A 115,343-nucleotide genomic window follows, 5' to 3' on the forward strand; every position below is an offset into this window, starting at 1 on the left:
AATCGGCATGAACGTCAAGTACGCGTCCGATCCGTATTGGGGCTCTAAAATTGGAGGACACTTGTATCGGATGGATCGCTCGATGGGTGGGAAAGAAATGGCCAATCAGTTGAAGATTGGTTTGACGAATGAGGTTAAACTCAATGTTCGTCAAGATCCTAACACTAGCAGAGCTGAAGTTTATCAATATGCAAAGATTGGTATGCCGTTGATTATTAACAATGATCAATTGCCTGAAAGCCCTTGGATTCAAATTCGATCAGATGTAGCACCGTATGATGTGTTGTATGTACATGGAAGTTATGTAGATCGATTAATGTGGGAATAAAACAGAAATTCAAATGGATATAAAAGGTACAAAGCAAATGGCTACAGATACAGCAGATTGCACTGACGAAAAAACAGTGAGAACACAAGGCTATTGACCTTTTAGGTTAATAGCTTGTTTTTGTGTCTAATAAAATGGAATTTTACAAAAATTATATATGTAGTATACTATAGGTAATAAATGGCTAATAGAAAGGGAGGGATTGGTGTGGCCTATACAGTACCTGAAACTATTAGATCGAGTGCAACGGCAGGAGAGCGTCTGCTATTTCGGACATTGAAGAACTATTTGCCTGACGATTATATTGTATATTACGAACCAGAAATACGTGGTAAGCGACCGGACTTCGTAGTGATTGGACCGGATCTCGGTATTCTAGTTCTCGAAGTGAAAGACTATACGAAAAACACGTTGTATCAGCTGGATCGTGATGAGTGGACGTTGATTAATTCGAACGGTGAACAAGTTAAAACGAAGAGTCCGCAGAAACAAGCGAGGGAGAATGCTTTTCTATTAGTAAATCTATTGAAGAAAGATGGGAATCTTGTACAAACTGACGGCAAGTATCAATCACAGTTGAAGTTTCCGTATGGTTTTGGAACAGTTTTCACGCGCCTTCATCAGAAAGACTTTGTTGAACTTGGTCTGTATGGCGTCATCGAACCTCACCTTTCGTTAACACGGGATGAAATGGATCCTGAACACGAGGCATTCACAGAAGAGAATTTAATGGAAAAGATTGCGGAAATGTTTGTCGTCCCGTATCGATTGCGTGAACCGCTCGGTAAAGATGATATTGATGCGATACGTTATCATCTGTTTCCAGAAGTGCGAATTAGCGCTGAATTCAAGCAGCCTTCTACGCATCAAGATCAATTATTACTGTCGCTACATGACATTAAGACGATGGACTTGCATCAGGAAAATATGGCTAAGCAAATTGGTGACAAGAATAGGTTGATTCGTGGTGTGGCGGGAAGCGGAAAAACGCTCATATTGGCTAGTCGTGCAAAGTTGCTTTCGAGAGAGCATCCTGACTGGAAGATACTCATTCTTTGTTACAATATTTCATTGGCTCAAAATATTGAACACATGGTGCGCCATATGATGAATGAGCCTGATTCGCTGTTCGACTTTGACTTCACAAAAGAAGAAATCCACACAAAAACAGCCAAGCATTTGATTCAAGTCCGGAATTTCCATAGCTGGTTGCGCAATGATTTGCGTATATCAGAAGCTACTATTCCTATGATGTTGGAGAAGTTAAAGCAGGGCGAAGCGATCTTGCCGAAGTACGATGCCATCATGATCGATGAAGGACAGGATTTCGACGCGGACTGGTTCAAACTGGTGAGCGAATTATTAAATCCTGATACCAAATCATTACTTCTTGTAGAAGACCGTGCGCAGTCCATTTATAAGCGAGGACGTTCGTATTTACAAGACACGGGTCTCGACTTTAGAGGGCGCTCCAAAGTTTTGAGTATTAATTATCGCAACACTGCACAGATCGTGTCGTTCGCATGGGCTTTCTATCAGCAACACTCTGTACTAAAGAATAAAGTTGTCAGTAAAGAGTTCGAAGGCGATATCATTGCCCCACAAAGCACACGCAGGAAAGGCTATGAACCTGCGATTGTGCGTGTCGATAGTTTCAGGCGAGAAGCTGTGATCGTTGCCAAGCAAATTGCCAAACTTCATCGTGAGCGGAAGTTGCCTTTATCTGAAATATTGATTCTGTACCGAGTCAAACGGTTTTCGGGGCTAGACTATATCGCATTGTTAACACAAGCATTGGAGCAAGAAGATATACCGTACTATTGGATCGCAGAAAACAGCGACTCAAAACGTAACTTTGATATCGATCACGAGAGTGTCAAAATCAGTACGATTGAAAGTAGTAAAGGACTAGACTTTCAAGCAGTGTTTATCGTCAGCGCGAATAATATTCCATTTGCTTTGGAAGAAGACATCGAGCGTGAAGCTTCGCTACTATATATAGGCATGACACGAGCGAAGGAGTATTTGTGTATTTCCTATTCGGGGGAATCCGAATTTACTGCGTACTTTGATAAAGTGTTGGAGGACCGGAAGAAAGAGGAAGGACCGGATGTAATTGAACAGTCGAAATAATACAGAGCCGTCTACCCTGATTGATAACTAATCAGCGAAGATGGCTTTTTTCTATGATACGATAGAAAGAAAACTTTCTAGGAGGTCGAATGCATGAATAACACCCAAAAAACACATGTCCTGATTTACGGAGATATTTTCGTGGACTATATTGCAACAGACAAAACCAACACGAAATTCAAGACGTTCCTCGGAGGTGCGACAATCAATGTGGCGGCAGGAGTTTCGCGACTGGGTGCCAACTCTTCATTAATTACTGTATTCGGCGAAGATGAAGACTCGAACTTCGCAGTAAATGAACTGGAGACTGAAGGCGTCGATTTAACATATGCTTTACGATCTCCTAAGAAAAAAGTAAATCGTGTTTACGTTCATCTAACGCCAGAACGTGACCGTGTATTCGCGAACTATATAGATGACACGCCTGATCTACAGGTACAACCGAGCGATCTGGATGAACAGGCTTTCCGACAGGCTTCCATATTACATATTTGCTCGGGTACAATGTTTCACCCGACTGCCTTAGCAACTACTAAAAGGGCTGTTGAATTAGCAAAGGTGAATGACGTGTATCTTTCACTAGATACTAATGTGAGACCACTTCGCTGGGAAAGTGAAGACATATGTCGAAGTACGATTTTGTCATTTTTACATCAGACAGATTTGCTGAAATTAACGGAAGAAGAGCTGGCTTTTCTCATGAAGGAAACAGATGTGCAAAAAGCGCTGGCTGGACTTGCTGTATATAATATTCCTGTAGTTATGATGACGATGGGAGAACTGGGGACGCTTGCAGTAATTGAAGGCAAGCAACATCATGTAGGAGTCGTGCCAATTGAGCCGGTCGATACGACAGGTGCGGGGGATGCATTCATTGCGGGCGTACTTCGTGGACTTCATTTGCATGGTAAGCCAAATAATTTAGAAGAAATGCTGGATCATATACGTTTTGGCAATAAAATGGGAGCGTTATGCGCGATGAAATCAGGAGCTCTTTCTGCAATGCCGTATGCGGATGAATTGGGCGAGTTAGAATAGGCCATTGTTCTGGAGGCCGCGCTCTATCAATCGGCTTAATCGCTCTATCGTGGACCGTGAGTGCTCTATCAAGACCGCTATCCGCTCTATCATCGCTCATCTCCGCTCTATGCTGTATTTTATCCGCTCTATGGCACTAGCCAACCGCTCATAGAAAAAACCACGCCTTGGTCAACAGAAAAAAGCAGCCTCGCCTTAAACCATGTGCTACAGTATTGATTTCTTCAGTCTATATTACTGTTAACGGTTAATATATAAGAAGATAAAGACTAAAGGAACAATGACTTCATTCGTACTATAACCTCGTTTGTAAAGCGTGGTGTTTCATAGTACTATGACGAAAAGGTAACGAATAAGGAAGGTGAGATGTATTATGCCGAACAGTACAAAGGAAATAAAAGTTGCAGCAACTCCGCAACAAGTATGGAGTTTTCTCATACATGTAGACCAGTGGGCTCCACTGATCCCAGGCTATATTGAACATGAGAAGAGTAATGATCAGCAATTCAAATGGAAGTTCCGAGCAGATCTTGGTGTGATACAAAAGAATATTGTCATGCAAGTGGATATTACAGAACAAGCCGAACATTCAAAAGTAGCGTTTACTCTAGAAGGTCTGAATGAAAATCTAGAAGGGAACGGAAGCTTTCAAGTAGAAGATGCAATAGATGCAACAAGTCTCATAGGTTATCTGGATATTACAGGTAAAGGGATGATGGGATCTGTTATGAATTCCATGATGAAAACGTATGTACCGGAAACAGTAAATGCGTTGACCGACGCAATTAGTGAAAAAATTAGCCAGACAGAATAAAAAATGTACACAGTTACGCTGTGTACATTTTTTATTGCTTTCACGAACTATATTTAATTGTACAAATATCTTCTACATCAATCTCTTCTACTTCTGGTTCTCCAAATGGCTGAAAGTGAACGGTACGTCTTTTTCGGTCGAACTGTAAGTAATAACCGTTATGCTGTATCCCTCTCGACTCCTTTAATGTTATCTCCACAGGTGCTCCCATGGGTAAATCGACAAGTATATGGACGATCTTTCTTTGGTCATAACAACGCGCTTTTCGTTTTGAAATATTGGGTGATTCGTAATCATTGTAAGGTCTGTACTTCCTGGATGACATATTTTTATGCACCTCCCTCTCTCTTTAGCGTATGTGAAAATTCGCCTGAGAACTGTGCCGCTTCATTGGATAGGAACAATAAGAAAGGATTTAATTCTGTGAAGTGAAATATTGCATTACAAAATAGGGAGTAGCTTATAAATGTGATTCTTTGTGTGATTGCCCTATCACGCTGGAAAGGATTACTGTATTCAGCCTACAAAACAAAATGATGCTATTCCATAACGAGTGCATGCCTTTTGTATTAGTCCATATGGTATAATAAAAGCGGTATTTCATTCAGGTAAATTAGGGAATGGAAGAGGGGGAACCGTATGTACTGTCCAAAATGTGGTCATAAAAATACTGACGAAGCAAACTTTTGTGGGGGCTGTGGCAAGGCGATGCACGGGTCTAATAAAAACAAACCACTTCTTGCAATAGTCTTGGCTTTACTAATTGGTGGAGCTGGTTATGGCTATGCAACGGACTGGAGTTTTAAGTGGCCGAAAGAGACAGTAGCCTCCACTAAAGCAGAAGATAGTAGCGAAAGTGAAAAGGAATTACGAATAAAAAAAGCACCAACTATTGTTAATCAAACAAAGAAACAAACTAAAGATAAAACGCAATTGATCAAAGAATCATTACCTAGTGTATTTACAATTGGGACAAATGACGGTTCGGGATCAGGATTTCTTTATAAAACTGGCGGCTATATCGTGACGAATGCACACGTAGTGGCGGGCTATACCGATGTAACTGTCAGAAATTCTGTAGGGAAAGATTTTGAAGGTAAAGTAATTGGAATTTCAGATCGTTATGATATCGCATTGATTAAGTCGGAAGCGAACAAACATGTCAAACCATTTGTGACGGAAACAAGAGAGACACCGATCGGTACAGAAGTTATTGCACTCGGAAGTCCAAAAGGTTTTGAGAATACGGCATCGATCGGTTATTTAACCGGGTTGAATCGTGATATGGAAATGGACTTCATTTATGAAAAAATCTATCAAATCGATGCGCAAATAGATCATGGAAGCAGTGGCGGACCTTTGCTTGATGCAACGACAGGCAAAGTCATCGGCATTAATTCGTTATTGTACAAAGACAATACCGTATTCGGATTTTCGATTCCGATGCACAGTATGCAAAAACAAGTAGATGGATGGATTAACGAACCAATGAGCAGTCAAGCGGTAGCGGCATTGTTCAATGTTTACGAAGATTATGTGCCAGAGTCGTACTATGATTCTGATGATACATCTTGGGATTATGAGGATTACTATGGCTTTGATGATTCAGAAGTCGATGAGGAATACGATGGCGATTATGATTATGAAGAAGAGCCTGAAGAATATGTAGATGGTATGGAAGTTGCAGATGAAAAGGTAGAGTCTTTCATAGATCAATTCAGAAACCAATACGAATATGCTGTCGATGAGGTGGATTACTCATATATCAATTCCTTTATCGCATCCGGTAGTTCCGCTGAAAATGAGTTACTAGCTTTTCTAGACGATCTGTCAGGGAAAAATGAATACTACGAATTCATCGACACGACCGTAACGAATATTGTGTACAATGATCAGTCGATTGACGTATATACATTTGAGACGATGGATTTTACGAAAGAAGACGGAACGAATAAATTGTTGGAAAAACATAAGAAGTACACGATTGTTATAGACGAATATGGCAATTATCAAATCAAACAAATAGCAAATCAATAACAAGTTGTTGCCGTGTCAGTGAACTGGCGCTGCAACGACTTTTTTATGTTTACGTTTAGCACAGACAACGTAATCCAAGAAGTAGACATCTACATAGATATGATATACTTTCCCTATTAAAGGAGGCGATGTGTCATGGATCACAAAAATTCAGAGCGTTTTCTCATTGCATTTAATAGAATCGATAAGTCCTTGATGAAAATTACGGATATGCCAAGTCATTTATCATTCTCTAAGAAAATCGCCAAAGCGAAATCACAAAACGCATTGATTGCCCGTTATGAAGATGAACTACATGAATTCAGTAGTTTACGTAATGCGATTGTGCATAATCGTACAGGATTTGACTACGCTATAGCAGAGCCACATGATGAAATTGTGGAATTAATTGAAAGCATAGATAAAGGACTATCGCATCCTGTCACCGTCAAGGATCTGTTTTCGGGAAAAGTACATACCGTGCAGTCAGATGAATCACTGGCGACTGGTTTGCGTTTGATAAGAGAAAGGAAATTTAATCAGTTGCCCATTTATAAAAAAGGTCGATTCATGGGGTTGATTACTGCAAATGGTATCATGAATTGGCTTGCCGATCAGGAAACCGATTGCATTTCCCGGGAAATACCGACATTACTCGACGTATATAATCATGAAAAACGAAAGAAAACCTATCGCTTTGTCAAATGTACGATGTCGGCTTACGAAGCGGAAGGGTATTTCAGAAAATCCATTATGTCAGGGCAACGGCTAGAAGCATTGTTGATTACCGAGCAAGGTGGTAAAGATGAAAAATTATTGGGCATTATTACACCATTGGATTTATTGAAATTGGATGAATGATAAGTAGCAGAAAAGGTGGATATTATGGATAGTGAACAAAATAAATCATTATATGAACCGGCAATCCATTTCCAAAACGTCTCATTTGAAATAGCGGGAAATAAGATTCTTGAAAATATAACTGGATCATTCCCTACCGGTCAGATCACAGTGCTTGTCGGGCCTTCGGGTGCAGGGAAAACGACATTATTGAAAATGTGCAACGGTTTGCTAAGTCCTACGAGTGGAGATATTACGGTACAAGGCCGGGCCATTCATGAAATGTCGCCGATTGATCTCCGACGAAAAGCAGGAATGGTGTTACAAAATTCGCCGATGATCGCAGGGAGCGTCTATGACAATTTGGCACTACCATTGCGGTTACAGGACAAGAAGTTGAGTAAAGAAAAAGCACTAGATATTTTAGATCAAGTCGGTCTTGAAGCAGAGTATCTAGAACGAGACAGCCAGAACTTATCAGGTGGCCAGCAGCAGAAAGTATCGATTGCCCGGACATTATTAAATGAGTCGAAGATTTTATTGATGGATGAAATTACGTCTTCGCTAGATCCATCTTCGTTGAATGAAGTAGAGGATTTGATTCGTGACTTGCATGAAAAGCATGAAATTACGGTCATCTGGATCACGCATAACTTGGAGCAGGCGAAGCGAATGGGGCAGTATGCATGGATCATGGTGGACGGGAAATTAGTGGATGCCGGTGAAATATCTGTACTTGATCATTCGGATATTCCATCAGTCAACCGTTTCTTGAAGGGGGAATTTACATGAGTACCACTGCCTTATTCCTGACACTGATATTTGTGTTGATTCCGCTCGTGCTATCAAAAACACTTGGATTACAACTGGAGAAAGATACAATTATCGCTACGATTCGCTCAACTGTACAATTAGTAGCGGTCGGGTTCGTATTGAAATTTGTCTTTGATTCTGAAAGTTATGTATTTATATTCTTAATGGTCGCCTTGATGATCGGCGCGGCAGTTCAAAATGCGCGTAAGAAGGGGACTCAAATCAAAGGAATCACGTGGAAGTTGATCGTGACTTTTGTGTTATTAGAAGTTTTGACTCAAGGGATTTTACTCGGATTCAAAATTGTCCCAGCTACTGCACAATATATTATTTCCATAACCGGCATGGTAGTTGGAAACTCGATGGTGCTTGCGATTTTATTCCTCAATCGTTTCGTATCGGAAGTAGAGACGCATCGCTCAGAAAGCGAACTCATTTTATCACTTGGCGGAACCCCAAAACAGGCGATACATAGGCAATTGATTCGCTCGATACAGGCAAGTATGATTCCAACTATTGAAAGTCAAAAGACGATTGGACTCGTACAGTTGCCTGGTATGATGAGTGGCCAAATCATTGCAGGCGCTGATCCTTTAGAGGCAGTGCAATTTCAGATTTTAATTGTGTTTCTTTTGCTGACAACTGCGGCATTAACTAGTGCATGTCTAGGATTACTCTCTTATCCATCCCTGTTCAATGAACGTATGCAGATGATTCAACAGGAAAATGAGCACTCGAAGTAATTACTTATCGAGTGCTTTTGATAGTGGATAAATGCCAATACTCTGTACAACGAGTGACAAGAACACTACAGCGAATCCCAACGAGACAAGTACATCTGCAGAGCTGTCTGCCGCATCAGCTAAGCTTAGTAGTAAGAAAATAGACATCGTCCCACGAATGCCAGCCCATGATAGGAGCGAGGCTTTTTTGACGTCCACCAACTCTCGATAGCCTGAAAATAATTGCATCGTCCCCGCGATTACAATAAAGCGAGTACCAATTGAAACGAAGAAAATGGCAATCGCGAGCAACCAATAATCAAAAGCTAATAAATAGTCAGCGGCCACAATACCGATGGCTAAAAATAGTATCGCAAGCAAACCAGGTTCTGCTACCTCCCAAAATCCGTTCAATGACTCCCGATGCATTTCTTCTTCACTGGCACGTTCGAGCTCAGCAGATAGCATAATACCGGCAGCGACCGTCGCCAACACCCCTGAAAACCCGACAGCTTCCGCTAAATGAAAGGCCCCATACGCAATAATAATACTCAGTAATACTTGATTCTCGCGTTGTGTGGATAGGTGAACCGCTTTACTAACTATCCAGCCAGCAACTACACCTGTTGCGATACCGCCAATCGATACAGATAGAAAATCCCCTAGAAATGGCCAGAATTCAAAGCTTTGCTGTTTGGTGAACATAGTCAATAGCACAGTAAAGAGAACGACGCTAGTTCCATCATTAATCATAGATTCACCGTCAAGAATATCCGCAACAGATGGATCATCTAGCGACTTTTCCAAAATGGATACGACAGAGACTGGATCAGTTGGTGTGAGAATAGAAGCGACGAGTAAAGCGCCAACCCATGTCATCTCTATACTTGCCCCCATCCAATATGTAGCGAGTCCCAAAAGAATGGCAGTCACAAGTAACCCCGCCGTACTTAGCGTTCCGATGACTTTGACATGCTTTCTTAAGGATGAAGCCGAGTAGTGGTAAGCTGATGCGAATAATAGCCCTGGCAAGAATATATTATAGATGACTTCTTTGGAGATATTGATACTGTTGAAATAAGGAATGAATGACAGTCCAAAGCCGATTGCGACCAGAAAGACGGGAAGTGGGAAGTTCTTTTGTTTTTTATCAATGGTCATGGCGATGTAGCCAATTGTTAACAAGATCAGTATTTGCACAGCGGTCATGCTGTTTCGCTCCTTTCTCTTGGTGTTTAGTTGTTGTTATTCCCTTGGTTGGTGGTTTGGAAACTGGTTTTGGTAATGGGGAAGTAGGACACGATGTTGGGTAGTGGTTTTGCGAATACTTTTTTCTTCCTCGTTAGATAGTGGTTTGACTAGCAGTGTAAGTGGGGCGGTCATTGGCGCCACTTCGGCGGTGGTGGATGGCTTCCGCAATGAGCCAGACAGGAAGTGCGCCTGGCTGTCTCATTGCTACGCCTACCACGTGCAGCCGCCTACGTTAGATTGGGGGTAGGGCAGTTCAGGTACTTGTTTTGCAAGAATGGGAACTAGTACTACCCAGTTACTGGTTTTATCTACTATAAATCACAACCTAACTTGTCAACCACTTAGTAGCGCAGGCACAACTGCGGGGTAGGCCGTGGCCATGAGACAGCTAGCAGCTCCACCGCTAGTTGGCTCATGGCTGGAGGCAATCCCCCACGTGCCTGCGCGAGTCCAAAGCATGCCCCTCACTACTTTCAATGGACAAGTCAATGTCGAGCGACGATCCAATCTATCTCCTAATGACTTTACTAAGACCGAAGTATTGTCCCACCCAGTCACTGGTTTTCATCTTTTATAAACCACAATCCAACTTATCAAACACTCAGCAGCGCAGGCACAACTGCGAGGTAGGCCGTGGCCATGAGACAGCTAGCAGCTCCACCGCTAGTTGGCTCCTGGCTGGAGGCAATCCCCCACGTGCCTGCGCGGCTCCAAAGCATGACCCTCACTACTTTCCATGACCAAGCCATTGTAGAGCAACGACCCAATCCGCCACTAGTCCAAACGATTCATTATCAATAATCTATTTGACAATGATTCTCATTATCGTTTATGATGTTTTTCAATGAGAAACATTCTCATTATATTCGAGGGGGAATGAATAGAGATGAAGAAGTTAGCAAGCGTGTTGAGCATACTCATGTTGCTGTTTGTACTCAGCGCATGTGGAACAGAGGATGGGAAAGCTGAAGACAAAACAGCCGCATCAGCAGTCAAAGCTAAAGGAACAGAAAAAGCAGAAGAAACGACTGGCGCAGCTATCGAAGTGACAGACATGATCGGCCAAACCTCAACATTCGATGAAGTGCCAAAATCTGTCGCCACGCTAAGCTCGGGCGACCTCGATATGCTACTCGCACTTGGAATAAAAGTGGACGGGCGTCCAACAGTACAAGGACCACCAAACAAAGACTTAGAAGGCATCGCTGAAATCGGAAACCCGCATCAGCCAAATTTTGAGAAGATTGCGGAAATAAACCCCGAAGTCATCATTGCGGCCCCAAGCTTCAAACAACACGAAGCAAACATGGAACGCCAAGGTACAAAAATTGTGTATACAGCTGCTAACTCTGTAGACGATATCAAAAAGACGATCGGACTCTTCGGACAGCTATTCGATAAAGAAACAGAAGCAAAAACAATTCAAGACAATATTACCGAACAAATTGAAAAGAGCTCAGCAGACAAAGCGGAAGCTGTGAAAACTTTACTAGTATACGGAGCACCAGGTACATACATGGTGGCACTACCTAATTCATTATCAGGAAATCTACTTGAACTAGCAGGTGGAGAAAACATTGCAAGCGATTTCCCGAATGAAGAAAAATATCCACAATACGCAAGTTTGAGCGTTGAGAAAATTATTGAACGCAATCCAGAAATGGTCATGTTGATTACTCACGGAGAACCTGAAGCAGTCAAAGCAGCATTCGAAGGTGAAATGTTGAAAAACCCAGCATGGAAAAATCTTGATGCAGTGAAAAAAGGCAATGTGATGGTCTTACCTTCACACTTGTTCGGTACAAACCCTGGAACAAAAGTAGTTGAAGCACTTGACGTAATGAAAGAAAGCTTAGGACAGGTTAAATAAGATGATTGCAGTAGGAGAGCAAACGCAGAAAGAACGTCATCCACTTGCGAGAAAGCGTGTCATCGTTCTCGTGACGAGTGGAAGTCTACTGTTAATCGCAGCTATTTTAAGCTTGATGATCGGTCCAGTGTCGTTCTCCATGCAAGAAATTTGGAATGGGATTTTCGTGGCAAACGATACGATGGAGCGGCGAATTGTATGGGAACTTCGCTTTCCACGTGTACTAGTCGGCATGATTGTCGGAGTAAGTCTTGCGGTAGCCGGTGCTATTTTACAAGGCGTTATGCGTAATCCATTGGCTGATCCAGGAATTATCGGTGTCTCATCAGGTGCGGGACTTGCAGCGACAGTCATAATGATTATTTATCCGGCCTATATTATGTTTCTACCACTTGCTGCGTTTCTTGGAGCACTTGCAACGGCCATTGTGATCTATGCGTTGTCTTGGAGAGGTGGCGCATCGCCTTTACGAATTATTTTAGTCGGTGTCGCAATTAATGCAGTGATCGGCGCATGCATGAGTGCGTTAATGCTGCTTTACAGCGACCGCGTGCAAGCTGTATTACCTTGGCTTGCTGGAGGAATTGCAGGCGTGGGGTGGGTGCAGTTTGAAATGATTATCTACTACGCGATTGCGGCATTTGTATTGGCTATTTTCTCAGTCAAGCGTATTCGGATTTTGCGTCTAGGTGACGAAGTAGCCAAGCTACTCGGGCATAACGTGGAACGAAGTCGATTTTTCCTCATAGTCTTAAGTACTCTACTTGCGGGGATGGCGGTCAGTGTTTCGGGATTAATTGGTTTTGTTGGACTTGTTGTACCTCATATTATGCGCTCTATAGTAGGAGGCGACTATCGATTCTTGTTACCCGCTTCAGCACTTGGTGGTGGATTACTCGTCGTAGTAGCAGACACAATTGCCCGTACGTTATTCAATCCAATTGAATTGCCAGTAGGAATCTTACTCTCCTTCTTAGGTGGACCATTCTTCTTGTACTTAATTCAAAAACGGAGGGATTCATTTGCTGATAACTGAAGAACTTACGTATCGACATTCGGATTCATTCGAATTAACGAAGATAGATTTGCATATTAAACAAGGAGAAATCGTCAGTTTGCTAGGACCAAATGGTTCGGGCAAATCGACATTCCTGCGACTGATTTCACGATTGATCACGCCTGGCAGTGGAGAAGTTCTGCTAAATGGCGAACGATTGAAACGAATGAAATCCCAGGAAGTAGCACGGAATTTGGCTATGCTACCGCAAATGCAAGATCATCAACTTGATGTGACCGTAGGCGAGTTAGTGGAGTTCGGTCGTCATCCCCATCGCTCGGGATATGGCAAGTTAAGTTCAGAAGACCAAGAAATTATCGACTGGGCGATCGGCGTGACAAAGTTGGATAAATACAAAAATCGTATGTTGCAGTCATTATCAGGTGGAGAACGTCAGCGAGCTTGGATTGCGATGGCGATTGCGCAACGACCTAAAGTATTATTACTCGATGAACCGACGACGTATTTAGATATTTCGCATCAACTCGAAGTCATGGAATTGGTTACAGAATTAAATGAAACGTATGGAATGACGGTGGTTATGGTTCTACATGACATCAATCAGGCGGCTAGTTACAGTGACCGGCTCATCGTATTAAAAGATGGTAGTGTTCGTTTTGACGGCATTCCGCAGTGCGTATTGTGCAAAGATATGTTCCGTTCTATTTTCGAGATAGATGCGGAGATATTTATGAATAATGGGAAGTGCTTTTTCACGCCAAGTAAATTACGGAAGGATGATTGTTCTGAGAACCGAAGGAGAAAAGAAACAACCAATTGATCAAGCGTTAGTGCGTCAATACTTGATTGCAACCCACGGTGATTTTGAAGAAGTACAAAAGTTAATTGAGCAGGAGCCTGATTTAGTCCACGCTGTGATGAACTGGGGAGGAGACGACTGGGAAAGTGGTCTTGGAGCCGCAGCGCATACCGGTAATCGAAATATCGCGGAGTACTTATTAGAAAAAGGCGCGCGTATGGATATATTTGCAGCTGCCATGTTAGGGGAGCTCGAAATCGTTAAATCGATGTTGAAATGGTATCCAAATGCGAGCGAATTAAAAGGGCCACATGGCATTCCGTTACTGCGTCACGCAGCAGCTGGTGGAGAACAATCAGCATCGGTACTTGAATATTTACAGTCGATGAAAATGGAGGCAGTATAATGCAGAAAATGGTTGCAATTAATACGATTTATGTAGAAAAAGGTAAAGGGGAACAAATCACTGCTCGTTTCGCTAAAGCAAAGTCAGTTCATACGTTTGAAGGGTTCATTCGCATGGAAGTGTTGCTGAGTGAAGAAGGTGAAGAGCGTGATGAAGTAAAAGTATGTACAACATGGGAAGACCGCCAGTTTTTTGACAAGTGGTTACATAGCCGAGAGAATGCAAAAGCGCATGACGCAAAAGCACCGCAAGGACCGAGTTCAATCCTCGGTAATGAAGTAAAGACTTTTGATGTGAAAGTTCAACACTTGCCGATAGAAAAGGTAGAAAGTAAGTAATTCAAGACAGCGACAAGTATCAAGTTGTCGCTGGCCTTCCGATTGTGATCTATGGAGTGGAATGAAGTCTCCTCTTCATAGATGGCTTTCGGAAATCCGTCAGCACAAACGGTATATCACGGAAACGCTTGAAAGTGAACTGTCAAAGCTACTTATTGGAATGCAACGTGCCAAAGCCCACCATTGCTTTACCACGCAGCATCCCAAACGCAACCCTCCCTTACTTGCGGACATTCAATACATTCTAGCAGGGTTACTTTCAAGCCGTTTCATTTTGCTACTCTCTTTATGGAGAGTGGCTTTTTTTAATGATGAAATGTTAGTGAATGCTCAATGTAACGGGGTATCCGCTCTATGAGAAGCCTTGAGTGCTCTATGTGCTACTTTATCCGCTCTATGCGCTGCGCTAACAGCTCATAGTTACGTGATAAGCGCTCTAAAAGCTCATACAACCGCTCATAGCCTAAAGTCTCATAGTACAAAGTTTTCGGCAATCAACTAAAAACCCGCCACTTCGTAAGGAAGTGACGGGTTCGGGATGTAATTAAAACAATAAATGTGCAATACCTGCAATGATCGGTAGCGCAATGATTGTGCGCAACAAGAAAATGATCAGTAGGTCAAAAATATTCAACGGAATCTTCGTCCCTAAAATCAATCCGCCAACCTCTGACATATAAATCAGCTGAATAACGGAAATGGCTGCAATCGTAAAGAGGGTCATCTCAGATGTAATCACACCTTCTGCCAAAATGACAGGCAAGAACATATCCGCAAATCCAACTACCATCGTCTGTGCAGCTTCAGCAGCTTCAGGAATCTGTAAGAAGTTCAGGATATATTCGAATGGCTTTCCTAAAATACGGAATACACTCGTATACTCAGCCATCACTAATGCGATCGTACCGAATGCCATAACGACCGGTGCCACACCGAACCACATGTCGAGCACGTTTTGCATACCAGCACGAACCGTCTTCACGATAGAGCGTTGTTTCGAAGCGGTATCGAGTGCTCTGGCAAGACCTAGTGAAAACACGCTTGTCCCAGCAGGTAACTTCTCATCCTCAGTAGAATATTCACGATCATCAATATACGTATTCTTAATCGAACGTAGTGGATAAATTCTTGGCATGATTAAAGCAAGAATCAGTCCCGTGAATAGAACGGTTGCGTAAAACGGTAGGAAGTAGTTTCCGAGACCGACTTTATCGATGATGACTAATGTAAACGTAATCGAAACAACTGAGAACGTAGTTGAAATAACAGCAGCTTCACGCTGTGTATAGTGACCTTCTTCGTACTGTTTACTGGTCAATAATACGCCGATGGTTCCGTCGCCGATCCATGAAGCGAGAGCATCAATGGAAGAACGACCCGGTAATTTGAATAATGGTCGCATTATCTTCACCATCAAAGTTCCAAAGAATTCAAGCAATCCGAAGTTTAGTAATAAAGGAAGTAACAGTCCTGCAAAGAAGAAGATACTAAACAGGAATGAAACAAGGCCATCACGAGCAAGTAGTAATCCACCTGTATCCGCGCTCCAAATCGCTTCAGGTCCTATTTTGAAGACGACCATAATGGCAAAGATCGCCCCAACAATACGAGTGATTGTCCAAAACGGTGTAACCTTGAATAGATTTGTAAAGAATGAAGGCCGATTCGGATCTTTCTGAACGAATAAATAAAGAACAGATCCCACTGCAGAAGCAATGATCAAGTACATCATAAGTTGTGGAATAATAGGTTCCAATGCGCCGGACATAACATCCGCCAATTTGGCTATAGGTACTTTCCAGCCCGCTGCGAACGGTAGTGGAATCATAAATAACATGACCCCGAGTATAGAAGGAATTAAGAATACGAACCATGTACTAACAGTATATTTTTTCAAGATATTTCTCTCCTAGTGTATAATCTAGTTGATGTATATTTATTCATTATACTGTTTAACAAGTCGTTGTAAACACTTTAAGGTAAAGTGTAACTTTTCAGTCAGTAAAGAGTCTATATTGAAATAGCTTGGACAAAAGTCTATGATCGGATAAAAGAAATGGAAACGAGGAATACGCATGATTACGGTAATTGGTAGCGCGAATATGGATGTCATTGCACAAGCGGACAAGTTTCCGTTACAAGGAGAAACGGTGAGAGGAAAAGGTTTTCAAACAGCACCTGGTGGCAAGGGGGCAAATCAAGCTGTTGCATGTGCACGACTTGGGCAGCAAGTTCAGCTGATCGGCACGACAGGTACGGATTCATTTGCAGAAATGATTGTAGACAATTTGCAAGAACAAGGTGTGGATACTTCCTATATTAAGAAAGTAGAAGGTCCTTCTGGCGTTGCTGTTATTTTATTGACGGAAGGGGATAATCGAATCATTTCCATACCCGGAGCCAATCACGCGCTGACGCCCGAACGAATTGAAGAGTTAAAACCTGTTATTCGTGCCAGCGACTTTGTGATGATGCAACTTGAACTGCCAACAGATACTGTGTGGTATGTCTTGAAGCTGTGTAAGGAATTGCAGGTTCCCGTTATGATGGACCCTGCGCCTTCAAGTAGCTTTCAATTGGAATACATGTCCTATGTTCGCTATCTGACGCCGAATGAAACAGAGTGTGCGCAACTCTTTGGTACTTCTATAGAAGAAACTGTGACAAACTATCCGAATCAACTCCTCGTAACATTAGGAAAAGATGGGGTTTGCTATCATGATGGTGAGCGAGTTATCTCTGTGCCTGGTGTTCCTGCAAAGGTAGTGGATACAACAGGGGCAGGTGATACATTTAACGGTGCGCTTGCCAATCGGATAGTACAAGGAAGCGATTTACAATCTGCCATTCAGTTCGCCAATGTCGCGGCTTCGTTATCTGTAGGAAAATTCGGTGCACAAGGTGGTATGCCGACTACTCAAGAAGTGTTATCGAGGATAGAACGTCTAACGAATGAAAGAGGCTAGAGATTCTATTATATCAGGGCTGAATGGCACCCTTCTGTCAACATTGCCGGGCTTTACTAAAAATCTAACCGTTGCCCCTTTAAATCTCTGAACAAAAGGCGTATGCTATGGCAATAGAAAAGATTTCAAGGAAGAAATGGAGGTAGATGTTGGTGGTTTTTGGAGAAAACATCAAGGTCCGTAAACGCATCTTGCAGTTGATTGATGGCTTAACAGATGAGGAATTTAACGGAACACCATCACATGGCGGCTGGTCACCCAAACAGATTGTAGAACATTTAGCATTAATGGAATGTCGAGTTGCTACAAACATCGCCCAAGAATTGAAAAATCCTGTGAGTTTACGTGTGTTCAAAAAACCGATTAGTGTATCGGCAAGCCCTTTAGTGAAAGCATACTTCATGGAATACACGCAACCGACAGATACACATCTCTCTATTCCAGAGATTAAAGAGAAGTTGCATGAATCCAGAAACTATTTGCTGGATATCTATGAGTCGGCTACTATTACAGAACTTCGCTGTAAGTCGATCAAGCATCCGATTTTCGGTAACGTTCCGTTAATTCAATGGTTCCGATTCGTCGGATTCCACGAAAAACGTCATCTACGACAATTGAAGCGGGCAGTGGAGCAAGTGAAATTGTCTCCGACCGAGCTCGTTTCATCGTCTAAATAATAAATGAAAGAACTTGTTGCCTCCTTAGGTACAAGTTCTTTTCTCATTTGGCTTAGAATCAGCTATACTTTAGCTAACTATGAAGGGGGAGATAGAATGAATCGATACCGTTTTGATACACCTGAAAAGCTGCGTGCATTACTTTGTGAACTAGTAAGCTGGGATAGCCGTACATTGACGGAAGGAGAGCGCTTTTTTTCCTGGAAATTGCAAAATAAATTAAGTGAACTAGAATACTTCACTCAGTATCCTGATAACATTACACTTCACGATGCAGGTCTCGGACGGCAAGTGGTACATGCCTTGTATGAACATGCTGACGCAACAGACACTATCGTTTTGATCAGTCATTTCGATACTGTACAAACAGACGAATATGGAGCACTTGAACCACTTGCATTCTATCCCGAAGAACTAACAAAGAAGCTATTGGAAGACAAAGATACGTTGCCTGAAGCAGCGCGTATTGATTTGGAATCAGGAAACTATTTATTTGGCAGAGGCACGATGGATATGAAAATGGGCTTGGCATTACATATGCAGTTGATTGAGCGAGCAAGTCTAGAGCAGTGGCCGATAAATTTATTGCTATGTACAGTTCCAGATGAGGAAGTGAATTCAGCAGGAATGCGAGCTGCTGTAAAGGAATTGGTGCGTCTGCAAGAGCAAGAAGGTCGCCACTATAAATTATTCTTAAACGGAGAGCCTTCATTTTCACAAGGACCTGCGGATACGAAGGAATATATTTATTCGGGTACAATTGGAAAAATCATGCCGTCTGCTTTATTCTATGGGAAAGAAACGCATGTTGGCGAACCGTTAAAAGGTATTACTGCAGATTATATGGCTTCGTTTTTAACGCATCGGATGGAATGGAATCCACTATTCCGTGAAGTGCATCAAGGGGAATCCACACCACTTCCTGTCACACTGCATCAAAAGGATTTAAAGATCCAGTACTCTACACAGACACCACAGCGGGCGGCCGCGCTATACAATGTCTTTTTGTTCAAGCAGACAGCTGCAGAAATCATGGATTTATTCGAACAAGTAGCGAATGAAGCGATGGAGCAATGCAATGAACAGTATAAAGCGATATGTGATCGTGAGTCCGCTGAGCCATTGGGGGACATTCGTGTATTACGTTTTGAAGAGTTATTAAAGTACGCTGAAGGTAAATTAGGAAAGAATGAAGTACGCAGATTGAAACAAGAAGTGTTATTGCAGGAAGAATGGGATGACCGCGAACAATGTATTCGCATTGTAGATACGTTGATGATGGAGTGCCAAGAGCTTGGACCAGCAACCGTGCTGTTCTATGCGCCGCCTTATTATCCTGCAGTTAACTCGTCGGACAATCCGCTTGTCATCGAGTCGATCGAGTTTCTGCAAGAACGTGCGAAGGTGTTTGATCTGACGCTCGATCAGGTGCATTACTTTAATGGGATTTGTGATTTGAGTTATGTGCATTACAAGGATGAGGAGAATCATTGGATGGCGTTTGCGGACAATACGCCGGTCTATGGTGATACGTATTCGATTCCGTTTGAGGACATGCGGAAGCTAACTGCTCCTGTGTTGAATGTCGGGCCGTTTGGTAAGGATGCGCATCAGAAGACGGAGCGTTTGCATATTAATAGTGCGTTCAAGGAGATGCCGGTGTTATTGGAGCAGTTGGTGAAGAGGCTGGCTGGTATGGATCAGCAGTCGAAGTCTAGATGATATTTTGGGGTCGTTGCTCGAGTTTGGCTTGGTCATTGAAAGTAGCGAGGGTCATGCTTAGGACCCGCGCAGGCACGTGGGGGATTGCCTCCAGCCATGAGCGAACTAGCGGTGGGGCTGCTAGCTGTCTCATGGCCACGGCCTATCCCGCAGTTGTGCCTGCGCTACTGAGTGGTTGACAAGTTCAGTTGTGGTTTATAGAGGATGAAAACCAGTGACTGGGGAACTATTCTTCGGTTTTGTAAAAGTACGTAAAGGATGGCTTGGATCGTTGCTCGACATTGGCTTGGTCATTGAAAGTAGCGAGGGGTCATGCTTAGGATCCGCGCAGGCACGTGGGGGATTGCCTCCAGCCATGAGCCAGCTGGCGGTGGAGCTGCCAGCTGTCTCACGGCCACGGCCTACCCCGCAGTTGTGCCTGCGCTACTGAGTGCTTAGCAAGTTTGTTTGTGGTTGATAGGAGATAAAACCAGTGACTGGGTAGTACTAGTTCCTATTCTTGCAAAACAAGTATCTGATCTGACTTACACACAATTTAACGTAGGCGGCTGCCAGTGGTAGGCGTAGTAATGAGACAGCCAGGCGCACTTCCTGTCTGGCTCATTGCGGAAGCCATCCACCACCGCCGAAGTGGGGCCAATGACCGCCCCACTTACACTTTCAGTCAAACTACTACCTCTGCAAAAAACAAGGAAAAGCAAGGGTTCGCAAAACCACTACCTAACATCGTATCCGACTTACTTGTACGAACAAATAATCCGTATACTCGAAAAACAAGTACCTGAACTGCCCTACACCCAATCTAACGTAAGCCACTGTCCGCCCCACTAACTCGCCCCTCACAAAAACAACTCTCATAAAAAGAACTATCTCGTAGAAGTACCAACTTCCAAGAGATAGCACTTTTTTGATTAAATGATCCGTCCCACTTCCTGCGACTGGCTCTCCAAATCTGCAGCCGACGACGCAATCGAGCGGAAGTCATTCATAGCAATTTCGATTTCATTCTGACATTGCACAATATTTTGCTGCGCCAATGAAGTACCTTGTGAAATCACACCAATATCCTCCGTGATCGTTTCAATGCCTTTACGCACCTCGACGATGGAATCCTGTACATTACCTGAAAGTTTACGCACTTCTTTTGCCACCACATCAAACCCACGTCCATATTCTCCGGCTCGTGCCGCTTCAATCGCCGCATTCAAAGCCAATAAATTCGTTTGGCTCGCGATCGCGCGTATGGTCGTCACGATGCCTTGAATATCTTGGGAGTGAACTTCTAGATTTTGTAATGAACTCGTGTTCTGTTCAGAAACAGCGGCTATCCGCTCGATCATGGTCAATAATTCCGTACTTCGATTCATTCCAGCATTTGCTTGTTGAGTGAGGTCTTCTGCCATTTTATGCATCTCATTGACGACTTCAACGATGGCATTTTGTCGTTCTGTAATGTCCGTCGCGATTTTTGTGACCCCGATCACTTTTTTATGCTTATCATCAAAAATAGGCATATATGTCGCTTCAAGCGATACTGCAGAACCATCTTTACGTTTACGTTCAATTTTGCCTTGGTAGCTAATGCCTTTATTGAAATTTTGCCATTGTTTTTCGTATGCGTTACTTTCAAGGAAACTATCGAAACAGAGCTTTTCATGCTTCATTCCAATCATTTCTTCTGGCTCGTAGCCGATCGTATGAGCAAAGTTTTTATTTACATAGGCGATACGACGATTCATATCAAAACGAATGATGGCCAAATTGTCTTCTAGTGCTTGTACGACTAACATATCGGTTACTTGATGTTCGGTAGTTTGTACCATGAATACAGCTCCTTTAGACTTATTAATTTAATGAAAGCTCTTTCATCTATTAAACCATAGAGTCTAATGAAATGGCATAGACTGTAAAAATATATTTTGAAAGTATGTCTGTAATTCGAAATTCCTACTGACAAGTAATAAATCAAGGTGTGCATGTTTTCAACTTGCCGGAATTTCGGCTATACTAAGAATAGAAGCAATTTGAAGATAGGATGTGCAACGATGAGTCATTTAGTAATAGAGAAATTAACTAAAACAGTTGGAGAAAAAACGCTTTTTAAAGATGTGGAGTTTAATTTAAAAAGTGGAGACAAGATAGGTTTAATTGGTATTAACGGTACGGGGAAATCTACGTTGTTATCTATACTTGCTGGACAGGGAAGTGCGGATACGATCACTATGGATCACCCGAATAAATTCCGTGTAGCCTTTTTGCCTCAAGAACCGATTGTCAATCCGGACTTAACGGTAATGGAAGCGGTATTTGAAAGCGATGCACCAGTTATTCGTACAAATCTTAATTACGAAAATGCTTTACAACTACTTACCGAAGATTCTTCAAATGAAGAGTATCAGGAACGCTACTCATTCTATCAAAATGAAATGGATTCAACGGGTGGTTGGGATTTAAATGCATTGGCCCGCACTATATTAATGAAGCTAGGGATCGAGACATTCGATAAGAAGATGGGCGAATTATCAGGTGGTCAACTGAAGCGTGTCGCCCTCGCTAAAGTATTAATCGAACCAGCAGATTTATTGTTACTGGATGAGCCTACGAACCATCTGGATGTTGCATCGATTCAGTGGTTGCAAGACTTCTTGCAAAATGTTCAAGGAGCAGTATTATTTGTTACACATGATCGATACTTCTTGGATCAAGTCGCTACGCATATTTACGAGTTAGCGGATAAAACTCTTTATTCGCATACTGGGAATTATGCAGATTATTTGGAGTCGAAAGCACTGCGTGAAGAGATGTCAGCCGCTTCGGATCAGAAAGACCGTAATCGCTACCGCAGTGAATTGAAATGGATTCGACGCGGTGCTAAAGCGCGTTCAACGAAACAGAAAGCGCGAATTGATCGCTTTGATGATCTTCAAGCGAAAGTAAAGCAGACCGATGAGTCACTCGACTTTGAAATGGATTTACAAACGACACGTCTTGGTAAAAAAGTGTTGGAAATCAATAATATTACGAAACGATTTGACGATAAAGTTATTTTGAATGGTTTTTCTGCTATTCTACAAGCAAAAGAACGTATTGCGATTATCGGACCGAATGGCGTAGGGAAGACGACACTTCTTCAGATGCTGGATGGAACGATTACGCCGGACACTGGAGAAGTCGATAAAGGCTCTACCGTAAAGATTGCTCATTTCCATCAGCATTTGCCACCAATGAAGGAAAATCAGCGGATTATTGAGTATATTCGTGAGACGTCCAATGATATTGAATCAGGTGACGGTGAGCGGTTGTCTGCGACGCAAATGTTGGAAAGATTCTTATTCCCTTCCTCTGCACACGGAACGCCAATTGGTAAATTATCAGGTGGGGAACGTAAACGTCTCTATTTATTGAAGTTATTAATGGAACAGCCGAACGTTTTACTGCTGGATGAGCCGACGAATGACTTAGATCTCGAAACACTTTCCGTTTTGGAGTCATTCATTGATACGTTCGCTGGAGTTGTCGTTACGATTTCCCACGACCGTTTCTTCTTGGATCGGATCTCGCGTAAGTTATGGATTTTAGACGGCTCAGGTGAAATCGATGTGCGTCTAGGTTTGTATTCAGACTACCTCGATGAAAAGAATACAAAAGACGTGAAGCCACAAGCTAAAGTTGCGGTAGCTGTTCCGACTCCAGAAGTTAAAGAGCCTAAAAAGAAAATGACATACGCTGAAAAGAAGCAGTTCGAAACCATTGAGTCAGATATAGAAAAGTTAGAAGAAAAAATAGCAGAAACAGAACAGCAGATGACGATTACGGGTTCAGATTATGATCAGCTTCGTCAACTTGATGAACAGCTGACCACCCTGAATCAGCAATACGAAGAATTAGTCGAGCGTTGGTCTTATTTGCAGGAGTTAGTTGAATAATTACATTGGAGGAGATTTTCTTGAAAATCAAATCGATTGAACCGACACCAAGTCCAAATTCCATGAAAATTGTTTTAGATACCCCTTTACCTGATGGAACTAGCCATAACTATAAGAAGAAAGATGAAGCTCAGGCACCTGAGCCGATTCGTTCTCTTTTGGCTATACAAGGAATTAAAGGAATCTATCATGTATTAGACTTTATGGCAGTAGAGCGAATTGGAAATGTTGCGTGGGAATCCATTCTTGCCGAAGTGCGTTCTGTTTTAAATGAAGGCGGCGAAACGACAACACAGGCCGAAGAGCAACAGATAGATGAGCACTTCGGGGAAGTCTATGTGCATGTACAGACATATAAAGAGATTCCGTTGCAAGTGAAAGTATTCAATAGTGATGAGGAAGCAAGATTTGGATTAAGTGAACGTTTCATTCAAGCAATGGAAAGCGTTCATCATTCTGAAGTAGAAAACTATATCTTACTTCGGAAGTGGGCAGATTACGGAATCCGTTACGGGGAATTGCAAGAAGTAGGCGAGCAAGTGGTTTTAGAACTTGAAGCCGCGTATCCTGAAACGCGATTACATGAGCTTGTTATGAAAGCGGAAAAGGCAGACGAGGAAACCATAACTCGTGGAAAGAAAGTGACAGTATCGGAATTTATCGTTCCGGAATGGGAAACACGCTTCCGATTGCTTGATCAAATGCCGGATCCAGATGAGTCGGATTATCCTGTATTGATGATGGCATTGAAAGACGAGAAAATGTCGATACGCAGACTTGCGACAGTGTATCTCGGCATGATAGAAGATGAATCAGTTATTCCGTATATCGAAAAAGCATTATTAGATAAAAGCTGGGCGGTTCGTCGTACAGCTGCAGACTGCATGAGCGACCTTGGCTATGTTGGGTTCGAAGCTGCGGCTATCCGTCTGTTACAAGATAAAAACAAGTTGGTTCGTTGGCGTGCAGCTATGTTCTTGTATGAATCCGGAACAGAGCAAGCCTTACCGGCACTGCATGAAGCAGAAAACGATAACGAGTTTGAAGTGAAACTGCAAGTACGTATGGCGATCGCAAGAATTGAAGAAGGTGAAGAGGCAAAAGGTTCAATCTGGCGCCAAATGACCGAAAGAACTAAATAAATTATTCTAGTCCATGAAGATTCATTATGAATCTTCATGGACTTTTTTATAGAATTGTTGACAGAGAATTCAAACGGGTTTATGATAGAGATAGATATTCGGAAAGGCATTCCGATAATCGTGAAAGTATATATTTTGTGGGAGTAGAAGAATGGAGGGTTTTACATGTTTAAATTAGCTATTGAAAACACAGATGCGCTAAGACCGGCATCTGAAGTAATGGACATCCAACGACTTGGCGTAATGCGCTCAACAAGTCTCAGCTTTTTGCGCATTTTAGTTCGTAAAATGATGCGTGAAGCTTGGGAAATTGAGCAAACGACTTTTGATATAAACGATGAAGGTTACGGTGAAGCGCTTTATAGTATTACTACCCCACAAGGACAGTATACATTTGTCGCATTATCCCGTGAGATCAGTGAAGAAACTCGGAGTGATCGAGTCATTTCTGAAAGATGGGATGTTACATTTGCACTTTGCGATGGAGCGATTTCCGATAAAAAATTGAAACGAATGAAACAAGAACTTCCGAAACAGGAAATGGGCCGAGGAGATGTCACGGATCTTGTATGGTCGAGAGCGAATAAGAGCCAACGTGTTTTTTCTCATGTAGTGGAAGCGCTATCTCAAGGTAAGCAACCTGATGCAGAAATCATTTACGATATTGGTTATCTATTCCGTACAACTGCAGTCTATGGAAATGGTAAGTTTGGAATTGCACCTTATGAACATATGAAAGATAATCATACGTTTAGCGGTGCCTATCTATCTCAAATGTTTGCTGTCTATATGTTGCGCCACTTCAGTTTTGATCTGGTTGAACATATTGCGCGCAAAAATAATCCACAAGCGGCTACATTACATCCTGAAATTAAAAAACTATTCGGTACAGGTAATGCAACTGGACTTGGAATGGTACCTTACTTGATCTCCCATCCAAAACTTCTACATCAGTGGATGTGGATTCGTGAAGTAGCATTGGCTCGTGCTAAGAAAATGATACCAACTGCAGAAGATTGCAAGCGCTTAATTGCGAAACTACAACAAGTTCATACATTCTTTGAAGACGCTCCAATTCCGAATATGGAAGTATTTAAAAATCCGAGGGACTTGGCAACAGAAACCGGAGAAATTTCCAAGTTAGTAGAAGACGTTTGTAACACTATAGAAAATTCTAATCATGAAGTAGGCAGACTGTGGTTGGAGTTAACGGAAAAAGTACAAGCGAACTACACTATGGAAGCACAGGAATTGCTTAACTCAGAACTGATTGATCTCTATCCAGAAGTAATCGTCGACTTAGAGCATCAGACCAACGCGGACGACGGTCTTCATTTGATACCCGAAATGTCTATTGGTTCATTGCGTGAAATTATTCGAAAACAATATCAGTGGGCGTTCCAGTACGATTTCACAAAACCAGAATCAAGACATTATTTCTGGTACCGTTCTGCTGAAAAGGAAGAGCCGCGTATCGGAGAACGTGGAGTTGATCCGGGTGATGAATTGTACATGCCGATGAATATTGCAGAACAAGTACAGCAACTAGCTACGGAAATAGAGGTCTGTGATGATGATCTGAAAGTAGCTGCGTTCTTACTGAAAAAGCCGGAGCTAAGAGGGATCGTTAGAAGAATCCAATCGTTAGACGGTCTGGAGTATGGTGAGATACAAGCGAATCTGACAGGAAAAGATTTACTTCCGGTATATCTATTGCGCTGCAAACTAGCGATATATGGTGCAGAACGTTATGATCCGAAGTCCAATCGTTGGGTACGGATTACGCTATTCCAAGGAGCACCGCTAGTTGAAGAAATCGGAACTACTACATTCGAAGATGATTGGTTCTATCCACTATTACCGAAAGTTGAGGAGATCAAATGACTGTTGATATGAGAGATATGATTGTAATAGATGCTTTAGAATTAAGTAAATGGGACCGAGATTTTGTTATCATGTTGCAAAAAGGTGGCGTAACGGCTGTTCATGCTTGCGTTGGACTATGGGAAAACGCTCGTGAAACGTTGACAAAAGTAGCGGAATGGCATCGCTTTTTTAAAGAGAATGACGATTTAATCCTACCGGTGAAAATGGGAGCCGACATTGATGAAGCAAAACGTAGTGGTAAACTCGGAATCATGTTGGGTGCACAAAATACATCCGCTTTAGAAGACGAGCTAGGACTCGTATCTGTATTCAATGAAATGGGCGTTAAGATTATGCAACTGACGTATAATAACCAAAACTTGATCGGCAGTAGCTGCTATGAAGAAACGGATCCGGGTCTTTCACGATTCGGTAAAAATGTCATCAAGGAAATGAACCGTGTAGGTATGGTTATTGACTTGTCGCATGTTGGAACGAAGACATCCCTTGATACATTAGCGCTTTCAAGTCGTCCCGTAGCCATTACACACGCTAATCCAGATTGGATCTATCCATCGAAACGTAACAAGTCAGAAGAAATTCTTACGGCTTTACGTGATAATAAAGGAGTGCTTGGAGTTTGTGCATATCCTCATTTAATCAACGGAGCGGATACGAAATTAGAAGAGTTCTGCGATATGATTGCACGTACAGCTGATTTTATGGGAATCGACCATGTAGGAATCGGAACTGATTTGACGCATAATATGTCCATAGATTTTCTTGCGTGGATGCGTATGGGACGCTGGACACATGAAATCGATTACGGTGCAGGATCGAAAGAAAGTCCAGGATGGCCGGAATGGCCGGAGTGGTTCCAGACACCTGACGATTTCCCAAATATCGCAAATGGGTTGCAAGCCCGTGGTATGACACATGAAGAAATCTCCAAAATTATGGGCGGCAACTGGCACCGGTTCTTTACGGAAGGGTTCAAGTCTGAGAAGGAGTTGGCGAAATGCGTGTCTCTCACTTAGAATTATATACTCACTGCAAAAAGATCTTCCAGGCTCTCGGAGTTCCTTATGGGTATGCGGAAGAAGGAGCCGAAACCGTAGCAAATGCGGAGTTCCTAGGATTGTATGGTTTACAGCAACTTTGGGATGAATTACCGGCTTTGCAAGGTGAAATCGAAGAAATCGAAATACTGAATGAATCTGATAGCGTAACGGTGATCGATGGTGGAAAGCAAAGCGGTATGTTGCTTGGAAAAGCATGCGCTGATTATTTAATTGCACGCTTAGAGGAACAGCCATCAGTAGCGGTCTGTGTACGTGATACACGACCATCACGTGTTCTCGTGCAACAAGCGATGTATATCTCGCGAAAAGGACATGCGAGTATCATTTTGTATAAGAAGCCAAGTCATTCATCATTGATTATTTCATCACCCAATTCCATTTATCCGATTATGATTCACAAGCGTGACAATGAAGATATTATTGAAGGTATAAATAAAGAATTGGGACTGACGGGTGATAAGAAACTGAAGTTACCTTCCGTTACAACGAGGTTCTGTATGTTCGGTACGACAAAGGTCGATGAAGTCGATAAGATAATAGATCGGTTCGAGAACACAATAGACACGAAATATATTTTAACAACGACAGACGATTTCGAACAGAGATGGGAATCATCTTGGCAGTTTGGAACGGAAGTTAGCCGAGAATTATGGTTAGACTTGAACGAGACAGGCAAGCGTATGTTAGTGGAATCTACTGATCAATCGCGTGAACGCGGCGCAGGAGAAATGGCATAACGAACTAAATTTATTAGCTGGAGGAGAGTATACATGATGACAGTTACAAACGATGTGAAAGTATTGAAGAACTATATTAACGGTGAATGGGTAGAAACTTCTGGTACAGATATGTTGGAAATCAGAAACCCTGCGAATAAAGACGAGCTTGTTGTAAAAGTTAAGCAATCCAATGCTGACGATGCGCAAGCAGCTATCGATGCGGCAGCAAAAGCATTCCCTGAATGGAGCAAAACACCATCTCCTGCAAGAGGCGAATATCTATACAAAATTGCAGCAATCATGGAAGCAGAAGCAGATGAAATCGCACGCGTTATCGTTCAAGAAGAAGGAAAGACATATGCTGATGCATTTAAGGAAGTAAACTATGCAGCAGGTATCGTGAAGTTCTACGCAGGAGAAGGTCGTCGCATGACAGGACGTATCGTTGAATCAGACGTACCGGGCGTTCAAATCGAATTGCATAAAGAAGCACTAGGTGTCGTATTAGTTGTTACACCTTGGAACTTCCCATTGTCAATTCCAGCTTGGAAAATCGCACCTGCTATCCTAAGCGGTAACACAGTCGTGTTGAAAGCTTCATCTGAAACACCATTGACAGCACAGAAGTTCATCGAAATCGTTGAAAGAGCTGGCGTTCCTGCTGGTGTTGTTAACCAATTAGTAGGACCGGGTCGTCTAGTAACAGAAATGATCAATCATCCTGCAGTAAAAGCCATTACATTCACAGGATCAAATCGTGTAGGTAACTTAATTTATAAAGAAGCAGCAAAAGATATGAAGCGTGTATTGCTTGAAATGGGTGGTAAGAACCCATTGCTCGTCATGGAAGACGCAGACGTGGATGCAGCTGTTCAACTTGCAGTAGCAGGTGGATACGGTCAAACAGGTCAAGCATGTACAGCAACTAGCCGCGTACTCGTGCACAAAGATATTCGTCAAGAGTTCACGGATAAGCTAGTGGAAGCTTCTAAGAAAATTAAGATCGGTAACGGCATGGACGAAGGGGTAACAATGGGACCTCAAGTTAGTGACGGAGAGCGTCAATCAACACTTGATTTAATCGAAAAAGCGAAAGCTGAAGGCGGAGAAATCTTGACCGGTGGCGGTATTCCTGAATTCGAAGGTTCGGATAAAGGGTATTTCGTGGAACCGACAGTAATTGGTGGTGTGAAGACGGAAATGACGATTGCACAGGAAGAAGTATTCGGTCCTGTTATCAGCATCATCGAAATCGAGTCGATTGACGAAGCGATTGAAGTAGCAAACGACGTAGCATTCGGCCTGTCTGCAGCGATCTGCACACGCAACTTGACATACATGAACCGTGCATTGAATGAAATTCAAGCAGGTATTGTTAAAGTCAACATGACAACGACAGGTACGTTCTTCCAGGCACCATTTGGTGGATATAAGCAATCAAGTACTGGAACTTACAAAGAACTCGGCAGTGAAGCGGTTGAATTCTATTGCCAGAACAAAACACGTTATATTAACAGCAACTAAGTAAGGGTAGACCAAAAAGAGGAATAGAGCATTCATTCCTCTTTTTTTCTATTCAAAGCGTAAAAGGAGTTCATGAAAATGACTAAGACACCGGAAGTATCGTCCACAGTAGTGCGTGCGATATCTGTGATCAACTATTTGAACGATGTATCGGGTCCACAAGGTGTTAGTGATATAAGCAAAGGTCTTGGTTTATCGACAACAATTGTGCATCGCTTGCTTACAACATTGAAACTAGAAGGTATGGTATTTCAGGATCCCCGTTCAAAACTATATTCATTAGGAACAATCTTTTTGGATTATGCTAATAAAATTTTGACGGAAATGCCTATTGCACCCGTCGTTGAACCATGGCTTATGTCATTGCGAGATGATACTGGAGAGACAGTTGGTTTTTATATGCCTACAGGGCAAATGCGTATATGTGTACTGGAATATGAAAGTCAGCAAGAAATCAGACGCACGGTTGGAATCGGTAAACGATTGCCGATTCATATAGGTGCAAGTGGACGGGCTATTCTCGCTTTCCAGCCACCTGAATTACAGGACAGATTACTAGCTTCGCTGCGCGTGGAGGAAAGAAATGAGCTAGAACAGATTTTAGAAGAAGTTAGAAATCAAGGCTATTCAACGAATGAAGAAGAAATCAATACAAATGTTGCTGCGTTGTCGGCACCAGTTTTTGATAAGCAAAATCGTGTGATTGGTGCTTTATCTGTTTCAGGGCCGATGTTTAGATGGAATCGCAAAACGATGGAACCGCATATAGCCACATTGCTTGCTGCCACAGAAAAAATAACGAATGCATTATGAAAAGGATGGGATACAAATGAGACCAGAAGACAAATTACAAGAACTAGGATTGGAACTACCTGAAAAACGTGCAAAAGGTGGAAATTACATATCTTGTGTACGCTCAGGTAATCTATTATTTCTATCTGGTTCACTATCATATGATGTGATCGGCAAAGTAGGCGATACACTGACAATTGAAGAAGGTTATGCGGCATCAAGACAAGCTATTCTTTTCGCACTTTCAACGATTAAAGAAGAAGTTGGCGAGCTGTCGAACGTGACAAAGTTCGTTAAATTGCTTGGCATGATCAACACTGCATTCGATTTTACTGGACAAGCAAAAGTTATGAACGGTGCTTCGGATTTACTCGTTGAGGTGTTCGGTGAAGATGTAGGCGCACACGCACGCACTGCAGTAGGTATGATGTTGCCACGTGGCGCTGCTGTTGAAATCGATGTTATTGTGGAAGTGAAATAATAAAGTGGAGAAAACTTCTCCGCTATACATAAAGTAAGCGGTTACAAGCAATCGCAACTTAGAGGAGGCAAGACTTTGAATAAGTATGAATCAAAAACGGATCGTCCCGTATTATTTATCAGCGGCGGATTGCTTGTAGCTTTTGTCGTGGCATCATTCATTAACTTGGATTTCGTGGCAAATATGGTAGATTGGACATTTGCATTCGCTGTAAAATATTTTGGAGCGTTTTGGCAAATATTATTAATGGGTACATTTTTTATCGCGCTATTTCTGGCATTCTCAAAGTACGGGAAGATACGCTTGGGTGGAATGAATAAGCCGGAAATCGGTTATTTCAAATGGCTAGCGATGATTATGACGACGTTGCTTGCAGGGGGTGGCGTTTTTTGGGCCGCTGCAGAACCGATGTATCACTTTTTAGATCGACCTCCACTATTCACGGAAGCAGTATCCGGAACGGAAAGTGCTATTATCCCAGCATTCGCTCAATCGTATTTGCATTGGGGGTTCCTTGCATGGTCAATACTTGGTACGTTAGGGACAATAGTACTCATGTATGCTCATTATTCTAAAGGTATGCCGTTAAAGCCGCGTACATTGCTTTATCCAATCCTCAGTGAAAAGATCATGCGTAAAAGTGTCTTAGGAACTACTATTGATGCGTTTTCCATCATTGCAGTAGCTGCCGGTACAATTGGACCAATTGGATTTCTTGGTCTGCAAGCGGCTTATGGAATGGAAGCTTTATTTGGTGTACCCAATACGCTAATGACACAGATTCTTATCATTATCGGCGTCGTAGCCATTGCTACTGTTTCAGCTGTAACGGGATTACGCAAAGGAATTCAATTCCTGAGTAATTTAAATGTAATCATTACATTGATATTAATGGTTGCTATTCTGATTTTGGGACCAGGCGGATTTATTATCAATACGTTCATTTCATCATCGGGTATCCATCTACAAGAATTCTTTGGCATGGCTACATTCCGGGGGGATTCTAGTTGGCTTGGATCATGGACAATCTTTTTCTGGGGCTGGTTCCTCGGTTATGGACCGATGATGGCGATCTTTATCGCTACGATTACACGCGGACGTACAATTCGCGAGTTAGTATTAGCTGTATCTATTACGGCACCAATTGTTACTGCATTTTGGTTCACCACTGTCGGAGGTGCAGGCATATTTTATGAACTGGCACAGCCTGGCGTAATATCAGAAGCGCTAAATACTTCGGGTATGCCTGCGGCGATGATAGCCATTACCGAGCAACTGCCTTTAAATATGATAATTGGACCATTATTTCTCCTTGTAACCATATTATTCGTTGTCACAACAGGGGATTCCATGGCGTATACGATATCCGTTGCGATTACGGGGGACGGACATCCGCCTAAAACTATGCGCATATTTTGGGCGGTCATCATGGGTGCGGTTGCGAGCGTACTATTAATGATCAGTGAAGGCGGAGTCGAGGCAATTCAATCATTTATTGTAGTGACTGCCATACCGGTCTCACTCTTACTATTACCGACATTTTGGGCTGCTCCAAAAGCTGCTAAGCTGCTGTACGCAGAACAATTTGGAGAGGAAACGACAGTGGAAAGTATAGAAGTCAAAGCTATAAAGAATAAGAAATACGATACAGTTCACGACGAAATAAACTAAACGGAAGACCCGTAATAGTCTGAAATTTACCTTGTCTACTAGGCAAGGTTTTTTTTATGTGACATTCATCTAAAACAGTATACATTTAGTAAGGACTAAAGGTATACTAGTGATCTACTCATAATTTACTAGGAGGGCCAATAAAGTGAAGAAGTCCGCAAGTATTGCGATGAAACTCTCAGGATTAATTATCGCATTATTCTTATTACTGTTTTTAGTATACTCAGTCGTTACAAGTGTCATGTTACATAAGCAAAGTATTAAAGATGCCGAGGAATTTGCATTAGAAAGTGCAAACAAAAGTTCACTCGTACTGAGTGTGAAATTAAAAGAAACGAATGAAATGCTACGTACAACTAGTCATATACTAGAAACATTACAAGCAACAGGTGATATGCATCCCAATGAAATCATTCGAATCATTAAGAACAATTTACAGAAGAATGATGACGCAACAGGTATGGCAGCTGTAGTTAACCAATCTGCATTTTCTGAAGGGGAAGTTATACCCAAAAATCTTCTTGATGAAAATCAGCAATTCATTCCTTATATCTTTAAGAAAGACAATGCGACTGAAGTTGAACCATTAAGTGGAATGGATGATCCCACAGCGAATAGCTGGTATACCGTTCCGAAAAATGAAGCGCGCTCCATTTTGACTGAACCCTATGCATATGAAACGAACGGTCAAACCATTCTCATGACTACTATTTCCGTCCCGTTGATAGATGCCTCAGGAAATTATTTTGGTTTGTTGACTACTGACCTATCAATTGATTTCTTGACGGATGTAGTAAAAACCATTAAACCAGAAGGCGGTTATGCTTCTATTATTACCGATGCTGGTTTTATTACGGCAAACAGCCTGAAGCCTGAATTGAACGATACCAATATGGCAGATGCGATTGATTGGAATTCTGCTAAAGTCGTACTCGATAAAGGTGAACTGACAAGTACTTATGTAGACTCCCAGAGTTTAGGCGAAGAATCATTTAATGCTTTTGCACCTATCAACTTACGAGATATTAATGAAAAGTGGACAGTGCAGACCGTGACACCAAGATCGGTTATTCTAGACACATTCAATACCATCTTATGGATTACAATTATCTCAGCTATTGTGATTGTTTTGATGATGTCAATCGCATCGACAGGATTTATTTACCGCCAATTAAGACCTTTAAAAACGTTGCAGAAATCAATGGAAACAGCTGCTGCAGGAGACTTAACTATGATGGTAGATGAACAGAATCTACATCGCGATGAGATAGGATTAGTATCACTCGCTTATAATGATATGCTGCGCCAGACTAATGCAGCCTTGCAAACAGTTCAACAGTCTTCGGTTCAATTAAGTGACTCATCATCGCAAGTGACACATGCTTTTGAAGAGCTAGTAGCTGCGAACCAAGAAGTATCGGTAGCGACAGATGAAATTGCACAAGGCGCATCAAAACAATCTGAAGATACAGAAGTGACAAGCCTACGAATTTCAGACTTGGCAGACCGCATGGATCACATCCATACTATGTTCATGACGATGAACCAATTGTCTACTGATGCATCTAATTCTTCGGAAAATGGAATGTCGGAAGTGAGAAAACTGCGTGATCATAATACAGCAGCGAATGAAATGAATAAAAAAGTACAACTTCAAATCCAGACGCTGACAAATAAGATATTATCTATTAATCAGGTCATTCAAACATTGCATGGTATTACGGCAAGTACGAATTTGCTAGCGCTCAATGCGAGCATTGAAGCAGCACGTGCGGGTGAAAGTGGTAAAGGATTTGCAGTGGTTGCCAATGAAGTGCGTCAGCTAGCGGAACAATCTCGCAGGGAAACTGAGGTAATTCAAGAAACTGTAAAAGAAATATTATCAGAATCACGTCAGACGGTTGAAGTTATTGATCTAAACATGAAATCAATGGATGGTCAAAATCAGTCTGTTACGGATACGGAAGAATCTTTTGTACAAAATGCAAGTATCACCGATCAAATACGCGAGTCAATCACGGAACTATCCGAGAAGCTTGCTGAAATGATGGAATACAAAGATGAAGCTATTTTAGCTATCCAAAATGTTTCCGCTATTTCAGAGGAGACGGCCGCGTCATCTGAACAAGTGAGTGCATCAGCTGCTGCGCAACAAGGTGAATTGGAAAATGTGGCAGACTCTACGAATCAGATGAACCAAATTGCAGGAGAATTACGAAGTGTTGTGGATCGATTTAAATTATCCTAATGAATAGTATGAGAAACAGAAGTGGCAATGTCCACTTCTGTTTTTATCTGTCTATAAACATTGTTACATAAGCTTTGTATCGTAAATAAACAAGGAAATAGAATAAAAGACTTACTAATATTACATGAGAGAGTTGAAGCCAAATGGTACGTTTATTTAAAAGAGATAAAAAACAACTAGCAACAGATAAAGACCAACATCCTGCACAGTATAGTGTCGGTAGTATATCGTTAGAAAAATATCCTGATATAAAACAACAACTGCGGATGATTAATCTAACAGAGTCAGATTTGAAGTATCTCTCCTGCATGCAAGAACAAATACAACCTGTATTACCTTTGATGACGGATCGTTTCTATCAAGCAATGGATGGACAACCTCAACTTCTGCATATTATTGCGGAACATAGTAGTATGGATCGCTTGAAAGGTTCCTTGACAAAACATATGCAGTCAATATTTCGTGGAACGATTGATGAAAGCTATTTGAAGCAAAGACGAATTATTGCGAAGGTCCACGTACATATCGGTTTGGAGCCAAAATGGTATCTAGCAGCAGTTGAATCATTGTATGAAGAATTTTTCTCTTTTGTTGAACAACTAGACATGCCGAAGAAAAGACAATTTAGTACATTGCGTGCTTTTATGAAAGTTATGAACTTTGAACAACAGTTAGTTTTGGATGCGTATGAAGAAGAAAATGCATTGAATCGACAAAAGGTTGAAGAATCGAAAACCGTTGTGAAGAATCAAGTATTGAATACGTCCCAGAATCTAGCAGCAATTAGTGAGCAGACGAACGCATCGACAGAAGAGTTATCCGATAAAGCACGTATGCTAGAAAATATGACGATACAAAACCTTCATTTTATTACGGAGACAGAAAACACTTCGTTAGCGGGGAAGGAACTAGTGGTCACTCAATCTGAACAATTTGCGCAAATAGTCGAACACATGGCAGATTTTACTACTCGGATGAAGGCGCTACATCATTCTTCTGAACAAATTCAAGGTGTAGTGACGCTTATTACTTCCATAGCCGACCAAACAAACTTACTTTCATTGAACGCCGCAATTGAAGCGGCACGCGCAGGCCAACACGGCAAAGGGTTTGCTGTAGTTGCGGCTGAAGTGCGAAATTTGTCGACAGAAACCAAACAAGCCATTGGTAAAGTGACCGGCATGATTGAGGAGACCAAAACGAATATCATTGAGATGGCAAATTTCATGAAATTGATGGAAAAGCTGATTCAAGAAAGTGCAAAAGAAAACGAACTAGTGACGCAATCCTACGATGAGATTGTTCAAGCGGTAACGGGAATGAAAGTACAAACGGATGAATCACGAGTATCCATTGAAAACACTGTTCAGATCTTGGAAGAAATCAATCAAGCAATTGAAATAATCGCCCATTCTTCAGATGGGTTAATTCAGTTAGCGGAAGACTTATAAACTAGAATGTCATTCTAGTATGCATACTGCTCGTCATTTGGTACACTGAGCAAATAATAAGATCATTATGAAGGCGGGTGTATCAATGGAAGAAGCAGCACTGATTAGCATTGTAGCCATTTTAGCGCTCGGTATTTTCTCGCAATGGCTAGCTTGGAAAATCCAATGGCCTTCTATTTTTATCATGTCGATTGCGGGCTTACTAATAGGTCCGATTATGGGGTGGGTGAATCCAGAAGTGGCTTTGGACGAGCTGTATAGTCCGCTCATTTCACTAGCCGTAGCTATTATTTTATTTGAAGGAAGTTCCAATCTAGACTTTCGGGAAATAAAAGACATTTCGAAGTCTGTTTTCCGAGTTGTTACATTGGGTGCGTTTTTAGCATGGATTTTAGGTTCGTTTACAGCACACTACATTGCGGGATTGACGTGGGAAGTGTCGTTCATCATTGGAGGCCTATTTGTAGTAACGGGTCCAACCGTTATTATTCCGTTATTACGCAATGCAAAGTTAAAAGCGCGAACCGCGGCCGTACTAAAGTGGGAAGGGATTATCGTAGATCCTGCTGGTCCGTTGCTTGCGTTGTTTGCATATGAAGTGATCAAAGTATTGACGAATGATCATTTATCGATGAATTACTTATTAAACTTCTTTGGCGGTGCTGCACTTGCTGCACTTCTAGGATTAGCAATGGGATTATTGATTAGTGTCATGGCGAATAGGGGTCAATTTCCTGAATACTTGAAATCACCCGTCATTCTGGCGTTTGTGCTGCTGTGCTTTACGATGGCAGAAGTCATTATGCACGAAACGGGTATGCTTGCCGTAACTGTGATGGGGCTGGTTTTGGGGCGCTCGAAGCGCTATGTTTCATCTATTGGAAACGTCGGTCATTTTGTTGAAAATGTGTCCGTCATGTTGACGTCTACAGTCTTTATTTTATTAACAGCTTCGCTCGCAAGAGAAACGATTGCGCAGATCTTTACATTACCGATTATAGGGTTCGTGTTGGTTATGCTGTTTGTTGTTCGACCATTATCGATATGGATTTCGACGATTGGTACCGAACTGGTCTGGCGAGAGAAGTTGCTCATTGGCTGGATTGCGCCTAGAGGAATTGTCGCATTGACTGTTGCGGGTTATTTCGCTTCGACACTTGCAGAAGATGGTTATGAAGAAGCTACTTTGCTGACAGCGTTGACCTTTGCTCTCGTGTTTATTACGGTTACTGCGCATGGATTTACGTTAGGACCGCTAGCGAAAAAGTTGAACTTGGCAAGTAATGAACCGCCAGGCGTGCTCATAGTAGGCGCAAGTAGTTTTTCAATTCAATTAGCTATGCAATTAAAAGAAATGAATATCCCGGTATTGATAGTCGATCCTTCACAAGGACGTTTACGCCCCGCGATTGAAGCGGGAATTGACACGTTCATGGGTCAGATGTTATCGGAACGATCGAGATTCTCTATTGATTTGGCACCGTATGATACGATTCTGTCGATGACTGGAGATGCCTCTTATAACGCATTGATTACACAATCGTTTGCGCCAGAGTTTGGATTTAACAATACGTTTTCCCTTACGGCTGTTTCCAATCATACAATGAGTAAGTCGGCATTGCCGATTTCGCTGAAAGCTCATTTGTTGTTCGAAGAGGGCGCAACGTTCCCAGAGCTAAACCGCAAGATTAATACGGATTATGAAATTGGTTTGTTCGAGTGGGAAGGTACGGATACTGATTTAGTGTTTAAGGAGATTATTCCGGAGACGGCGACTGCGTTGTTTGTGAAGAAGAAGAATGAGACGTTGGTTTTTGCTACGCTTCAGAAGAAGATTTCGTTGGATGCTGGTGATCAGTTGGTTGTGTTGAAGGTAAAGCAAGGTGTTCCGGCTAATTCATAAGTAAATGTGGCTGTCAAAGTGAGTTTCTGACTTTGGCAGTCTTTTTTTAATTGGGGTAGGATCGTTGCTCGACATTGGCTTGTGCATGGAAAGTAGTGAGGGTTCGTGCTTTGGACTCGCGCAGGCACGTGGGGGATTGCCTCCAGCCATGAGCCAACTAGCGGTGGAGCTGCTAGCTGTCTCATGGCCACGGCCTACCCCGCAGTTGTGCCTGCGCTACTGTGTGGGAACCAAGTTAGGTTGTTGTTTATAGAAGATGAAGATCATTGGATCGTTGATACCTTTCTTCGGTGTTGGAAAGGTACATAATAGATAGATTGGATCGTTGCCCGACATTGGCTTGTGCATGGAAAGTAGTGAGGGCTCGTGCTTTGGACTCGCGCAGGCACGTGGGGGATTGCCTCCAGCCATGAGCCAACTAGCGGTGGAGCTGCTAGCTGTCTCATGGCCACGGCTTACCCCGCAGTTGTGCCTGCGCTGCTGAGTGGTTGACAAGTTAGATTGTGGTTTAGAAAAGATGAAGATCAGTGAATCGTGATAACTTTCTTCGGTGTTGGAAAAGTATATAACAGATAGATTGGATCGTTGCTCGAGTTTGGCTTGGTCATTGAAAATAGTGAGTGTCACTCTTTGGACCCGCGCAGGCACGTGGGGGATTGCCTCCAGCCATGAGCCAACTAGCGGTGGGGCTGCTAGTTGTCTCACGGCCACGGCCTACCCCGCAGTTGTGCCTGCGCTACTGAGTGGTTGACAAGTTTGTTTGTGGTTTATAGGAGATAAAACCAGTGACTGGGTAGTACTAGTTCCTATCCTTGCAAAAGAAAAATCGGAACTGTCTTACACATAATCTAACGTAGGGGGCTGCCAGTGGTAGGCGTAGTAATGAGACAGCCAGGCGCACTTCCTGTCTGGCTCATTGCGGAAGCCATCCACCACCGCCGAAGTGGGGCCAATGCCCGCCCCACTTACATAGCCAGTCAAACCGCTACCTTTGCATAAAACAAGGAAGAGTAAAGGGGTTGCAAAAACCACTACCTAACATCGTATCCTACTTACTAGTGCGAACAAAAAATCCGTGTGCTCGAAAAATAAGTACCCGAACTGCCTTACACCCAATCCACCACCGCCGAAGTGGGTCCAATGCCCGCCCCACTTACATTGCTAGTCAAACTACTACCTTTGAATAAAACAAGGAAGAGTAAGTGGTTGCAAAAACCACTACCTAACATCGTATCCTACTTACTAGTACGAACAAATAATCCGTGTACTCGAAAAACACATGCCTGAACTGCCCTACACACTATCTAACGAAGGCGGCTGCACGTGGTAGGCGTAGTAATGAGACAGCCAGGCGCACTCCCTTTCTGGCTCATTGCGGAAGCCATCCACCACCGCCGAAGTGGGTCCAATGATCGCCCCCCCACTTACATTGCCAGTCAAACTACATTCTCTGCACAAAACAAGGAAAAGTTAGGCGTCGCAAAAACAACTACCTACCATCGTACCTACTTACCTGTACGAACAAATTACCCTTATTCTCGCCAAGTCACCAGCACTACCCCTCACTACGCACATTCAACACAGTTAATTCCTCACTATTCTTCAACAACTCAATAAAAACCTGCAACGCCTTCGTTTGGAAAGGGGAATTCGTCACAATGGAAAAATGACGTTTAAATGGCGTTCCCTTTATAGACAACGCCTTCATATCACCGTAGTGCAACTCTTTTTGGATCGCCCACTGTGACAGCAAACTCACGCCAAGACCTGCTTCCACGGACTCTTTAATCGGTTGGGTACTACTAAACTGCATAATACGTTTCGGATAAAATCCTGACTGATAGAAGAATAGTTCTGCCGCTTCGCGTGTACCTGATCCTTCTTCGCGCAACAACCAAATATCATCTTCTAACTCAGTAATGGATTGACGTCCTTTTTTCTGTGCAAGTGGGTGATCAACGGAAGTGACGACGTACATTTCATCTTCTGCAAAATCTTCATTCTGCAAAGGTGCAGCTTCCTTGAAGTGTCCTTCGATCAAGCCGACATCGAGCTGGTGAGTGATGACTAGTTCCGCAATGTCTGCTGTATTGCCAATCGTCACTTGCGGTTCGATCAATGGATAATCTGCGACAAGCTTGGACAGGATGTGTGGCAGAACATACTCTCCAAACGTGTAGCTGGCACCGATCGTAAGTGGACCACTTGCTTTGTTAGCTAAGTCATCAACTAAATTCTGCATTCTAGAATACAGTCCGATGATTTCTTTTGCGTGATGATAGACAATTTCTCCAGCTTGATTGAGCCGCACGTATTTATTAGTCCGCTCAAGTAGTCGAACGCCAATGGATTCTTCTAATGAACGGATATACTGACTGACAGCGGGTTGTGTCATATGCAGTTCTTCCGCTGCTCTTGAAAAGTTCTTTTTCTCGGCTACTTCGATGAATACTTGCAGTTGCTGGTCGATGACAAAGCAACTCCTTTCTATGTATATCGTTTTACTTATCATACCTATTATAAATTGTTATTTCTCTTATAGCGAATGCTTTTATATACTTGTGACAGGAGGTGATGTCATAGTGGTTACTTCAAAAATGATTCCGGAACAGCATGAACCGAAACATCCATCCAAATGGGTATCATGGGTCGGTGGAATAGCATTTACATTCTTCATTGCATTTTTAGGGTATTTATTAGCAAAGGTACCAGGTTTCGATCATATCGGACAACTGGCATGCGCAATTATTATCGCGGTAGCATACCGTCAAATCTTCGGCTATCCTGAAATAATCCGAAGTGGGATCGCATTTTCATCGAAGCGTTTACTACGTGCTGCTATTATTTTATATGGGTTGAAATTAAATATAGATACAGTCTTAAGTGACGGTCTTGGCTTACTCGCTCGAGATGTAGGGGTCATCATTTTTGCCATCTTCATGACGATCTGGCTTGCTAAAGTATTTAAAGCAGATAAAAATATCTCCTTGCTCTTAGGGGTCGGAACAGGGGTCTGTGGCGCGGCTGCCATTGCTGCAGTTGCACCAATCATTAAGGCAAAAGATGAAGATACCGCAATTGGTGTAGGAATTATCGCGTTAATGGGTACCGTATTTGCGATTGGCTACACCATTTTACGTCCGATCCTTCCGCTTGATTCAATCGAGTACGGAATGTGGGCAGGAATCAGTTTACATGAAGTGGCGCACGTTGCATTAGCTGGTGCACCCGCAGGAGAAGACGGTTTAGCTATAGCTTTACTAGCCAAACTCGGTCGTGTATTCCTATTAGTACCACTCTGCTTTATCTTGATCTTCATAATGAAACGCAAAAACAAAGATACTGACGAATCGGGTGCTGAAATTGAGTTTCCTTGGTTCTTAGTAGGATTCATTATCTTAAGTATCCTTGGAAGCTATGTATTCGGACATTCTATTCCTGTTTCTGACAACGTAATGGAAGGCGTCTTCACCCTGACCACATGGTTACTGACAGCGGCTATGGTAGGGCTTGGACTAAACGTCAGTCTACGAGACTTAAAAGATCGTGCGATGCGTCCGCTAGCTGCCATGACAGTAACATCCATACTACTATCCGTCATCGCGTACTTTATTATTTAATAGATTATTCCAATAAAGGCCAGCAGGAGAGAAAATCTCTTTTAAGCTGGCTTTTTTGTTGACTTTATTTAGTCCACCCCCTAAACTATTAATTATTGGTTTAGGGGGTGGACTACTTTGAAAGATCAACTTCAAGAAGCAGTAGAATTATTTGAAGAAGTTATAATTTACGGAACGGAACATGTTGTAAAAAATTTGGATGTGCCGATTTGGAAAGACTACTCTCCAGAGCAAATCCAAGTACTAAAAATTCTTTCTGCCTATGGCTATCTATCTAGTGGACAATTGGCGGAGATTCAAGGAGTACATAAAAGTGCCATTTCGACACGCCTTAAGAAACTCGTCGAGAAAGATCTTGTCCAGTCAGAAAAAGATCCAAACGATCAGCGGATCAATCGAATCTCGCTGACTGCAAAAGGTCTTGAAGTACTGTCTGTCTCAAATGCAGCAATATATGATAGTATCGAAAAATTGTTCGAAGATCGAATAGACGAACAAGAACTGGAACAATTCATTGAAACATTTCGTAAATTAAAATCGATTTTAGTAACGAGGGGGAGATAACGAGTGAAAACTGTGTTGAAATTCAAATGGCCTATAGCGATAGGATTAATTGTGCTGACTGCCGTCTTGTTTATACTTGCACCTGATTTAGCGAAGCAAGCAGAGAAGGCAGGATCATTCCAATTGCTCGATTCGGCAGACTCGCAAAAGGCCGCGCAAATGCTAGAAGATGCAGGGCAAGCAGATGAAACGATTTCGTTAGTATATGATTTAGAAAAAGCAGCAGATCAAACAAAGAAAAAAGAAATTTCAGCTGCAGCTAAAGAAATTAAGAAAGTGAGTAAAATTGTAACAGATGTCTTAGATCCATTTGAAAGTGAAGAAATGGAAGGGCAACTCGTTTCAAAGGATAAGAAAACCGTCTTGCTTCCGATTACTGTAGACGGTACGCAAGAAGAAATTATTCAGTTAGCAGAGAAAATCGAGAAAGATATCGTGTCAAAAGATGACAAAGTCTATATGACAGGCGAAGCCATCATTAATAATGATGTGAATGAGAGCGCGCAAGAAGGATTGAAAAAGACGGAAGTGATTACCGTTGTATTGATATTTGCTCTCTTGCTCATTGTATTCCGCTCGATTATCACTCCATTCGTACCGTTAGTGGCGGTGGGAATTGCCTATTTATTAAGTCAGTCATTCGTGGCGTTTTTCATCGACTGGTTTGGATTCCCAGTCTCGAATTATACACAAATATTCTTAGTGGCAATTTTATTCGGTCTTGGAACAGATTATTGTATTCTGTTGCTAAGCCGTTATAAAGAAGAATTACTTGCAGGCCATGAAGTGGAAGAAGCGATTATTAACACCTATAAAACAGCAGGTCGTACATTATTTATCAGTGGACTTGCAGTGTTTATCGGTTTCGCAGCAATCGGTTTTGCTGATTTCCCGATATTTAAGTCAGCAGTTGCGGTAGCTGTCGGGATTGCCGTATTAATGCTCGTTCTATTCACTGTTGTCCCATTATTGATGTCTATATTGAAAGACAAGCTATTCTGGCCAGCTAAAGGGGCCGCTTCTCATAAAGACAGTAAATTATGGATTGCATTCAGTAAAGTATCCGTCATGCGTCCACTACTTTCCATGTTGATTGTAGCTATCATCACGGTTCCGTTACTGTTGACGTATGACAATGATCTCTCATTCAATACAGTAGATGAAATTGATGGTAGCAAAGAATCTGTCATTGGGTTGAACCTCATTTCTGATGCATTCGGTGAAGGGGATTCATTGCCTGTACAAGTATTACTTAAGAAAGATTCTCCAATCGTTAAAGAAGGAGATATTACGTATTTAGAAGCCATTTCTCGTGATTTAGAGAAAGTAGATGGCGTGAAAAGTGTCCGTACTGTTACACGTCCGACTGGTGAACTGTTAGAAGACTTATATGTAGATCACCAAATCGGCTTGATGGCGGACGGCATGCAAGAGGCGAATGATGGAATACAGGAAATTCGTCTAGGATTGGCAACTGTACAATATAATTTGCGAGATGCAGCTAACCAACTACCTTCCGGTGGATCGGGTGGCGGTAGTGGATTAATCCAAGCGGCAAATGGTATCGAGCAAATCAACGGTCAGCTCGCTCAGATTTCGGGTGGCTTACAACAAGGTTTACCAGCAGCACAAGCAGCTGGTGGATTGGATGCATTAGGAAATGAACTGGATAAGATCAGTAGCGGTATCGCAGGAGCTGGATCACAAATTAACCAAAGCGGTTCACAAATCGGCCAATTAAAAGGTGGTTTGAAACAGCTAGGTAGTGGCGTGAAAGCTTCGAAGGACGGGTTGGCTGAAGTGACAACAGGCCTTCAGGAGATTGCCGATATGCTCGCTGATATGGCGGATACGAAAAGTGTGCGCGATACGGGGTTATTCATTCCTAAAGGAACGCTTGATAATGAAGAGTTCACTCCAGTGATCGATCGTTACACATTCGACGATAAAAAAGGAATCTTAATGGAAGTCATACTAGAGGAAAATCCTTATTCACGTGAAGCGATTTCTACGGTTCATGATATTAAAGATTCTGTGAAGCGTTCCGTTATCGGCACACCATTTGAAGATGCGGATTTAGCGTTCAGCGGTATTTCAAGTATTAACTCGGATTTAAATGATATTTCGTCAGCTGACTTTACGCGTACCGTAGCGATCATGTTAATTGGATTGTTCGTTGTGTTATTCGTTTTATTCCGTTCGGCAATCATGCCGCTTTATATGATCGGTTCGTTATTGCTGACATACTATACGGCGATTTCGATTACAGAACTGATTTTTGTCAACGGACTAGGTTATGATGGAATTAGTTGGGCTGTTCCATTCTTCGGATTCATCATGCTCATTGCGCTGGGTGTAGACTACTCGATCTTCTTACTCGATCGTTTCCGCGAAGAGAGTATTGGAGGTATGAAGATCAAGGAAGCATTGATGTATTCAATGGCAAAAATGGGTACGGTTATTATTACAGCAGCCGTAATCTTGGCAGGAACATTCGGTGCCATGATGCCTTCAGGTGTTTTGAGTCTCGTACAAATTGCAACTATCGTTATTTCGGGATTATTGCTATATGGTTTAATTATTTTGCCATTGCTCATTCCAGCAATTACGGTTTCATTCGGACGAGGTGTCTGGTGGCCGTTTAGAGGATGAAGTAAAGACGCTCGGCTATAATGGCTGAGTGTCTTTTTTGTCTATGTTTATATGACCTATCTAAGTGGGTAAATAGAGTGAAAACGATTAGACAGGGGATAGTTCATGATGAAGTTACATACAGGATCATTATATTGGGAATCAACATTTGAAAAAGAAGGTTTTCCGAAAACGGAGCGTAAAGAGTTATATGACGTGGCAATAGTAGGTGGTGGGATGTCAGGTGCACTCACTTCGTATGTTTTGTCGAATGAAGGCTACTCCATTGTGTTGATTGAACAAGAAGACGTGGGTGGAGGAAGTACGTCTGCCAACACCGGGTTATTGCAATTCTCCAATGATATTATGTTACACGAACTGATGGAGCAAATAGGTGAAGAAAAAGCAGTCGAGTTTTATAAAGGGTGCAAAGAAGCGATGAAGAATTTGAAAGACGTGGCGGAACATGCACCGTTTGATGTGAATTTCCATACGCGTGAAAGCTTATATTATGCGAGTACGGAAGAAGACGTAGCAAGATTGCGTAAGGAGTTCGAAGCGCTACAGAAATATGATTTTCCTGTCGAGTATTGGGAGCCAGAAGATATTGAAGCACACTTCCCATTCTCCCAACCAGCCGCTATTGTGACAGAAGGGGATGCGGAAGTAAACCCTCTACGTTTATGCATGGGTGCAATCCACTATGCGTATGAAAAGGGTATGGATATATTTGAACATACTGAAGTGCTGGGAATTCAGGATACCGAAGAACGCGTATTAATAAAAACGACAGATGGAGAATTTCAGGCAAAGTCCGTTGTTGTCACGACGGGTTATGCACCGACTCCCGATATGTCGATCCCTCAGAAAGACTTAAAAGTGACGTATGCAATTGCTACTCAGCCGATCGATGATTTGTCATTCTGGCATGACCGTATGATGATTTGGGAAACGAAGCGACCTTATTTGTATATGCGATTAACAGATGAAAATCGAATTGTGGCGGGTGGTTTGGATCAGAATATGGACACACTACCTGACTCACAAGAAGCGATAGATAAGAAGTTTTCACAATTAAAACAGGAATTACAAGACTTGTTCCCGAATCAGAAACTGGATTTTGAATACGAATGGACTGCGCTGTTTGGTGAATCGACAGATGAATTGCCAGTAATCGGCCGCCATCCATTTGAACCACATATCTATTATTTAATTGGACTTGGCGGTAACGGAACGGTGTATAGCATGCTCGGTGCGTATTTACTGCGTGATGAATTGGCGGGTATAGAGAATTCGAATGAACCGATATTGGAAATAGAACGCTAAAAAGGTAGCTGGAGAACTAATCTCCGGCTACCTTTTTACTAACTATTAACTTGTATCATTTGTAAATGGCCAGGTAATACAGTGATTATCTGTGTAGTTTCTTCATAAATTTCTCCATCCATATCTACCTTACTCCCAATAGGATCTACTATTTCTAAGGATTCCACTTGTATATATTCAAGTTCAGCCAGTTGCTCATTTTCTGTGAGAGGATCTTGTAATGCAAATAGTTCTTTAAAGGCAGCGAAGTTCGTGTCTTTTACAATCAGTAGATCTAATTTGCCGTCGAATGGGGACAATGGCGCGATAGGTAGCTCAGTTGTACCAATAAAGCGTCCATTAAGCACAAACAATAAAATAGCTTCACCTTCTAATTCCGTGTCAGTAGATCGAATTTTATAGTGAAAAGGTTCTGTTTGTTTGAGAGTGCGCAATGTACTGAGCACATAACTAATCGATCCAAAACGTTTCTTTTCTTCGGACTTAATGTTTTCTGACGTCTTTGTTACTAAGCCGATGCCCCAAAAGTTCATGAAATAGCTCTCACCAACTTTGCCGACGTCTGTTTCGATGACTGATCCGTTAAGCAATTCTGTTGCTGCTTCATTCAGTGACTGGGGATACCTAAAGATCGACTAAAATCATTTGACGTGCCACCAGGCAATATGGCTATGATCGGTCGGACAGAAAGTGGCGCAATGCTGTTAATGCATGTATGAACAGTGCCATCACCACCGAGTATAATGAACAAGTCGACTTGATCACGCAGGCTAGTTGGAGTTCTGCTTCAGAAGCTGAGTTCAGTACAATGAGTTCGTCGACTGCTTGCGCAAATATGTGAAGCGTTTCAGAAAGTTTCTGTGCCATGTTATCTTCTCCGGCGGTACAGTTATATATAAACAATGCTCGTTTGAAATGAAGCATAGTCTTCACTTCCTTTTTACTTTATCATTCCCGAATTTCAGATGTAGAAACTAGGAGACGATGAACCCGTGTTTTTCATTGTGCGTCAAAGTTTCCTGCTTGAATAGTAGTAGGTAACAAAAAAGGAAAGCAGGTTATTATAGTTGAATCCAAGGGAATAGTAGAAATATAAGGAGTGAGTATCTATGGAAATTTATACAGTTGGGCATTCCACACATACGGAAGAAGAGTTTTTAAAGTTATTGGATGATGCCGGTATTCAGAAACTAGTGGACGTTCGTGCATTTCCCGGCAGTCGCAAATTCCCACATTTCCATGAGGATCGAATGAACGAATGGTTACCTGCGCATGGCATTGCTTATCGACATTGCGGAAAATTGGGAGGACGTAGAAGGAAATCCAAAACCGTTGATAATGAAGTCAATGAAGGATGGAATAATCAATCCTTTCACAATTACGCGGATTACACATTGACTTCTGAATTCCAAGAGGGAATCGACGAATTGATGAAAGAAGCTTCAGAAAAACACATCGCAATATGTTGTTCAGAGCGTCATCCGGCAAGATGCCATCGCTTATTAATTAGTAATTGGCTCGCCACACATGGTTGGAATGTAAAACATATTATTGATGGACCTAAGGAAAAGACGTTAATTGAAGATCATGAAGTAGGGAAGTGGGGGGCTGAACCGATTGTGTTAGATGATGGGGAAGTGACGTATCCTCCAGAACCTAGTGAAGAAACATGAACGAAGTGCCCCTAAATAGAAGGGCACTTAGTTTTTACAGTTATTCGTATAATGTTTTGTCATGCGAACCGTCCGCGTGGAAGATATTTAAAACTCCATTGTGTTCATTGACATATTTTTTAGCTTTTTCGAGCAATATTGATTTAGTTTCTTCTTTGAACATCACATGGTCACTTCCAGTCTTACGAAAAATCCACTCATTCTCTCGTGGTTTCACTTCATAGTGAGGACGACCTTCGCTTTTGCCTTCGACATACTCATGTGCTTTAGCTGTCGCAATGGAAATCGCGCGTTCTTCGGAATAGTTTTCATCCAACAACGCGTTAGCAATTTCAATGGCTTTCTCTCGTACTTCAGAATTAAGGTTCTTTAGAGAAGTAGGATAATTACTTTTACTCCATGGCATCTGTCAACACCTCCTGTTTCACAAATTCCCTTTCCTCATTAAAAATAAACAGCGAAATAAAAACAAAGCTCCGCGGTCAACCCATGGCCGCGGAGCTTTGATTATGTACACGCTCTTCGACGAAGCGGTACAAACTATTCGACTTTACTTCTTCGCTATCACAAATCCAGCTGCACCAAACTTCAACCCAAATCCATTTGTGCAGTTGCTGTTACTAGTAGTATAACCTATCAAAAACGTAATAAACGTAAATCATCAAACTGTGAAAAATGTCATCTTTCTGTAGTCTTTGGCATGAAACTGAGATATATTACAAATACCTTACACGAACCTTTCATTACATTATAGTATGCTATTTCACTTTGTTTTATACACACTAATCAGAATATTCAACTACATTAATTTTGAAATGAACATAGTCGCAATACCAAAATAAATCAACAATGATAATATATCATTAATAGTTGTAATCAAAGGACCTGAAGCGACTGCAGGATCTACTTTGAATTTGTTAAGAATCAACGGAATCACAGTACCTGCAATCGTTCCGATAATCAGTGTGACGACTAAAGAAGAACCGACTACTAATCCAAGTGTAAAGCTACCTTGCCATATATAAGCAATCACCGAAATTAAGGCACCACATACTACACCTAATATGATTCCAACAATTAGCTCCCGGAATATTAAATGAAGTGATCTCTTCATTGTCATATCTTCAGACACAAGCCCACGCACTACGACTGCTAGTGACTGTGTACCTGTATTACCTGTCATACCTGCAATCATTGGCATAAAGAACGCGAGAGCTACAACTGCGTTAAGTGTATCCTCGAATTTAGAAATGATACTTCCTGATACCAATCCGATAAATAGCAACAGGATGAGCCAGGGGAGTCTGCGGTAAGCAGCTATAAGTGGTTTTGTGTTGAAGTCAATGGATTTACCAGAAGCGAATAACATTTCTATGTCTTTGTTTGCTTCTCTAACAACTAAATCGAGTACTTCATCCGTACGAATAATTCCAACTAAAACGTCCTGTTCATTCACAACAGGTAGTGATACGAAGTCATACCGTCCGATCATTTTGGCTACGTCACCTTGATCAGTTGTATCTTGAACTTTTGCCACTCCTGTTTCCATAATTTCCGTTACACAAACATCCGCCTCCGCGAGTAATAAATCACGATATGAAAGGACACCAATTAATTGTTTTTCATCATTAATGATATATACGTAGTTCAAGTAGTGAGCAAACGCTTCATAATGCTTGAGCTTTTCAATCGTTTTCCCAACGGAGTAGGACTGATGAATCCACACATAGCGTGTTATCATAATTCGTCCAGCAGAATCTTTTGGGTACTTTCGGCGCTTATGGATATTCTTTTTTTCTTCTTGACGCATTTTAGCTATCAGTTTTTCCACTTGTTTATCTGGAAGATCAGATAATAGACAGGATAAATCATCACTTTTCATTTCGTCTAAAAGTTCTGTAGAACGAATTGGACCTACTAATTCAAGTACTCTCAGTTGTTCACTTTTCGATAAAAAAGCCAGCATATGAATCAGTTTATCTTTATCTAATACTTCTAAATACACAGTATGTCGTTTTCGGGGCAATCGTTTATACTGATCAGCCACTTCTTCAGGCTTCAGTTCGTCAATAGCTTTTTTTAAAGACTCAACATTGCCATCTTTGATCAGTTGTATAATCGCTCGTGAAACATCATCTTGATCACGTGTCACTGGCATCTAGCGCACCTCACTTATTTGTAAATAGTTATAGTCCTTCATTCTTTCCCTTATATAGTAGGGTAGAAACCATTTTACTCAATATGTACAATAAAAAAAGCCTCCTAAGAGACTTTTTTAGATAACTTATTATAAATGATCTTTATTAGCTGGTTTTGGATCTGTTAATGGATCATAACTGTGGTCCTTAGCAAATGGGTTCGGATCAATCAATGGACTAGATTCTGAATTCACATGTGTATGCGTATGTTCAACTGTTGGATCGGTTGAATACGTGGAATGTGTATGTGTAACTGGATCATATAGATCTGAATCGATTAGAACTAATATTTTACCGTGTTCAAAATGTTCATTGTAACGATGGGCTTCTTCTTCGGGAATTCCCATGCCGATTAAAGCTCCAGCAAGTCCCCCTATTCCTGCTCCAGCTGCGGCACCTGTAATACCTGCCACGATAGGGCCTGCTGCAATGATTGGACCAACGCCTGGAATAGCTAAAGCCCCAATCCCCGTCAAAATCCCTCCGACTCCACCAATCAAACCGCCAGTAGCGGCACCGGTTGCTGCTCCTTCAGTAGCGTGAGTCTCTGTTTGTTCAACTACATACTCTGACTGGTCAGGGTCTTTACTAATGATAGAGATTTCATCTGCAGTAAATCCAAGATGCTTAAGATTTTCAATAGCTGCAATCGCTTCTCTATCCGTATCGTACGTTCCAACTACGTGTCGTTTCTTCATACATTAGCTCCTCCTTAGATTAGGTAGAATATGATCTCCGCGTTATTGATAAACTTACCCATTCTGATTCCTATAAAACATGTAGAATAGTTTGTGTGTCAAAATGTAATAAAGTTCATGTGTGTATATACCTAAATTATCTTTTAATTCATACGAGAAACATGTTATTTGTAACATTAGACTTACCGTTGTCATTGTATTGTTTTAGTGTTGTAATCTAACTGTAATATAAACTTGGTAAGCTGAGGCTATCAAATCGTTAGGGGTGGCATATTGAAGAAGTTATTATTTGCATTGACAGTAGCCATGTTAATCACAGTATTCACAAGCGGAATGAACGAAACATCTGCTGCGGCATCAGTTCATACAGTAAAAAAAGGTGACACACTATATAAAATTTCTCAACAACATAAAGTGTCGGTCTCTAATATCAAGCAATGGAATAACTTGAAATCAACAGTTATCTATCCAAAACAAAAATTACGTTTGGTGAAGTCTTCTAAAGTGGCTGCTAGCACACCAAAGAAACAAAACACACCATCCCGTTCAAATGGAGCGAGTGTATCTAAAGAACTTATGGTAAGCGCAACTGCTTATACAGCTCATTGTAATGGATGTTCAGGTATTACACGTACAGGATTGAATTTACGAAAGAACCCTAATTTAAAAGTAATCGCAGTAGATCCACGAGTTATTAAATTAGGAACAAAAGTTCACGTTGAAGGTTACGGATATGCAATCGCTGGAGATACTGGCGGAGCTATCAAAGGTAAGAAAATCGACGTATTTATTCCAAATAAATCACGTGCTTACCAATGGGGACGTAAAAATGTAAAAGTAAAAGTATTGAACTAATAAATCGAAAGCTCACATTAGCAGTTATGCCAATGTGAGCTTTTTTGTTTGAAAAATTATATTAAGGAGTACGCCTATTATTTAAAACAATAAATATCAACCCTTTTGAAGGGCTCTTTGCTAATGTTATACATACGTCATGACTTGATTTTTCCCGTTCTTCTTCGCTTGATAAAGAGCGAGATCGGCTAAATGGAATAAATCCTTAAAACTTTGTACATTATGCATCGTATTATCACCTAGACCAATACTTATAGTTAAGGGAATGGGTAAAATATCCGAGTTGGCTGATAGTGACATGACTTTTTCGGCCAGTAAATTAGCTTTTCTCTTTGCATCTTCTAAAGAGATATCTTGCATGACCAAAACGAACTCATCTCCGCCAAACCGTCCTAATAAATCCTCTTTTCTTATTTCATTAGAACAAGTATGCGCGACAAATTTAATCGCTTCGTCTCCCATGAGATGGCCAAACGTATCATTAATAGATTTAAGATTGTCTATATCGAAAGCTATACAGACAACAGAACTTCTAGTTTTCAATGCCTTTTTCAGCTTCAAATCAGTAGTTTCTTCCAGATACCTTCTGTTAAAAAGGCCTGTTAAGTAATCTATATTCTCTTTTGTTTTGCATGAAGCACTTTGTAAGCGGATTTGTAGTTCGAGTGCTGCTTTAACCCAGGTTATATGTTCCATTTCATGTAGTAATTCAATATATTCTTTCTGGATGATGGCTAGTTCATCAAAGTCACAAATTTTTTCAGCTAACTCAATTCTCTTTTGCTGTATGTCTTTTAATGAGGCATAATCATTCAACAAACTATCATTTTCTTTTGCGATTGTATAATAATGAAAAGCAATTTCGGGCTCGTCTAATAATTCATGAACCCTTGCTTTCAAAAATTTATAAAACACTTTCTCGCGAGGACAGTTGGATAGATCGGATAAATCGCTCACATAGTTAATACTATTTAGGGCTAAGTGAGCGTCCTGTAAATTTAAAGCGGATTCCATTAGAAATAAATGTGCTTGGATTAAATATAGTTCTCCTTCCACTTCTCTTGACTGAGCATAGCGTAATCCAAGACTTGCATATTCTAACGCTTGTTCATATTCACCTTTGTTGTTGTGTAAGTGGCTTAATCTTCCATACGCCATGCTAATGTGCGAGTGATCTTTTAAATCAAGTGCGCTCGAGAGCATATCTTTTAACACTCGCTCACCTCTATCGTAATCCGAAGCAAACTGACTAACAAGATATTGTAGATAATATGAGCGCATCCAATCTGATTTGTTTCCATTCAATAGACAGTAGGCATGATGTTTTTCAATGTGGTAAAGAACTTTTTCGAAATTTCCAATGTAGTAATACGTGGAAGCCAAAATGTAATGTGCGGTTAAAATCACTTCGTCTATAGAATGTAATTCAGCTTTGTTTAATAACTGAGTTGCAAGTTCGATTGCTTCATAATACTTACCCGTGTTCAACGCATGATCAATGCCCGTAGAAATGGCAGTTATCTCATGTTCCCTGTTCATAGTTGCCCTCCTCCATAATAGGAAGTAATAGTATCGATTATAGTTCAAAGGATTTAATGGGTGATATAAATTATTAATACTATTATATCATCTAATTGCTTTTAAAGTGTATTGAAATATTAAGTATTCGATGAATATTCTATCAATAGCGTCTTTTTTATATATAGTCGATAGTTGTTTATACCCGACGTCTTAAAAGTATAAACGTCCTAATTCAAAATATGAAATAGGACGTTGGTTTATACAATATAATTTCTTAGTTGGACTGAATCTGCTTGAATAATGAAATAAAGTATTCTGGTTCTTCTTCAATCTCAAATGTAAACACGCCTTCATTCGTATGAAGATAAAATAATCCCGTATGTCCGGAAAATGGTCTGTAGGATAGGTCGAATACGTGCTTCAAAAGAAATGTTCTAGTAGAAGTGGTGATACGATCTTGGAAAAGACAGATGGAATGATACGTTTTTTGTGTAGTTTGTTCAACGCGATCTACGACCCGTTGAACTGAAATATAGCTAAGCGATAGAATTAGCTGATCGCTCGAGTTATGCATTAGATAACCTCCTATTTCGCGATATCATAGCACAGATTAGTATGCTCATAAAAAGATAAGAAATACAATAAACCAAAACGATTCTATAGAACTACCTTTTGCGTAGGTGATTGATCAGACGAGCACAAGTCAACACTAGAAGGAAGACTATAGCACCAGTCATGTCTAAATATACATCTTGCATCGTTGCTGTCCGGCCACCTGTAAAGTACTGATGAAGTTCGTCAGCGCAAGCTAAAAGGAAAGTGAACAAGGCAGCTAGTACTAAGCGGCCTTTTCTATTGGGTAAAACCCAATATATTACCAGAGCTAAAAAACCAAAAGTGAAGAAATGTAAAGACTTTCTAATTAAAAATTCAACAAAGTGATAATATCCACGTTCTTCAATAGAAATAGTTCGATCCCAATAAGTGAATTCCAACGTTGATAAAGTATGTTTACCAGGTTCATTTGGTAACAATTCTTGTAATGTAGAAACAAGCGATTGTTGTTCGTATGTCTGACTGGATGAAATCGCCAGTCCGATTAGTATTCCAATTAATATAAGAAGTGCGAGTAATTTTTTCATATTGGAATTGTATCACGAAAAGTGATTTATGATGTATGTGAGCTATATTTCAATTTATATAAACTCGGTTACATAGTTGTAATCTACATGTAACATGAAAGTTGTATACTTCCTATGGTTGGTAATTCCACAATCTGTTCGATGCATCCTGTAATTCCCATTACCAACACAGGAAAGGTATGCTAATATTTAAGTCGGGTAGCTAGTAATCACACTTTCCAAGATACTGATATTTATTCTGGTAGTCTTAATGATTACTTTAGTATAAAGAGGGTATAAGATAAGGAGAGTGGTATTTTGCTGCTCTGCAACCAACCAGCACTAGCGTTTCTACAAAATTAAGAGGAGGAAATTATTTAATGAAATCACAATCAAAAAAGAAGTACAGCAAGTATCTAACAGGTGTAGCATCGGCGGCACTAGTAGCATCAGCGGTGGCACCAGTTGTCAGTGCGGCAGACTTTAATGACGTAGTCGACACGAACTCACACAAGGAAGCAATTGATGCACTAGCAGCAGAAGGTGTTATCAATGGTTACCCGGACGGTTCATTCAAGCCTAATAAAACTTTAACGCGTTCTGACGTAGTAAAGTTAATGGGAAAATGGCTTGTATCTAAAGGTTACTCAATTCCAACAGACTATAAAACGAATCCACGTTTCACGGATTTAACTTCCAAGTCCAATGATGATCTATTGCAATCTGCTGCAATCGTTAAAGATAACGATGTATTCAGAGGGTATGAAGATGGATCATTAGGAGCGGCAGGATCGATTACGCGTGAAAACATGGCGGTTGTATTGGTTCGTGCGTATGATTCAGTGAACAAGACAAACCTACTAACATATGTTCAAGAACAAGAATTTGATAGAGATGTAGTGGATTTGAACAAAGCAAAGGCTGAGGCACGTACGGCAATTGATGTACTCGACTTCTTCGACATCACAAATCCAGCTGCGCCAAACTTCAGACCAAAAGAAACAACTACACGTGGACAGTTCGCTTCATTCCTATATAAAACTATTCAAGTTGAAGTACCTGGAACTGAAGAACCAGAAGCACCAGAAGTATCTGAAATCACTTCTGTAACAGCAACTGGCGAAAAAGAACTTGAATTAGTAGGTAAGAACTTACACACGTTGAAAGCAGAACAATTAAAGATTGAAGGAAATGAACTGGCTTCATTCAAAGCGAATGCAGACGGTACTAAAGCGACAATTGAATTAAAAAACGAACTAACGTCGGGTAAAGAAATGACTCTTAACTTGACGACTAAATCAGAAGTTGAAGGAGAAGACGATGTAGTCACTCCATTCAAGTTCACGTATGAGTTAAAAGTAGAGAAAGTAACAGCTACTACTACTCAAGTGAATGCTAATACAGCTGACCAAAAATTAGCGTTCAACGTTGATGGCAAACCTGTTGATATGAAGAAATTGACGGATGCTGGCTATAAGGTTGCGTTCCAATCTACTAATACTGGTGTATTCTCTGAGCAGGCAACTGGTACGTTGAAGAAATTGGCTACTACCGATAAATTCTCGTATAAAGTTGTCGTGACAGATAAAGATGGAAAAACTGTTGAATCAGAATTAGTAGACGTTAAAGTAGTAGACTTTGCTAATACAGCTTCTGAGATTAGTAAGATTTCAATTAAGCAAGATGGAGTAACTGTAGAGAGTGGAAAGATTTCACTTGAAAATGGTGTAACAACATTGAAAGTTGAAGAAGCTATTGCGTTAAGCGGAGCGACACTTACAAATCCGACTGCGACATTTACTTCTTCTAATCCAAGCGTAGCAACGGTTACTTCAGATGGTAAAGTAACACCAATCAGTACTGGAGAAGTTACGATTGTAGCTAAAGTAGGCGATGTTACGAAGAATGTAAAACTTACAGTAGGTGTTGGTAAACGAGTTGCAAGCAGTGCTACATTATCATCAACTGAGTCTAAATTAATCAAGGGTGCAACGCAGGGCACTAATGTAGTAGTTAAAGACCAATATGGTGACTTGTATGCTGGCGATGTAACAGTTGAGTCAAAAGACGCTGAAATTGCTACTGTTCCAGCAGCTACTTTAACAGTGGCAGATGGTAAAGCTACTGTGAATGTTAAAGGGATAAAAGCAGGAACTACAACTGTTCAAGTTAAATCTGGAGATACAGTTCTAGGTAATATTGCAGTTGCTGTATCGGATGATGAAACAGTAGCTACTAAAAAGCTAGAAACAGTATCTGCTTCAGACGATTTGACAATTGATGCAATTAAAGGTTCAAAAGACGGCACGGTAAAATTAGCTTGGAAACAGTACAATAGCCAAGGATTTTATGTGAACGACGATAAAATTGGTGCTGGATACGAAGTCACTTCGTCTAATCCAAGTGCTGCAACAGTTACAAAAGATGCAGCAACAGGAGTACTTACTGTTGTAGCTAAAGAAGCAGGAACTACGAATATCTTGATTAAACAAGGAGATATTACAAGAGCGACTGCTACAATTACTGTAGTGAACTCAACGCCTTCAATTTCTTCAGTAGAGTTTAAAGAAACTAAACCTGTCATTACTGCAGGAGAGTTTGATATTTCAGTAGTGACTGGTGATGGAATTAAATTGACATCTTCCGAGGCAACAGCACTTATTGCCCCTGACAACTCCATTTACATGTCTAATGAAGGACAAGCAATAACATTAGGTACGATTGCAACAAGTTATTCCGGAAACCTTTCTGAAGTCACGAACTTAAAAGTAGTTGGCGGAAAGATTACCGGTAAAGCTAATGCAGGTGCACAAGGTACAATCGTAGTAAGCGTGAAGAAAGATGGACAATCAAGCGCGATTGCAACTAAGCAAATCGAAGTTAATGTTCCAGCCGCTAAATAATCAAACTTAAATAGCTATAAACTAGCAATCATGCAACATCAAGCCCTAATCCTTGGAGTTATTCAAGGATTAGGGCTTTTCTACGTTTAGTCAGCCACTTATCAAGGGTACAAGTAAAGTACAGATAATTAGGGAGGAGTGAGGCCATGAGTTGGTTAGAAGGTATTAATTTTACAACTTCGCTAGTAGTACTCATCATATTAGCCATTCCAATTAGCATTGGCATATTTCTATACTTTTTTGATCGTAGTCAAAAGCAACATGCGATATTACGTAACTATCCGATCTTAGGAAGAGTACGCTATATGTTTGAGAAGGCGGGGCCAGAAGTCAGACAGTATCTCTTTAACGACGATAACAGCGGCAAACCGTTCAGCCGTGAAGAGTATTTACATATGGTGATGCCTGGAAAATATTTAAACAGTGTCATCGGTTTCGGTTCTAAGCGGGATTTTCAGGAACCGGGTCATTATATTCGCAATGCGATGTTTACGAAACAAAATGAAGAGATGCGTGTCGATAATGATAATCTATTGAGTACGATGCGCTATGAAGTCGACACAGATAATTTATTCTCGCGTAAAGAACATCGCGAAGAAGTAACAACATTGCCTTGGCTATTACCTGAAGAAGATGCGATTGTACTAGGACCGAATTGTGAGCATCCATTTGTTGTGCGTAGCTTGCTTGGGCAGTCTGCCATGAGTTATGGAGCACTTGGCGATCATGCAATTACTGCACTGTCTAAAGGGATTGGTATGGCAAAAGGTGCATGGATGAATACAGGGGAGGGCGGAGTATCTGATCATCACTTAGTTGGTGGAGCGGATATCGTTGCGCAGATTGGTTCAGGTTTGTTCGGATTCCGGACGGAAGATGGACAGTTCGATATTGAAAAAGTAAAAGAGAAAGCCAGAATACCACAAATTAAAGCATTCGAAATCAAGTTGGCACAGGGAGCAAAAATGCGTGGAGGACATGTTGAAGGGGAGAAGGTGACGGAAGAGATTGCGGCTATACGAGGTGTAAAACCGTTTACTTCTATTAATAGTCCGAACCGCTTTAAACAGTTTCACGACTATCCGACGTTATTTTCTTTCATTGAGGATATTCGTCATGCGGGTGGTAAGCCTGTTGGTATTAAAGTCGTCATTGGTGGTAAGCAGGATGCGGAAGAATTAGCATCATATATGGCTGAAACCGGTATGGGTCCTGATTTTATCTCACTTGACGGAGCGGAAGGTGGATCAGGAGCAACTTATCAAGATTTAGCAGACAGTGTGGGCTTACCACTTCGTTCGTCTCTCATTCTACTTGATGATGCATTGCGTAAGTTTGAAGTGCGTGATCGAGTGAAAATTATTGCTTCAGGTAAAATTATCACGCCTGATAAAGCGGCAATCGCATTAGCTTTAGGCGCAGATTTAATACAAGTCGCGCGTGGCTTTATGATTTCAGTAGGTTGTATTATGGCGGAACGCTGTCATACGAATACATGCCCAGCTGGTGTCGCGACGACAGACAAAAGTTTACAGCGCGCTCTTGTTGTCGAAGAGAAGAAGTTCCGTGTGACGAACTACATTTTAACGATGAGAGAAGGACTATTCCGTGTAGCCGCGGCTGCTGGTCTAGATTCACCTACTAAATTTGAACGTCATCATGTGATTTATAAAGATGAGCGTGGTAAAATCCACTCTATCGAATAAAAAAACGACCTGATGAATTCTCATCGGGTCGTTTTGCTTATTATATTCTTCTGAAACTATTGAATTTAGATTTCCAGTATGGATTGTTCAAGTTGACAACTTCGGATTTCTTCCCGCCAGCATGAACAAATTTATTGTTACCAACATAGATACCTACATGCGAAATGCCTTTGCGGTATGTGTTATGGAAGAATACTAGATCTCCAGGTCTTGGTGATTTGATTTTTGAAGATTGTTTGAATTGCCCAGTTGTCGTTCTAGAAATAGACTTACCATTTTTCTTGAACGAATACTGAATGAATCCACTGCAGTCGAATCCTCTAGTTGTAGTGCCGCCGAAACGGTATGGAATTCCACGTAAGTTCATTGCGGTTTTTACAACACCTGAACCTCCACCTTTAGTAGGGGAAGCTGCTGCTACTGCTTTTCCTGTAGATCTTTTCAACAGTGAACTAGACACATATCCTTTTTTACCGTTAATTTTCACCTTGTACCATAATTGCTTACCGACATATTTTTGATGTGTTAGTTGAACGCGAGTACCTTTTCTTAAAGTGAATACTCTTCTATGTTTTGTTCCTGCATCTGCACGGACGTTTGAATTATGTAACGTTATGTATGTACCGCTCTTTGCTGTTGCTTTACTAGCGGCATCGGCTGTTCCGCCTGTAAACCCCATAATCATGACTGACGCCATCAAAATTGAACACAAAAGCTTTTTCATGAATGACTCTCCTCCAGAATAATGTTTGTCGCTTTCTAGCTGCAAGTAATATCTTACACGACAGTTGAAGAGTGAAACATTACGTTCATATTAAGAAGGCATTACAGAAATGAAGTTTTGTAAAGGATTTGTAACAAAGCAAATAGCCCCCTTATATTTAAAGGAGGCTTGTCTTGAATACAATTAGTCTCTAGGAAATTCGGAAGGATCTTTTTCTGTAATTTGTTCGACACGTACTGCATCGTCCACTTCTGAAGTAAGATCATTCGTCTGAATAATAGGGTCTTGATTGTTTACAGACTGGACCTCTGGATGAGCGGCATTTTGCAAAGGCTCATACCCTCCGTAAGAAGGTTCAGAATTAATGTTTTCGATAAATGGATCTGCTGTTCTATTATGATTGTTAACAGGCTTAGTCGCACTAGGGGGTATTCCGTCTGTATTAAAAAGCTCATTTTTTGAATATACGCTGAATGCCCAGCCTTCATCGACATATAGCATCATGCCGCCATGTTGAACTTCTTCGTAGTAGCGGTCTACTTGAATCGTATCCATACCTATACCGTACATCATTTGTTTAATATGATTTTCACCGGTTAGGAAGTCCATAAAACGGTCAGTCCACGTGTCGTATGCTGAGTACACATCCGCGCCTGTTCTACTGCGCAGCATGGATACATCATTTTCATTTTTAGCGATAACATAAATGTTATCATCTAGATAACCTGTTTCTTTAAGTTCCTTGATCTTGTCTAGAAGGTCAGCATCGTTATAATATACACCAACAAATGTTTTGCTAATTAGTTCATCCATTGTATAGCCTCCTTCTTTATAGTTGCTATACATTACATACCCGTTTGGCGTTCTTCAAAAACATAGCAGACTTCGAGAATGTATTGAAGTGCAGAATAGTAATATGCTTTACATTAAAAAAATCGATCAAGAGTTAGATTCTCTTGATCGATTTTTGTATTATTCTATACGTACTTTCTGCTGTCCAATCTCTTTCCCAGAGCTATCATATGCTATAAACGTTGCATCTGAACTTAATTGGAAGTCCTCTATTTCATACTGTTTTTTATTCAGCATATAAATCCCTTGTCTTCTATGTGTAAGTTCATAATCTAAGTTTCCGTCTTTTGAAGAGAATCGAACGATTACTTTGTTGATTGGGCCGCATGCAGTCAATAGTTCCGTTGACATACGGATGTCACTGGCTGTCAGTTTGACTGATGGAGATTGGAAAATGGACGCGCTGAGTGAACATGTTTCGATTGGTGTCCCACAATTAATTTCTTGTAAGATGGACTGATAGACAAGAGGTAGTTCGATACTATCTTTTATGAAGAAGTATTGACCACCTGTGTCACGAGCTATTTGCTCCAATAGCTCGGTGTCTAAGTTTTTTCCTAGGCCAATTGTGTAAATTTTGATGCCGAGTTCTTTCGCTCTTTCCACTTCTTTCAATATCGGTATTTTAGATGATTTGCCATCAGTTAAAAGAATAAGCGTTTTTGGCTGGGACAGTGTGAATTTACTGAAAGCGACTTTTAAACCATTTGCAATACTTGTACCGCCACTTTGTTTTACTCCAGGTGCCAAAGAGTCAATAACAGGTTTTGGTGCACCTTTGGCTAAAAACATACCGCTAGTGGTGAAGTGAGTAGCGATATTCATGTCTGCTTGTAAAGCTGTAATGAATTCCTCTGTTTTGGAAACACGCAAACGATCAGGATCATTCAGTTTCATACTACCTGAGGAATCTATTAGAAAACCGATTTCAGGTTTTTCATTCGTACACGTCATATCTGTAGTTAACGGAGGTGCATAAGAAACAGGTTCACTAAAGCTCTTTCCTAATATCGACAGCATCGCACTATCGGTAACTGAAGTATTTGCTATCGCTGTCGCAAAAATTTCATTCCGCATTAGAGTGGTCGGTGTTATGAAGGATGTATTCGCAACTCCATTACTGAACCTTATGAAAGAATTCTCAAAAGGCAAGCTGTATAGGGAATCCAACTTTAGATAACCATTAAAGTCTGTAATGCGTGCTCCGCCTGGTCGTGCAAGTGTGGCAGTAATATAGGTAATCCCATTATTGAAACTCTTTCCCTCTTCAACTTTCAACTGAATTTCTGCTCTAGGTACATAAGTAATGTTTGCTGAAGCTGTAGAAAGTGGGCAAGTTCCTACTTTACTTACAGGCGTAACAGTAATCGTATCCACTTTTTCAGAAGTTGTACGGGGGGCGATTACTTTTATCGTTACTTCAGGACCGTCTGAAATTGCATGTGGATACCAAGAGTTCGCAGTAGCTACTACAGCAGAAGCCGATGCCACTACAGTTTCTGCTTCTGCAAATTCACGGTCGGGATCTTCTGGATCCTGTGGCTTAATTTCAGGTTTAGGCACAGGGTCAGGTGTTGGCGGAATTATTGGCTTATCTGACTGTTGAATAGGTGCATGCACTTCAATCCTTGCACCTTCTTTGGAAGTTACTTCGAATTCAAGTTCTTGTTCATAAGGAATCAGTTCGCCGTTACAATCACGGAATGTAAACGTAATGAACGTTTCATCTATGCCATTCGCAGTCAAAGTTGGTTTATCTATATCAACTGTTACGGTTCCTTGTGGTTTCCCCGTAGGATTGCCTGGAAGGGAAGGTTGATTAGGACGCTCGAATTCTATTTCATCTTCCTCCACGAACTTTGGAGGTTTTGTATATTGTGCATTGTCTTTACCGTTTGCTTTAGATGTGAGACCTTGCATATGCCGCCCTTGATCTTTGAACATGTTGTGCATGATATCGACGGCCTCAGCACGTGTTAGATTTCTCTTTGGTGCAAAGTCTTGGTAATCATTCTTACCTGTTAATCCATTGGCTAGATCATGTGTGTAAAGATAATACACTGCTTCTTGTGCAAACAAGTCTTTACCTTGATACGCAGCGAATATCTTCGCCGCATACGCTCGTTGTAAAGCGGAGTTTCTAGCAGTACCACTGTTTAATCCACGTAAGGGCAAGTGGTGTTTAGCCAAATAACGATAATTCCCCATTGATTTATGTTCACCTTTTCTTGAAAGGAACGAATTGGGGGAGTTGAGGTCAAAGCGTACGAGCATCGTTACGAGTTGTGCTTCTGTAATAGCTTGTTCCGGCTTGAACGTCCCATTTGGATAACCGGATGTTAAACCGATTTCTGATGCCCATTCAATAGCATCTTTAGCCCAGTAGCGATCATTTACATCTGTAAAAGAAGTCTTTGCAGATGCTTGTTGCGGTAAAAGGGCAAATAGAACGAGCAGTAGACCCCATATATACGGATTGCGTGCTTTCAATAGAGTGGTCCTCCTTTCTTATTTGAAAAAGATATCGTCTCGATAATTTTGTTTCAAATCATTCTCCAAAAAATCAAGGAAACGAGATGTTAGCAATGCTGCTTGCGCTCTAGTTAGAGGTTGCTTTGGATTGAAATAGTTTTGTTCATTACCTTTTACCAATCCGAGTTCAGTTGCTACATAGACACTGTCTTTTGCCCACGCAGAAATCTTATAGTCATCGACGTAATGTGTTTTGAATCCTGGACTTGGAGCGCGACCTTCCATCCCTAGAGCACGGACGAGAATAGCAATAGCTTGTACACGTGTGATAGGACTGTCAGGTTGGAATAAATCCGGTGTAACGCCAGTGATGATTCCTTGCTCCACTGCACTTTCGATATACATATAGTCTTGATCTTTTGTGGATAGATCTTTAAATATAGGAACGCGCGGAACTTTACTTTTTTTCGGCTCTTCCAAAACACGAAGATCGACTGCTTTTAAAATACCAGTAGTGTATTGATAGCGCTGCATAGGTGTGTTTGGAGAGAAGAATTGAGAGTTCTCATCAAAAATACCGAGTGAATACAGTTTTTCAATCGAATCTTTTGCCTGATGTCGATCGAGGTCACGAAACTTTGGTACAATCAGGCGTTCAACTAATGGCAAGTTTTTTTTCTGTAATTCCATCTTACCTTTACCAATGCCAAATGGAATATTGTACGTATACTCACTTACCATATCGGATGAACTGATGACGGAGTGTCCACCTGTGAAGCTCGATATGGAAGGATCGAACGGTTCATATACCATGACTCGTGATTTGCTGTCAGACGATTTACTTGTAACAAAAGCAGAACCATTAGGTGTGATGATTTCCGAGTCCATCAATTGTGTCTCAGTAGCACCCCAAAAGTTCTTATAGCCCATATTACGACCATTTAAATGAACAGTAATGATATCTTCATTTTTGGTTGTACCGTCAACATATTTATAGATTTTTCGACCAACCATATTACCTGAATAAAAAGTGGAAGCGGGTAGGTTATCAGCAACCATTCCTTCTGAATATTGATAATCAGCAAGAGTATAGGTGTTTTTGCCAAAAGTTACTTTTTCAGAATAGCCTTTTACTTCAAACTGTGAAGTGGTTTGCCCTTTACCTTCGTGTTCATTAACATTGGCTACATAGTTCACGCTTCTTGTAAGTTTTGCATCTCGATACGTAGCATTTTCTTTATCACCAGACAATGTAAAACGATACGTGCGAGTAAGTGTATTTTTATTCGCTTTTTCCGTCACAACAGCTTTCCCGGTAAATGTAACGGGTTCACCTGTCAGGAAAAACACTTCGCTATACTCATATTCGTTCATGACACCACCGTTTACGTCAATTGGACTTGCTGATGCAGCAGTAGCATTCAGTGAAACGACTAGTAGAACAGAGAGGAATAGAATACTAGTACTTATTTTTGTAAAGAATTTCATGTATACAACACCTTCTTTTAGGCAGTAAGAGAATTCTCTCACTGCCTGATTTTAATCTACTAGAATGATTTTTCCTTTTACAACACTTTCAGCAATAATAAACAGTCTGTCGTTAATTTCTAAATCACTAGGTTGAATTACGACACCGTCTTTAATGAAAGTAGCTTGTTGAATATTCATTTCTTTAACTTCTGCTTGATCAGCCCATGCACCTTTCATCCATCTGCTTACATTACGCACACTGATTTTTGTAGGAGTGACCTTACCATACGGCGCAGGATCTAATTTAGATAAACGTCCAGCTAGTGTAATGTTGGCTGGGATCTTACTGCCATCTGTTAATTGAATAGCAGTCACTTGATTATCGTCAGAAATATAGAAGTATGCGTATCGGTTCATGTAGAATCGTAGATCCATTTGTGGAATAAGGGTAGTAAATTCTCCCTTATGTTCTTCCACCGCATACGTTTCATTATTGAAATTAAGATCTTTTTCCTTCATAGAAGACCAAACGTTGTTCTTTAGTTCGGATGCATCTGATAAGCGCAACTTATAACCGAGAACTCCAGAAATCTTACCGAAATAGATAGAGTGATCGGATAGGTTGGGGCTGTTTAATCCATCATTACTAATATGTATGATGTTTGCGTACTGCGTTTTTATCGGACCGGACGCAGCTACAAAAGCTGTCCCGTAAGCACCTAATGATTCGGGTGAGACAAGGCGACCGTTACGGATCAAAATAGAACCGTCATGATAGCGGAAGCGCTGTGAGTCCATCAGTCTGATTTCTTTTGTTTTCCCATTAAAGCTTTGTAACGGTTCGTAAAAAGTTCGTTCTGCGTTCTTTTGTATAATGATACGTTCTACTTGCTCTTTGCCATTTTTATTTACTGTAGCTAAATAGACTTTCATGTTTGCATACTTCCGCAACTGATTATGGGGAACGGGTTTGTTTTCAAAATAAATAGGTGTTTTTGTTGAATAATAATAACTGGTAGTACTTTTAGGATTGTTTTCATACCAGTGCCAATTCTGGAATTTTGTTTCGTCACGAACAATAATTTTTCGATTGATTGGATCAATTTGGTGAAGAGTTCCTTTATATAAGCCTGCCACTTGAACACCAGGCTCTAAAATATCCAAAAGCGTAATATAGTTCGAATTATAGACCGAGAACTTTATATTTACGCGATCTCCTTCATATAAAGAGCTGCTAGTAGTTAGTTTGCCTTTCTTAAAGAACTGCGTTTCTGAATTAATATAAACATTTTTCACGCGTCCATCATCCAGTGTAATCGTCAAGCCTTTTCGATCTCGGTCCATATAGGTGACCATACCGCTATAAGCTTTAGCGTTTGGTTCAATAACAGCTCCTGGAGTATCCGTTTTAGCATGTAGAGTTTTAAAGTAGAGGTTTTGTATATCGGCTTCTACTTTCATACCTAACTTAAAGGCGTCGATTTTAACTGCTATCGTATCGACAGATAAGCGCGTGTACTTATCGACGGTATACGTTGCTGTGCGTCCTGCATCGTTTTTGATCGTGACACTGCGTAACTCTTTCTTTGTAGTATCTTTATCTACTAGTACTTCCTCATAGTTCGCCTTGACAAATGTGCCGGTAATTCGTTCACTTGCTTCTGTTGAGTTTGCTGAACCAAAGAGGCATCCGATGATTATCGCAATGCTCCATGTATAAATAGCAAACCATCTCTTATTCACTATTTGTCCCACCTCCAAGATTTATCGCATCAATTCTATATCGGTTAAAGGATATAGAAATGAAGAAAAAAGACTCATATTCCCATCTAGTCTTTTCGCAATACAAGTGACTATAAGATACAACCCTATTATCGAATTCTTTGTCAACGTTTTACAAATATGATAGGATACACATTATAGTTAATAGAAGAAAGGGTCGGTTTATCATGAAAAAAAGACAGATGTTAGCGCCGCTGAGTCTATCACTTCTACTATTAGGAGCTTGTAATGCGGATACTGAAAAAGAAACAAATGTGGATAAAGAACAAACCGAACCAGCTAAAGATGTTGTTAAAGAACCAGTAGATAAATCTGATACAACAGCTAGTAATGATGAGTTAAAAGAGGAATTCGCCAAAGAAGAGGGCGTATCTGAAGTAAGTTTGATTATTACAGAAGATGCAGGTGGCTTTGTCTTGTTGGACTTTGAAGTAGCTGACGACATGAAAAAAGAAGATGCAGAAAAGGTTGTCAAAAAATACAACGAACGCCTTGAAAAAGAGTATCCAGAACATAGCATTGATATCCAAGCTCGTAAAAGCGGAGAAACCTTTGTGCAGAAAACGAAAGAAGTTAAATAATGAATATATGAATACCGTCCTATCTGAAGGGCGGTATTTTACATTTCAAAAATCCACAAATGTCGATAGTCCTGTTAAATATTGATAGAAATAAACACATTGCAAAGAAAAATCTCTGCAATGTGTTAAACTAGCTAATGCGTTCTGATAGGGCGCATATTCATGAGTAATCATCTGGCGCTGTACAGATGGTTACTTTTTTATTCTGCTGGATTAATTATTTGAATATCCGAATTTTGTCTAACAGCAACGGAATCCGTGATTTTTGTTGCAGTCGTATAGAATATGAATGCAATGACAATTCCAACGATCCATGCGATGTCTAGACCACCCAGTGCCTTGGAAAGGGGACCTTGATATATTTCAGTATTAATGAAAGGGACTTGGCAAAGGATGGTGAATAAATAGATACCCATCGTTTTATAATTCAGTTTCCCAAACACTCCGTCTTTCTTCATATACTCTTCACGATGGAACCGTCTTTTCAATACGTAGAAGTCCGTTAAATTAATAACGCTCCACGGGATGATAAAGAATAGTACAAAGCCAAGATAGATTTGGAAGTAGGACATGAAATCCCCTGCACCTGCAGTTGCGGCAAAAATAACGATCGTTCCGATAACCGCAGATACTATGACGCGTAAACGTCCGGAAGTCCGAAATGTCCAAAAGTTACTGGCGATAGATAACACGATTATACCTGCTCCATAGATGTTCAAGGAATTGATGACCAATACTCCTAATGAAAGTAAGATAACAATTACATAACCCATCACGCCCATGTCCTTGATTTCTGCCATAACATTCCCATTGACGACCATAGTTGCAATGGCTGCACCGATCAACATCAACCATGCAGAACTAAGAAAGCTTCCTCCAGCTGTATAGAAGAACGTTTTACGAGCGTCTTGTGAACGCATGAAACGTGAGTGATCGGATACATAAGGACCGTATGTGATCTGCCATGTAACGCAAATGGAAATAGCTAAGATAAATAATGTCCAGTTAAATGTACCTTGACTCAACAAGTTCATAGACAATTGACTGATGACTAATCCGGAAAGGACTATGAAAACGAGGGTATAGCCAATAGTGTAAAGCTTCATCGATTTTTGAATGATGTTTTGTCCGTAAATCGCAAGCAACACCATGGGAATCAGACTGACAATTACCGTGATATTGATATTAAAACCAAGTGTTTCTTCAATGCCTTGTGCAACCAATATAGTATTCATTGCACCATAACCCAAATACATCGTTAAAATGATAAGCATGGGCAAAATGACTCCAAAATAGCCAAATTGTGCACGGCTCTGCAATACTTGAGGAATTCCGAGCTTTGGTCCTTGTGCCGAATGCAGCCCCATGATGATAGCACCAATTGCATGTCCAATAAGGATTGCGAGTGCTGCCCACCAGAAACTTAGGCCGATAATGACAGCGAGTGCACCCGTAACGAGTGTAGTAGATACAGTACTTGCAGCGAACCAGGTGAAGAACAGCTCTTTTGGATTCCCCTTCCTTTCACTTTCAGGAATAAACTCGAAACCTACTTGTTCAATCGTCTTCTGCTTTGTACCCATTCAACCGCCTCCTTTGATAGTTGGTGAAATAGAAAATATGCATTAATTTATAGAATAAATAGAGAGATTATTAACTCATTTAATTATTGACGGTTGGACGAAGTGTTTTCCAATACTCTTGTTGAACATTAATCACTTCATCAATAGCTTCTTTCTGATTGGAATATAATTTATCAGGGTAGCCCTGTGTACCTGCTGCAAAAGGATCGGTAACATCTGTTTCAATTTGACTTAGGCGCTCAATGATTTTCAGTGTACAGAAGGGGACATATGCATTACTGTAGCCGCCCTCATGACAGAATACGATTTTACCGCCGCAATGTGCATTGGCTACACGTAACATAATATCCGTTAATTTGCCGAATCCATCAGCTGTCATCATCATGCGGCCGAGTGGATCGAACATACCTGGATCTTGGCCGGCAGAAATAATAATTAATTCAGGTTGAAATTCTGCTGCAATCGGTTCAATGATAGATTCGAATGCATGAACATATCCCGCATCGCCTGTTCCAGGGGGAAGTGGGATGTTGACGTTGTATCCACGGCCTTCTTCTATTCCAACATCTTCTTTTTGACCCGTGTTATTCGGGAAGCTTAAGTCTTGATGAATAGATAAGAAGAGAACATTTGAATCTTCATAGAATGCTTGCTCCGTTCCATTTCCGTGATGTACATCCCAATCGAGTACCAATACTCTTTTGAGACCATACTTTTCACGTGCGTACTTTGCGGCGATCGCTACATTATTGAAAATACAAAAGCCGATTCCTTTATCGCGTTCTGCGTGATGGCCAGGTGGTCGAGTCATTGCATAGACGTTATCTACTTCGCCTTCCATAACAGCATCTACTGCCCGCAACGCACCACCAGTAGATAATAGGGCGATTTCATAAGAACCTCTGCCTACGATTGCGTGGTCTCCTGCATCTCCACCAGTTGTGTCGCTTAAATGCTTCACTTTGGTTACATATTCAGGTGAGTGGAAAAATTCTATTTCATCTCTAGTGGCAGGACGTGGCTCGATTTGTTCCAGCTTCTTCATGAGTCCACAGCGTGAAAGCAAATTATTCACTCGTCTTTTAGTCTCGGGATGTTCCACGAATACATCGGTTTGCATATAACCACCTGATGGTAAATACAGTGTACCGCTACCGTTATCATGCCAAAAGTAGCTTTCATCGAAGATATATCCTGTTTTCATATAAATTCCCTCCAGATAAAATGATGTAGTGATTGAATAGTCATTTATGAATGATTATCAGTCATAAATAAGAATAATTAGAATACGGTAAGCGTTTTCATTTGAAAATCCAAGTAATTCGTTTCATGCTAGAATAACAAGTGACGACGAATTTATGTGATGTATGAATTGTGACGTATTCGTGACGTTCAATCTCTTGTGTACTCACATTAAATGAATATGAGTCATTTGTCAATGGTGTAAATAAATGTTTTTGAATTTTCCCTAAACTGTTTTATTTTGCAATGACAAGTCCAGGCGTCATAGTTAGGAGCGGTGATTCCACAATCATTTGTCAGAGAAGAATGATTGCGATACAATAATAGAATCTATAGATAGAGAGTGGGAAATTCATTGGGGAAAAAAACAGCGATTATACATTCAGCTATAGAAGTATTTCAAGAACAAGGAATTGAGAAGACCAAGATCTCTGATATCGTCAAGCGTGCAGGTATTGCGCAAGGTACATTTTATTTATATTTTCCATCGAAACTATCTCTTATGCCGGCAATTGCCGAAGTAATGGTAGCTAAAACGATGGACATAGTCAAACGAACAGTAAATGATCAGGATGCCTACCCAAAACAATTTGAGCAGATGGTAGATGCGATTTATGAAGTGAATAAAGAGTATTATGAGATATTAGCAGTCATATATTCCGGGCTCGCTTCAACAGAACATATCCGGGAGTGGGAGTCGGTCTATGCTCCATTTTATGAATGGATAAGCGAAAAGCTTGAAGCGGCAAAAAAAGAAGGGGCTGTCCGTCAATCGATCAAACCTGATCGGACGGCTAAAATCATTATCGGTCTAATTGAATCGACAGCAGAGCAAGTATTTCTTTATGCCCAACACGATGAAAGCGAAGCAGATCGTCAGAAAGAAGAAGTTCTTGATTTCATGTCCCATGCACTGCAATTTCAAAGAGTGAGAAGTTAACATAGTCAAATGTTAGCTTTTATGATAAAATGAATGACAGTCAGTCAAATAGATGAAATGAAGAAACTTGTAGGAGTGGATGATATGAATAAAGCATGGCTATATGTTGCTTTAACGAGCTTTTTTGAATTAGTATGGATTTTTGGATTTAACACAGCAACCCACTGGTGGCACTGGATTATCATAGTAGGTTTTATCTTTGTGGACTTTCATTACTTAACGAAAGCATGCGAAGGTTTGCCAACTGGGACCGTCTATGCGGTATTCGCTGGAATCGGTACAGTCGGTACATCTTTAATGGATGTCATGTTCTTCGGTGAACATATTAGTATAGGAAAGATTTTTTTCATCTTCATTCTAGTATTGGGCGTTGCAGGATTGAAGATAGCGGATGGACAGGATGAAAAGAAAGCGCTGAAAGGAGTGAAAGGCGATGGGGTGGATTCTAGTATTATTGGCAGCACTAAGTGAGTTTGCCGGTGTGATAGGGCTGAAGAAATTCAGTGAAAATAAGACATTGGGGAATGGGTTGTTATACTACGGAGGATTCGGTATCGCGTTCTTCTTTTTATATAACTCCTTTAAGTTTTTACAAGTCAGTACAGCGTACGCTGTGTGGATTGGTATAGGTACAGCAGGTGCGGTGCTCATCAACATGCTGTTCTTCGGGGAATCGAAGAGTACAGGTAGAGTGGTCAGTCTACTCCTGATTGTGTTTGGTGTAGTCGGGCTTAAAGCTTTATCATAAAATATGCCTCTTATATAGAAGAAGAGTAATTTACAGAATAAAAAAGGACGTGCCCAATTGTAATGGGCATGTCCATTTTATTGTATCCGAAAGATTAGCTACTGAGTTTCATCGATTCTAAGGCACGTTTCCGTATCTCACGTTCTAACATTTGGATGAACTCCTGATTCAGTTGATACTTTTGAGCCTGCTGATACGAATAGAGCAACAATTGATCCGATAAATGTAGCACAGTAGAACCGCCTCCCTTTGGATGAATAGAATCTAATCAGTGTGCATACTTCTCTCTAGATGTTATCTATTACTTTACCAAAGGTTCTTTGAAAGAACAAGCGTTCGAATTATCCACAATGGGAGTGGGTAAGCTGTGGGTAATGTGTGAATTGTTTACAGAAACTGCTAAGATACGCGGTGGATAATGTGCATAGAGTTATAAACAAAAAGTAATTGTCGAAAGATGTCGAGCGAAACTTGACGTGGAACTATATGTTTTCTTTCAAATCATTGATAAAACAGCTGTTTTGCGAATAGAATAAATAGATTGTAGGAGGAATTCTACTAACCCTACTGATTACAGAAATTTAAACCAACAAAGCTACAATAAGTATTTACAACTCTAATTAAAAGTACAAGCATGGTTTTATTTGCAAATAATAGAAATCAATTTGTATTTCTCTTATCTAATGAAAGAAGCAAAATAAAAACAAAAATATTTTACAGTATTTCAATATGCAATATATCGCGCTATACTGCATGTGTAAGCGTATTCAGACGTTTTAAATTAGTCACAATTAACGAAAAACTTTAAAAATACGGTTGACCTTTATACACATACAAGATATGATTACAACAATCTAGTTCGCAGCTGTGAAAGTATTCACTAGTTGTTCAGAATATTCGACTGAATGAAATTAATGTAATTAGCAATTGATTCGTTCAATTAGTATAGGAGAGATTGCAAATGAGAAGTGACATGATTAAAAAAGGAATCGATCGCGCACCACATCGTAGCTTACTTTACGCAGCGGGCGTTAAAACGAAAGATATGCACAAACCATTTATTGGAGTGTGTAACTCATATATAGATATTATTCCCGGACATATGCATTTGAATAAATTCGCGGAAGTAGTAAAAGAAGCAATCTGGGAGGCAGGCGGGGTACCGTTCGAGTTCAATACAATTGGTGTTGACGACGGAATCGCAATGGGGCACATTGGTATGCGCTACTCATTGCCAAGCCGTGAGCTGATTGCTGACTCAGCCGAAACAGTCATTAATGCACATTGGTTTGACGGAGTCTTCTATATACCTAACTGTGACAAAATCACACCGGGTATGCTGATGGCAGCTGTTAGAACAAACGTCCCTTCAGTATTCGTTTCTGGTGGACCTATGGAAGCAGGGGTTTCCGCAACGGGTGATGTTCTTTCATTAACTTCAGTGTTTGAAGGTGTAGGAGCTTACAAGAGCGGTAAGATGTCAGCAGAAACATTACTCGACATCGAACAGAATGCTTGTCCTTCCTGTGGGTCATGTTCAGGAATGTTCACGGCAAACTCTATGAACTCTCTGATGGAAATGCTTGGTATGGCTCTTCCAGGAAATGCGACAATTCTTGCTACATCTGATGCTCGCCATACATTGATCAAAGATGCGGCTAAACATTTAATGAATTGTATTGAAAATGATATTAAACCACGTGACATTATTACAAAAGAAACAATCGACGATGCATTTGCACTTGATATGGCAATGGGAGGTTCGACAAATACAGTTCTCCATACATTAGCTATCGCTCACGAAGCGGAAATTGATTACAATATTGAAGATGTTAACGATGTAGCTAAACGAGTACCGTACTTATCGAAAATCATGCCGGCATCCGATTATTCAATGGATGATGTTCAACAAGCTGGTGGTGTCAGCGCAATTATCAATGAATTATGTAAAATTGATGGAGCGATGCATAATAATCGTAAGACGATTACTGGCAAGACAATTGAAGAAGATGTCGCTGGATATGAAATCACAAATACAGATGTCATTCGAACGAAAGATAATCCACATAGTCCAGTAGGTGGTCTGTCCATTCTATTTGGTAACATCGCTCCTGAAGGTTCCGTTATTAAAGTGGGAGCAGTTGATCCTTCTATCAAGGAATTCAGAGGAGAAGCAATTGTCTTTAATTCACAAGAAGAAGCTCAAGAAAATATTGATAATGACACAGTAAAAGCAGGCCATGTAGTCGTCATTCGATATGAAGGCCCTAAAGGTGGACCGGGAATGCCAGAAATGTTGGCCCCAACTTCTGCAATCATGGGTAAAGGGCTTGGTAAGGAAGTTGCTTTAATTACCGATGGTCGTTTCTCAGGAGCATCCCGCGGTATCTCTATTGGACACATATCACCAGAAGCTGCATCTGGCGGACCGATTGCACTTGTAGAGAATGGAGATATTATCGAAATTGATCTAACCAACCGTACGATTGAATTGGTAGTATCTGATGAAGTTCTTGCAGAGCGACGAAATGCACTAAAACCATTTGAACTTAAAATCAAAAAAGGCTATCTTGCAAGATATGCCCATCTCGTCACTTCAGCTAGTACAGGTGGAGTCATGAAAATTTAATATATAAAACGTTGATGAGGTTAAAGTAGATAGAAACTGTATTCACAGAGAGCCGGCGGTGCTGCGAGCCGGCAATACAACTATTTGCGACATCCCCTCGGAGTGGATTGCTTAAAGGTATACCGACTAGGCAATCCCGGGCTCGATATTCGGGCTCGTTAACAATGAAAAGGTATAGCTTAGGCTTACTTTTTCATAAGGTGACAATTGTCACGAACTAGGGTGGTACCATGAAAGCTTTTTCATCCCTATGTAAAGAGATCAGATTCTTTGCGTGGGATGAAAAGGCTTTTTTTTAGAGAAAAAAGTCACTGGCCAATATATATAGTTGAAAATTGTAAGGAGGAGTTCAGTATGAGTGCTGAAGTACAAGAAAAACAGACTGCATCTACTATGCCAAAGGAACAAGCCGTAAATAAACCTACAGATGGTTCTGCCATCTTGATTCAATCGCTTAAAGAACAGAACGTAGAAATAATCTTTGGATATCCTGGAGGAGCAGTTCTCCCAATTTATGATGCGCTATATAATGACCCGATCCCACACGTATTAGCACGTCACGAACAAGGTGCAATCCACGCAGCTGAAGGATATGCAAGGGTATCTGGAAAAACTGGGGTAGTCATTGCCACATCAGGCCCTGGCGCAACGAACTTAGTAACGGGTATTACAGATGCCATGATGGACTCTCTTCCATTAGTAGTTATTACAGGTCAAGTAGCAAGTACAGTCATTGGTTCAGATGCTTTCCAAGAAGCGGATATCATCGGAATTACTCAACCTATTACAAAACATAACTATCAAGTCCAAAGTGTTGCTGACATTCCACGTATTATGCGTGAAGCTTTCCATATTGCTTCTACTGGAAGACCAGGACCAGTCGTCGTCGATGTACCAAAAAATATCGCAACAGATCTCTTTGTACCTGTAGAAAAAGAAGATAAAGAAGTGAACTTACCTGGTTATCAGCCAACTACTACACCGAATTATCTGCAAATTCAAAAAGCTTCAAAGGCTATCTCTGGAGCAAAAAAGCCGATGATCCTTGCAGGCGCAGGTGTACTTCATGCAGGCGGAACGGCCGAGCTGAAGAAACTTGTCGAAACGCATCGTATTCCGGTCGTTAATACATTACTCGGCTTGGGTACAATTCATGGAGAACATGAGTTATTCTACGGAATGGCTGGAATGCACGGAACGGCAACTGCCAACTATGCACTTAGCGAATGTGATTTATTGCTCAATGTGGGTGCACGTTTTGATGACCGTCTAACAGGAAACTTGGATGCATTCTTGCCGAATGCACGAGTCATTCATGTAGACATCGATCCAGCTGAAATTGGTAAAAACGTAGTGACCGAAATTCCAATTGTATCTGATGCGAAAGAAGCGTTAACAGCATTGCTAAAAGCAGATTTCAAATCACCGGACACAGTAGAGTGGGTAAGTTATTTGAATGGTTTAGCAGATAAATATCCGCTTTGGTATCAAACGGATGAGGAAGCTTTATTACCACAACAAGCACTTGAGATCATACATCGGATTACAAATGGTGATGCGATCGTCACGACAGATGTTGGCCAGCACCAAATGTGGACTGCTCAATATTACCGTTTCAATAATCCGGATAACTGGGTTACGTCAGGTGGATTAGGAACAATGGGCTTTGGTTTCCCAGCAGCAATCGGTGCACAACTTGCAAGACCGAAAGATCGTGTAATTGCAGTGGTTGGGGACGCAGGTTTCCAAATGACAGCACAAGAGCTTTCACTTCTTCAGGAAATGCGTATTCCGGTGAAAGTCATCATCTTGAATAACGGTGCACTTGGTATGGTACGTCAGTGGCAAGAGACATTCTATGAAGAACGTTACTCACAGTCACTAGTTCCAGTACAACCAGACTTCATTAAATTGGCGGAAGCATATGACCTGAAAGGGTATCGCATTCACAATTTAGAAGAAGCGGAAAAAGTATTTACAGAAGCGCTATTATCTGATGAGCCGGTCTTGATTGATTGCCGAGTGAAACAACGTGAAAACGTCTATCCGATGGTTGCTCCAGGTAAAGGATTACAAGACATGATTGGAGTGAGTCCTCAGTGAAACGAATTATTACAGTAACAGTAATTAATCAGAGCGGAGTATTAAACCGTGTAACGGGACTGCTGATGAAGCGTCAATTCAATATTGAAAGTATTACAGTAGGTGCTACTGAACAACCAAATAGATCCAAGATGACATTCCAAGTTCACGTAGAAGATGAAAACAAAATCGAACAACTTGTAAAACAGCTGCAAAAGCAGATTGATGTTATTACAGTGAAAGATATAACAGACAAAGCAATCGTGTTACGTGAGTTGGCGCTTGTAAAGGTGATCTCACCACCACAGATTCGCTCTGAGATGAACAGCATCGTTGAACCTTTCCGTCCGACAATTGTCGACTCCGGAAAGAATGTAGTAACGTACCAAGTAACGGGTGACCCAGACAAAATCGAAGCATTTATCGATTTGCTGAGACCATATGGCATTAAAGAATTAACACGAACTGGCGCAACCGGCTTTGCCCGCGATATGCAAAAGGTTCAAGCACCACAGCTATCGATTTTAAAACAGTAAAACACACACACTTAGGGGGAAATTAAAATGACAAAAATGTATTATAACCAGGATATCAATGAAGGACTATTAGAAGGTAAAACAGTTGCTATTATCGGATACGGTTCACAAGGTCACGCACACGCTCGTAACTTAAAAGATTCAGGCTTCAACGTAGTAGTAGGTGTTCGTGCTGGTAAATCATTCGACCAAGCAAAATCAGACGGGCTTGAAGCACTATCTGTTAAAGAAGCTTCTGAAAAAGCAGACTTGATCATGATCCTACTTCCAGATGAAAACCAAAAAGCAGTATACGAAGCAGAGATTGAACCAGCTCTTGCTAAAGGAAAATCATTAGTATTCGCTCATGGTTTCAACGTACACTTCGGTGAAATCAAACCACCTGCTGACGTAGATGTATTCCTAGTAGCTCCAAAAGGACCAGGACATCTTGTACGTAGAACATTCGAAGCTGGCGGCGGAGTACCTGCACTATTCGCGGTGTATCAAGACGTATCTGGCCAAGCTAAAGACGTTGCTCTTGCGTATGCAAAAGGTATCGGTTCTGCTCGTGGTGGCGTTTTGGAAACAACATTCGAAGAAGAGACAGTTACGGATCTATTCGGAGAGCAAGCAGTACTATGTGGTGGCTTAACTTCACTAGTTAAAGCTGGATTCGAAACTCTAGTAGAAGCTGGATACCAGCCTGAACTTGCTTATTTCGAAACATTGCACGAAACGAAACTAATCGTTGACTTGATGTATGAAGGCGGAATGGCTGGAATGCGTTACTCAATCTCTGATACTGCAGAGTGGGGCGACTTTGTTTCTGGACCACGTGTAATCGATGCAGACACAAAAGCTCGTATGAAAGATATTCTTACTGACATCCAATCAGGTAAATTCGCAAAAGAATGGATCGAAGAAAACGAAAACGGACGTCCTAAGTTCAATGCAATTGAAGAAGCAGAATCTAAGCACCAAATCGAAGAAGTTGGACAGAAGCTTCGTTCTATGATGCCATTCATCAACGAAGGAGCTAAATCAAAAGAGGAAGAAGTGGTAGCGAGTGAGAAAAATTGATATTTTCGATACAACTCTTCGCGACGGTGAGCAATCTGCGGGTATTAATCTAAATACAGTAGAAAAATTGGAGATCGCTCGTCAGCTTGAAAAGCTTGGGGTAGCCGTTATTGAAGCAGGATTTCCTGCTTCATCCCCAGGTGATTTCGAAGCCGTTCGACGCATTGCTGATACAGTGAAAAACTCAACTGTTACAGGACTTGCTAGGGCGATGAAGAAAGACATTGATATATCATGGGAAGCATTACGCGGTGGTGTAAATCCACATATTCACGTGTTCTTGGCGACATCACCAATTCATATGGAGTATAAGCTAAAGAAATCTCCAGACCAGGTAGTCGAAATTGCAGCGGATACGGTTAAATATGCTAAACAATTTTTCCCTCTCGTTCAATGGTCTGCGGAAGATGCATTCCGTTCTGATAAGGAATTCCTTGTACGCATTATTAATAAAGTAATTGAAGCAGGGGCGACAACGATTAATGTTCCGGACACTGTAGGCTATGCAACTCCTGCAGAATACGGTGCTCTATTCAAGTACTTGAAAGAGAATGTAACGGGAATAGAAAAAGTTAAGCTTTCAGCTCATTGTCATGATGATCTTGGAATGGCTGTTGCAAACTCTATAGCAGCAGTTGAGAACGGTGCCGATCAAGTAGAATGTACGATTAATGGTATTGGAGAGCGTGCAGGCAATGCAGCATTAGAAGAAATTGCCGTCGCTATGCATATCCGTAAAGACTTCTATAACATGGAAACCGGAATTAACTTAAAAGAGATTAAAAAAGCTAGTCAGCTTGTTAGCCGATTGACAGGGGTAGTCATCCAGCCAAACAAAGCAGTCGTCGGAAAGAATGCATTCGCCCATGAATCTGGAATTCACCAGGATGGCATGCTGAAAAACCGTGAGACATACGAAATCATCACACCTGAATTGATTGGTGAAACGGATATGCCGTTAGCGTTGGGTAAACACTCCGGACGTGCCGCGTTTAAAGATCGGGCTATTACAATGGGGTTTGAACTGACGGATCACCAATTGAATGAGGCATTTGATGACTTCAAAAAGTTAGCAGACCGTAAAAAGGAAATCACGGAAGATGATTTGTTTGTTTTATTCACAGGCCAGCAATTGTCCGACACCGATACACCGATTTACGAATTGCATAATGTTCAAGTGCAATATGGAACGAATAATATTCCGACAGCTACCGTGACAGCCACTGTGCCAAGCGGAGAAACAGTTACTGTGGCAACTACTGGTGCAGGTTCTGTTGAATCGATCTTCAATGCACTGGAATTAGCCATTAAAGGTGAAGTACTCATTCTGGATTATCGTGTAACATCGATCGGTAAAGGCCGCGATGCACTGGGAGAGGCAGTAGTCAACTTAAGACATAACGGACTCGAGCTTACGGGCCGAGACGTAGCGCAAGACGTATTAGAAGCGTCTGCAAAAGCTTATTTGAATGCTATCAATCGTCAACTAGTTCGCGAACAATTGCGGAAAGAAGAGTTATTGAAATAAGCAACATACATCAAAGGGATAAAGTATTCGATCGAGTGATACGAGATTGATCAAGGAGGAGAAGTTCTATGGAAAAGAAAGTAGCAGTATTACCCGGTGACGGCATAGGACCCGAGGTAGTAGCAGAGGCAGTCAGAGTATTGGAAGTGATCGGCAGACGTTTTAACCATACATTCCATACAGAATATGGACTAATCGGTGGAGCGGCGATTGATGAAAAGAATAACCCACTTCCTAAAGAGACAATTGAGTTATGTGAGTCAAGCGACGCCATTCTTCTAGGAGCAGTGGGTGGCCCTAAATGGGATCAGAATCCATCTGAATTACGACCGGAAAAAGGGTTGCTTGCTATACGTAAACATTTTGATCTATTTGCAAACCTTCGTCCTGTTGCAGCTGTACCTTCTTTGATCCAGGCTTCTCCTTTAAAAGAAGACATCATCAAAGAGGTCGATATGATGATTGTTCGGGAATTAACTGGGGGTCTTTACTTCGGTAAACCGAGCCATCATACAGATCAATCAGCTGTTGATACGCTTGTATATACGCGCAAGGAGATCGAACGTATTGTCGACAAAGGTTTTGAGTTGGCTCGCCTGCGTAAAGGCAAAGTAACTTCTGTGGACAAAGCGAATGTGCTTGAATCCAGTAAGCTTTGGAGAAAGATTGTAGAAGAGAAGAAAGCACAGTATCCGGATGTAGAAGTAGAACATCAGCTAGTGGATTCTGCAGCTATGAAACTAATAACGAACCCAGCACATTTTGATGTAATCGTTACTGAAAATATGTTTGGAGATATCTTAAGTGATGAAGCATCTGTTATTACGGGGTCACTTGGATTACTGCCTTCAGCGAGTGTCCGTTCAGACGGTTTAGGTTTGTATGAGCCAGTTCATGGTTCAGCACCGGATGTAGCTGGTCAGGGAATTGCAAATCCAGCAGCAACTATTCTTTCAGTTGCTATGATGCTAAAGTATTCATTTGGATTGGAAACGGAAGCAACTGCTATTGAAAAGGCTGTTAATACAGTGTTTGAAGAAGGTCATTTCACAGCAGATTTAGCTGGTAAAGATCAACGTTCATTAACGACAAAAGAGTGGACAGATAAGATTGTAGACGAGTTGGATCTTCAGTTCGTTTCCAATAGTATCATGTACTCGTATATTTAATAAAATACCGCTGTCTTAGTCTCGACATGCACATAAAGGGCATACCGAAACTGGTGCGCCCTTTATGTATAGCTAGAGAAAAGATTGACGAGTTGAATCACACGCCGCATATTACTATTGGCAATTGCTTGGAAGGGGAAACAATTATGGCTAAAACAATTATTGAGAAGATATGGGATCAGCATATTGTGTATGAAGAAGAGGGAAAACCGGATCTATTATATATTGATCTTCACTTGATTCATGAAGTGACATCACCGCAAGCATTTGAAGGTTTACGTCTAGCGAACCGTAAAGTGCGTCGTCCAGATCTTTGCTTTGCAACTATGGATCATAATGTTCCGACAAAAAACTTGCCGATTATCAACGATCCTATTGCTAAAAAACAAATTACTACACTTGAAAAGAACTGTGAAGAGTTCGGTGTTCAATTGGCTGATATGCAGCATCCAGATCAAGGTATCGTGCATATAATCGGTCCTGAGCTTGGATTGACACAGCCAGGAAAAACAATTGTTTGCGGTGACAGCCATACTTCTACACACGGTGCATTCGGAGCTATAGCGTTCGGTATCGGGACAAGTGAAGTAGAGCACGTGTTATCTACCCAGACACTTTGGCAAGGTAAACCAAAGACTATGGAAATCCGTGTAACAGGGAAAATTGGTTTTGGTGTAACAGCTAAAGATATCATTCTTGCAATCATTGCAAAGTTTGGAATAGGTGTCGGAACTGGACATATCGTCGAGTATACAGGAGAAGCGATTCGCGCACTTACAATGGAAGAACGTATGACAATTTGCAATATGTCCATTGAAGCGGGAGCAAAAGCAGGTTTGATTGGACCTGATGAAACAACAATTAATTATTTACGCGGACGTCGTTATGCACCTCAAGGTGAAGAGTTCGAAGCAGCAGCAGAGCGTTGGCTTGCATTGAATACTGATGAAGGTGCGGAATATGATCAAGTACTTGAAATCCATGCAGATGATATTGAACCATTCGTAACGTGGGGTACTAATCCATCGATGGGATCGGGTATCTCAGCTACTATACCTACAACTGCAGATTATACATCTGAAACAGATAAATCAGCACTTCGTAATGCGATGGAGTATATGGGACTTGAGGAAGGTATGGCGTTGACTGATATTGAAATTCAGCACGCATTCATCGGTTCATGTACGAATGCACGTCTAAGCGATTTGGAAGCTGCAGCGAACGTGGTAAAAGGTAAACACGTTCATCCTACAGTGACTGCGATTGTCGTGCCAGGTTCACGTACGGTGAAGAAACAGGCGGAAGATATTGGTTTGGATAAGATTTTCATAGAAGCTGGTTTTGAGTGGAGAGAGTCTGGATGCAGTATGTGTCTAGCTATGAATGATGACGTAGTACCAGCTGGGGAACGCTGTGCATCTACATCTAACCGTAACTTTGAAGGACGCCAAGGTGCAGGCTCACGTACACATCTAGTCAGCCCGTCCATGGCTGCAGCAGCTGCTCTACACGGACATTTCGTAGATGTTCGTAAAGTTGAAGCAACTGTGCAAAATTGAGGAGGGTATTTACATGGAACCAATTAATAAAATAGAGAGTGTACTCACTCCGTTAGATAAAAATAACGTAGATACAGATCAGATTATCTCCAAAGAATTCTTGAAGCGTATTGAACGTACTGGATTCGGAAAATATCTATTTTACCACTGGCGTTTTAATGCAGATGGTACGAAAAATGAAGAGTTCGTATTGAATGACCCTCGTTATGACGGTTCGACTATCTTGGTAGCACATGAAAACTTTGGTTGTGGATCATCACGTGAACACGCACCATGGGCAATTTTAGATTATGGATTCCGTGTAGTGATTGCACCAAGCTTCGCAGATATCTTCCATAGTAACTGTTTCAAGAATGGAATCTTGCCTATTAAGCTATCTGTAGCAGAAATTGAAGAGTTTTTGCGTAAAGGCCAAGAAGCTCCGTATAAACTGACAGTGAGCCTAGAAGATCAAACTGTAGCAGGTGAAGACGGCTCTGTGTACAGTTTTGACGTGGATCCATACTACAAAAAGATGTTGTTGAACGGTTGGGATGAAATTTCTCTGACATTCCAATATGAAGATAAAATTGCAGAGTACGAACAAAAACATGCATAACTTAAAACGGTTCATCGCTTATTTAGCGTGAACCGTTTTCTTTTTATGAAAACTTGTCGAAATAGTTATAAACATTATATTTAATAATTTGAAACCTTTTCTGTTATTCTCCGTCTGTACGGTGCGGTTACGAGAAATTATACTGGGCTAAGGCATGTTACCGCTATAAAGTATAGAACCTTCTTCATTTACAATGGAAGACCAATTGAAATAGTGGTTATGCTATAATTGTCGAAGGTAACTACATACTAAAGTAAATAAAAACACAGAGTGGAGTTGATTTCAAAGATGTTATGCGCTTCAAAAAAGAATGTATTCGCCATTTTTAATTCTTTTCTTATCGCGACGTTAATTTGCCTCATTGTACTGCCAGTAAGCGCGAAAGCAGAAACGGTGAACCAGCGTTTCTCTGACGTAAGTAATGATTTCTGGGCAAAGGATGAAGTAACACAACTAGTGGAAGAAGGAATTATTAACGGATACCAAGATTTACAGTTTCGTCCAGGAATCAGTATTAAACGTGGACAGGCGGCAAACTTGCTGACCGTCGCTTTGGAATTACCCGAGGCTTCCTACCGTCCGATCTTTAAGGATGTCAGCGCAAAATCTTCCAACTTGCGTGGTGCAATGTCTACTTATGAAGCAGGCATATTTAAAGGAAAACCCGATGGCAACTTCGGTGTAAGCGATGAATTAACACGTGAACAAATGGCGAGTGTGTTAGTCAATGCTTTCAAATTAAAAGATACAGGTGAAACAGTACGCTTTACGGATGAGAATAAAATAAGTGAATCTCACAGATACGGCGTAAAAGTACTTATGCAACACGGTATTACAACAGGTAAAGAGGACGGGTCATTTGCTCCGAAACTCCCTGTTAACCGTGGTTCATTCGCTGTATTTCTACATAGAGCAATGATTCAAGCAGGATTGCTCGAAAAACAGCAACCAATTGTTTTCAATAAAACACAGACAATGGGCAAATTCGATCCTATTCGATTTAATCAATTTATTACGGAAGTTCCACTGACACAAGAGGGACAAACATACTTGCGTTCCAATCACTACTTGTCTTTAGCGGCCAAGCGAGTGAAAGCACACGGACATGCGACGGATCATATCTATGTCTATGGTGTCAGTGAGAGAAAAAGCACAAGAGTTACTGTAACAAAACGTGAGTTGCCAAATGGCGACTACTTTACATTTGTTGAGTTGAGAAATCCGGATCGACTGCCGATTCGCGTCGATTTGGTACGAATTGATGGGAATATTAAAACGAATAAAATAGAACGATTTGACAAATATCCTATGAAAAAAGATGTGGATGATACATTTGGCTTTGATATTGCAACTTCTCCTGTAGGTGTCCTTGAAACCATTTCACAGCAGGGAACAGGTCAGCAAATGATTTCGAAAACATATCGTTCACGTGAACTCGAGCTGAAGTATAATAATGGCGCAGTTAGCCATACACGTGAATTGCAGGATGAGAAGGAATCTTACAGTAATATTCTGATGGGCGATACCCGAGTATCGATATATGAGTTGAACTCTAGAGGGTATGATGTAGTGGATCAATGGATTCTTTCATCCGATAAGAAGCTTTTTTCTTCAAATGAAAGATTAGATGCATGGCTTCGGGAATCGATTACCAACTATAAAAAGCGTAATAAATGGTATACAGCTGAAGGTCCTTACAACAAGATGGCGACTACCATTGAACCGATGCCAGCTTCGGGTCGCGGATATGGACGCAATTTACTTTTGGTAAAAGAAGATCGTGTCATGTTGTTATACAACCAAACGAAAGAACGTTATTATGAAGATATTTTGCATAACTCCTTTACAAACTTAGCTGTTTTCAGAGGAAGCAAGCCTTATTGGGAAACGGAAGTTACGAGTACGTATTTGAAGAATTTATATAACTTCACAGCACCATTCGTTGACACGCGTTTCAATGAACAGATTGCATTATTCCTTTATAATGGCGGTAGCGCATTCAATCATAAAGATTACAACGACGGTTTACGTAACTATGCAAACTTGCTCGTACAGCAGCATAGAAAAGGCAATGTGAACTTCTTGTCTCCAACTGCCTATTATATTCCGGATTACTTCCCGGCAAAATCACAAGTGAAGACCCATACGTCTATGAACCATTTACTTGGCGGCATGAACATTCTTTTGTTGGCATTCCAAGAATTCAATGATCCAGTGTATTTGGAAAATGCCAGTGCAATTGAAAAAGCCATTCGCTTTGAAGAGAAGAACTGGACTCGTTCTAACGGTGACATCTGGTATAAACGTGCACCGAATGGTCAGTTTTCAGGTACGGATTATGTACATTTGACGTTGGAAGACTTGATTCATTCTTATGAAAAATGGTCACAGGTTGATCAATCAAAAGCCAAAGTATTCGAGCGCATGATTAAGTCGAAGGCGGGCTATTTGAATAGTACGAAGCAAGGGTATACTACGAAGATTAAAGAAGGCTTGAAACGAATCAATATGTCTAACTTGCTACCAGCAGGTAAAGAGTACACCGACGCATTATAATGAACAAACACCATCTCCTTTAGTTCAGGGGATGGTGTTTTGTTTTTAGTGTAGTAATAGAGTAAAGGGGAGGGCACCGTTGATTAGCACCGCCATTCCCATTGCAATCACTCTCCAAATGAAAAACCACCATCTCCTAAACTGCGAGATGGTGGTTTCGTTGATTATTTAGTTTACAAGTGTAGCTAAGTCGGAACGGATCCAGCCGTATGGTTCGTTGATTTGTGCACCTGGGTTGATGTCCATGCGCACTTTGTACCAAACAAAGCCGTCTGCACCGGTTGTACGATCTGTCACAACTAGTGGATAGCCGAATGCTGCTAGATTACCTGGATGCTTAGGCTTATAAGAGAATAGAATATTATTCTTATTCGCTGCATCTGGACTTGTGCGGATATTAACTGCTGTATTGCCTGTATACGAAATCACAGCCAATTGTGCTTGGTCCGCGTCTTTGCTGCCTAGGAACTGATCGATGCGCCACATGTGACCTGCGATCTTACTTCCCCAGAAAGGATCGGATGCATACTTCATATTAAAGCCGACTGCCTTGTTGCCAGGAGCTGCGCCATTGGCATAAGCACCGAGTGGATTCGCATAGTTTAAGTTAATGTAGCGAGTAATGAATGCATCGACACTTCTTGTTGGATTACCATAGACTTCGCCTTTATCAGGTGAAGAGTCGAATACGCGGATACCGAAAATATTATTTTTTTGCTGTGCATTGCCGCTCATCCCGTAATCACTTTCATGAATCGCTGTCGCTAATATGAACATTGCATTGACGTTATGCTTTTTCTCCATCTGTTTGACATATGTTCCAAGTCCAATTAGTTTCGACTTCGACGTAGCATTTTTATAGCGGGCAATACCTGTTTTTTGTCTAGCAAGTAATGCATTGGAGATGAAACGATCCAGTTCCTGTCCAGTGTAAGTGGAAGGCTGGCGTACCGATTGGAATTGGAAGTACGGATAATACGTAATGGTTGCTGCACCGTTTAATTCTGTAAAGTGGACACCATCGTTACTCGTATACGTTTGTCCTTTTTTCATTGTCGGAGAAGCAGGACCGACTGTATACTCTGCGTAACTCCCTTTATATTGTTTTGTTTTAGAATCGTATGTACGATAATAAGGTTGGTGAATGAGTAAGCCGTCATTCGTTACTTTATACTGACTTGCGCCTGTAGATAGTTGAGAAGGAATTAGGTCGATTTCTGCGTGTTTCGCATAATATGTATAGCCGCCTACTTCTACTACTACACGTTCCGGGCTACTGCCTACATAATCCAGTTCATAACCTTTCTGGACATATGTGACTTCGTTTTTTAATGAAGTATCGCTATATAATGACGTATACTGCTTAGGGTTTTCTGAAGCAAACGCCTGACCTGACTTCATTTTGATAATTTTATTATTAACAGAAATCGTCTGAACGATCGAAGAAGCGTTATACGCTGCTAGCGCATCTTCAAATGTAATGTACGACTCATCCGTGACATTCAGTTGACTATTGGAAATCGAACTAACTTTATGCACTTTAGGATTTTCTGTACCGCCAACGTTTGTAGGAGGGCGAGTACTACCTTTTCCATCAGCGACTGCGAACATCCGGAATAGAAATGCAGAAGCATGTGCAATCGTTGCATTACTTGTTGGTTTGAAATATCCTTGATCACCTCGTATGATATTCAATGAAGAAGCTGCGGATACAGCGGGTACGAAGTTTGATGAAATTTTCTTGCTGTCTTTAAATTGAACCGTAGTGGATTTGATTGGAATTTCTAGGAAACGAAATGCCTTAAAAATCATTCCTGCCATTTGTTGACGTGTAATCTGTTGATTCGCTTTGAATGAACCGTCAGGATACCCAGCTAAAATTCCAGCACCTGCAGCATTTTGAATCTCAATTGTACGGGAGTGGTTTACTTTCAAGTCATTAAATGTATAGCGTGTCGAAGTAGGTAATTCCAATGAACGTGCGAGATAAGAAGCGAATTCCCCTCGTGTAACCGCTCGATTGGGATAGACATTCCCTTTTGCGTCCTTTTGGATTACGCCTTTATCTACCCAAAATGTCAGCTCTTGCTGCATCTGATGACCTGAGAAGTCATTTGCACTCGCTACCGGTGTGAAGACAGGAGAAGCTACCAAGAGCAATAGTGTCAGTAATGTTATCAAACGTTTCAAATCAAAACCTCCTATATAAATCTCCTACTATTGTAGCAGAAAGTACTATCATTGGTAAGTATCATTTGGTATATTAATAGACTATTATTACACTAGACTTCTATAAAGTGACAGAAGTATATAGACAGATAGCTGCAGAAATATGGAATAAAGTATGTAATATACCATCTCGATATAAAATGCTAAATATGGCAATAAGCGACAATCTATAATTATTCGAAAAGATGCAACGAATGCTTTCACTATTCCGTCCTAGATAGTGATATAATGCAACAAGGAACTAGCAAGCGTAGAAAGGGTTTTATAGACTAATGAATATATGGAAACAGCGATTGGAAGAACAATCCACAAGTACAATATTGGTTGCAGTAGCTGTGATGCTCATTGCATTATTGCTGCCTTCAAAAATAGCATTGCTCGGCACGACCTTATTTTTTGTCTTATTTTCGATTATTAAACCACAGCAGAGTATTCTGTTCCTGGTCATCTATGTTAATATCCGACCTTTTTTGCTGGAAGTGAACAGTGGCCTAAAGTTAATAGGGGATTTAGTAATCTTTGTCGTATTCGCATGGACATTGTTCCACTACCGACATAATATTCGTTCTCTATTTACATTCAAATGGTTTGAGTGGTCTTATTTTGCTTTTATTTTATTCGGCTCAATTATAGGATTCTTACATGATGTCACACCAACATCTATCATTTTCCAAGTTCGTACGTTTTTGATTATGTATTTGCTTTACTATACGATTTCAAGAATGACACTGACGAACAAATGGTTACAGCAGCTTGCATGGGTGACGGTCTGGTTGAACATTGTGATGTCGCTTCATGGCTTAGTAGAAAAGTTGTCATTGCGTCAGTTGCTGCTACCGGAAGAGTGGAAGTATAAAGTTTTATCTGCAACAAACGCTGTGCGTATTTACGGACTGACAGGCAATCCGAACTCTTTGGCATTATCCTTATTCTTCGGACTCATTGCGGTTGTCTATTTACAACACGTTTATCAGCAGAATAAATACAAATGGACATTCCGTGTATTACTCGTATTGTTCTTTGGTATTCTAGTTCTTACCTATTCAAGGGGGACTTGGATTTCCGCAGTTACGTTTGGCGTCGTATTCATTCTCATGACGAGAAAATGGTATCTATTGAAACGACTAGTAATTGCCGGAGTCGCATCTATTATTTTGATTTATTATCCAGTAAACTTGGCTGTTCAATATATTACAGAGCTCGGTGTGACAGTAGACGAGAAGCCAAGTGGTGCGGGAAGTATCGGTGGGCGCTTCGGAGAAACATTTGATGAAAAGAACTTGGCACTCATGACAGAGAGTGGACGTTTCTACTATATCCGTAAAGGATTTGAGATCTTCGGAGATCACCCTATAACAGGTACAGGATTTGGATCGTTCGGGGGTTCCGCCACGTTATCTTATGGTTCACCGATTTATGATCACTATGGCATTAGCTCGGATATCTATGGCGGGAAGTATTTCTATTCCGACAACCAATATATTCAAGTAATTGCGGAGACTGGTGTGATTGGCGTATTGATTTTCGCGGTCTTCTTGCTTAGCATGTTGTGGTTCTTCTGGAAGTCACGCCATACGAATTTCGGTGTGTTTATGATTGCACTGTGGTTCTCGACCGGTGTTTCTGGAATGTATTATAATATTTGGGAACTGAAGATGTATACTTTGTTCTACTTTATCTTGCTCGGCGCGTTTGTTGCGTTTAGTAAGCATCAGCAGGAAATATCAAAACCTACGAATGGGTAATCCATTTGTAGGTTTTTTCTTTTGGGTTGAGTAATTGGGGGGAGTTGTTGCTTTGCGTTTCATTTATGGAGGCTTTAATTAAAGACTAGAAGGGTATGGTGATCATAGAATCACGTTGAGCGCTCTATGTTGTCCGGTGACCGCTCATAGAAATGGCGTAACCGTTCTATACTGGTGGATGGCCGCTCATAGACTTGTGTTAATCGCTCTATCGCGCCTTGCAACCGCTCATAGACACCAAACGAATTTACCAAAAGTCATCATTAATTTGCAAATTCCCCCTTTCTTTCTACCTTTTTCGTCCAAACGGTGCATGAAAACGTAGGCATTATTTGATAGACTAGAGATTGATAAAGAGTAGAAAAGGTGGAGTTGTGTTATCGGACAAAATACTTTGCTGTCTCGCACGAAGCGGAATGTAGTTATTACCGCTATGTCGGCAGCTATGCTAATCTCGTTGCCGTTTTCAGCGGCAGCCAGCACAAAGGTCGTTTCTAGTTACCCCGTGTCTTCTGGTGTTACTTATTCTCACTATACATATTCAGCAAGCAGTCACATCAATCACATTGGTGTTGATTTAAGTGATCCGTTCACGAAATTGAAGATGGGACTTCCTTCGCCTATTTCGAGGACAGCCCCTACATTAACTTTGGCGAATCGTGATTCAAAAGAAGGGCATAGAGTAGTCGGTGCAGTAAATACTTCTTTCTTCGATATGAAAACTGGCGTGCCAATGTATTTGCTATCTGAAGGCAATGAAATTGTAAACGGTGGTGTCATCTCGAGTTCGAACTCTTACTATGTCAGCCAACCGATTGCATTTGGCGTGACGAAAGACGGACTTTCGGAAATTGATTACTTTAATTTAGGAGTCGAAGTCGGCGTTCATGGCAGTGTTTTTCAAATGACAGGTCTTAATCGTGAACGACAAGCCGATGAAACGATGATTTTCACACCGCAGCATGTGAAAAACACGACAGGTTCGAATGAATTCGGCATTGAATTGGTCGTTGAAACGAATGAACCGATTACGTCTACACATTATGGTCAGCAAGTGCAAGGTAACGTTGTGAAGGTACGTGGCTACGGAGATAAGAACCCTGTCACGATTCCAAAGAATGGATTTGTTGTTTCGATTCACGGCAAAAAAGGTTTGGAGCGCTTTAAATCAGTGACTGTAGGAGATTCTCTTTCATTGAAACTATCAATTGACGATAAATGGAAAGACTCCGAATTCATGATGGCGAGTGGTCCTATGCTTGTTAAAGACGGAAAACGTCATATTACAATGGATACAAATAATCCGCGTGCTACAGCGAAGACAGCAAGAACTGCTATTGCTATTAGTAAAGACAAAAAGCAAGTTCAAATGGTGACGGTTGATTCGAGAGCTGGATACAGTAACGGCATGTCTTTAACGCAATTCGCCGATTATTTAGTGTCACAAGGTTATGATCGTGCGTTGAACTTTGATGGTGGTGGGTCCACTACGATGGGAATTCGCAATTATGGTAGTAACCAAGTAGTATTGGCTAATCGTACATCCAACTCCGCTCAACGTAGCACTTCAGCTATTCTTGAAGCTGTAAGTACCGCACCAACAGGGCAACCGGCCTATGTAAGTGTATCTCGCCCTCAAATGGGAGAAATGTTAGTAGGCGCAACTGCTGATTTGAAAATTAATCACGTATTGGATGCATATTATAACCCGATAGTACCGAATCCTTCCCAGTTGAAAACAACCTCTGCAAAGGGAACTGTTGAAGGAACGGGTCTGAAGTATAAAGCAGTTCAACCAGGAGTAGACCGTATAAGCGTCAACTATGGAGTAGCTGAACAATCCTTCCCGATTACGGTTGTTGATCAGCCAGCGAGACTTGACGTGAAAGCTTCGGCGACAAGCGTCAAGCCGAACGAGAAAATCACATTTACAGCTACTCCGACAGACGCATCTGGTCAACCGATCATTTATCAGCCAGAGCAATTAACGTGGAGTGTTGCAGGGAATATTGGTTCGATCACTACATCTGGAACATTTGCGGCAATAAAAGCTGGAAAAGGACAAGTTCAAGCGACTCTCGGTAAGAAAGTGATTTCTGTACCCGTTGAAGTGAAGTCAACTGAAGCTCCGCCTGTCATTGACCCACCGACACCTGTACCACCGATTGTGGAAAATCCAAGTACTGAGTTATTTAAAGATGTGCCATTGTCTTATGCGTACGCAACTGAAATCTACTTCTTACGCGATCGCGGTATAATTAATGGAGACACGGACGGGACATTCGACCCTGGTAATACGTTATCAAGAGAGCATGCAGCAGTCATTTTAAGTCGAGCTTTCAATTTACCACCCGTTGAACAAGCGCGTAGAGAGTTCAGCGATGTTCCCAAAACACATCGTTATTACAATGAAATCAGTGCGATTGCGAATGCCAATATTGTAGGCGGTCATTCCGATGGGACGTTTAATCCTACTGGACAACTGACTCGTTCACAAATGGCTATGATTTTAGTGAAAGCTTATAATTTAGAAGGAGAGTCTGCGCAGAAATTCATTGACGTATCTCCGCAACACGGTGCATACAAGCAGATTCATATTCTAGCCAATCACGGAATTACAACAGGAAATGAAAAAGGCGAGTTTATGCCTGGTCAACCGGTCAACCGTGCACAATTCAGTGCATTCCTTTATAGAAGTATAGCGAAGTAATTATAGAAGCCTTTCAATTGTTGCATGTCAGCGGATTGAAAGGCTTCCTTGTCTTTTAAATACAATAAAAAAGTCTACTCTGCTATACTTGAAACAAATGACCTGTAGAGGATGGTTGAAATTGAAAATAGGAATAGTAGGAAACTATGGAAACGACAACAATGGCGATGAAGCCATTTTATTAAGCATTATATCGCAAGTCACATCTACTTTTAACGTACCGAGTGATGTGATTACCGTATTCAGCAATAATCCTGAGCAAACAGCAAAGCGCTATCAAGTGATGAGCGCACCTTTGTATTATAGAAAAGGAAGCTCAGTGAAAACATTTGGCGCAACGTATCTTAAAAATAAAAAGATCGTTAAAACATTTGACTTACTCATTATCGGCGGTGGCGGTATTCTGATGGATCTGTATAAAACAGAAGCCCCGTTATACGGTTCTTATGCGATGATGGCAAAAAACTCTGGCGTTCCTTATGTTGTGTACGGCTGTGGAGCAGGGCCACTCAATAGCGAATTAGGTAAATGGTTTATTCGTTATATGAGCAAACACGCAAACAGTATTTCAGTAAGGGATCCTGAATCAGCAGAACTACTGAAATCAATTGGAGTGAAAAAGTCCGTTGAAGTAATAGGAGATCCGGCATTTTCCTTAAAACAACAACGCAAAGAAATATCCGACAAGCCATTGAAAATTGGCGTAACCGCTGTCCCGTATTACCACGCGGGCTACTGGCCGGAGAGTAAAGAGGAAATTTACCAACAGTATATAGAAGGAATGGCGAGAAATTTGGACGAATTAGCAGCGCAACAACCCGTCGAAATCACATTCTTTGCCACCAAATTCCCTCAGGATGCCGATGTAACAAAAGATATTCAAGCTCTAATGAAAAAAACGGAACAAACAACCATTATCGATCATAATCTTTTACCGAAAGATTTATTAGAAATTACAGCTGAACAAGACATATTAATTGGTACAAGACTACACTCACTGATTTTGGCGACATGTACATCAACACCTATCATCGCTGTCTGCTACCACCACAAAGTAACAGACTTCATGAAACTAGCAGACCTAACGGAAGTATCCATTCCAATTGGCGAAATGCATAAAGCAAACAACCACTTCTCCAAAGCCTTCGAATCTCTGGCTACAGACTGGAAAGAAACATGCGCCAAAACAGAAAAACTTTCTACTTCTTTATATGAAGAAGCAATGAAAGGCACAAAACAATTTACTGCAGCTATAAAAAAGACCAAATAAAAAAGCATATGAATGAATCATATGCCCTGACTGAAGACCAATCCCACAATAATAGGATTGGTCTTTAGTTTCTTTTTGAAGAATTTTCTATCCATAGAAGAATACACTAGTTGATCGTAAGTGCAAGGCGGCGACTCCCGGAGGATTAGCGTGCGCCTTGAGACCCCGCAGGAAGCGAAGCGTACGAGGAGGCTCAAGCCACGCCCTCGGGAAAGCGTCCGCCTGGAACGTCGATCAACGGTGCCATCCCATTCACTCTATCTGTTTTACTTAAACTAACTAATGCTTAAAACCCTAAAAGCGCACGAACCTCATTCAAATATGTCTGACTAACCGGCAGTTCCGTCCCATCTATCAGCTTAATCACAAGATTTGAAGAAAAGTCCCGCGAAATCTTCTCTATACAATTCATATTAATAATATACGAACGATGAATCCTCAAAAAACACCTAGGCAAACGAAGATGCAAATCCTTCAACGTAAAACTGATATTATAACTTTCACCTGCAGTGTAAAACCACGTCTTCTTATGCAAACTCTCTATATAACTAACTTGATCTAAAGGAATAGGGAACCACTCATCATCTTTCTTGCCTGTTAAGAACTGTAGCTGATCTTTCTTTAGTACATGGAAGTTAGGCGGTAGAATAATGATTAATGCTCCTTTATCGCCTTTTACATCAATAGGATAACCAATACCGAAGTACGATGTACCATAAAGAGTGTTGTCCATAACGACTTCAACTTTGCGTTGTTCTTTGATGGTGATTTCAGCAATACTGCCTGTTTGGATGTGCTGACCTTCTTTTAAATGAATATCATGCATGCCCGGAACGTAGTAGATATAGTGATCAGAAACCGCGATCGCTATAGAGGCGTCTTTTGGCACCCAGTCCTCTAATAAAGCAGCGTATTGATTAAGAATATTTTTTGGGATAGCGGTATTTGACATGTTTTTCATATAAACCCCTTTTTATATAGTTAATTTCCAATGTATGCCCTTTCATCCATTCTACCATTCTTTCATCCATGAAAAAAGCCTTTTTGTCGAAATGAACTGACAATTCCGACGCACTGTTATATAGTAATAACTAACGAAGGAAGCTGTTATGAAACAGACTGTAACAGTTACCAGTCGAAAAACCTGGAAGGTGTGAAGTTATAATGTCAACTAGACAAGAACAAATTGCACAATTAGAGAAAAGCTGGGCCGAGGATAGCCGTTGGAAAGGAATCAAACGTAACTACTCTGCTGAGGATGTAGTTAAACTAAGAGGTTCACTTCTAATTCAAAATACACTAGCTGAAAAGGGTGCTGCTCGCCTTTGGGAATCTCTTCATGAAGAAGATTTCATTAATGCACTAGGTGCACTAACGGGTAACCAAGCAGTTCAACAAGTTAAAGCTGGTCTACAAGCAATCTACCTAAGCGGATGGCAAGTTGCTGCTGATGCAAACCTTGCAGGACAAATGTATCCTGACCAAAGTTTATATCCAGCAAACTCTGTACCTGCAGTTGTTAAGCGCATCAACCAAGCACTTCAACGTGCTGACCAGATCGACCATGCAGAAGGCCGTGAAGACGGATTTAACTGGTTCGCTCCAATCGTTGCTGACATGGAAGCTGGTTTCGGTGGTCCATTGAACGTGTTCGAACTAATGAAGGGCATGATCGAAGCTGGAGCTGCTGGTGTTCACTTGGAAGACCAATTAGCATCAGAAAAGAAATGTGGACACTTGGGTGGTAAAGTACTTCTACCAACTCAAAACGCAGTTCGTAACCTAACAGCTGCACGTCTAGCTGCTGACGTACTTGGTGTTGATACAGTAATCATCGCTCGTACTGACGCTGACGCTGCTGACATGGTAACTAGCGACATCGATCCAATCGACGCTCCATTCATCACTGGAGAGCGCACGAACGAAGGATTCTTCAAAACTACTCCAGGTATCAAACAAGCAATCGCACGCGGACTTGCTTATGCTGAATACGCTGACCTAGTTTGGTGTGAAACTTCTCACCCATCACTTGAAGAAGCTCAAGAATTCGCTGATGCAATTCACGCGAAATTCCCTGAAAAAATGCTTGCGTATAACTGTTCACCATCATTCAACTGGAAAGCGAATCTTGATCAAGAAACAATCGCGAAGTACCAGGTTGAACTTGGTAAGATGGGTTACAAGTTCCAGTTCGTAACACTTGCTGGTTTCCACTCACTAAACCACAGCATGTTCGAATTGGCTCACGGTTACAAAACTCGCGGAATGGCTGCTTACTCAGAGCTTCAGCAAGCTGAGTTTGAAAACGAAGTAAAAGGATATACTGCTACTCGTCACCAACGTGAAGTTGGAACAGGTTACTTTGACGAAGTTACACAGGTTATCTCTGAAGGACAATCTTCAACAACTGCTATGTCTGGTTCAACTGAAACAGCACAGTTCTAATTGTACGAATGGTTTACCGAATGTGACTTTTGGGAGAAAGTCTCATTCGTTGAAGCAAAGGGGTATTAATATGATAACGGGGTCACAACATCTTCCAGTAGATGAAGTGAAAAGTGGGAGGGAATTGGGTGTATATCCAATTCCCTCTTTTTCTTTTATTTGAAAAATTTTGATAGTTTGTATAGTATTAAGGCGACGAACTTCATTAAGAGGAGGAATAATATGATGAGAAATAAAGAAATGTTGTTAATTCCTGGACCGACTCCAGTAGTAGATTCTATTTATGATGCGATGGCAAATGAAACGTGGTCACATACTGATCCGCGTTTCGTGAAAATCTATAAACATACTATTGATCAGACAAGAGAAATATTCAACACAGATGGAGAAGTATTCGTAGTTGCCGGTTCCGGAACGATCGGAATGGAAATGGCAATTGTCAATACGGTGGCGGAAGGTGAAAAACTTCTCGTCGTCAGCCAAGGATACTTTGGAGATCGTTTCATCAAACTGGGACAAGCGTTTGGAATTCAAGTTGATGTATTGCAATCTGAATGGGGGCAGCAAGTATCTCCTGAAGAGATCGATAAAAAGTTATCTGAAGGCAACTATAAAGCTGTTACTGTGACACATGCGGACACTTCGACAGGTGTGAAAATTGATTTGGAAGCTGTTGTACCTGTCATCAAGAAGCACGACGCTCTTGTTATTGTAGACGGTGTTTGTGCAACGACTGCGATGGACGAAGATATGAGTAAAGAATATGGCGGAGCAGGTAACACGATTGATATCGTACTGACTGGATCGCAGAAAGCCATTGGTGTGCCACCGGGCATTGCATTGGTCGCATTCAATCAAAAAGCTTTGGATGCACGCGCCGCTATGGAACGTGTACAAGCATACTACTGCGATATTTATAATTGGCTACCTGTCATGCATGATCCATCGAAATACTTCGCAACGCCTGCAGTCAATTTAATCTATGGGTTAGAAGAAGGATTGCGTATCGTATTGGAAGAGGGAATTGATGCACGCATTGCACGACATAAAGCGTTCGGTCGCGCTGTACGACAAAGTCTAGCAGTCTACGGAATGAAGGCCATCGCTTCAGAAGAAGTAGCAGCACCGACGTTGAGCTGTATTTTGTATCCTGAAGGTATCGATGACGCAAAGTTCCGTGCGGCAATGGCGGAGAAGGGGACGGTTCTATCCGGCTCACTCGCTCATTTAGCAGGTAAAGCATTCCGTATCGGACATATGGGGAATACTACGGCGGATATGTTGGAGAAAGCTGTTATGCAAATTGGAGAGACGTTGAGCGAAATGGGACGTGAAGTGGATATTTCTAAAGCGCAAGATGTTTTCGCTAAAGAGATTAGTCAGTTGGCTATATAATAAAAGGATCCGTCATGGGAAGCTAACTTCTCGTGGCGGATTTTTTTCTTTGATTTGATTAAATAAGTAAAACACAGAGTGATGTCGAGGGCAAAGGGGTAGGGGTGGGGATTGGCGCTACGAAGGGGACGCTTTCCTGAGGGCGGGCGGTGAACCACACCCCTAGTGCAAAGATGTGCTCCTAACGCTACGCTTTTACTCGCAAAAGCCGTCCTTCGCTACGGCTCTCGCTTCGCTCGCAGGGTGTTTCACCTGTCCCGCTGATCCTCCAGGAGTCGCCCCTCCTAGTGCAAAGATGTGCTCCTAACGCTTCGCTTTTACTCGCAAAAGCCGTCCTTCGCTACGGCTCTCGCTCCAATCCCTTGCAATGCGAGTGGTTGATACTTTTTGTTGTGCATTGAAATAAGTGTTGTAATAGGTTTTGATCTTCAGTACTTGAATGTAAATAAGTTAAGACAAAAAATAATTCACATACTACTTACAGTGAAGGATATAAGTACCTCCACTATAAAAGTAGGATGGAAGCGGAAGTTGGCGGCGACTCCCGATGGATCAGCCTGATCAGGTGAGACAACCAAAAGAGAGCGTAGCGAACTGGTTGGCTCACCGCAGGCCCATGGGAAAGCGTCCGCCAACTGGAGCTTCCATCCCATCGTACACACTAACTCCCACACTATTCCTAAGTACTTGCTTTTGAACTTAAACAAGTCCAGTTCAAACAAAAAACCTCCCAAGTCAGATGCTTGGGAGGGGGGATTATTGTTTGCTGTAATACTGGTGTAAACCTGTGTAGATGGCATCAGCATAAATATTCAAATACTGCTCGCTAGTCAACTTCGCGTAGTCCTGAGAGTTTGTAATAAAGCCTAATTCTACAAGCACAGCAGCTACGTTATTATTCTTGATTACATAAAAACCTCTATTCTTCACGCCACGATCAGACATATTGGCTTTTTGCACAATATTACGCTGAATGAATGAAGCTAAATCACGGCTTTCTGTTGCGTTTACGTTGGAAGAAGAATCATAGAAAACTTCTGTTCCTTTTGCTGCAAAACCTGCTGCGTTCACGTGAATGGAAACGAATGTTTCAGCAAAATTCTTCTTAGCGAAATCTGTGCGTGCTTGAAGAGAATGATAAGTATCATTAGAACGTGTCATGATCACTTTAGCGCCCGCATTCTTTAACTTCGCTTCCACTTTTTTTGCTACATTCAATGTGATATTTTTTTCAGATTGACCATTCTTACCTGCACCTGGATCATGTCCGCCGTGCCCTGCATCAACCACGATGATTCGGTCTTTCAGTGGATTACCTGTTTGATTCAATAACTTCAAATACGTCTTGTGAACATAACCTGTTGTACTGCCTGTGCGAATTTTTGCCCAGTAACCAGACGTAGACAAGACTTCTACTTTTTGACCGGCTTGTAGCTTACCAACAGTTGGTGCACTGGAATTACCTGCAGAACGCATATTTAAATTATTTACCGTCACTTTACCCATTGTTTTCGCAACAGGAGTCGGTGTTGGCGTCGGTTTTGGTGTTGTGACAGGTGGTGTTGGAGTCGGTTTATTCGGTGTCGCATCATTTAGATTCGTAGTCGTGAAATATTCATGAATATATCCTTCTACTCCGTTTATATTTACTTTCAGCCATATACCTGTACTGCCAGTTACTTCTACTAATGTACCGTTAGGCAGCACGTGGATAATAGCAGAAGACTCGGAAGGCGCACTGCGCACGTTCAGTGGATCTGTATCGTCACCAGTTGCTACGCGTACATACTTTACGCTAGATTGCTGGTCAGGAGTTTTAACAGTTAACGCAAATTGCTTGTCCATTGCGCGTGCAACGAATAATGCGAATTGCTTACGTGTTAACTTATTATTAGGCAAGAACTTCTTATTGTCGCCTTGTGTAATACCTGCATAATACAAACCGTTGATACGGTCAGCGTATTTGTGGTTTTTCACATCATCCATGCCCAAAGGTTTTTGGCTCGTGACTTTTTCGGATAAATTGAACGCTACAGACATAGCATAGGCCATCTCATCACGTTTAATTTCTTCGTTCGGTTTAAAGTTATTTGCGTCAGTATTAGGGAAAAATCCTTTTTGAAGCGCAATATTAGCAAACTTGTATTGTTCACTAGACGGCTTCAAACCATTGATCTCCATATTTTTCAACTGTGTATCTTGTGTTCCTGTTGCGATGACAAGCATCTTGGCAACATGTGAACGACGTAAATTGTCTTGAGGATTAAATTTCGGAGTTTGATTAATAATGCCTTTTTCCGCTATGTAATGGACTTCTTTGAAATATTCACTGTTCGCTGGGACGTCGGAAAACTTGAAGCTTGCCAATGACTGGAGAGGTGAGAGAGCTAAGATGGTTAGCAGCAACAGACCAACTGTTGCCCATTTAAATTGTTTCATGAGATCCTCCTCGAGTATATTATTTGTTACTAGACTCATAGGTTCATTTTACCAGTAAAGAAAAATGATTACTAGATGTTTTTGTCATGGTTCGTAAAATAGTAATAACTCTTAGATGATTCTTCATTACTACTCATGGATAGTTAATACGTAGGGGGCATATATGTGAATTCAGAGAAAACCGAATGCTCTAGTTAGAACATTCGGTAGGGGAGTTAATTATTGATACGGTCGATGAATTTATGTAGTTGTCCAACTGATACTTTATCTGTCAAACCAAAAGTTCCATCGCCATAGCCAGTTGTAATTTCATTGTAGAATAAGATGTTAATGTATTCAGTTGCCCAGTGACCGTTCGGAACATCAGAGAAGTTCGCGATAGCAGAGTGTCTAAGTTCAAATGCTTCGACTAAAACTTTTGCTAGTTGAGCACGAGTCAATTCTTTATTCGGATTAAATTTCCCTGCGTCGCCTGTGAAAATCTTCGCCTCAGCTACTGCAGCAATTGCTTTATAATGTTTATTGGATTCATCAACGTCATCGAATGTAACGTTAGCTGTTGTCATGTCGAGATCTAATTTCTCAGCCAATACTTGTGCTACTTCTGCACGTGATGCATAAACGATTTCTTTAACAGGTGCATCAGCAGCAACTTGTGATTCTTCTTTACTTACGTTATCACTAAAGTCTGCTACACGACGAGCACCGATGTAACGGCTTTTCCAGTAGTATGGATCGTCTAGTGATGATACCATTACGCCTTTACTGACTGAAGCGTGGATAAAGTTATTAGAACCTGAGTAGATTCCTACGTGTGATACACCGCGACCTGATGTATTGAAGAATACCAAATCTCCAACTTCTAGGTTGCTTTTGGAAACGGAAGTTCCAATAGCTATTTGTTGACCAGTCGTTCTTGGAATAGAAAGACCTTCTTTATTGAAAACGTATTGTGTGAATCCTGAACAATCAAAAGCGGTTGGGGTTGTCCCACCTAATCGATAAGGTGTTCCCATATATTTTTTCGAGGTATTAATTAATGACGTTGGTGAGTTTGCGGAAGCAAATTCTGGCACGAATGAAAAGAATAATAGACTTGCCATAACCAGAGTTAATAGACGTTTCATGCTGATCTCAAATTCCCCTTTCGCACAATCACTGTTGCGCTTTGTAATCTAGGAATATATTAGCACTTATAAACGTCTTAATTATTACAGTTACATTACAAGAGAATTACACGTCGACATATGAATGAAATGTTAGTACAAACGCCTAGTAAGGTAACTTATTGATCAGAATAAATAAAATAGTCAGTTTATGAACGTTGCGACAATATACTCGTGTGGTATGTGGTATAATCATCAACGTATAAAAAAACTAACTTGTATATGACAGTAAGTAATAAAGGATGAGTTATGAGTGACTAAAGTAGCAGTATTCAGCAATATGTATCCTTCCGCAGAGCATCCTACCTATGGAATATTTGTTAAAAACCAAGTGGAACAATTAAAAAGTAATGGAGTAGATGTTAAAGTCATCGCCATTCATGATCCGGGTAAAGGAAAGATCGGGAAAGTAATCAACTATCTATCATGGGGAATGCGATCCCTTCTATATGTAATGCAACATAAACGCACGATTAATATCACGCATGCACATTACGCGTTTCCGACTGGAATGGTTTCATTAATCGCAAAGAAATTATGTAAAATACCTTATGTTGTCACAGTTCATGGTGGAGATCTAGATAAAATGGCTAAGAAGAGTACGAGAATCGCGAGTTTTACTAAACGTATTTTACAAGAATCCTCAGCCGTTATTACAGTAGGGGAGAAGTTGCGAAGTGACGTGATCAATGACTATGGCATTTCACCGGATAAAGTGGAAGTCATGAGCATGGGTGTCGATACGAGTATTTTTAAACCGATGGGTCAGGAAGAAGTTCGTCTTCTATTAGATGTACCATTGAATGAACGTGTAATACTGTTTGTTGGGAACGTCATCGAAGCGAAGGGTGTCGTGGAATTAATAGATGCATTTGAGAAATTACAAGAAACAAAGAATGATCTCCTTCTATATATAGTAGGTTCACAAAAGGATCAGCGCTTCGCGACGGAAGTGAAGAATAAAGTTATTAATAATGCGGATATCCGTTTTAAAGAACCAGTGAGTCAAACCGAGCTGGCGAAATGGATGTCAGCTGCAGATATACTTGTTCTACCGTCCTATCATGAAGGTTTTGGATTGGTAGCACTCGAAGCTCTTGCGTCAGGAGCCAAAGTCGTCGCAACAAATGTTGGCGGTCTTCCTTATTTATTGAAAGATGATGTGGGAACTCTCGTTGAACCGCATAATGCACAAGCTTTAGCTGCTGGACTCGAAGAAGCACTTGCGAATGAAGTGACAAGAGAGCAGCATGAAGTTACGCAACAAGTGATTCAGCAACATTCTTCAAAAGTAATCGTCAAAAGGTTGAACGATATCTATGAACAGAATGGAAAGGGTCCTTCCAAATGAGTAAATTATTCAAGATCATCGGTGGGGTTGCCATTATCAATATTGTGGCAAGACTATTCGGTTTCGGTCGAGAAGTCGTCATCGGCAGACAGTATGGTACGTCTACAGTGGCGGACGCCATTGCGACAGCCTATACTATTCCGAACTTTATTTATCTAGTGCTAGGTGGAGCATTGACGACTGCATTTATATCAGTTTATCATTCCTCTAAGATGGACAAGCCGTTATTTGTCCGCAAGGCGTTTACGACGGTTGTGTTAAGCGCAACGCTCGTCACGGTAGTTATTATCGCATTAACGAATCCGATTTTGCATCTGTTCTTCAAAGAATTAAGTGAAGAAGACTATACATTGGTACGGAATCTTTTCCTCTGGATGATGCCATCTTCCATCGTACTGGTCATGTCTACTTGGATGAGCGGATTATTGAACATCAATGATCGCTTTCAGTTGTCGAGTTTAGCGATCTTATTGTATAACGCGACATTCGTCGGTATAGGTTTTGCCTTGACGAAATGGCTTGGGCCTGAATCGTACGGTGTGGGAGCGATGGTGAGTGCCGTTTTGATGGGTTTATTCCTTTACTGGGGAATCAAACGTGCAGACCTGTCTTCACTGAAGCCTTCATTCGGCATGCCAACGGATATTAAGAGAATGTGGTGGCTGGCATTACCGATTTTATTTGGTGGCGCGTCACTGCAGTTCTATTTCGTCATTCATCGGATCGCGGCAGGTGGACTGGGCGAAGGTGCGATTTCGTCCATTAACTATGCATCCAAATTAACAGGCTTCCCACAAGCAATCCTTATGACGGCTGTTACAACAGTCATCTATCCCATGCTCGCAAAGAAAGAAGGCGAAGGGGATACGGGTATGATTAAGAAGCTCTACAAAAAAGGTATGCTGTACATGGTCGTGCTGTTAGTACCTACTACCGTGTTCTGCTACATCTTTGCTGAGCCGTTGATCAAGTTGGTATTCGGCTTCGATGAAAAATCCATCATGCTAACGGTGCCGGTGTTTAAAGTATTTGCTTTGTCGATGTTCTTCTTGGCGGCCAATACGTACATCACTCGTTTCTACTATGCAAAGGGTAACTCCATTATGCCGATTATCTTTAGTTTGATTAGTGTGTTTGGTATTAATATCGGGATCATCTATGCATTCGTCGATCAGATCGGCGCACAGGCGATTGCCTACGGTACGGTAATTAGTGCCGCAGTCAACTTCCTATTGCTTGCAAGCTATGCTCGATTTAAATGGAAATTGTAATGACAGAAAAAAGCTTCCGCTCAGTAAGTTGAGTGGAAGCTTTTTTGTGGTTTTTGGCTTGTGTTTCCGTAAAAATCGGCATAGAATTATGGTTCTTGCACATGCTTATGCGGGTCCAGAAAGCAGATACGCACTATTTTCGATGCCAAAACTGACTCGAGCGACGAACCCAATGAAATGATTTACAGCATAAAGAAGTTATCTTCACCGATCTTTTCATACAAGCCACTTCGTTTGAACAGGCTGACTTTCTCTGGAGGCACTCTTTTGAAGATTAGTCGCTTTTTCTGTCGTTTCGCTTCGTCGAGCATGGCAGAAAGGGCTGCTTCGCCTGTTGCGTCAATGGCTGTTAGATTTTTCATGTCTAAAATGATCGTCTTCTGCTCAAGATTCAATAGTTCAGGATATCGATCTTCGAAATGTTTCGCTGTACCGAAGAACAGGGGACCCGAGATTTTGAATTTGATCAGCTCGGATTCATTTTCTGTAGACAACTTGAACTTTTCGACGTCGGTCAGTTTACTCTTTTTAATATCCAACGAACCACTCATCTTGCGTAAGAACGACAAGGCGGCGAGTAAGATTCCGACTTCGACTGCGATTGTTAGATTCACGAATATCGTCAACAAGAAAGTTGTCAGTAACACAATTGAATCTCCTGAGCGTAACGAAGCGATCTGGACGAATGCTTTACGTGAACTCATATTCCATGCGACAAACATCAAAATCGGTGCCATGGCGGCTAGCGGTATATAAGATGCGTAAGGTGCAAATAGTAATAAGAACGCTAATACAAATAAACTTTGTACGACGCCTGATATCGGACTGACTGCTCCTGAACCGATATTTGTGGCGGTACGAGCGATAGCACCTGTAGCTGGGATTCCACCGAATAACGGCGTAATAATATTCGCGATCCCTTGGCCGAATAATTCTTTCTTGGAATCATGCTTAGGAACTTTGCTTTTCATTCCATCTGCAACGACTGCGGAGAGCAAGGACTCAATCGCACCGAGTGCAGCAATGATTAAAGCGGGTTGCCATAGATTGACCAGTTTAGTAAATGTAATCTCGGGAAAATGAAAACTAGGCAAATGTTGCGGAATGCCGCCGTATGCTGTACCGATTGTTTCCACCTTACCTGGGAAGAACCATATCGAGCAGATCGTAGGAACCAGCAACGCAATGAGTAACAATGGAACCTTAGGAGCAATCCTCGGTAAAGTGAAGATGACGACCAAACCAATTACGGCAGTCAAGATGCTAAATGTGTTGATGGTATGAAAATTATGAGCGATTTCCATCATGCTTTCATGGAAGAACTCTTTTTTCTCAACACCTGTTAATCCAAAGAAGTTTTGGAATTGGCCAGTGAATATAATGACTGCTATCCCAGCGGTGAATCCTATCGTCACTGATCGCGGAACGAAATGAATGAGATTACTGACACCGAGAAAGCTCATGATGACGAGGAGAATACCAGCGAGAAATCCAGCAATCAAAAGATCTTCATAACCATATTGCAGTACGATAGCTAGTAATATAGGAATGAATGCACCTGTAGGACCTGCAATTTGGTAACGTGAACCACCTAACAAGGCGACTAGAAGACCTGCGATGATCGTAGTATACAGTCCGTATTCAGGTTTTACACCGGAAGCAATAGCAAAAGCCATCCCAAGCGGAATGGCTACAATTCCAACAGTAATCCCTGCAATTAGATCCTGCCGGAAGCCCGCTGCATTATAATTAAGATAACGTTGATCTTTGAACATAATTGTTCACTTCTTCCATTTGTAGAGTATATATACATCTTCTATTATACGGTATGCATAGGGCCTATACAAGGTGTGCATAAAGTGAAAGCGTTAGAAACAACCAACGTCAGATGAAGATATTGGCAATCCGAATAATTGAACAGAATATAGTTTAATGTTAAACTATATAATAGTAACAACAATAAAGGAGAGATATAGTATGGGCAGATTACAAGACAAAGTAGCATTCATTACAGGTGGAGCATCCGGTATGGGTGAAATGATGGTAAAGCAATTCACGACAGAAGGTGCCAAAGTAATTGCAGCTGACATCAATACAGCAGCGCTCGAAGAAAAGTGGGGCGGTCAGGACAATATTTTCACTATCAAATTGAATGTAACTGAAGATGCAGAGTGGGAAGACGCAATGAAAAAAGCAGTCGATCACTTCGGCAAAATTGATATTCTTGTGAATAATGCTGGTATCTCAACTGAAAAAACTGTGGATCAGATCACGATTGAAGATTGGCGCAGACTTTCAGATATCAACAGCTTCGGTACATTCTTAGGTATGAAGCATGCGTCGAAATATATGACAGAAGCGAAAAAAGGTTCAATCGTTAATATTTCTTCATATACAGCTTTAATCGGTATGGGCTTGAATCCATACTCTGCTTCTAAAGGTGCAGTACGTGCGATCTCTAAAGCGGCGGCAGCGGAATATGGACATGCAGGTATCCGTGTGAACACAGTATTCCCAGGAGTTATCCAAACACCAATGGTTGCGAATCTTGAAGATTCTAAAGCACAGTTGGACATGTTGATTAAAATGACTCCATTGCAACGTTTGGGTCAACCGGAAGATGTGGGGAATGCAGTACTATTCTTGGCATCAGATGAAGCGTCTTATATTACGGGCGCAGAACTAGTAATTGATGGCGGATATTCTGCACGATAATTAAACAACAAAAACGGGTTGTCCTACAAGTCATTATGACTTACAGGACAACCCGTTTTTCATTGATTATTTCACATCTATAAAGCGTTTAAAGCCCATGAAGTGTGAGCTCCAATAAGAAGAATCTAGTGAAGCGATTTCAATTTCTTTCGTACCCGCATGAATGAACTTATTGTCTCCAAGATAAATACCGATATGTGAGATACCTGGTCGATATGTATTTTCAAAGAATAATAAATCGCCAACAACCGGATCTTTGATGAATACTGAACGGTTAAAGAAACCGATTGTATCTTGTCTTGGTACTTTCACGCCTGCTTGGTTGAATGCATAATAGATGAACCCGCTGCAATCGAATCCTGCTGGAGTAACGCCTGCCCATACATAAGGAGTTCCTAGTAACGGTTGCGTAAGATCTACTAATTTTTTGCCGAGTGCCTGGTTAGTAGCAGGTAAGCTAGGCTTAACTACAGGTAAGTTTGGCTTAACCACAGGGGCGCTTGGTTGAATTACAGGTTTGATTGATGATAGGGAACCATGTAATGAATTAGTAGAAGAAACAGCTTTTGATGAATTTACTTTATTTTCTACTATTAGTTTCTGTTTAACTTTGATATCATTAGAAGTGAGAGAATTCAGACGTTTTAGTTCAGTTACCGTAATCTTGTACTGATTGGAAATCTTGTAAAGAGTTTCTCCTGATTGCACGATATGCGTTTTTGATGCAGCAGCAACGCTACCGACCGATATGCTTGTTGCAAGCATAAGAGAGGCGATCGCGGCTAGGGCAATTTTCTTCATTTCGGCGTATCTCCTTTTAGTATAATAGATTTGGTACTTTGTACTGCTGAGTATCATTTCGTTATTAATCCTATAAACCTATCATACAATACTCTTCTGGATATTAAACGTATCTTTAGACTTATTTTTACGATAAATGTTCAATAGATTGATAGATTTATTATATATGTAAGTACTACAAAAAATGGTTTCATTATACATTTATAGTATAATAGAACTGTTACTGTCTAATTGAAGTTCTAAGCAGTTTATAAAAAAAGCCCATGAAAAATCCGCGACTATCCGGATTTTTCAGGGCTTTTCTGTTGTTTAAGAACGTCCGATTGGCCAGTCAAATGGAATGGATCCAGGAGGAGAGTGCTTAATGATATCGATCATCGGTATCGTATACGCGAATAGAATCAATGCGATCGTAATACCAATCCACAAATACCAGTTTTCCAAAATCTTTGGTGTCTTTTCTGCATCTATTTCTTCTTCAGCGATAGGGTATTCTTCATAACCACGTGGCGCGAAGAATGCTAACTGAATGAAGATGTAGAACATTAACAGGATACCGATGAATAGAATCGTTCCACCGACAGCTTGCCACATTTGATAACTAATCCATGTTGCAACTTGATCTCCACCTGCGTACTCAGAGAACGCTGAACGACGTGGTCCGCCGATTAAGCCTTGAATATGCATAGATCCTGACATGATCGTCATACCGATTACCCAAATGAATGTCTGGATAATTCCTAGTTTATTCAAGCTAGGAGTCAAGCGGCGACCTGTCAAGTGAGGAATCAACCAATAAGCAATACCAAAGAACGTCAGGATAACTGTTGTTGCCACTGTTAAATGGAAGTGACCTGTAATCCAAATCGTGTTGTGTACAAGAGAGTTTACTTGGTGAGAAGCGTTAATGATACCGCCTGCTCCACCTGGGATGAATGCTACCATACCAACGAATGGTGCTAAGAAACGAACATCTTTCCAAGGAAGCTTTTTGAACCAGCCGAATAAGGATTTATGACCTTTTCTTCTGCCTGTGATTTCAAAAGTAGCGAATAAAGAGAATGCAGTCATCAATGAAGGGATGACAACCATGAATGTTAAGACTACTTGAATGAACTTCCAAGTTGGATCAATACCTGGTTCAGTCAATTGGTGGTGGAATCCGACCGGAATCGAAAACATCAACAATAGAATGAAGGCAAGTCTTGCAAGTGAATCACTAAATAGCTTTCCGCCGATGATTTTCGGGATAATTGCGTACCAAGCCATATAAGCAGGCAATAACCAGAAATAAACTAGCGGATGACCGAAATACCAGAATAATGTACGTGTCAATAATACGTTGACTGTTGCTACATAACCTAGAGACCAAGGTAAAATCAATACAATAACTGAGTACGCTACACCAAGCGTCGCAACGAACCACATAATCATGTTAATAACGACCATGAATGCAAGTAAAGGAGACTTTTCACCTTTATGCGCTTTCTTCCATACATATAATTGACGGAAGTTCGTGAACGCAGCAATCCAGCTTCCTACTATAACTAAAGTCAGACCAATGTAGAAAATAGGGTGTGCACGAAGTGGTGTATAGAATGTATACAACACAGAAGCTTGACCAGTTAAGATCATCCAAGCAGATAATACAGTACCAACTAACATGACCCAGAATGAAATCCAGCCCCACATTAATTGTTTGTCAGAGATCCCGACTGTTTTTCCCATAAGAGAAAACTGGAAACCGACGATGAAGAATGTTGTTAAAACTAACCCTAGAATGACGCCGTGCGTTGTTAAAATTGTGTAATAATCGATATTGAACGGTAATGTGTATTTACCTGAGCGAACTAATGTCTGAAGTAGTCCCATTAATCCACCGACTAAAAGGGATATGAACGTGACGTGCATGAAAGCCATATACAATCTGGACTCTTTTTTCGAGAAATTAAATATCTGCATGGTTTAGTACACCTCCACTGTGCCGAACATCAGATGGTGTCCGATGCCGCAATATTCGTTACAGACGACCGTGAATTCGCCGCCATTTTTCATAACCGATTCGTAGCGACTGATATGTCCTGGCTCGACCATCATATTAACGTTTGTGCCCGCCACTTGGAATCCGTGGACAACGTCTTTACTTGTTACTTGGAATAGCACAGTGGAACCTTTTGGTACGCGGATCGTCTTAGTAGCTGTTCCGTCTTCTTCTTTACCGAAGTCGTAGTTAAATGCGGAAGCGACGATATTCACAACATATTTACCGTCAGCAACTTCTGTCAAACCAAGATTCTCGGGTTGGAATGATTCGTTAGCTTCGACATTTTGTGGATCGATCGTTTCAATGTGACTTTGTGGATGGGTTCCTTTCCAGAACGCTGCAAAGCCGATAATGAGTAAGAATAATAACAATGATGCGAGACCGAATACAAGCCATACTTTTTCATACTTATGCAAGTGCATAGTGTTTCCTCCTTAAGTGCTAGTTATTATCTGGATATGAATAAACCGTAAGCGCCAAACCACATGACAAGAATAATGATACCTAAGATTAAAACCATGATTAAGGTACCCTTTAAATTTGCCTCTTCTTTTGGTGGATTTGTAGAAGATACTTTTTTCTTGCTCAATATAGCCACCTCCTTGTCTTAAATTAATTCGTACTTTAATAATAATCCTAGAGAAGGAATAAAGAATTAGGGAAATCCCTATGAATAGGAAAAAAGATTTAAAGTTCACAATGTGTTCAATCACTTAACATGTATTTGACATACACATTTCACTGTTTTTGTGATTCGAATTGTCATGAAGCAACTAACGGAATAGTTCGTCAGTTGCATAGGGATGTAAAGGTGTAACATTGAGCCCAACAGGGAATGCTACGTAAGTAAAAAGGTATTTATTGTTGACCATATGTTAAATTGTAATTACAATATAATAAGGTAAAACCTAGGAAGCCGGTGTGAGAAATGGAAAACATTAATTGGATTAAAGTTGAAAGTCCTGAAGAAGGCGCGAAGAAAGTATTTACATTGATTTCTGAAGAACTTCAAAATAATAGATTGCATGTGCTTGGATTAGCTACAGGCAGCACCATGATCCCGGTCTATAATGAATGGACAAATTCAACGCTAGACTTTTCAAACGTAACAGCGTTTAACTTAGATGAATACGTTGGCATCGCAGCTGACAACCCAAATAGCTATGCATACTTTATGAACGAGCATTTATTCAGCAAAAAGCCGTTCAAGGAGACGCATATTCCAAACGGTATGGCAGAAGATTTGGATGAAGAGTGTAAAGAGTATGAAAATCAATTAAACGCCCACCCATTAGATATTCAGCTTCTCGGAGTAGGGGAGAACGGTCATATCGCATTCAATGAACCAGGAACTCCGTTTGATTCTGTGACGCATGTTGCGACATTGACGGATTCGACGCTTGGTGTAAACAGTCAGTATTTCGAAAATGACGACAAAATCCCGAATATCGCATTAACGATGGGTATTTCATCCATTACGAATTCGAAGAAGCTGATCATGATCGCGTTTGGTGAGAAAAAACGTGCGGCTATGGAGAAGTTGAAAGCAGGCGAAGTAACAGCGGAGTGGCCGATTACGAAGTTGTTGCGCCATGACGATGTGGTAGTGATCACGGATTTACAGATTGATTGAGTAGTAAAGTTTCCTATTAAGGCTATCTCGAAGTTGCAAGACGACTTCTGAGATGGCCTTTTTTGTTTGGGCAGGGTTAGTAGGAAGTGGCGGTAGGTAGTGGTTTGACTGGCAATGTGAGTGGGGCGGGGATTGGCGCCACTTCGGCGGTGGTGGATGGCTTCCGCAATGAGCCAGACAGGAAGTGCGCCTGGCTGTCTCATTACTACGCCTACCACTGGTAGCCGCCTGCGTTGGATAAGGTGTAGGGCAGTTCTGGTACTGGTTTTGCAAGAATAGGAACTAGTACTACCCAGTCACTGGTTTTAACTACTATAAACCACAATCTAAATTGGTAAGTACTCAGTAGCGTAGGCACAACTGCGGGGTAGGCCGTGGCCATGAGACAACTGGCAAAAGCTCCACCGCCAGCTGGCTCATGGCTGTAGGCAATCCCCCACGTGCCTGCGCGAGTCCAAAGCATGACCTTCACTACTTTCAATGAACAAGCCAATGTCGAGCCACGATCCATTCTATCTCCTAATGACTTTACTAAGACCGAAGAATTGCCCCACCCAGTCACTGGTTTGATCTCCTATAAACCACAAACAAACTTGATAAGCACTTAGTAGCGCAGGCACAACTGCGGGGTAGGCCGTGGCCATGAGACAACTAGCAAAGCTCCACCGCTAGTTGGCTCATGGCTGGAGGCAATCCCCCACGTGCCTGCGCGGGTCCAAAGCATGACCCTCACTAATTTCAATGGACAAGTCAATGTCGAGCCACGACCCAACAACACCTACAAGCTGTCAGAATCAGTCATAAATATTTCAAACGTAACAAATTATCTGAATTTGAAACAATCCTGTTACATGACTGTAACAAAACAATAGATTATTAAATGCTAAAGTAAATATAACAGAAACAACCAAGCTAGCAAAAATACATACTGTCATCGGAGGAACATATGAATCTATTGCAAAAAGTACTATCAGTCCTAGCACTTTCTACACTACTGTTTGTCTCACCATTTACAGGACAGGCAGAAGCGGCTGGGAAAACGACAAGCATCACTAAAACAGCAACTAGTTTAACAGGCATCAAATATCGCTACGGCGGAACAACAAGAGCTGGATTCGACTGCTCGGGTTATGTTGGCTACGTATTCAAACAAAATGGCTTGAAAGTAGCGCGTACTTCTCGAGATATGTATGCATCAGGACGCACAGTAAAGAAAGCGAGCCTACGTAATGGCGATTTAGTATTCTTTAACACGACGGGCCGTGGAGTTTCTCACGTAGGAATCTACGTAGGTAACGGCAAGTTCGCACATGCTTCTACATCTAAAGGTGTGCGCGTAGATCGAGTAAATGATTCTTATTGGGGTAAACGCTATATGGGTGCAAAGCGGGTTGCGGGTATTTAATAGAAGAGACATCGATTTTCCTTCATTGGGAAATCGATTTTTTTGCGCAAAAAAAGCCGTATAGGAGAGGGGAAGACCCACTTCTATACGGCGAGTGTTAATTAGTTGCGTCTTGCGGAACGCGGATTGTCCATCGAGAGAAATCCGGTTCGTCTTTCTTTATCAATTCCTTTGGATAGATGAATGTCCAAGGAGTCGTGCTGTTCGCCTTCACAGATAGTGGAGGATTAAGGTCGAATGTTCCACGAGCAACCAAATCTCCTGTTGCATCGATCAACTCAAGTGGCAGCTTTTCGATATTGATTTGCTTGGAGTGACCGTTACGTACGAATACAGATGCAGCGATCGTATCGTCGTCTTGTGATTGGATTTGGAAACCAGCGATATTCACTTCGCGAGGCTTTAACTTCGGAAGACCGTTGACTACTTCAGCCAAAGCTTCTTTCTGTTCAGTTGGCAATTGCTCTTCCCATGATGGTGCAAGTTCCAATTGGTGTGGCATCATGGAGTGAACGTTGAATGCTAGCTTCCAGTTTGTTGCCGGAATTTCTTCTGTCAATTGATCTTTCTTTTCGAAAACGAATACCCATGGACGTGCACTGCGCGCTGGAATTTCGCCTAATTCATTCAAATCAAATTCTGCAGAAGCTGCTGTGTTGCCTTCTTCATCGAGTAATAATAACTCGATTTCTCCTACAGTGATCGCTTGATCAAGTGAAGAGCGGAAGAATGCTTTGACTAACCAGCTGTCGTTTGCAGGTTCTAAATCGATATCAATACCTGATAAGGAAATCTGGTTTGGTTTTAATGGTTCTAGTTCATTTGCTAGGAAGCGGAAAACATATTCCTGCTCCTGCGTTAAAGTCCATTGTGAATGAAGGGATAATTCTGTTTCGATATCCTCATTACCTGATCCAGCCTGGCCGTTCTCAAGAATTTCTTCGGATGCTACTGTACTATCTAATCCAGTTTTCTCTGTCTTTTTAAACCGATTGAAGAGTTTCATTGGGAAACCTCCTGTTGTTGTGTATTAAGTTGCTTCATGAATGCGATAATTTCGGACGCAATATCCCGGCGCAGGCGTTGATAGTGCTTGGCAAATAACTGCAAGCCTTCACGCTGGTAAATACGCATAGGATCTTCCTGTCCGTACGAACGCAATCCAATTCCTTCTTTTAGGCGTGTCATGACTTCTAAATGCTTGACCCACATCGTGTCGAGATAGCTCAACATGACTTGTGGTAATAGTTGACTCACTTGTTCATTATCAGTGAAAGTGTCGATAAATGCAAACAACTCTGCCATTCCTTCATCGTATTCTTTCATGATATCTGCTGTTCTATCTAATGAAGATGGAAGCTCGACAGGTGTTAGTAATAATGCATTCATTGTACGTTCGATCCGTTCGAAATCCCAATTATCGGCGATTTCATTATCTGGACAGCTGTCGAGAACGGCGAATTCAACAGTTTCTGACAACATCGATTTCAGTTTGCCGAAAATATCGTTACCTTCAAGTATGCGATTGCGTAATGAATAGATGACTTCGCGCTGATCGTTGATAACGTCATCTAGCTTTAGATTGTATTCTCGCATGGAGAAATGTGCGCCTTCAACAATCCGTTGAGTTCGTTCCGTCAGTTCGTGGACTTCAGGGTTCAGTACTTTTCCATCTTCATCGACACGAACTTTCGTCAAGAACTTCTCGAGCTCTTCCGGAGAGAAGCGCATATACATTTCGTCTTCCAATGAAAGATAGAATTGGCTTTCGCCGTGGTCACCTTGACGACCTGAACGACCCCGCAACTGATTATCGACACGACGACTTTCATGCTTTTCTGTTCCTAATACAAACAGTCCGCCATTTTCTTCTACGCCTTCACCGAGTACGATATCCGTACCACGTCCTGCCATATTAGTAGCGACCGTAATATTACCTGCTTGTCCAGATTCGGAAATCAATGAAACTTCCTGCTCAACACTCTTCGCATTCAATAGGTGGAACTTCAACCCTTCGTCACGTAAATATTTTGCGACAGCTTCGGATTGGAGAATAGATGTAGTACCAACTAGTACGGGTTGTCTCTTCGCGTGACGAGCTGCTACTTCTTTTGCGACAGCTTTATACTTTTCTTCTGTAGTTTTGAAGACGAAATCCGGTGCGTCGATTCGAGCACGTGGACGATTCGTTGGAATTTGAATAACTTCCATATTATAAACTTCGCGGAATTCCTTATCTTGCGTTTTCGCGGTACCTGTCATGCCGCAAAGCTTTGGATACATGCGGAAATAGTTTTGGATCGTAATTTGTGCTTGCGCTTTATTTTCATCCGTAATTTCGACGCCTTCTTTAGCTTCGATCGCTTGATGAAGACCGTCTGATAATGTTCTACCTTCCATGATTCGGCCGGTGAACATATCGACTAATTCAATTTTGCCATCGCGTACTATATAGTCTACATCTCGCTTGAAGATGACGAAAGCCCGGACAGCTTGGATGACATAGTGATAAAGTGTTTGATGATCCAAGTCATACAAGTTGCCGATACCGAAGGCTTTCTCGACTTTTTCGATACCTTGTTCTGTAAGGGAAGTAGCTTTGGTTGCATCATCGAAATCGAAATCTTCTTCGACTTTAAAACGTTTCGCTAGACGAGCTGCGATTTGGTGAAGGTCCGCATCCGCTTGCATTTTACCTGCTACAATTAAAGGTGTTTTCGCTTCATCAATGAGTACGCTGTCTACTTCATCAATAATAGCGAAGTGATAAGGACGTTGAACTTTCTGAGAAGGGTGTTGCACCATATTGTCTCGTAGGTAGTCAAATCCAAATTCCGTTCCGACGCCATATGTGATATCTGATTGGTAAGCGGCTTGTTTGGCTGGCCCTTGCATCATGGGAACATTCAAGCCAACAGTTAATCCAAGGAAACGGTGGATCTGACCGATTTGGTCATAGTCGCGCTTAGCTAAATAATCGTTGACCGTAATGACGTGGACACCTTTTCCTTCGAGTGCGCGTACATATGAAGGTAAGGAAGCCACAAGTGTTTTACCTTCGCCCGTCGGCATTTCAGCGATATTCCCTTCCGTCAAGACAGCACCACCGATTAGTTGCACATCAAAATGACGCATACCGAGAACCCGTTTAGATGCTTCACGTACGACTGCGAATGCATCTGGCATGATAGTCTCGACGGTTGCGCCGTCTTCCAACTGTTGTTTGAATTGATCTGTCA

At 41.2% G+C, this 115,343-nt stretch carries 105 protein-coding genes and 1 other annotated feature (2 of these 106 cut by a window edge); of the genes, 67 read left to right on the forward strand and 38 right to left on the reverse strand.

The window, feature by feature from the left end:
* From CSV69_RS08065 to CSV69_RS08080, 4 genes are all read left to right on the forward strand, one after another.
* Positions 1 to 328: the 3' portion of a glucosaminidase domain-containing protein gene (locus CSV69_RS08065; protein WP_158232634.1), read on the forward strand. 1,337 nt of this gene lie to the left of the window's left edge; the window shows 328 of its 1,665 coding nt (coding positions 1,338-1,665); the start codon falls outside the window, past its left edge; its stop codon occupies positions 326 to 328.
* Between the two features lie 207 nt (positions 329 to 535).
* The gene (locus tag CSV69_RS08070) at positions 536 to 2,461 is read left to right on the forward strand and encodes a 3'-5' exonuclease (RefSeq protein ID WP_099693139.1); all 1,926 of its coding nucleotides are present in this window, start codon (positions 536 to 538) and stop codon (positions 2,459 to 2,461) included.
* A 93-nt stretch (positions 2,462 to 2,554) separates the two neighbouring features.
* On the forward strand, positions 2,555 to 3,499 hold the full coding sequence (locus CSV69_RS08075) for a carbohydrate kinase family protein (protein WP_099693140.1): 945 nt from the start codon (positions 2,555 to 2,557) through the stop codon (positions 3,497 to 3,499).
* Between the two features lie 373 nt (positions 3,500 to 3,872).
* Complete coding sequence (locus tag CSV69_RS08080; RefSeq protein ID WP_099693141.1) at positions 3,873 to 4,313, forward strand: SRPBCC family protein; 441 nt, start codon at positions 3,873 to 3,875, stop codon at positions 4,311 to 4,313.
* Between the two features lie 40 nt (positions 4,314 to 4,353).
* Here the strand turns inward: CSV69_RS08080 and CSV69_RS08085 are convergent, their stop codons facing one another.
* Complete coding sequence (locus CSV69_RS08085) at positions 4,354 to 4,638, reverse strand: hypothetical protein (RefSeq protein ID WP_085428275.1); 285 nt, start codon at positions 4,636 to 4,638, stop codon at positions 4,354 to 4,356.
* 314 nt (positions 4,639 to 4,952) lie between these two features.
* On the opposite strand from CSV69_RS08085, the gene CSV69_RS08090 reads away from it, so the two are divergent.
* The 4 genes from CSV69_RS08090 to CSV69_RS08105 all read left to right on the forward strand — a co-directional run bounded on the left by CSV69_RS08090 (position 4,953) and on the right by CSV69_RS08105 (position 8,725).
* Complete coding sequence (locus CSV69_RS08090) at positions 4,953 to 6,350, forward strand: trypsin-like peptidase domain-containing protein (RefSeq protein WP_143560812.1); 1,398 nt, start codon at positions 4,953 to 4,955, stop codon at positions 6,348 to 6,350.
* Positions 6,351 to 6,485: 135 nt separating this feature from the next.
* A complete protein-coding gene (locus tag CSV69_RS08095) occupies positions 6,486 to 7,190 on the forward strand; it encodes a CBS domain-containing protein (RefSeq protein WP_085428277.1) in 705 nt (234 codons plus the stop codon).
* A 24-nt stretch (positions 7,191 to 7,214) separates the two neighbouring features.
* Positions 7,215 to 7,961 (forward strand): ABC transporter ATP-binding protein, encoded by a 747-nt coding sequence (locus tag CSV69_RS08100; protein ID WP_099693142.1) that lies wholly within the window; start codon positions 7,215 to 7,217, stop codon positions 7,959 to 7,961.
* Complete coding sequence (locus CSV69_RS08105; protein ID WP_099625114.1) at positions 7,958 to 8,725, forward strand: ABC transporter permease; 768 nt, start codon at positions 7,958 to 7,960, stop codon at positions 8,723 to 8,725. Before CSV69_RS08100 ends, CSV69_RS08105 begins: the two co-directional genes overlap by 4 nt.
* Here the strand turns inward: CSV69_RS08105 and CSV69_RS08110 are convergent, their stop codons facing one another.
* The 4 genes from CSV69_RS08110 to CSV69_RS16795 form a co-directional block, all read right to left on the reverse strand.
* Entirely contained in the window at positions 8,726 to 9,913 is a 1,188-nt protein-coding gene (locus CSV69_RS08110; RefSeq protein ID WP_099693143.1) for a cation:proton antiporter, read from the reverse strand.
* Positions 9,914 to 10,046: 133 nt separating this feature from the next.
* Positions 10,047 to 10,172 (reverse strand): hypothetical protein, encoded by a 126-nt coding sequence (locus tag CSV69_RS17260; protein ID WP_255396866.1) that lies wholly within the window; start codon positions 10,170 to 10,172, stop codon positions 10,047 to 10,049.
* Positions 10,173 to 10,288: 116 nt separating this feature from the next.
* Positions 10,289 to 10,513 carry a hypothetical protein gene (locus CSV69_RS16645; protein WP_143560813.1) on the reverse strand — a complete coding sequence of 75 codons (225 nt, stop codon included), beginning with the start codon at positions 10,511 to 10,513 and terminating at the stop codon, positions 10,289 to 10,291.
* A 35-nt stretch (positions 10,514 to 10,548) separates the two neighbouring features.
* On the reverse strand, positions 10,549 to 10,704 hold the full coding sequence (locus CSV69_RS16795) for a hypothetical protein (protein WP_158232635.1): 156 nt from the start codon (positions 10,702 to 10,704) through the stop codon (positions 10,549 to 10,551).
* 137 nt (positions 10,705 to 10,841) lie between these two features.
* On the opposite strand from CSV69_RS16795, the gene CSV69_RS08115 reads away from it, so the two are divergent.
* The 5 genes from CSV69_RS08115 to CSV69_RS08135 are packed head-to-tail and all read left to right on the forward strand — an operon-like array spanning position 10,842 to position 14,386.
* The gene (locus tag CSV69_RS08115; protein ID WP_099693144.1) at positions 10,842 to 11,825 is read left to right on the forward strand and encodes an ABC transporter substrate-binding protein; all 984 of its coding nucleotides are present in this window, start codon (positions 10,842 to 10,844) and stop codon (positions 11,823 to 11,825) included.
* Between the two features lie 4 nt (positions 11,826 to 11,829).
* Complete coding sequence (locus CSV69_RS08120; protein ID WP_369823943.1) at positions 11,830 to 12,861, forward strand: FecCD family ABC transporter permease; 1,032 nt, start codon at positions 11,830 to 11,832, stop codon at positions 12,859 to 12,861.
* Entirely contained in the window at positions 12,848 to 13,663 is an 816-nt protein-coding gene (locus CSV69_RS08125; RefSeq protein ID WP_099693146.1) for an ABC transporter ATP-binding protein, read from the forward strand. Before CSV69_RS08120 ends, CSV69_RS08125 begins: the two co-directional genes overlap by 14 nt.
* On the forward strand, positions 13,620 to 14,048 hold the full coding sequence (locus CSV69_RS08130; protein WP_085428284.1) for an ankyrin repeat domain-containing protein: 429 nt from the start codon (positions 13,620 to 13,622) through the stop codon (positions 14,046 to 14,048). Before CSV69_RS08125 ends, CSV69_RS08130 begins: the two co-directional genes overlap by 44 nt.
* Positions 14,048 to 14,386, forward strand: a complete 339-nt coding sequence (locus CSV69_RS08135; protein WP_085428285.1) for an antibiotic biosynthesis monooxygenase — start codon at positions 14,048 to 14,050, stop codon at positions 14,384 to 14,386. Before CSV69_RS08130 ends, CSV69_RS08135 begins: the two co-directional genes overlap by 1 nt.
* A 544-nt stretch (positions 14,387 to 14,930) precedes the next feature.
* On the opposite strand, the gene CSV69_RS08140 is transcribed toward CSV69_RS08135, so the two are convergent.
* On the reverse strand, positions 14,931 to 16,283 hold the full coding sequence (locus CSV69_RS08140; protein ID WP_085428286.1) for a YjiH family protein: 1,353 nt from the start codon (positions 16,281 to 16,283) through the stop codon (positions 14,931 to 14,933).
* A gap of 178 nt (positions 16,284 to 16,461) precedes the next feature.
* Here CSV69_RS08140 and rbsK point away from each other — a divergent pair, with 178 nt between their 5' ends.
* The 6 genes from rbsK (at position 16,462) to CSV69_RS16655 (ending at position 20,536) form a co-directional block, all read left to right on the forward strand.
* Positions 16,462 to 17,352: a ribokinase gene (gene rbsK, locus CSV69_RS08145; RefSeq protein ID WP_099693147.1), complete on the forward strand. Its 891-nt coding sequence runs from the start codon at positions 16,462 to 16,464 to the stop codon at positions 17,350 to 17,352.
* A 152-nt stretch (positions 17,353 to 17,504) separates the two neighbouring features.
* Complete coding sequence (locus CSV69_RS08150; RefSeq protein ID WP_099625116.1) at positions 17,505 to 18,029, forward strand: DinB family protein; 525 nt, start codon at positions 17,505 to 17,507, stop codon at positions 18,027 to 18,029.
* A gap of 96 nt (positions 18,030 to 18,125) precedes the next feature.
* Positions 18,126 to 19,751 (forward strand): M20/M25/M40 family metallo-hydrolase, encoded by a 1,626-nt coding sequence (locus CSV69_RS08155; protein ID WP_099693148.1) that lies wholly within the window; start codon positions 18,126 to 18,128, stop codon positions 19,749 to 19,751.
* Complete coding sequence (locus CSV69_RS16650) at positions 19,748 to 19,930, forward strand: hypothetical protein (RefSeq protein WP_143560814.1); 183 nt, start codon at positions 19,748 to 19,750, stop codon at positions 19,928 to 19,930. The genes CSV69_RS08155 and CSV69_RS16650 overlap by 4 nt, the downstream gene beginning before the upstream one ends.
* A 133-nt stretch (positions 19,931 to 20,063) precedes the next feature.
* Positions 20,064 to 20,189: a hypothetical protein gene (locus CSV69_RS17265; protein ID WP_255396867.1), complete on the forward strand. Its 126-nt coding sequence runs from the start codon at positions 20,064 to 20,066 to the stop codon at positions 20,187 to 20,189.
* A 116-nt stretch (positions 20,190 to 20,305) separates the two neighbouring features.
* Positions 20,306 to 20,536 (forward strand): hypothetical protein, encoded by a 231-nt coding sequence (locus CSV69_RS16655; protein WP_143560815.1) that lies wholly within the window; start codon positions 20,306 to 20,308, stop codon positions 20,534 to 20,536.
* Between the two features lie 126 nt (positions 20,537 to 20,662).
* Here CSV69_RS16655 and CSV69_RS08160 read toward each other — a convergent pair whose 3' ends face one another.
* Positions 20,663 to 21,574 carry a methyl-accepting chemotaxis protein gene (locus tag CSV69_RS08160; RefSeq protein ID WP_085428290.1) on the reverse strand — a complete coding sequence of 304 codons (912 nt, stop codon included), beginning with the start codon at positions 21,572 to 21,574 and terminating at the stop codon, positions 20,663 to 20,665.
* Between the two features lie 222 nt (positions 21,575 to 21,796).
* Between CSV69_RS08160 and CSV69_RS08165 the strand changes: the two genes are divergently transcribed.
* The 16 genes from CSV69_RS08165 (at position 21,797) to CSV69_RS17275 (ending at position 39,555) form a co-directional block, all read left to right on the forward strand.
* A complete protein-coding gene (locus CSV69_RS08165; RefSeq protein ID WP_099693149.1) occupies positions 21,797 to 23,677 on the forward strand; it encodes an ABC-F family ATP-binding cassette domain-containing protein in 1,881 nt (626 codons plus the stop codon).
* 20 nt (positions 23,678 to 23,697) lie between these two features.
* Positions 23,698 to 24,819 carry a virulence factor gene (locus CSV69_RS08170; protein ID WP_099693150.1) on the forward strand — a complete coding sequence of 374 codons (1,122 nt, stop codon included), beginning with the start codon at positions 23,698 to 23,700 and terminating at the stop codon, positions 24,817 to 24,819.
* A 165-nt stretch (positions 24,820 to 24,984) separates the two neighbouring features.
* Positions 24,985 to 26,703: a hypothetical protein gene (locus CSV69_RS08175; protein WP_099693151.1), complete on the forward strand. Its 1,719-nt coding sequence runs from the start codon at positions 24,985 to 24,987 to the stop codon at positions 26,701 to 26,703.
* Positions 26,700 to 27,722 (forward strand): membrane dipeptidase, encoded by a 1,023-nt coding sequence (locus CSV69_RS08180; RefSeq protein ID WP_099626270.1) that lies wholly within the window; start codon positions 26,700 to 26,702, stop codon positions 27,720 to 27,722. Before CSV69_RS08175 ends, CSV69_RS08180 begins: the two co-directional genes overlap by 4 nt.
* Positions 27,704 to 28,504 carry a DUF3726 domain-containing protein gene (locus tag CSV69_RS08185; protein ID WP_085428295.1) on the forward strand — a complete coding sequence of 267 codons (801 nt, stop codon included), beginning with the start codon at positions 27,704 to 27,706 and terminating at the stop codon, positions 28,502 to 28,504. Before CSV69_RS08180 ends, CSV69_RS08185 begins: the two co-directional genes overlap by 19 nt.
* Before the next feature lie 33 nt (positions 28,505 to 28,537).
* A complete protein-coding gene (locus CSV69_RS08190; RefSeq protein ID WP_232319534.1) occupies positions 28,538 to 30,010 on the forward strand; it encodes an aldehyde dehydrogenase family protein in 1,473 nt (490 codons plus the stop codon).
* A 78-nt stretch (positions 30,011 to 30,088) separates the two neighbouring features.
* Positions 30,089 to 30,823, forward strand: coding sequence for an IclR family transcriptional regulator (locus tag CSV69_RS08195; RefSeq protein ID WP_199170404.1), 735 nt, complete (start codon positions 30,089 to 30,091; stop codon positions 30,821 to 30,823).
* A 16-nt stretch (positions 30,824 to 30,839) separates the two neighbouring features.
* Positions 30,840 to 31,283, forward strand: coding sequence for a RidA family protein (locus CSV69_RS08200; RefSeq protein WP_099626267.1), 444 nt, complete (start codon positions 30,840 to 30,842; stop codon positions 31,281 to 31,283).
* A 75-nt stretch (positions 31,284 to 31,358) separates the two neighbouring features.
* Entirely contained in the window at positions 31,359 to 32,954 is a 1,596-nt protein-coding gene (locus CSV69_RS08205) for a BCCT family transporter (protein ID WP_099693152.1), read from the forward strand.
* 145 nt (positions 32,955 to 33,099) lie between these two features.
* The gene (locus CSV69_RS08210; protein ID WP_099693153.1) at positions 33,100 to 35,202 is read left to right on the forward strand and encodes a methyl-accepting chemotaxis protein; all 2,103 of its coding nucleotides are present in this window, start codon (positions 33,100 to 33,102) and stop codon (positions 35,200 to 35,202) included.
* A gap of 143 nt (positions 35,203 to 35,345) precedes the next feature.
* Complete coding sequence (locus CSV69_RS08215) at positions 35,346 to 36,653, forward strand: globin-coupled sensor protein (RefSeq protein WP_099693154.1); 1,308 nt, start codon at positions 35,346 to 35,348, stop codon at positions 36,651 to 36,653.
* Between the two features lie 85 nt (positions 36,654 to 36,738).
* Positions 36,739 to 38,556, forward strand: coding sequence for a cation:proton antiporter (locus tag CSV69_RS08220; protein ID WP_143560816.1), 1,818 nt, complete (start codon positions 36,739 to 36,741; stop codon positions 38,554 to 38,556).
* A 105-nt stretch (positions 38,557 to 38,661) separates the two neighbouring features.
* Positions 38,662 to 38,865, forward strand: a complete 204-nt coding sequence (locus CSV69_RS16660) for a hypothetical protein (protein ID WP_143560817.1) — start codon at positions 38,662 to 38,664, stop codon at positions 38,863 to 38,865.
* Between the two features lie 57 nt (positions 38,866 to 38,922).
* Positions 38,923 to 39,048: a hypothetical protein gene (locus tag CSV69_RS17270; RefSeq protein WP_255396868.1), complete on the forward strand. Its 126-nt coding sequence runs from the start codon at positions 38,923 to 38,925 to the stop codon at positions 39,046 to 39,048.
* A 61-nt stretch (positions 39,049 to 39,109) separates the two neighbouring features.
* The gene (locus tag CSV69_RS16665; RefSeq protein WP_157129959.1) at positions 39,110 to 39,307 is read left to right on the forward strand and encodes a hypothetical protein; all 198 of its coding nucleotides are present in this window, start codon (positions 39,110 to 39,112) and stop codon (positions 39,305 to 39,307) included.
* 116 nt (positions 39,308 to 39,423) lie between these two features.
* Entirely contained in the window at positions 39,424 to 39,555 is a 132-nt protein-coding gene (locus tag CSV69_RS17275) for a hypothetical protein (protein WP_255396869.1), read from the forward strand.
* Between the two features lie 556 nt (positions 39,556 to 40,111).
* On the opposite strand, the gene CSV69_RS08225 is transcribed toward CSV69_RS17275, so the two are convergent.
* Entirely contained in the window at positions 40,112 to 41,026 is a 915-nt protein-coding gene (locus CSV69_RS08225; protein WP_085429082.1) for a LysR family transcriptional regulator, read from the reverse strand.
* A 127-nt stretch (positions 41,027 to 41,153) separates the two neighbouring features.
* Here CSV69_RS08225 and CSV69_RS08230 point away from each other — a divergent pair, with 127 nt between their 5' ends.
* The 4 genes from CSV69_RS08230 (at position 41,154) to CSV69_RS08245 (ending at position 46,697) form a co-directional block, all read left to right on the forward strand.
* Positions 41,154 to 42,176, forward strand: coding sequence for a YeiH family protein (locus CSV69_RS08230; protein WP_233192355.1), 1,023 nt, complete (start codon positions 41,154 to 41,156; stop codon positions 42,174 to 42,176).
* 117 nt (positions 42,177 to 42,293) lie between these two features.
* Positions 42,294 to 42,740, forward strand: coding sequence for a MarR family winged helix-turn-helix transcriptional regulator (locus tag CSV69_RS08235; protein ID WP_099625947.1), 447 nt, complete (start codon positions 42,294 to 42,296; stop codon positions 42,738 to 42,740).
* 3 nt (positions 42,741 to 42,743) lie between these two features.
* Complete coding sequence (locus tag CSV69_RS08240; RefSeq protein ID WP_099693156.1) at positions 42,744 to 45,392, forward strand: MMPL family transporter; 2,649 nt, start codon at positions 42,744 to 42,746, stop codon at positions 45,390 to 45,392.
* Positions 45,393 to 45,497: 105 nt separating this feature from the next.
* On the forward strand, positions 45,498 to 46,697 hold the full coding sequence (locus tag CSV69_RS08245) for an NAD(P)/FAD-dependent oxidoreductase (protein WP_233192351.1): 1,200 nt from the start codon (positions 45,498 to 45,500) through the stop codon (positions 46,695 to 46,697).
* Between the two features lie 38 nt (positions 46,698 to 46,735).
* Here the strand turns inward: CSV69_RS08245 and CSV69_RS08250 are convergent, their stop codons facing one another.
* The 3 genes from CSV69_RS08250 to CSV69_RS17140 are packed head-to-tail and all read right to left on the reverse strand — an operon-like array spanning position 46,736 to position 47,564.
* Positions 46,736 to 47,287, reverse strand: coding sequence for a diacylglycerol/lipid kinase family protein (locus tag CSV69_RS08250; protein WP_158232636.1), 552 nt, complete (start codon positions 47,285 to 47,287; stop codon positions 46,736 to 46,738).
* A 17-nt stretch (positions 47,288 to 47,304) separates the two neighbouring features.
* Positions 47,305 to 47,406 carry a diacylglycerol kinase family protein gene (locus tag CSV69_RS17400; protein WP_369823944.1) on the reverse strand — a complete coding sequence of 34 codons (102 nt, stop codon included), beginning with the start codon at positions 47,404 to 47,406 and terminating at the stop codon, positions 47,305 to 47,307.
* Positions 47,367 to 47,564, reverse strand: a complete 198-nt coding sequence (locus tag CSV69_RS17140) for a hypothetical protein (protein ID WP_233192352.1) — start codon at positions 47,562 to 47,564, stop codon at positions 47,367 to 47,369. The genes CSV69_RS17400 and CSV69_RS17140 overlap by 40 nt, the downstream gene beginning before the upstream one ends.
* 242 nt (positions 47,565 to 47,806) lie before the next feature.
* Here CSV69_RS17140 and CSV69_RS08260 point away from each other — a divergent pair, with 242 nt between their 5' ends.
* On the forward strand, positions 47,807 to 48,370 hold the full coding sequence (locus CSV69_RS08260; protein WP_099693159.1) for a DUF488 domain-containing protein: 564 nt from the start codon (positions 47,807 to 47,809) through the stop codon (positions 48,368 to 48,370).
* 40 nt (positions 48,371 to 48,410) lie between these two features.
* Here the strand turns inward: CSV69_RS08260 and CSV69_RS08265 are convergent, their stop codons facing one another.
* Positions 48,411 to 48,776 (reverse strand): DUF2188 domain-containing protein, encoded by a 366-nt coding sequence (locus CSV69_RS08265; protein ID WP_085428308.1) that lies wholly within the window; start codon positions 48,774 to 48,776, stop codon positions 48,411 to 48,413.
* A 103-nt stretch (positions 48,777 to 48,879) separates the two neighbouring features.
* Between CSV69_RS08265 and CSV69_RS17280 the strand changes: the two genes are divergently transcribed.
* Positions 48,880 to 49,002 carry a hypothetical protein gene (locus CSV69_RS17280; RefSeq protein WP_255396870.1) on the forward strand — a complete coding sequence of 41 codons (123 nt, stop codon included), beginning with the start codon at positions 48,880 to 48,882 and terminating at the stop codon, positions 49,000 to 49,002.
* A 167-nt stretch (positions 49,003 to 49,169) separates the two neighbouring features.
* Here CSV69_RS17280 and mgtE read toward each other — a convergent pair whose 3' ends face one another.
* Both mgtE and CSV69_RS08275 read right to left on the reverse strand, forming a co-directional pair.
* On the reverse strand, positions 49,170 to 50,528 hold the full coding sequence (gene mgtE, locus CSV69_RS08270; RefSeq protein ID WP_099693160.1) for a magnesium transporter: 1,359 nt from the start codon (positions 50,526 to 50,528) through the stop codon (positions 49,170 to 49,172).
* Between the two features lie 129 nt (positions 50,529 to 50,657).
* Positions 50,658 to 51,266: a general stress protein gene (locus CSV69_RS08275; RefSeq protein WP_085428310.1), complete on the reverse strand. Its 609-nt coding sequence runs from the start codon at positions 51,264 to 51,266 to the stop codon at positions 50,658 to 50,660.
* 273 nt (positions 51,267 to 51,539) lie between these two features.
* On the opposite strand from CSV69_RS08275, the gene CSV69_RS08280 reads away from it, so the two are divergent.
* The gene (locus CSV69_RS08280) at positions 51,540 to 52,121 is read left to right on the forward strand and encodes a 3D domain-containing protein (RefSeq protein ID WP_085428311.1); all 582 of its coding nucleotides are present in this window, start codon (positions 51,540 to 51,542) and stop codon (positions 52,119 to 52,121) included.
* Positions 52,122 to 52,247: 126 nt separating this feature from the next.
* Here the strand turns inward: CSV69_RS08280 and CSV69_RS08285 are convergent, their stop codons facing one another.
* The 3 genes from CSV69_RS08285 to CSV69_RS08295 all read right to left on the reverse strand — a co-directional run bounded on the left by CSV69_RS08285 (position 52,248) and on the right by CSV69_RS08295 (position 54,784).
* Positions 52,248 to 53,660, reverse strand: coding sequence for a GGDEF domain-containing protein (locus CSV69_RS08285; RefSeq protein WP_099693161.1), 1,413 nt, complete (start codon positions 53,658 to 53,660; stop codon positions 52,248 to 52,250).
* A 256-nt stretch (positions 53,661 to 53,916) separates the two neighbouring features.
* The gene (locus tag CSV69_RS08290; RefSeq protein WP_099625939.1) at positions 53,917 to 54,216 is read right to left on the reverse strand and encodes a hypothetical protein; all 300 of its coding nucleotides are present in this window, start codon (positions 54,214 to 54,216) and stop codon (positions 53,917 to 53,919) included.
* A 91-nt stretch (positions 54,217 to 54,307) separates the two neighbouring features.
* Positions 54,308 to 54,784 (reverse strand): VanZ family protein, encoded by a 477-nt coding sequence (locus CSV69_RS08295; protein WP_099693162.1) that lies wholly within the window; start codon positions 54,782 to 54,784, stop codon positions 54,308 to 54,310.
* 359 nt (positions 54,785 to 55,143) lie between these two features.
* On the opposite strand from CSV69_RS08295, the gene CSV69_RS08300 reads away from it, so the two are divergent.
* Positions 55,144 to 57,666, forward strand: a complete 2,523-nt coding sequence (locus tag CSV69_RS08300) for an S-layer homology domain-containing protein (RefSeq protein ID WP_099693163.1) — start codon at positions 55,144 to 55,146, stop codon at positions 57,664 to 57,666.
* A 146-nt stretch (positions 57,667 to 57,812) separates the two neighbouring features.
* Positions 57,813 to 59,372, forward strand: coding sequence for an FMN-binding glutamate synthase family protein (locus tag CSV69_RS08305; RefSeq protein ID WP_099693164.1), 1,560 nt, complete (start codon positions 57,813 to 57,815; stop codon positions 59,370 to 59,372).
* A gap of 40 nt (positions 59,373 to 59,412) precedes the next feature.
* Here the strand turns inward: CSV69_RS08305 and CSV69_RS08310 are convergent, their stop codons facing one another.
* The 5 genes from CSV69_RS08310 to CSV69_RS08330 all read right to left on the reverse strand — a co-directional run bounded on the left by CSV69_RS08310 (position 59,413) and on the right by CSV69_RS08330 (position 66,633).
* Positions 59,413 to 60,096 (reverse strand): C40 family peptidase, encoded by a 684-nt coding sequence (locus CSV69_RS08310; RefSeq protein ID WP_099693165.1) that lies wholly within the window; start codon positions 60,094 to 60,096, stop codon positions 59,413 to 59,415.
* A gap of 183 nt (positions 60,097 to 60,279) precedes the next feature.
* The gene (locus CSV69_RS08315) at positions 60,280 to 60,909 is read right to left on the reverse strand and encodes a YflT domain-containing protein (RefSeq protein WP_158232638.1); all 630 of its coding nucleotides are present in this window, start codon (positions 60,907 to 60,909) and stop codon (positions 60,280 to 60,282) included.
* 159 nt (positions 60,910 to 61,068) lie between these two features.
* Positions 61,069 to 63,438 carry an S-layer homology domain-containing protein gene (locus CSV69_RS08320; protein ID WP_099693166.1) on the reverse strand — a complete coding sequence of 790 codons (2,370 nt, stop codon included), beginning with the start codon at positions 63,436 to 63,438 and terminating at the stop codon, positions 61,069 to 61,071.
* 18 nt (positions 63,439 to 63,456) lie between these two features.
* Positions 63,457 to 64,908, reverse strand: a complete 1,452-nt coding sequence (locus CSV69_RS08325) for an S-layer homology domain-containing protein (RefSeq protein ID WP_099693167.1) — start codon at positions 64,906 to 64,908, stop codon at positions 63,457 to 63,459.
* Between the two features lie 51 nt (positions 64,909 to 64,959).
* The gene (locus CSV69_RS08330; protein WP_085428321.1) at positions 64,960 to 66,633 is read right to left on the reverse strand and encodes a hypothetical protein; all 1,674 of its coding nucleotides are present in this window, start codon (positions 66,631 to 66,633) and stop codon (positions 64,960 to 64,962) included.
* Positions 66,634 to 66,839: 206 nt separating this feature from the next.
* Between CSV69_RS08330 and CSV69_RS08335 the strand changes: the two genes are divergently transcribed.
* On the forward strand, positions 66,840 to 67,253 hold the full coding sequence (locus tag CSV69_RS08335; RefSeq protein ID WP_099693168.1) for a cation transporter dimerization domain-containing protein: 414 nt from the start codon (positions 66,840 to 66,842) through the stop codon (positions 67,251 to 67,253).
* A gap of 200 nt (positions 67,254 to 67,453) precedes the next feature.
* Here the strand turns inward: CSV69_RS08335 and CSV69_RS08340 are convergent, their stop codons facing one another.
* Both CSV69_RS08340 and CSV69_RS08345 read right to left on the reverse strand, forming a co-directional pair.
* Entirely contained in the window at positions 67,454 to 68,836 is a 1,383-nt protein-coding gene (locus CSV69_RS08340) for a purine-cytosine permease family protein (RefSeq protein ID WP_085428323.1), read from the reverse strand.
* Between the two features lie 79 nt (positions 68,837 to 68,915).
* Positions 68,916 to 70,040, reverse strand: coding sequence for a class II histone deacetylase (locus tag CSV69_RS08345; protein WP_085428324.1), 1,125 nt, complete (start codon positions 70,038 to 70,040; stop codon positions 68,916 to 68,918).
* Positions 70,041 to 70,433: 393 nt separating this feature from the next.
* Here CSV69_RS08345 and CSV69_RS08350 point away from each other — a divergent pair, with 393 nt between their 5' ends.
* The 3 genes from CSV69_RS08350 to CSV69_RS08360 all read left to right on the forward strand — a co-directional run bounded on the left by CSV69_RS08350 (position 70,434) and on the right by CSV69_RS08360 (position 71,766).
* Positions 70,434 to 71,018 carry a TetR/AcrR family transcriptional regulator gene (locus tag CSV69_RS08350; protein ID WP_085428325.1) on the forward strand — a complete coding sequence of 195 codons (585 nt, stop codon included), beginning with the start codon at positions 70,434 to 70,436 and terminating at the stop codon, positions 71,016 to 71,018.
* An 84-nt stretch (positions 71,019 to 71,102) separates the two neighbouring features.
* Complete coding sequence (locus CSV69_RS08355) at positions 71,103 to 71,489, forward strand: DMT family transporter (RefSeq protein ID WP_099693169.1); 387 nt, start codon at positions 71,103 to 71,105, stop codon at positions 71,487 to 71,489.
* Entirely contained in the window at positions 71,452 to 71,766 is a 315-nt protein-coding gene (locus tag CSV69_RS08360) for a DMT family transporter (protein ID WP_085428327.1), read from the forward strand. The genes CSV69_RS08355 and CSV69_RS08360 overlap by 38 nt, the downstream gene beginning before the upstream one ends.
* A 94-nt stretch (positions 71,767 to 71,860) precedes the next feature.
* On the opposite strand, the gene sda is transcribed toward CSV69_RS08360, so the two are convergent.
* Positions 71,861 to 71,998, reverse strand: coding sequence for a sporulation histidine kinase inhibitor Sda (sda, locus tag CSV69_RS17285; RefSeq protein WP_099625931.1), 138 nt, complete (start codon positions 71,996 to 71,998; stop codon positions 71,861 to 71,863).
* 729 nt (positions 71,999 to 72,727) lie between these two features.
* Between sda and ilvD the strand changes: the two genes are divergently transcribed.
* The 9 genes from ilvD to CSV69_RS08410 all read left to right on the forward strand — a co-directional run bounded on the left by ilvD (position 72,728) and on the right by CSV69_RS08410 (position 85,485).
* The gene (gene ilvD / locus CSV69_RS08370) at positions 72,728 to 74,395 is read left to right on the forward strand and encodes a dihydroxy-acid dehydratase (RefSeq protein WP_085428329.1); all 1,668 of its coding nucleotides are present in this window, start codon (positions 72,728 to 72,730) and stop codon (positions 74,393 to 74,395) included.
* A 2-nt stretch (positions 74,396 to 74,397) separates the two neighbouring features.
* Positions 74,398 to 74,648: a binding site (T-box leader), on the forward strand.
* Positions 74,649 to 74,749: 101 nt separating this feature from the next.
* The gene (gene ilvB, locus CSV69_RS08375; RefSeq protein WP_099693170.1) at positions 74,750 to 76,498 is read left to right on the forward strand and encodes a biosynthetic-type acetolactate synthase large subunit; all 1,749 of its coding nucleotides are present in this window, start codon (positions 74,750 to 74,752) and stop codon (positions 76,496 to 76,498) included.
* Positions 76,495 to 77,013, forward strand: a complete 519-nt coding sequence (ilvN, locus tag CSV69_RS08380; RefSeq protein ID WP_085428331.1) for an acetolactate synthase small subunit — start codon at positions 76,495 to 76,497, stop codon at positions 77,011 to 77,013. The genes ilvB and ilvN overlap by 4 nt, the downstream gene beginning before the upstream one ends.
* Positions 77,014 to 77,040: 27 nt before the next feature.
* Positions 77,041 to 78,075 carry a ketol-acid reductoisomerase gene (gene ilvC, locus CSV69_RS08385; RefSeq protein ID WP_085428332.1) on the forward strand — a complete coding sequence of 345 codons (1,035 nt, stop codon included), beginning with the start codon at positions 77,041 to 77,043 and terminating at the stop codon, positions 78,073 to 78,075.
* On the forward strand, positions 78,062 to 79,603 hold the full coding sequence (locus CSV69_RS08390) for a 2-isopropylmalate synthase (protein WP_085428333.1): 1,542 nt from the start codon (positions 78,062 to 78,064) through the stop codon (positions 79,601 to 79,603). The genes ilvC and CSV69_RS08390 overlap by 14 nt, the downstream gene beginning before the upstream one ends.
* Positions 79,604 to 79,671: 68 nt before the next feature.
* Positions 79,672 to 80,772: a 3-isopropylmalate dehydrogenase gene (gene leuB, locus CSV69_RS08395; RefSeq protein WP_085428334.1), complete on the forward strand. Its 1,101-nt coding sequence runs from the start codon at positions 79,672 to 79,674 to the stop codon at positions 80,770 to 80,772.
* Positions 80,773 to 80,918: 146 nt separating this feature from the next.
* A complete protein-coding gene (gene leuC / locus CSV69_RS08400; protein WP_099625929.1) occupies positions 80,919 to 82,331 on the forward strand; it encodes a 3-isopropylmalate dehydratase large subunit in 1,413 nt (470 codons plus the stop codon).
* Between the two features lie 13 nt (positions 82,332 to 82,344).
* Entirely contained in the window at positions 82,345 to 82,929 is a 585-nt protein-coding gene (gene leuD, locus CSV69_RS08405; RefSeq protein WP_099693171.1) for a 3-isopropylmalate dehydratase small subunit, read from the forward strand.
* Between the two features lie 270 nt (positions 82,930 to 83,199).
* Positions 83,200 to 85,485 carry an S-layer homology domain-containing protein gene (locus CSV69_RS08410; RefSeq protein WP_233192353.1) on the forward strand — a complete coding sequence of 762 codons (2,286 nt, stop codon included), beginning with the start codon at positions 83,200 to 83,202 and terminating at the stop codon, positions 85,483 to 85,485.
* A 168-nt stretch (positions 85,486 to 85,653) separates the two neighbouring features.
* Here CSV69_RS08410 and CSV69_RS08415 read toward each other — a convergent pair whose 3' ends face one another.
* Positions 85,654 to 87,675: an S-layer homology domain-containing protein gene (locus CSV69_RS08415; protein WP_099693173.1), complete on the reverse strand. Its 2,022-nt coding sequence runs from the start codon at positions 87,673 to 87,675 to the stop codon at positions 85,654 to 85,656.
* A gap of 311 nt (positions 87,676 to 87,986) precedes the next feature.
* On the opposite strand from CSV69_RS08415, the gene CSV69_RS08420 reads away from it, so the two are divergent.
* The 3 genes from CSV69_RS08420 (at position 87,987) to CSV69_RS08430 (ending at position 93,439) form a co-directional block, all read left to right on the forward strand.
* Entirely contained in the window at positions 87,987 to 89,459 is a 1,473-nt protein-coding gene (locus tag CSV69_RS08420; RefSeq protein ID WP_099693174.1) for an O-antigen ligase family protein, read from the forward strand.
* A gap of 433 nt (positions 89,460 to 89,892) precedes the next feature.
* A complete protein-coding gene (locus CSV69_RS08425) occupies positions 89,893 to 92,169 on the forward strand; it encodes an S-layer homology domain-containing protein (RefSeq protein WP_143560819.1) in 2,277 nt (758 codons plus the stop codon).
* A gap of 121 nt (positions 92,170 to 92,290) precedes the next feature.
* Positions 92,291 to 93,439, forward strand: coding sequence for a polysaccharide pyruvyl transferase family protein (locus CSV69_RS08430; RefSeq protein ID WP_085428341.1), 1,149 nt, complete (start codon positions 92,291 to 92,293; stop codon positions 93,437 to 93,439).
* A 286-nt stretch (positions 93,440 to 93,725) separates the two neighbouring features.
* Here the strand turns inward: CSV69_RS08430 and CSV69_RS08435 are convergent, their stop codons facing one another.
* Positions 93,726 to 94,391, reverse strand: coding sequence for a LytTR family DNA-binding domain-containing protein (locus tag CSV69_RS08435; protein ID WP_099693191.1), 666 nt, complete (start codon positions 94,389 to 94,391; stop codon positions 93,726 to 93,728).
* Positions 94,392 to 94,603: 212 nt separating this feature from the next.
* Here CSV69_RS08435 and aceA point away from each other — a divergent pair, with 212 nt between their 5' ends.
* Both aceA and CSV69_RS08445 read left to right on the forward strand, forming a co-directional pair.
* Complete coding sequence (gene aceA, locus CSV69_RS08440; protein WP_085428342.1) at positions 94,604 to 95,884, forward strand: isocitrate lyase; 1,281 nt, start codon at positions 94,604 to 94,606, stop codon at positions 95,882 to 95,884.
* A gap of 225 nt (positions 95,885 to 96,109) precedes the next feature.
* Positions 96,110 to 97,279 carry a pyridoxal-phosphate-dependent aminotransferase family protein gene (locus tag CSV69_RS08445; protein WP_085429086.1) on the forward strand — a complete coding sequence of 390 codons (1,170 nt, stop codon included), beginning with the start codon at positions 96,110 to 96,112 and terminating at the stop codon, positions 97,277 to 97,279.
* A 756-nt stretch (positions 97,280 to 98,035) separates the two neighbouring features.
* Here CSV69_RS08445 and CSV69_RS08455 read toward each other — a convergent pair.
* Entirely contained in the window at positions 98,036 to 99,718 is a 1,683-nt protein-coding gene (locus CSV69_RS08455; protein WP_158232639.1) for an N-acetylmuramoyl-L-alanine amidase, read from the reverse strand.
* 215 nt (positions 99,719 to 99,933) lie between these two features.
* On the reverse strand, positions 99,934 to 100,845 hold the full coding sequence (locus CSV69_RS08460; protein ID WP_085428345.1) for a C40 family peptidase: 912 nt from the start codon (positions 100,843 to 100,845) through the stop codon (positions 99,934 to 99,936).
* A 292-nt stretch (positions 100,846 to 101,137) separates the two neighbouring features.
* Here CSV69_RS08460 and CSV69_RS08465 point away from each other — a divergent pair, with 292 nt between their 5' ends.
* Positions 101,138 to 102,235, forward strand: coding sequence for a glycosyltransferase (locus tag CSV69_RS08465; RefSeq protein ID WP_099625922.1), 1,098 nt, complete (start codon positions 101,138 to 101,140; stop codon positions 102,233 to 102,235).
* On the forward strand, positions 102,232 to 103,506 hold the full coding sequence (gene murJ, locus CSV69_RS08470; RefSeq protein ID WP_099693177.1) for a murein biosynthesis integral membrane protein MurJ: 1,275 nt from the start codon (positions 102,232 to 102,234) through the stop codon (positions 103,504 to 103,506). Before CSV69_RS08465 ends, murJ begins: the two co-directional genes overlap by 4 nt.
* A gap of 182 nt (positions 103,507 to 103,688) precedes the next feature.
* Here murJ and CSV69_RS08475 read toward each other — a convergent pair whose 3' ends face one another.
* Positions 103,689 to 105,281, reverse strand: coding sequence for a SulP family inorganic anion transporter (locus tag CSV69_RS08475; protein ID WP_099693178.1), 1,593 nt, complete (start codon positions 105,279 to 105,281; stop codon positions 103,689 to 103,691).
* Between the two features lie 202 nt (positions 105,282 to 105,483).
* On the opposite strand from CSV69_RS08475, the gene CSV69_RS08480 reads away from it, so the two are divergent.
* A complete protein-coding gene (locus tag CSV69_RS08480; RefSeq protein ID WP_085428349.1) occupies positions 105,484 to 106,221 on the forward strand; it encodes an SDR family NAD(P)-dependent oxidoreductase in 738 nt (245 codons plus the stop codon).
* A gap of 66 nt (positions 106,222 to 106,287) precedes the next feature.
* Here the strand turns inward: CSV69_RS08480 and CSV69_RS08485 are convergent, their stop codons facing one another.
* The 4 genes from CSV69_RS08485 to CSV69_RS17145 all read right to left on the reverse strand — a co-directional run bounded on the left by CSV69_RS08485 (position 106,288) and on the right by CSV69_RS17145 (position 109,655).
* Positions 106,288 to 107,022 (reverse strand): C40 family peptidase, encoded by a 735-nt coding sequence (locus CSV69_RS08485; RefSeq protein ID WP_158232640.1) that lies wholly within the window; start codon positions 107,020 to 107,022, stop codon positions 106,288 to 106,290.
* A gap of 309 nt (positions 107,023 to 107,331) precedes the next feature.
* Positions 107,332 to 108,984 carry a b(o/a)3-type cytochrome-c oxidase subunit 1 gene (locus CSV69_RS08490; RefSeq protein WP_099625918.1) on the reverse strand — a complete coding sequence of 551 codons (1,653 nt, stop codon included), beginning with the start codon at positions 108,982 to 108,984 and terminating at the stop codon, positions 107,332 to 107,334.
* A 3-nt stretch (positions 108,985 to 108,987) separates the two neighbouring features.
* The gene (locus CSV69_RS08495) at positions 108,988 to 109,488 is read right to left on the reverse strand and encodes a cytochrome c oxidase subunit II (RefSeq protein WP_085428352.1); all 501 of its coding nucleotides are present in this window, start codon (positions 109,486 to 109,488) and stop codon (positions 108,988 to 108,990) included.
* Positions 109,489 to 109,514: 26 nt separating this feature from the next.
* Positions 109,515 to 109,655: a cytochrome c oxidase subunit 2A gene (locus CSV69_RS17145; RefSeq protein WP_232319539.1), complete on the reverse strand. Its 141-nt coding sequence runs from the start codon at positions 109,653 to 109,655 to the stop codon at positions 109,515 to 109,517.
* Positions 109,656 to 109,994: 339 nt separating this feature from the next.
* Between CSV69_RS17145 and CSV69_RS08505 the strand changes: the two genes are divergently transcribed.
* On the forward strand, positions 109,995 to 110,699 hold the full coding sequence (locus CSV69_RS08505) for a glucosamine-6-phosphate deaminase (protein WP_099693179.1): 705 nt from the start codon (positions 109,995 to 109,997) through the stop codon (positions 110,697 to 110,699).
* Between the two features lie 211 nt (positions 110,700 to 110,910).
* On the opposite strand, the gene CSV69_RS08510 is transcribed toward CSV69_RS08505, so the two are convergent.
* On the reverse strand, positions 110,911 to 111,261 hold the full coding sequence (locus CSV69_RS08510; protein ID WP_099693180.1) for a hypothetical protein: 351 nt from the start codon (positions 111,259 to 111,261) through the stop codon (positions 110,911 to 110,913).
* 42 nt (positions 111,262 to 111,303) lie between these two features.
* Positions 111,304 to 111,441: a hypothetical protein gene (locus CSV69_RS17150; RefSeq protein WP_233192354.1), complete on the reverse strand. Its 138-nt coding sequence runs from the start codon at positions 111,439 to 111,441 to the stop codon at positions 111,304 to 111,306.
* A gap of 204 nt (positions 111,442 to 111,645) precedes the next feature.
* Here CSV69_RS17150 and CSV69_RS08515 point away from each other — a divergent pair, with 204 nt between their 5' ends.
* On the forward strand, positions 111,646 to 112,104 hold the full coding sequence (locus CSV69_RS08515; RefSeq protein ID WP_099625755.1) for a C40 family peptidase: 459 nt from the start codon (positions 111,646 to 111,648) through the stop codon (positions 112,102 to 112,104).
* Between the two features lie 97 nt (positions 112,105 to 112,201).
* Here CSV69_RS08515 and CSV69_RS08520 read toward each other — a convergent pair whose 3' ends face one another.
* Complete coding sequence (locus tag CSV69_RS08520; protein WP_099693181.1) at positions 112,202 to 113,110, reverse strand: accessory Sec system S-layer assembly protein; 909 nt, start codon at positions 113,108 to 113,110, stop codon at positions 112,202 to 112,204.
* Positions 113,107 to 115,343: the 3' portion of an accessory Sec system translocase SecA2 gene (secA2, locus tag CSV69_RS08525; protein ID WP_085428356.1), read on the reverse strand. 130 nt of this gene lie beyond the right edge of the window; only the last 2,237 of its 2,367 coding nucleotides appear in the window; the start codon falls outside the window, past its right edge; the stop codon is at positions 113,107 to 113,109. Before secA2 ends, CSV69_RS08520 begins: the two co-directional genes overlap by 4 nt.

Origin of the sequence: Sporosarcina sp. P26b (assembly GCF_002743245.1) — a bacterium.
Lineage (GTDB): Bacteria > Bacillota > Bacilli > Bacillales_A > Planococcaceae > Sporosarcina > Sporosarcina ureae_C.

Excerpts from the sequence above, each read along its gene's own strand:
- CSV69_RS08075 (WP_099693140.1), top strand. The coding sequence starts at position 2,555 with ATGAATAACACCCAAAAAACACATGTCCTGATTTACGGAGATATTTTC.
- CSV69_RS08080 (WP_099693141.1), top strand. The coding sequence starts at position 3,873 with ATGCCGAACAGTACAAAGGAAATAAAAGTTGCAGCAACTCCGCAACAA.
- CSV69_RS08085 (WP_085428275.1), bottom strand. The coding sequence starts at position 4,638 with ATGTCATCCAGGAAGTACAGACCTTACAATGATTACGAATCACCCAAT.
- CSV69_RS08090 (WP_143560812.1), top strand. The coding sequence starts at position 4,953 with ATGTACTGTCCAAAATGTGGTCATAAAAATACTGACGAAGCAAACTTT.
- CSV69_RS08095 (WP_085428277.1), top strand. The coding sequence starts at position 6,486 with ATGGATCACAAAAATTCAGAGCGTTTTCTCATTGCATTTAATAGAATC.
- CSV69_RS08100 (WP_099693142.1), top strand. The coding sequence starts at position 7,215 with ATGGATAGTGAACAAAATAAATCATTATATGAACCGGCAATCCATTTC.
- CSV69_RS08105 (WP_099625114.1), top strand. The coding sequence starts at position 7,958 with ATGAGTACCACTGCCTTATTCCTGACACTGATATTTGTGTTGATTCCG.
- CSV69_RS08110 (WP_099693143.1), bottom strand. The coding sequence starts at position 9,913 with ATGACCGCTGTGCAAATACTGATCTTGTTAACAATTGGCTACATCGCC.
- CSV69_RS16795 (WP_158232635.1), bottom strand. The coding sequence starts at position 10,704 with ATGGCTTGGTCATGGAAAGTAGTGAGGGTCATGCTTTGGAGCCGCGCA.
- CSV69_RS08115 (WP_099693144.1), top strand. The coding sequence starts at position 10,842 with ATGAAGAAGTTAGCAAGCGTGTTGAGCATACTCATGTTGCTGTTTGTA.
- CSV69_RS08130 (WP_085428284.1), top strand. The coding sequence starts at position 13,620 with ATGATTGTTCTGAGAACCGAAGGAGAAAAGAAACAACCAATTGATCAA.
- CSV69_RS08135 (WP_085428285.1), top strand. The coding sequence starts at position 14,048 with ATGCAGAAAATGGTTGCAATTAATACGATTTATGTAGAAAAAGGTAAA.
- rbsK (WP_099693147.1), top strand. The coding sequence starts at position 16,462 with ATGATTACGGTAATTGGTAGCGCGAATATGGATGTCATTGCACAAGCG.
- CSV69_RS08155 (WP_099693148.1), top strand. The coding sequence starts at position 18,126 with ATGAATCGATACCGTTTTGATACACCTGAAAAGCTGCGTGCATTACTT.
- CSV69_RS16650 (WP_143560814.1), top strand. The coding sequence starts at position 19,748 with ATGATATTTTGGGGTCGTTGCTCGAGTTTGGCTTGGTCATTGAAAGTA.
- CSV69_RS17265 (WP_255396867.1), top strand. The coding sequence starts at position 20,064 with ATGCTTAGGATCCGCGCAGGCACGTGGGGGATTGCCTCCAGCCATGAG.
- CSV69_RS08160 (WP_085428290.1), bottom strand. The coding sequence starts at position 21,574 with ATGGTACAAACTACCGAACATCAAGTAACCGATATGTTAGTCGTACAA.
- CSV69_RS08165 (WP_099693149.1), top strand. The coding sequence starts at position 21,797 with ATGAGTCATTTAGTAATAGAGAAATTAACTAAAACAGTTGGAGAAAAA.
- CSV69_RS08175 (WP_099693151.1), top strand. The coding sequence starts at position 24,985 with ATGTTTAAATTAGCTATTGAAAACACAGATGCGCTAAGACCGGCATCT.
- CSV69_RS08180 (WP_099626270.1), top strand. The coding sequence starts at position 26,700 with ATGACTGTTGATATGAGAGATATGATTGTAATAGATGCTTTAGAATTA.
- CSV69_RS08185 (WP_085428295.1), top strand. The coding sequence starts at position 27,704 with ATGCGTGTCTCTCACTTAGAATTATATACTCACTGCAAAAAGATCTTC.
- CSV69_RS08190 (WP_232319534.1), top strand. The coding sequence starts at position 28,538 with ATGATGACAGTTACAAACGATGTGAAAGTATTGAAGAACTATATTAAC.
- CSV69_RS08195 (WP_199170404.1), top strand. The coding sequence starts at position 30,089 with ATGACTAAGACACCGGAAGTATCGTCCACAGTAGTGCGTGCGATATCT.
- CSV69_RS08200 (WP_099626267.1), top strand. The coding sequence starts at position 30,840 with ATGAGACCAGAAGACAAATTACAAGAACTAGGATTGGAACTACCTGAA.
- CSV69_RS08215 (WP_099693154.1), top strand. The coding sequence starts at position 35,346 with ATGGTACGTTTATTTAAAAGAGATAAAAAACAACTAGCAACAGATAAA.
- CSV69_RS08220 (WP_143560816.1), top strand. The coding sequence starts at position 36,739 with ATGGAAGAAGCAGCACTGATTAGCATTGTAGCCATTTTAGCGCTCGGT.
- CSV69_RS08230 (WP_233192355.1), top strand. The coding sequence starts at position 41,154 with ATGATTCCGGAACAGCATGAACCGAAACATCCATCCAAATGGGTATCA.
- CSV69_RS08245 (WP_233192351.1), top strand. The coding sequence starts at position 45,498 with ATGATGAAGTTACATACAGGATCATTATATTGGGAATCAACATTTGAA.
- CSV69_RS17140 (WP_233192352.1), bottom strand. The coding sequence starts at position 47,564 with ATGGCACAGAAACTTTCTGAAACGCTTCACATATTTGCGCAAGCAGTC.
- CSV69_RS08260 (WP_099693159.1), top strand. The coding sequence starts at position 47,807 with ATGGAAATTTATACAGTTGGGCATTCCACACATACGGAAGAAGAGTTT.
- CSV69_RS08265 (WP_085428308.1), bottom strand. The coding sequence starts at position 48,776 with ATGCCATGGAGTAAAAGTAATTATCCTACTTCTCTAAAGAACCTTAAT.
- CSV69_RS17280 (WP_255396870.1), top strand. The coding sequence starts at position 48,880 with ATGTACACGCTCTTCGACGAAGCGGTACAAACTATTCGACTTTACTTC.
- mgtE (WP_099693160.1), bottom strand. The coding sequence starts at position 50,528 with ATGCCAGTGACACGTGATCAAGATGATGTTTCACGAGCGATTATACAA.
- CSV69_RS08275 (WP_085428310.1), bottom strand. The coding sequence starts at position 51,266 with ATGAAGAAACGACACGTAGTTGGAACGTACGATACGGATAGAGAAGCG.
- CSV69_RS08285 (WP_099693161.1), bottom strand. The coding sequence starts at position 53,660 with ATGAACAGGGAACATGAGATAACTGCCATTTCTACGGGCATTGATCAT.
- CSV69_RS08290 (WP_099625939.1), bottom strand. The coding sequence starts at position 54,216 with ATGCATAACTCGAGCGATCAGCTAATTCTATCGCTTAGCTATATTTCA.
- CSV69_RS08295 (WP_099693162.1), bottom strand. The coding sequence starts at position 54,784 with ATGAAAAAATTACTCGCACTTCTTATATTAATTGGAATACTAATCGGA.
- CSV69_RS08300 (WP_099693163.1), top strand. The coding sequence starts at position 55,144 with ATGAAATCACAATCAAAAAAGAAGTACAGCAAGTATCTAACAGGTGTA.
- CSV69_RS08305 (WP_099693164.1), top strand. The coding sequence starts at position 57,813 with ATGAGTTGGTTAGAAGGTATTAATTTTACAACTTCGCTAGTAGTACTC.
- CSV69_RS08310 (WP_099693165.1), bottom strand. The coding sequence starts at position 60,096 with ATGAAAAAGCTTTTGTGTTCAATTTTGATGGCGTCAGTCATGATTATG.
- CSV69_RS08315 (WP_158232638.1), bottom strand. The coding sequence starts at position 60,909 with ATGGATGAACTAATTAGCAAAACATTTGTTGGTGTATATTATAACGAT.
- CSV69_RS08325 (WP_099693167.1), bottom strand. The coding sequence starts at position 64,908 with ATGAAATTCTTTACAAAAATAAGTACTAGTATTCTATTCCTCTCTGTT.
- CSV69_RS08335 (WP_099693168.1), top strand. The coding sequence starts at position 66,840 with ATGAAAAAAAGACAGATGTTAGCGCCGCTGAGTCTATCACTTCTACTA.
- CSV69_RS08340 (WP_085428323.1), bottom strand. The coding sequence starts at position 68,836 with ATGGGTACAAAGCAGAAGACGATTGAACAAGTAGGTTTCGAGTTTATT.
- CSV69_RS08345 (WP_085428324.1), bottom strand. The coding sequence starts at position 70,040 with ATGAAAACAGGATATATCTTCGATGAAAGCTACTTTTGGCATGATAAC.
- CSV69_RS08355 (WP_099693169.1), top strand. The coding sequence starts at position 71,103 with ATGAATAAAGCATGGCTATATGTTGCTTTAACGAGCTTTTTTGAATTA.
- CSV69_RS08360 (WP_085428327.1), top strand. The coding sequence starts at position 71,452 with ATGGGGTGGATTCTAGTATTATTGGCAGCACTAAGTGAGTTTGCCGGT.
- ilvD (WP_085428329.1), top strand. The coding sequence starts at position 72,728 with ATGAGAAGTGACATGATTAAAAAAGGAATCGATCGCGCACCACATCGT.
- ilvB (WP_099693170.1), top strand. The coding sequence starts at position 74,750 with ATGAGTGCTGAAGTACAAGAAAAACAGACTGCATCTACTATGCCAAAG.
- ilvC (WP_085428332.1), top strand. The coding sequence starts at position 77,041 with ATGACAAAAATGTATTATAACCAGGATATCAATGAAGGACTATTAGAA.
- leuB (WP_085428334.1), top strand. The coding sequence starts at position 79,672 with ATGGAAAAGAAAGTAGCAGTATTACCCGGTGACGGCATAGGACCCGAG.
- leuC (WP_099625929.1), top strand. The coding sequence starts at position 80,919 with ATGGCTAAAACAATTATTGAGAAGATATGGGATCAGCATATTGTGTAT.
- leuD (WP_099693171.1), top strand. The coding sequence starts at position 82,345 with ATGGAACCAATTAATAAAATAGAGAGTGTACTCACTCCGTTAGATAAA.
- CSV69_RS08420 (WP_099693174.1), top strand. The coding sequence starts at position 87,987 with ATGAATATATGGAAACAGCGATTGGAAGAACAATCCACAAGTACAATA.
- CSV69_RS08425 (WP_143560819.1), top strand. The coding sequence starts at position 89,893 with ATGTCGGCAGCTATGCTAATCTCGTTGCCGTTTTCAGCGGCAGCCAGC.
- CSV69_RS08435 (WP_099693191.1), bottom strand. The coding sequence starts at position 94,391 with ATGTCAAATACCGCTATCCCAAAAAATATTCTTAATCAATACGCTGCT.
- aceA (WP_085428342.1), top strand. The coding sequence starts at position 94,604 with ATGTCAACTAGACAAGAACAAATTGCACAATTAGAGAAAAGCTGGGCC.
- CSV69_RS08445 (WP_085429086.1), top strand. The coding sequence starts at position 96,110 with ATGAGAAATAAAGAAATGTTGTTAATTCCTGGACCGACTCCAGTAGTA.
- CSV69_RS08455 (WP_158232639.1), bottom strand. The coding sequence starts at position 99,718 with ATGAAACAATTTAAATGGGCAACAGTTGGTCTGTTGCTGCTAACCATC.
- CSV69_RS08460 (WP_085428345.1), bottom strand. The coding sequence starts at position 100,845 with ATGAAACGTCTATTAACTCTGGTTATGGCAAGTCTATTATTCTTTTCA.
- murJ (WP_099693177.1), top strand. The coding sequence starts at position 102,232 with ATGAGTAAATTATTCAAGATCATCGGTGGGGTTGCCATTATCAATATT.
- CSV69_RS08475 (WP_099693178.1), bottom strand. The coding sequence starts at position 105,281 with ATGTTCAAAGATCAACGTTATCTTAATTATAATGCAGCGGGCTTCCGG.
- CSV69_RS08480 (WP_085428349.1), top strand. The coding sequence starts at position 105,484 with ATGGGCAGATTACAAGACAAAGTAGCATTCATTACAGGTGGAGCATCC.
- CSV69_RS08485 (WP_158232640.1), bottom strand. The coding sequence starts at position 107,022 with ATGAAGAAAATTGCCCTAGCCGCGATCGCCTCTCTTATGCTTGCAACA.
- CSV69_RS08490 (WP_099625918.1), bottom strand. The coding sequence starts at position 108,984 with ATGCAGATATTTAATTTCTCGAAAAAAGAGTCCAGATTGTATATGGCT.
- CSV69_RS08495 (WP_085428352.1), bottom strand. The coding sequence starts at position 109,488 with ATGCACTTGCATAAGTATGAAAAAGTATGGCTTGTATTCGGTCTCGCA.
- CSV69_RS08505 (WP_099693179.1), top strand. The coding sequence starts at position 109,995 with ATGGAAAACATTAATTGGATTAAAGTTGAAAGTCCTGAAGAAGGCGCG.
- CSV69_RS08515 (WP_099625755.1), top strand. The coding sequence starts at position 111,646 with ATGAATCTATTGCAAAAAGTACTATCAGTCCTAGCACTTTCTACACTA.
- CSV69_RS08520 (WP_099693181.1), bottom strand. The coding sequence starts at position 113,110 with ATGAAACTCTTCAATCGGTTTAAAAAGACAGAGAAAACTGGATTAGAT.